Origin of the sequence: Thalassospira sp. MCCC 1A02491, from assembly GCF_001613785.1 — a bacterium.
Classification (GTDB): domain Bacteria; phylum Pseudomonadota; class Alphaproteobacteria; order Rhodospirillales; family Thalassospiraceae; genus Thalassospira; species Thalassospira povalilytica.
The window spans coordinates 228,852-344,194 of sequence record NZ_LPVX01000029.1; the positions used below are offsets into that span (position 1 = coordinate 228,852).

Here is a 115,343-nt window from a genome sequence, read left to right on the forward strand (position 1 = left end):
TGCCGGAATGGCATGATCCGGCACTTGTTGCGCGCCATAAATGGCCGGACCTTAAAACGGCCCTGAATATTGTTCATAATCCGCAAGATGACACAGATCTGTCGCCCGATCATCCGGCGCGCAAACGACTGGCCTATGATGAATTGCTGGCAAATCAGCTAGCCCTTGCACTTATCCGCGCCAAGATGCGCAAGCTTGGCGGACGTGTGACCAAGGGGGATGGCGCGCTTCGTGATGCGTTGGCGGGCCACCTGCCCTTTGCCATGACAGGCGCGCAGCAACGCGCGTTAACGGACATCTATGCCGATATGGCAAGCGAAGGTCGCATGTTGCGTCTTTTGCAGGGGGATGTTGGTTCGGGCAAGACAGTGGTTGCCCTGATGGCGATGCTGAATGCGGTCGAATGCGGGCGTCAGGCAGCATTGATGGCCCCGACTGAAATTCTGGCCCGGCAACATTTTGAAACGATTGCCCCCTTGCTTGAAAAGATCGGGGTCAGTTGCGCAATCCTGACCGGACGGGACAAGGGAAAATCCCGCAAGGCATCGCTGGAAGGTTTCGCAAGTGGCGAAGTCCAGATTGCGGTCGGAACACATGCACTGTTTCAGGATGACGTGGTGTTCAGGGACCTTGCCTTTGCCGTGGTCGACGAACAGCACCGGTTTGGTGTGCATCAACGATTGATGCTGGCGGGCAAAGGTCAGGCCGTGGATGTGCTGGTGATGACGGCAACCCCGATCCCAAGGACACTGACCCTGACCGCGTTCGGCGATATGGAAGTTTCGCGTCTTGACGAAAAACCGCCCGGTCGCAAGCCGGTGGATACGCGCGTGCTTCCGATCGACAAGGTCGATGATGTGATTTCCGGCATTGGGCGCGCGATCCGTACCGGCACAAAGATCTATTGGGTGTGTCCGCTGGTGGAGGATTCAGAAGTGCTGGATCTGCAAGCAGCGGAAGAACGCTATCGTGTGTTGGTGGAGCTTTTTGGTGAAAGCCGTGTCGGCCTTGTTCATGGCAAGATGAAGGGCAAGGAAAAGGACGAGGTCATGGAGCGTTTTGCCCATGGCGAGACGTCCATCCTGGTTGCGACAACGGTTATCGAAGTCGGGGTGAACGTCCCCGAGGCAACCATCATGGTGATCGAGCATTCAGAACGTTTTGGTCTGGCACAGCTCCATCAGCTGCGTGGCCGCATCGGGCGTGGTGATGCAGCATCCACCTGTTTGCTGCTATATGGCAGTCCGCTTGGTCAGGTGTCGAAATCACGCCTTAAAATCATGCGCGAAACCGAAGACGGCTTTGTAATTGCCGAGGAAGATTTGAAATTACGCGGCGCCGGCGAGGTTCTGGGGACGCGGCAAAGCGGTCTTCAGGAATACCGCCTGGCAAATCTGGAGCTTCATGGGGATTTGCTGGCGATTGCACGCGATGATGCAAGGCTGATTGTTGATCGCGATCCGGATTTGCAAAAGGCGCGCGGCGAAGCGTTGCGCTTGTTGCTGTATCTGTTTGAACGTGACGAGGCCGTACGCTATTTCCGGTCGGGCTAGAAATGACAAAGGGCGCCCGATATCTGGCGCCCTTTGATTTGTGCTGCAAGCTTTAACAGGCTATGCGTCTTCGCGTGTTTTACCATCCTTTGGGGATGTATCCGCATCCGGATCGATGCGCGCGGGAATATCGCGCGAAACCAAAATCGGTACATTTTCCTTTTCACGAAGCACATCCACATCTTCATAGGTCTTTGCCGCGACCTTTGGCTGGCTTTGTTCTTCGGGCGGACGGCGGTCCGGCGGGGTAACGATACCCCCGGACATGACCATTTTGATCGCTTCTTCCACCGTCATGTCGAGAATGATGATATCGCGACGCGGCACGAACAACAAAAAGCCCGATGTCGGGTTCGGGGTCGTCGGCAAGAAAATGTTGATGACCGTGTCTTCGGTAAGGTTTTGCACCTCGCCCTTGGTCTGGCCGGTAATAAAGCCGATCGCCCACATCCCGCGACGCGGATATTCCAGCAACACCGCCTGCCGGAACGCATTGGACTGGTTGGCCAACACGGTTTCAAGAATCTGTTTTACCGCGCTATAGATGCTGCGCACGGCCGGAATGCGGCCGAGAATGCGCTCGTAAAGCTTGATCAGTGCGCGGCCGGCAAAGTTGGTCGTAAACCAGCCGACAATGGTAATGAAGACCAGAACGACCAGAAGTCCGAGGCCGGGAATGCCGTAATCCTGATAGCCCGCCGGCAGATATGTTTCGGGATTGTAGTGTGACGGGATTAGTGGGATGACTTTGCTATCGACAAACTCGATAAACCACCAGGCCAGACCGAACGTGATTGCAAGCGGCGCGCTTACAAGAATACCTGTCAGAAAATATGCCCGCATCCGGGCGAAAAAGCCCGGGCTGGGAAGAACATGACCGGAACCCTGATTTTCCGTATCATTTGTGTCGTCGCGCTTGGCGTTCATTGATCACCTGTGCTGAAGTGCCGCAACCAGATAGCTATTGGTAAGAATAGCCTTTGGTATTTAGTATTTGTAAGTAAGAATATGGCATTGCTGCGACATGGGATCGGGTTTCCCCGTTCCTTGAAGTGATAGCAGTATTCAAGTTTGCGGCGCAACCAAACAAACCGCAAATAGGCAAACAGAACCGTTGTGGAGACGTTTTGAAGGTCTGGATAGTCGAATATATTTACGACAATGATGGCTCGGTCGGGGTGAAAACGGCCAAGGTCCGGGCCCCGGATTATGAAGCCGCACGGCAATTCGCCCTTGGCGACGCGCCTGCGCTGGATTTCGTGATGTCTTTGCATCCGGAATCCGAAGACCAGTTTCTCGGTACAACCGGCATTCGTGCGCGCGAAATGACCGGTCAGGTAGTTCACGAAGTCCCTGATCCGGACGATGATTTGGAAGAAGATGATGACGATTTCCGAGCTTGACGAAAGAACGTTTTTACCGCGGCCGATGATCGGTGTTGGTGCGGTTGTCTGGCATCAGGATCATGTCCTGCTTATTCAGCGTGGCAAGGAACCCAATATCGGTAGCTGGAGCATTCCCGGTGGCGCGCAAGAGATCGGCGAAACCGTTCGCGATGCAGTATGCCGCGAGGTCATGGAAGAAACCGGTGTTAAAATTTCAAGTCCGATCCTGGTCGATACGGTTGATCTGATTTCACGAACCGAAGACGACAAGGTGGAATATCACTATACCCTGATTGATTTCGTTGCGGTTGCCCTTAACCCCGACATCAGTCTGGGGGGTGATGCGGCCGATGCAAAATGGGTGAAGGTTGGCGATGTCACGAAATACGGTTTGTGGAGCAAAACCGTCGACGTGATCGCGAAATCCCGCGCGGTTCTTGAAGGCCGTTAATTGCCCAAGCCCCCAAGCCCCCAAGCCCCGAAACGGGGCTGCTGGCAGATACAAAAAAGGCGGCACATCAAGGTGCCGCCTTTTGATTATTTGCTTCCTGCCCGATCAGGCTTGTGCATGCTGCATCAGAACGCTTTCCTGTAGCTTTTTGAAAGCACGGGCTTCCAACTGACGGACACGTTCACGGCTGACACCAAAGCGTTCACCAAGCTTTTCAAGCGTGATCGGATCATCGCTCAGGAAACGGGCCTTGATGATTTCCTGTTCGCGTTCGGGCAATTCACCAAGTGCGTTTTTCAGCATGCCGTTATGAAGAACACGTTCCTCGGCATCAGCAACGATTGCTTCCGGGCTTGGTGCATCCGATGACAGGGTATCGAGATATTCCATCCCCTCGTCTTTTGGCATCGGCGTATTCAGCGAGAAATCACGCGCCGCCAGGCGACGGTTCATTTCAAGTGCTTCACGGCCGGTTACACCAAGCTTTTCGGCAACCTGATCAGCTTCATCCGGGGACAATTCGCCATTGTCATAGATATTGAGCTGACGTTTTGCCTTGCGCAGGCTGAAGAACAGTTTCTTCTGCGCGGCCATGGTGCCGAGTTTGACCATGGACCAGCTTTGCAGAATATATTCGGTTACCGCAGCACGGATCCACCACATCGCATAGGTCGACAGACGGAAACCGCGTTCCGGATCAAATTTCTGCACGGCACGCATCAGGCCGGTATTGCCTTCGGCAACCAGGTCGGCCATAGGCAAGCCATAGCCGCGATACCCGAATGCAATTTTGGCAACAAGACGCAAGTGGCTGGTCACAAGTTTGTGGGCGGCCGCGGTGTCATCATGATCCTGATAACGATGGGCCAGCATGTATTCTTCGTCCGCGGTAAGCATCGGAAACTTCCAAACTTCGCGGAGATAACCCGAAAATCCCTCATCCTGGGGAACGGCTGGTAATTTAATGGCGCTCATTCTATGTCCTCCTGAGAGGTTTACGCGTCGACATCTGTATTGAATACGGAGTCCGTCAAAGATTAGATGACGCGCAAACACTGTCGGTTGTGAATTTATTCACTTGGACGACCGGAATTTAATGGGAGATATCGCAAGTCCGGTCGCAATTTCATTCCATAGGTGTCTATGGAAGAGGACAGCAGACGCTAATAAGAAGTTCATTCATGGTGTCTCATCCTTACATGAAGCAAATCGACAAGTTACATGTCCGCCAATAGGCCGGACTTTGATCCGGCGGTGCCTTTGGGCCCCCACCCGCAATTCTTAATATATCTAAACCTGACCAAATCAGTCAAGAACTTCTGACCAGTATTTCAGTTATATTAATCATCCAATATCAGCATTTTACGATCGATAGCCGACAAACCCTGTCGGGTACTCGGAATGCCAATAATTCACGGTAAAATCGATATGAGGCGAAACAAAGGCAAGCTGTCCAAATTCGGTGTCACTGATGACCCTTAGTCAAATACACGGTTCCAAGGTGACCAAAAGGTAACCGTCGAAATCAAAGGAACTGGTATCCGCGAACCGCCTGATATAGGGTCGCGCACCATGCTTGATTACCGGGAATATCGTATGTCTGCTTTTCCATCGACAAATCCGTGCCCCTGCGGCAATCGGGAAACCTATGGTGATTGTTGTGGCCGGCTCCATGCGGGCGACAGCATGCCGGAAACAGCCGAAAAGCTGATGCGATCACGTTATAGTGCTTTTGTCGTTCGCAATGGTGACTACCTTGCGGGAACTCTTGCCCCGGAAAAACGGGCGGATTTCGATGCCGATGGGATCAGGGATGATCAAACCCAGTGGACCGGACTTCAAATCATTGACCGCGCAAAGGGTGGAATCCTCGATCAGACGGGTATTGTTGAGTTTGTCGCAAGCTTCATTGAAAACGGACAAACATATCAGTTGCATGAACGGTCAAATTTCGTTCGACGTGACGGCAAGTGGTTCTATGTTGATGGCGTCTTTCCATCAGAAGACCAGTCGGCCGCTATTGCCACCCAGGGCACAAGTGAAGTTGCCGCCGGTAAAGGCGGCAAAGCCGGGCGTAATGATTCCTGCCCGTGCGGATCGGGGAAAAAGTTCAAGAAGTGCTGCGGCTAGCAGAGCTGACAAATTCCAGTGCCCAGCGATGAAACGGTCTGATTAGACTGTCATGGGCTTCCTGATACGGCATCCAGACCAGTTCGTGGTCGTCTTCAAGCGGCGGGCCGAGTTTTTCTGTCAGTTCGCATTCAAAGAAGGTGCCACGTTTAAGGCGGTATCTGCCTTTGGCGAAATTGTTCACATATTGTGATGCAAATCCCAGACGGGAAATAATCCGGATGCGATATCCGGACTCTTCATAGGCTTCGCGATAAAGGGCATCCTGTTCGCTTTCACCCGGCTCAACCCCGCCCCCCAGAAGAACGATCCCCTTGGGTGTGCGCGCAACAGCAACCTTGCCCTCGCCATTTCGAATAACGGCATAGGAGCAGTCCTGAACAACATAGCTTTGCCCCATGCGCGGGGTTCCAAAAACTGGGCCTACCAAATCGGATCTACTTGCCTTCTGAAATGATTGCCGTTGCCAGCAAATATCCGGGTTTCTATTTGATTTGTAACGCGATAGCACGATCTAACAATGCTTGGCAACGCGTAGAAACACATGAACCATTGAGTTTCCAAACCTGCCAAACAGGTCTGGTTTTCTGATTGAAATCATCTTTGCACGAAAGTCACAATCTGTCTGTTGTTGATCATGTCACAAAAAAGGACCGTCAATAGAGACAGCGTACGGAATGAACTTACTGCTTTATGAAAACACCCCGAAACAGCTTTGTTCCGGGGTGTTTTGAAGATCATGTCAGTGATGAATTCTTAGAACGGAATTTCGTCATCCAGGTCCGGTGCGCCGGCCGGTGCGGAACCGCCGCCCGACGATCCGCCGTTACCCCAGCCCGCGTCAGAACCGCCGCCGAAGCCGCCATTGTCAGAGCCGCCATAACCGCCGCCGGATGATGAACCGCCACCCATGCCGCCGCCACCTTCGCCGCGGTTATCAAGCATGGTCAGGTTGGAGTTAAAGCCTTCAAGCACGACTTCGGTCGTATAGTTGTCCTTGCCGTCCTGTCCCTGCCATTTGCGGGTGCGCAGCTGGCCTTCGATATAAAGCTTGCTGCCTTTTTTGACGAAGCGTTCGACAACGTCTGCAAGGCCTTCGTTGAAGACTACAATGCGATGCCATTCGGTACGCTCGCGGCGCTCTCCAGACTGACGGTCGCGCCACTGTTCGGAGGTCGCAATGCTGAAATTGGCGATTTTCTTACCGGCCTGGGTGAACCGGATTTCAGGATCGCGCCCGAGGTTCCCGACGAGAATGACTTTATTGACACTACCAGCCATGGGTTATCTTCCAAGTTTGTGTTGTCCGCTGTCCCGAATGATCAGGACTTGTGAATTATCATTGCGCAAAAATGCGCTGCATTAAAGTTTCAAGTGAAACGCGATCCGTTTCATCAAACGAGCCATACTCGACACTATCCACGTCAAGCACCGCAATCAACTGTCCATCACGATTGATGACCGGAACGACGATTTCGGAATTGGAACGGCTGTCGCACGCGATATGTCCCGGAAATGCGTGCACATCGGCAACAAGCTGGGTCTCGCGGGTGGCAGCAGCAGTTCCGCATACGCCACGACCGAATGGAATGCGCAAGCAGCCCAGCGTGCCCTGATACGGGCCGACGACCAGTTCATTTTCCTTTTTGGGATCAACCACGTAAAAGCCGGTCCAGAAGTAATAATCAAACTTCTCCGACAGGATGCACGATACGGTCGCCATCAATGCGGTGACGTTCGTTTCGCCCTCTGTGATGCTGATCAGTTCTTTTTCTGCTTCGGCATACAGGGATTTTTTAATGTCTGGCTGCACGGTGATCTCCATGTTCTTTGACGATACGAACTACCCCGTTCGCCCCCTGCGAGACAAGGGCAAATTGACCGATAGACGAAACAAAAATACCCCCGGCACAGGATATATGCCGGAGGTATGTGACATCAGCTTGTAAACAGCGATTAAAGACGCTTGCCACTTTCCGTATCGAACAGATGAATTTTGTCTGCCGGCACTGTTAGACCAAGGGCATCATTTCTGGAAAAGTTGTGCGTCCCTTGTAGGCGAAGCGTGACATTGTCGGCCTTGCTTCCGAAATCCAGATAAACAAGGGTTTCAGCCCCAAGGGATTCCACCATGCGGACAGTTGCATTGATCGTTCCCTGCCCGGCTTGCGCGATGCTGAGATGTTCCGGGCGGATGCCCGCTACAACAGCCCGTCCACCAGCAATATTATGGTCGATATCAAGCATCACCCCATCGCCGACAGTCACATGTTTACCATCGTCGAAAATAACACCATCGAGGAAGTTCATCGCCGGGGATCCAATGAACCCTGCCACGAACCGGGTTGCCGGCTTTTCATATATGTCAATCGGCGTTCCGATCTGTTCGGCAATGCCGCCATTCATGACAATCAGACGATCGGCAAGGGTCATGGCTTCGACCTGGTCATGGGTGACATACACAGACGTAATGCCAAGACGCTGCTGAAGGTTCTTGATTTCAAGGCGCATATCAACGCGCAGCTTGGCATCAAGGTTTGAAAGCGGCTCGTCAAACAGGAAGACTTTGGGCTGGCGAACAATTGCGCGGCCCATGGCAACGCGTTGACGCTGCCCACCGGAAAGCTGACGAGGTTTGCGATCAAGGTGATCTTCAAGCTGAAGAATTCGGGCTGCTTCGCGAACCTTGCTTTCGATATCGGCCTTGCTGTAGCCGCGATTGCGAAGACCATAAGCCATATTGTCAAAATTGTTCATGTGCGGATAAAGCGCATAGTTCTGAAACACCATCGCAATATCGCGATCAGCCGGTGCCACTTTGTTGACGACCTTGCCATCGATGCTGATTTCACCGCTTGAAATGCTTTCAAGGCCGGCGATCATGCGCAGCAAGGTTGATTTTCCGCATCCGGACGGTCCGACAAGGACGGTAAATTCGCCATCTTCAATGGCAAGATCAATGCCATGAATGGCCTTGAAGCCGTTCGGATAGGTCTTTTCAGCCTGATTAAGGGTAACTGTTGCCATCGTGGTATCCTGTATTCGGATCAGTTGTTGTCAGCTCAGCAAGTGTCGGGAGACAGAATTATTTCTCTGTCTCGACCAGACCCTTTATGAACATGCGCTGGAAGATGACCACCACCAGAACCGGCGGAATGGTGGCCATGATTGTTAGGGCAAATGCCTTGGGAAACTGCGGGATTTGTCCGCCTTCATATAGCGAGTTATAGACCTGCTTGATGCCGATCACGATGGTATAAAGCTGATCATCAGTGGTCATCAGAAGCGGCCAGAGATACTGGTTCCAGCCAACGACAAACATGATGATAAAGATCGCAGCAATCATGGTGACCGAAAGCGGCACAAGAATATCGATAAAGAACCGAATGGGCCCTGCCCCGTCCAAACGGGCGGCTTCAAGTAGTTCATCCGGGACCGAGCGGTAAAACTGCCGGAAAAAGAAAGTCCCGGTCGCCGATGCAATCAGCGGCAGGATCAGCCCGGTATAGGTGTTTAACAAGCCAAGGTTTGCCACCACCTCGTATGAGGGCACAATACGTACCTCAAGGGGAAGCAACAGGGTCGAAAAGATCACCCAGAAAAGCGGCACCGCCAGTTTGAAGCGGAAATAGACAATCGCATAGGCCGCCATCATCGAGATAATGACTTTGCCAATTGCAAAGCCAAGCCCCAGCACCATGCTGTTAAACAGCATTTCAAGAGCGGTGACCCTGCCCTTTGTGGCCGACGGATCAAACAGGATTGCCCCGTAATTATCGATCATATGTCCACCCGGCCAGAATTGCAGACCGTTCTGGAAAATGAATTCACGGGTATGCGTCGATGACGCAAAGGCAATCCAGACCGGCATGATCATAAAGAGCGCGCCCAAAATCAGAATTGTGTGGTTGGTAAAAATTCGCCATTTCGACTGATACATCTGGGGCCCCCTAGTAATGCACTTTGCGTTCGATGAACCGGAACTGGAACACCGTCAGTACGCTGACCATGATCATCAGAAGCACCGACTGGGCCGAACTGCCGCCAAGATCCGCACCGATGAACCCATCGACATAGACCTTGTAAACAAGGGTCGCCGTGGCCCCGCCCGGCGAACCTTTGGTCGATACGTCAATGATGCCAAAGGTTTCAAAGAACGCGTAGGTCAGGTTGATCACCAGCAGGAAGAATGTCGTTGGTGCCAAAAGTGGGAATGTAATCGTCCAGAAACGCCGTTCAGCACTTTTGCAATCAAGTGTGGCTGCTTCCTGAACCGATTTCGGAATTCCCTGAAGGCCGGACAGGAAGAAAATGAAATTGACGCTGACCTGCTTCCAGACCGCAATCAGAATGACGACAAAAGCCGCATCATTGGCATTCTGGATATGATTGAATTCAAAGCCGAAACTGTTGAAGGCCTTGTAAAGATCGCCCATCAACGGGTTAAACATCATATTGCCCAGCAATCCGGCCACCGGCGGCGCAATCGCATATCCCCACATCAGAAGTGTCCGATAGGATTTTGCCCCGCGAATGACCTCGTCTGCACGAACGGCCAGGAAAAGTGAAATTGCGATCGAAATAACCGCAACCAGTACCGAAAAGATCACTGTAAAGATCGCAGACCGGCTCCAGGACGCGCTTGACAGTACATCCTCGAAATTGCGGAACCAGACGAACTGCGACGACATGCCAAAAGCGTCTTCAAGCAGGAAGGACTGGTAAACCGCCTGTGCGGCAGGCCACAGGAAAAATATCGAAATAATCAAAATCTGGGGTGCAATAAAAAGATACGGCACCGCGCTATGTTCAAATTGTACGCGCTTCATCGCTCACGCCACCATTAATCACGTCCGGAAAATGCAAAACAGGGCGACCAGCAATGGGCCGCCCCGCATTTGCGTAAGGCTGTTTAGTTGGAATAGGTGTCGTTGAAGCGCTTCAGAAGGCCGTTGGCTTCTTCTTCGATCGTGTTGAAGGCCGCATCAACGGTTTCTTCGCCGTTCATGATTTTGTCGACTTCACGATAGATGACTTCGCGGATCTGGACATAAAAACCAAGACGGTACCCTTTGGTCCAGTCGCCACCTTCTTCAGACAGCTGCTGAATGCCGACTTCTGCATCCGGGCTTTCTTTGTAATAGCCGTCTTTTTTCGCCAGTTCATATGCCGCATTGGTGATCGGCACATAACCGGTTTCCTTGTGCCAGTAATACTGGGTTTCCGGCTTGGTCAGGAATTGGAAGAATGCGGCAACGCCTGCATCTTCTTCTGCGCTATGGCCCGAGAAAGCAAACAGCGAAGCACCACCGATGAAGGTTGATTTCGGGGCATCACCAACGCCTTTCCAGTACGGAAGGGTCGACGTACCAAAGTCAAACTGTGCCGACTTGCGAAGGCCACCGAAGGAGCCGGAGGAACCGATCCACATGGCAACCTGCTGCTGAACGAAGGCGTCCTGGTTCGCGCCCCATGCACGGCCGTAATAGCCATAATATCCGGCGTCTTTCCAATCCTTGACGTGCTGCCAGTGATCTTTCAGCGCATCGTTGTTATAAAGGATTTCAACGTCAGTGCTGTCATAACCGTTATTGGCAGTGGCCATCTGCAGGTTGTGACGGGACATGAAGTTTTCAAAGAAGATCCACGGGCTGTGCGATTGGGCAAGCGCGATATAGCCAGCTTCTTTAAGCTTCGGAGCTGCTTCTTCGAATTCCTGCCAGGTCTTCGGTACATCAACACCGGCTTTGGCAAGGGCTTCCTTGTTGTAATACAGAAGCGGGGTCGAGCTGTTGAACGGCATTCCGATCATCTTGCCGTCAGAATCGGCATAGAAATAACGAACGCCCGGGATGTAATCATTGATGTCAAATTTGACGTTGTTTTCTTCAAGCAGGTCCTGAACCGGCTTAACAGCGCCTTTTGCGTTAATGATCGTTGCCGCACCGGCGTCGAAGATCTGGATGATGTTCGGCTGGTTTTTCGCGCGGAATGCCGCGATACCGGCGGTCATGGTGTCTTCGTAGCCACCCTTGTTTACGGCTACAAGGTGGTAGTCGGACTGGCTCGCATTGAAATCTGCGGTGATCTGATCAACCACACCGCCAAGCGCGCCGTCCATGGCATGCCACCAGGTGATCTCCGTTGCTGCTTCTGCGGTGTTGCCAAGTGCAAACACAGCAGCCGCTGCCATAAGCGTCTTGCGAAACATGATCTGTTAGCTCCCAATTAAAAAGACATCTGCGTCAAACCGCCTGTTGCCCGGTTCGCCACGACGCATTTGTTTTCTGTCGGGAGACCTGTTTCCTCAAGTGACAGTTTTCGGAAATTTACTTTTTGAACGCGCAAATGATCAATATAGCGCCGCGATGCCGTCTAAAAACTCACAAACTGATGCATGGTTATGTTCACATGAACAGTAGGGAATAGTGAAGTGCACGGCCATTTTTCCACTTGTCGTGGCTCGCTTCATTGCGAAATCAAGTTCTCAACTGCCGTCAATGTTAATTTTTTATTGCGATTTAATGACAATTGTTAAAGCGGAGATGATCAAGACTTGGGACTAAAAGCGACCACAACAAAACAAAGGGCGGCATTTCTGCCGCCCTTTCATTTTGTTCGCAACTGAACGTACATGTGCCCCGATCAGTTTTTACTGTCGCGCTGGACAAAGACCGACAGCAACGCCAACCCGCCGGAAACAACCATCAGAAGCAGTGATAACGCATTCAGAACAGGTGTTGACCCCTGTTTTAAGCGGTCAAACATGGCAATGGTCAGCGGCGCGTCAGAACCGACCAGCATCAAGGTCGTATTGAAGTTTTCAAATGACATCAGAAACGCGACGATCCCGGCGCCGATCAATGCCGGCTTCAGGAAGGGAATGGTGATCGTCCACAGTGCGGCCCGCCGTGTCGCCCCAAGGTTCAAGGCGGCTTCTTCAAGACTGACGTCGAATTTGCGAAGGCGCGCGGATATCACAAGCGTCGTGATGGTCGTGACAAAGGCGAACTGGCCAATAATCACCAAAAACAGCCCCGGACGCAGAAATTCGAGGTCCCAGCCGATCGCTTTTTCGATGCCATTGGCAATCGCGTTCGAGAACACCAGAATGGATATCCCCAGAATAACCCCGGGGATTACCAGAGGCGATAACGAAACAATATAAAGCAGGTTCTTGCCGGGAAACTTGCTGCGTTCGAACAGAAACGCGTTACATGTTCCAACTGTTACGGACAGAACCGTAACCCAGAAGGCAACAAACGCCGAAACGCCGACACTTTCAAGAAGCTTGGTGTCATTGAAAATGCCGATATAGGGATCTTCATTCCCGAAAAACCACGCCAACGTACCGCCTTCCCACGGCATTGACGGAAACAGGCTGTCATTGAAGGCAAATACGCCAACGACAATCAGCGGTGCGCTCAGATAAACAAAGAACAACGCAATATAGGTCGAATACAAGCCCTTGTAGAATTTGGGCTGTGGAATGCTTGGTATCATGTCTTCCCCCTAGCCCACGGTTTCCGAAAGCGTCTGTTTGCTGAGTTTCAGGCCAACCCAGACAATTACGGACGACAATATCAGCAACAGGAACCCAAACGCCGAGCCGGATTCCCAGTTAAAGCGTGTGATGAACTGGGTATAGATTTGCTCTGTGAACCACAGGCTGTCTTTCCCGCCCAAAAGATTTGGGGTCAGATAATTGCCCAGCGTCAGCATGAAGACCACGATACAACCGGACGCAATACCGGGCATTGCATGCGGGATAACGATATCGCGGGTCACGGTAAATGCATTCCCGCCCAGGTCATAACCGGCCTCAATCAGGCTGTCATCCAGACTGTCGAGAACCGACACAAGGGGGACAACCATGAACAACATGGATGTGTAAACAAGGCCAACCATGATAGCCGCATCGTTATAAAGCATTTCAACCGGGCCATCCGCAAGGCCAGCCCATTGCAGGAAGTTGCTGATTACACCGCTTTCCCGCAAAAGGATCATCCAGCCAAAGGTCCGCACAAGCTCTGACACCCAGAACGGGATAAGGCACATCAGGAACAGAACGTTCTTGCCTTTGCCTCGCATCACTTTGGCGATGTAATAGGAAACCGGAAAACCGATAATCAGGGTCAAGGCCGTTGCGAAAATAGACATGACCGCAGTGCGGACATAGGTGTTCCAATACAGGGGTTCAGCAAAGAATTCGATATAGTTGATCAGGCTGAATTCATATTTCCCATACGAAATACGTTCGCGCATCGACACCAGAAAAAGATCAACATGCGGAAGAATAACCAGCAGAAACAGCCACAGCAGCAACGGCATTGCCAAAAGCAGCAAGCCGAAGCGGAAAGTGCCGCCCGCGGTTATGGACGCGGATTTGTTCATGCCCCTGCTCCGCTTTGGTTAGCAGCAAAGCATCGGGTATTTTCAACAGTCCAGCCAAGTGTGATTTCGTCACCGGCCCGCACCGACGCATACGCACCGGTTTGCGGTAGTGCCACCGTCATCTCGTGACCGGTTGCAACATCACGAACCTGCAGGCTGCTTGCCGCACCATTAAACAGAACGTTCTCCACCTTGGCGGAAATGGTGTTTTCAGCACCACTGGCCCCGTCAATTGCGATGGCTTCGGGGCGGACAAAGATTTCGACATTCTGACCTTCGACCAAGGGCATATGCACATCGCGTTTGGCCAACACCTTGCCGCCAGTCGGAAGAATGACTTCGACCTTGTTGTCATCACCGCTACCGATTGTTCCGGTCCACCGGTTGCTTTCTCCAACGAAGCCGGCAACGAATGCTGTTTTCGGGTTGTAATAGAGATCTTGTGGTGCGCCCACCTGCTCAAAACGGCCGGCATTCATGACGGCAACCTGATCCGACATTACCAGCGCTTCGGACTGGTCATGGGTGATATAGACAAAGGTGGTGCCGATCTCGTGCTGAAGCTGTTTGAGTTCGACTTTCATATGTTCGCGCAACTTAAGATCAAGCGCGCCCAATGGCTCGTCAAGAAGAAGCACAGCCGGGTCAAGCACCAGACAGCGGGCAATGGCGATACGCTGTTTCTGACCGCCGGAAAGCTGATTGACCTGTTTGGGGCCGGCATCGGGTAACCCGACACGCGCCAAGGTTTCGTTGACCTTTTTGGCAATCGTTTGTTTGTCAACGCCGCGCCGTTTCAGACCATAGGCAACGTTTTCCGCGACATTCATCATCGGAAACAGGGCCAAATGCTGAAACACCATATTGACCGGTCGGCGGTTTGGCGGAACGCCCAGCACCGATGATCCCTTGATCAGGATGTCGCCGGATGTCGGCGCCTGAAACCCTGCCAGCATCCGAAGAAGCGTCGTTTTGCCACATCCGCTTGGACCCAGGATCGAGAAAAAAGAACCCTTCGGGATCGCAAGGGAAATGTCATTGACGGCGGTAAAGTCGTCAAAGGTTTTGACCACATTGCGGCATTCAAGGTCAAATTGGTCAGCCATAGGAGCCCTGTTCACGTTATTTTTGTTGGTGGAGCCTGTTGAACGGTTATTGCCGTTCCTGAAAGCACGATATCCCCGGCACATAAATATGCCGGGGACAAAGGTGTTTGGAAACGTGTTCCGTTAGTTCGACTGTGCTGCTTTCACACGGTCAAGGGTCTTGCCTTCGAGCACTTCCAGACCAGCCGGAACCGTCGGATACCACTTGATGTTGTCAAGATCAGCCGGCGGGAAACTGCCCTGGAACTGAGCTTTCAGCTTGTCATCTGCAAACTCGTCGGCACCTTTGGACGCGGTGAAGTTACCGGCACTTGCCGTGATTTTGGCAGCGATTTCCGGCTGCATCACAAAGTTGATCCACTTATAGGCGGCATCTTCGTTTTTGGTCTTGCGCGGCAAGGCAAAGGTATCGATCCAGCCAAGCGCACCAGACTTCGGCGCAACAAAGGTGATGTCGGCATTGTCGTTATTGAGTTTCCAGCCGCCGGTATCCCACGCCATTGCGGCAACAACTTCACCCGAACGCACCAGGTTGAGCAGCGCATCGCCGCCTTCCCAATAGGTTTTCACGTTGGCTTTGCATTCGATCAGCTTGGCTTCAACTGCATCAAGGATTTCCTGATACTTGGCTTCGTCACCATAAGCGGCAAACGGATCCATACCCATTGCATAGGCAAAACCGATCAGCGTCGGGCGTTTCAGACGATAGGAAACCTTGCCGGCTACTTCCGGTGCGCAAAGATCGGTATAGTCTTTGACAGCCGCGGCTTTGGAAGTGTCAACGATCAGGCCGCTCGTACCCCATACGTGGGGTACGCCATACACTTCGCCGTCAACGGTGGTGTTTGATTTGGTTGCGTCGAGCATCGACGGAATGAATTTGTCGCTGTCAATTTTGCCAAGATCGATCGGCTTGTAGATGCCATATTCAAGCTGTGCACCTGCAATGCGATCCTGGGACGGCTGAGCAAGATCGAAACCGCCGCCGCCAGTAGCGCGCAATTTCGAGATCATGTCTTCGTTGTTCGACAGCGTCACTTCAACATCAATGCCGGTTTCTTTTTCGAACAGCTCGACAACTTCGTCAGGGGCATAGCCACCCCAGGTCAGCAGACGAAGTTCTTCAGCCTGAGCAGCCGAAACAAGCGAAACCATTCCTGCAAGTGCTGTAAGGCTGAGCAAGGAACCACGCAATGCGCCGTGTTTTTTTGACATTTTGAACCCTCGTAATAAACGTGATGGCATTTCCCTGTAGCCGGACCGCGCATGCCATTTGGCTTTTGTTTCGTTCCGGCACGGAGCAATATCGCAAACATTGTTGTTGATACGAAAGAAAAAAGGTCATTTTTTCTTTCTTTTGAACAAATCACGTTCATTTTTGCGCCGACACCCGCATCAGGGCAAGTTAAAGTTCTGCAACAATTAATCGACCTTGACGGTCGGTGCGCCCCCAAACGCCAAAAGGCGCCGGTTGTGGCGCCTTTTGATCCGAAGTCCTGAGATTGGAAGCTTTGTGAAATCTATTCTTCCGCGCTGAATTCAGCCGGACAATCGACTTTCTGGTACGCTTTGCCCGTGTCATTGAAAAGATGCGCGGCACCGGCTGGTGCGGATGCTGTAACGGTTTCACCGATTTTGACACGGCTATGTCCCGGCGCGCGAACTGTGACCCGGTCACCATTGGCAAGCTTCAAATACAAATAGGTAGAGTCGCCCAGCTTCTCGACCACATCGACCACGCCACTGACAGTAAGCGCGCCTTCGTCGCCAAGTCCAAGATGTTCGGGGCGAATGCCAAGCTCAACCTGTTTGCCGATGTCAGCCTGATCAACATTGAACGGCAGAACCGATTGCATGCCCCCGGGGACGGAAACTGTGGCCTGCCCCTGCCCGACGGCATCAATAGTGACCTTGGTGAAGTTCATGGCCGGTGACCCGATAAAACCGGCAACAAAGCGGGTTTCCGGATGATGATAAAGCTGCATCGGCGATCCGACCTGCTCGACATTCCCGCCATTCATCACGACGATCTTGTCCGCCAGTGTCATGGCTTCGACCTGATCGTGCGTGACATAGATGATTGTTGATTTCAGGTCCTGATGCAGCTTGGCAATTTCAATGCGGGTCTGGACACGCAATGCGGCATCAAGGTTGGACAACGGTTCGTCAAACAGGAAGACCTTGGGTTGGCGCACGATCGCACGGCCAATCGCAACGCGCTGGCGCTGACCACCTGAAAGCTCGGACGGACGCCGGTCAAGAAGCTGATCAAGTTGCAGGATGCGGGCGGCTTCGCGTACCCGGGCATCGATTGCCGCCTTGTCCTGTTTGTCGAGCTTAAGCCCGAAGGCCATGTTTTTGTATACCGTCATATGCGGATAAAGTGCATAGGACTGGAACACCATGGCAATACCGCGATCACGCGGGCTTTTGGTGTTTACCACCTCTCCATCGATCATCAGATCGCCGCCCGTGATGTCTTCAAGGCCTGCAATAATTCGCAACAAGGTTGATTTGCCGCAGCCCGAAGGGCCAACAAACACGACGAATTCACCGTCTTTGACATCCAGATCAATGCCGTGCAGCACATCCACAGCGCCATAGCTTTTGCGGATCTGGTCAAGTTTCAAGTCAGCCATTTATTCAAAGCTCCTATCAGCCAACAGTTACTTCACAGCGCCGGATGTCAGGCCACGAATGAGTTGTCGGGAGAAAATCAGATAAAGGATAAGGATCGGAATGATCGCAAGGCTCAGCGACGCCAGCACCGCATTCCAGTCTGTCACATACTGGCCAATAAATTGCTGCACACCAAGGGTGATGGTCTGCTTGCCGTCACCGGGTGCAAGGATCAGCGGGAACCACAGATCATTCCAGATCGGGATCATTGTAAATACAGCAACCGTCGCAACGGCGGGCCGGATCAAAGGCAAAATGATCGCAAAGAAAATCTTGAACTCCCCGACCCCGTCGCATCTTGCGGCTTCTTTCAAATCCTTGGGAATTTGATGCATGAATTCGGTCAGGATAAAGATTGCCAAGGGCAAGCCTTGTGCGACATAGACCAGTACCAGCGCCGTCAGGGTGTTGACCAATCCCATATCAACAATCAGGTTCAGGATAGACACCGACCCCAGACGGATCGGCACCATGATGCCAATTGCAAGATACAGGGCCAATGCGGTGTTGCCTGGAAACTTGTATTCCGACAGCGCCCATGCCGCCATTGCTGCCAACAGCAGAACAATAACGATGGTCACGATGGTCACGGTAAAGCTGTTATAGAAAAACAGCTCGAAATTGGATTTCGCCAGAACCTTGGTGAAACCTTCAAGACTGAAGGTCTCCGCATTCGGCAAGCCCATCGGATCGCGAAAGATCCCTTTGCGCGTCTTGAAAGCATTGATGACCACAAGAAAAATCGGATAAAGCGCAACCAGGGTATAGGTCAGCAAGATCGCGTGCACGATGACTGCGCGGCTGGCGTCTTCTCTGCGGATGTTTGCAAAACTCATATTCGCCCCCGACTACAGCTGATAACGCGCCAGTCGGCGCTGAATGGCGAACAGATAGAACAGAACGCCTGCCAGAATGATCAGGAACATCAAGGATGCAACGGTGGCGCCCAAATGCGGATCGCCCAGCTGCAACTGATAACCAAAGAATGTGCGATAGAACAAGGTGCCCATGATATCGGTCGAGAAGTTGGGGCCGGCCAACGCACCCTTTACCGCATATATCAGATCGAATGCATTGAAATTACCGACAAAAGTCAAAATCGACACCATCGCGACAGTCGGCAAAACCAATGGCAGTTTGATGTGAATGAAGACTTCGAAATGGGTCGCGCCATCAACAATGGCCGCATCCACCAGATCGTCCGGAATGGCCAGCAAGGCCGCATAGATCAGCATCAAAGGAATGCCGACCCACTGCCAGACCGAAATGAAGGAAAGCGTAATCAGTGCACTGCCTTCTTTGCCAAGCCACGGCCCAAACAGCGACTTCAGGCCAACAATATCAAGCAGGTCCGCGCCAACTCCCCAAACCGGGCTCAGGATCAACTGCCAGATAAAGCCGACAATCACGACTGATAACATGGTCGGCATGATCATCATGGTGCGATATGTGTTGCGGAACCGCAATTGCGGCAGGCTCAGAATACCGGCCAGCGCAATACCGATCGGGTTCTGGATCAGCATATGAACCGCAAAGAACTTCATATTGTTCCAGAAGCTGTTCCAGAAGGTCGCAGACCAGTCCGGATCCGCCAAAATCGTGCGGTAATTGTCAAGGCCGACAAAAGCCGCCTCACCGCCGCTTGGCGTTGCGTAGAAGCTTAACCGGATGGAATCAAGCAGCGGATAGATCATAAACAGTGTGTAAATGATCGTTGCTGGGGCCAGAAAGGCAATCACAGGCAGTTTTGCCTTGCGCCAATCGGTCATGGGGCCGGAATGCGCCATACCCTGTCCTGTTATCCAAGATTTAAAAGAATGAAGACCTGCTTGGGTCTTCTGTAATCAGTGAACCGCAGTTTCGCCCGGCGGTCGGGCTGCTTGCCTGCAATGGCACGGCAAACATCAACGATGAATGAAGGATGGCAGAAACCGGTCGTTCCCGCCATCCTTTCAGTTCTTTACTGGTGCGGTGCGTACCATTTCGCCAGACCAGCTTCCGCAGCGCCGGCTGCTTCTTCCGGGGTCAATGTACCGTTGATAACCTGGGCGGAAAGGTTCCACAGGTCGTTTTCAAGGTTCGGCGTGCCACGCGAAAGGATCTGGTATGAGTTACGAATGGTGGACTCGCACTTCTGGCGCCAGCTTACAAACTCGCTGGCGACCGGATCGGTTACTTCGACCGTGTGGTTCGACAAGGAGAAGAAGCCCGGCAGCGCGTTGGAATAAAGCTCGGCAAATTCCGAACCGGTCATCCATTCAAGAAACAGCTTCGCTTCGGCTGCGTTTTTGGAATCCGCATTCAGACCAAGTGCAATATCGGTGTGGTCACTGATATAGCAGGTGTCTGCACCGGCTGCTGCGGGCGGCGGGAATGCACCGAACTCGAAATCGGCCTGGTTGTTAAACAGCGAAATGTCCCAGGAACCTGCCGGATAAACGGCGGCACGACCAAGCGAGAACAGGTTCTGTGCATCCGGATAGGAAATGGCTTCATAGCCGTCCGGAAGGTAGTTTTTCCAGCTTGCCAGTTCCTTGAACGTGTCGACATAGGCGGCATCGGTGAATTTTGCGCTGCCATCGATCAATGCCTTGCGGCCTGCTTCACCGTCCCAGTAGTTGGGGCCGATATTCTGGAAGCCCATGGTGGCTGCTTCCCACTGGTCCGCGGTGCCCATCGCCATCGGGATGTAGCTGCCGTCTTCCTTGATCTTATCAAGGGCAGCATAAAACTCTTCGCGGGTTTTCGGGACTTCAACGCCAACTTCTTCAAAGGCTTCCTTGTTATAGATGAAGCCATGAATGACCGATGCCATCGGCAAGCAGAAAGTGACTGCGCCATCGTCGGTCTGCCAGGCAGATTTGGCAACGTCCGAGAAGTTGTCCATGCCTTTAAGGTCATCAAGAGCGGCAAGATTGCCCTGCTTGTAAAGTTCAAGCGATGCATCAAACGGACGGCACGTGATCAGGTCACCCGCGGTACCACCAGCCAGTTTTGCGTTTACCGATGCGTTATATTCGGTCGGCGGGGTCGGCTTGAACGACACCTTGATGTCAGGGTGAACTTCATTGAATGCCGGAATGATTTTTTCATTCCAGATATCAATATCGTCATTGCGCCAGCTTTCAATTACGAGTTCGCCTGCAGACGCCATCAACGGAACCAGGGCGACACTTGCCGCCAGGGCCCCGGCCAGGCCTTTTGTTAAGACTTTATTCGACATTTATGCCTCCTCTGATCAATGTCGGCGGACTGGCACCGTGTTGATGTCAGTTCCTGTACTCAAGTGCCGCCCGGAGATTTCCATTAGACAGCGCAAGAATTTCTTTTGCCCGGTCGGGGCTGTGGCCCTTGGTCATCAGCACCGCCACGCGGATATCGAAATCGGATTTTTCAAGGGCGTCTGATGCAAGTTCGGCGTCGCAAGATGCAATATGCGAAACGATCCGTACTGCCCGGTCCCGAAGTTTGATGTTCTCGGCGCGCATGCCAACCATCAGGTTGTCGAACAATCGGCCCAACTTGTTCATCACAAGGGTCGACAGAATGTTCAGGGCTGCTTTTTGCGCGGTACCGGCCCCCATGCGGGTGGATCCGGCAACCACTTCCGGCGCGCTATCAAGAAAGATACCGGTTTCTGCGACGCCAAGAATTTTGCCATCCTGATTGTTACAGATGCCCACCGTGAAGGCCCCGCGATCACGGGCAAGTTCGAGCGCGCGCACCGTGTAAGGGGTCGCGCCGCTGGCAGCGATCGCGATTACCGCATCATTTTCTGAAATGTTGTTCTGGGAAATTTCGCGTTCGGCAAGGCTGGTATCATCCTCGGCACCATTGAATTCGTTCGGCGCACTTTGAACCCCGCCAGCCAGCATCACGATGGTATGGCTTTCAGGCCAGCCAAAGGTGCCGCCAAGTTCCTTAGCATCTTGCCAGGCGACAGTGCCTGATGTTCCGGCTCCGACGTAAACGAGACGCCCGCCGCCCCCCAGGCGGCGTGCTATCCCGTTGGCGGCTGTCGCCAAATCCCCCAGGATCGGACCAACCGAGACCACAGCGCGCATCTGGCCTTCCCACAAGGCCATAAGGAAATCGGCGTCGGACCATTGATCCAACCCGGCAAATCGCGAATCAAAATCTTCTGTGCGTGATGCCATTTTTCCGTCTCCCTCTGCAAATTAAATACCATTGTGATACCAGCAACGCAAGCTGCTTGATGAATAATTTGTGCCACAGCTCGGATATCGGGAGATATCTCTAGTTAAAACAACGTATTATATAAGGATATCAATTTTGCGCAAAAGCTTCTGCGTATATGTACGGACTCCAAACTCAGACCAGTAACAGTTTTAGTGGCGTTATATTGGTATTGCTTTTTAAGATACCACTCTGCTATGCTCGCCTAATGAATGAGAAGGCAGTTGCTTTGAGATGAAAAACGAACAGCTTTATCTTGGTGTTGATGGCGGCGGAACGCAGTGCCGCGTTCGGATTGCAGATGCATCCGGACGGATCCTTGGTGAAGCTGTGCGTGGTGGTGCGAATACGCGACTTGGAGTCGATTACGTATTTGGCGAAATCATCGCAGCGGCGAAAATGGCCCTTTCCAATGCCGGGCTTGATGAAAAATACCTTGGCGATCTGCATGCGGGCCTTGGGCTTGCGGGCCTTCCGCTAACGCGTGATCGTCAGCTTGTGCAGTCCTATAATCACCCGTTCGCCGACATCTGCTTTGCGACAGATGCCTATACAGCATGCCTTGGTGCGCATGATGGCCAGGATGGCGCCATCCTGATTGTGGGGACCGGAACATGTGGCCAGGCAATCATCGGGGATCGACAGTTGTCTGTTGCCGGTTGGGGGTTCGAGGTTTCCGATCTTGGAAGCGGTGCGAGAATTGGACGCAATGCCATTGAAACCGCCCTGCTTGCCCATGATGGTTTGGCAAGGAAAACCGATCTGACCGCAGCGGTCATGGCCCGGTTTGATAATGACCCCGAAAATATCGTCATATTTGCGGAAAAAGCAAAGCCGTCCGACTATGGAAAACTCTGCCCGATGGTGTTTGATGCCGAAGCGGCTGGTGACAGTGTGGCGATTGACCTGATCCAGATCGCCGTCGACGCCAATCTGGCAATCTTGCGCAGGCTGGTTGATTTCGGTGCGCCGCGACTGACCCTGATGGGCGGACTGGCAGAACAGATGGCCCGGCGCATGCCGCCCGAAATTGCCGAATTGCTGGTTTCCGCGAAATTTGACGCCATGCATGGGGCTATCTTGATGGCCAAGCAACATGAAAGAGCCGCCGCATGATCGCAACGTCGGACGTCATTGCCAATCTCAGAACCCGCGACATCGAAAATAACGGGAATGGTCCTTTGTACCGTCGCCTGCAATCGGCGTTGAAGGCTGTGATTGATGATGGAATTTTGCAGGTCGAAGATGCCCTGCCCAGCGAGCGCGATCTGGCAACCGAACTTGGCATTTCACGGGTAACGGTTCGCAATGCGATGCGCGCCCTTGTCGAGGAAGGTGTTCTGGTTCAACGCCACGGCGCCGGAACGTTCGTCGCACCGCGTGTCGAGCAGGCCCTGTCACGCCTGACATCCTTTACCGAGGACATGATCACCCGTGGCATGGATCCAGGGGCCATCTGGATCGAAAAAACACTTGGTCATGCCTCACCCGAAGAAGCCATGGCGCTTAATCTGTCGCCGGGGACCGAAGTTACAAGGCTGCGTCGTCTGCGTACTGCCAATGACAAGCCGATGGCACTTGAATATGCGGTAATTCCGCGCGCCTTCCTGCCCAGCCCGGATGAAGTCGACAAATCGCTTTATGACGCGCTGGCGAAATACAACAAAAAGCCTGAACGCGCCCTTCAGCGGCTTCGGGCAGAACTTTTCGATGGCGAAACCGCCAAAATTCTGGGCGTTCCGGAAGGCAGTGCCGCGCTCTATATCGAGCGGCGGTCCTTTCTGGCAAATGGAACCCCGGTTGAGTTCACCCGGTCCTACTACCGCGGTGACAGTTACGACTTTATTGCTGAAATGCAGGTGGATGCCCGTTGACCAGATCAACGCATCCACCGGAAACCAAGGGAATACGGCATATGACAACGAATTGGCGCCCGCAAACACAGATGGGCCGCGAATTGGCAGAGGCTCCGGAAGTCGTTGCAACGCAGCTTGCGGGCAACAAGGACGCAATTGCCAAACTTGCTGACGATCTGCGCGCCAATCCGCCGAAATTTGTTGTGACCTGTGGTCGTGGCAGCTCGGACCACGCGACCCTTTATGCCAAGTACCTTATTGAAAGTCAGTTGGGCATTCCGGTGGTATCGGCCGCACCCTCGATCGTATCGATCTATAACCGGTCGATCGCCTCAAAGGATGCACTGTTCATCGCAGTTTCCCAATCAGGCAAGAGTCCCGACCTTGTCAAAAATGCCGAGGCGGCCCGTGACGCAGGCGCGCGAACCGTCGCACTGGTCAATGTGGTCGATTCCCCGCTTGCCGAAACTGTCGATCATGTCATCCCCCTGATGGCTGGTCCGGAAACAAGTGTTGCGGCAACCAAATCCTATATTGCCACATTGTCGGCGATTGCCCAGATCGTCGGTGCATGGACACAGGACGACGCATTCAACAAGGGTCTTGGCAATCTTCCGCAATCCCTGCGTACGGCTCTTGAAAAGGATTGGCTGGGGGCCTCGGAAACCATCGCCAAATCAAACGGGCTTTATGTCATTGGCCGCGGGCCTGCCTTTGCAATCGCCCAGGAGGCAGCCCTTAAATTCAAAGAAACCAGCAGCTTGCATGCCGAAGCTTTCAGCGCGGCTGAAGTAAAGCATGGCCCGATGGCGCTGGTAACGCCGACCTTCCCGATGCTGGTCTTTTCACAGCAAGACGCATCGCGCGACAGTGTCGAGGACTTTCTGGCGGAAATGCGAGCCAAGACCGACAATCTGTTTGCAGCCGAAACCGGATATGCGGACGTAAAGGGACACCTTCCGGTGGTCGAGGATATCCATCCGTTGCTTGCCCCGATTACGATGATCCAGACTTTCTATACACTTGCTGAAAGTGTTGCGCTGGCGCGCGGCTGTAATCCGGATGCCCCGCCGCATCTTTCGAAAGTGACGGAGACGCACTAATGACCAGTTTTGCCATTGCAAATGCCCGCATTTTCGACGGGACAGAATTTCTCGACGGAAAGGCGGTTGTTATACGCGATGGCAAAATTGATGCCATTTGCGCGGATAACGCCCTGCCCGACGGGATTGACGTTATCGATGGCAAGGGACAGGTTCTTGCCCCCGGACTGATTGATGTTCAGGTCAATGGTGGTGGCGGTGTTCTTTTGAATGATCAGCCGGATGTCGCTGGTATTCGCGCCATCATGGCGGCCCATCGCAAATTTGGCACCACGGCAATGCTACCGACCCTGATCACGGATTATCGTGACAAGATGGAAGCAGCCATTGCGGCGGTTGAGGACGCGATTAACGAAAACGTCCCTGGCATCGTCGGTATTCATCTTGAAGGGCCGTATCTGAACAAAGAACGCAAGGGTGTGCATTCAGCCGACATCATCCGCCCGATGGAAGATGACGCAATCGATCTTCTAAGCCGTCTTCCAAATGGCCGGATACTGGTAACAATGGCACCGGAAAAGGCCACCAGCGGGACGATCAAAAAGCTTTCTGACAAAGGAGTTCTTGTCTGTGCCGGGCACACGGCAGGTACTTATGACGACATTCAAAAGGCGATCAGCGAAGGTTTGCGCGGCTTTACGCATCTGTTCAATGCCATGAGCCCCCTTACCCACCGTGAACCCGGTGTTGCCGGGGCTGCGATGGCCGATGATGTGACATGGTGTGGCCTGATCGTTGACGGTTATCACGTTCATCCGGCCGCGGTGAAGATTGCTGTAAACGCAAAGGCAACCGGCAAGATCATGCTGGTCACTGATGCCATGCCGACTGTCGGGGCCTCGGACAAGCGATTCAATCTTGGTGGGGAAGAAATTATTGCCACGGATGGCCGGTGCGCCCTGGCGGATGGGACGCTGGCGGGCTCCGACCTTGATATGATTGGTGCGGTTCGAAATTGCGTGGAAATGGTAGGGATTGAGCTTGGCGAAGCCCTTCGCATGGGGTCACTTTACCCGGCTGCGTTCTTGAAACTGGATCATAAAATGGGGCGTATCGCCCCGGGTTATCAGGCGGACATGATCCTGTTTGATGGCGAATACAACGTGACCAGAAGCTGGATCAATGGCGCTGAATAACAGACACAATCAATAATTTATCAGGTATTTCAGGAGGCACAAAATGAAGCCGGTTCGCATTCTTGTTATTGGGCTTGGCAATATGGGCATGTCCCATGCAAAGGCCTATCACGCCCTTGACGGGTACGAGATTGTCGGCATCTGTGCCCGGTCGTCAATTCCTGCTGATAAATTGCCGGACGGTTTTGCAAACTATCCTCAGTTTACCGACTTTCACACTGCCCTTGCCGAAACGAACCCGGATGCAGTTTCGATAAATACCTATACCGAGACCCATGCGGACTTTGCGATTGCCGCGTTTGAAGCTGGTGCGCATGTCTTTATTGAAAAGCCGCTTGCAGCCACTGTCGAAGATGCCGAACGGGTTGTGGCAAGCGCACGCAAACATGACCGCAAGCTCGTGATTGGCTATATCCTGCGCCATCATCCGTCCTGGGAAAAGTTTGTTGAAATTGCCAAGACCCTTGGCAAACCGCTTGTGATGCGCATGAACCTTAACCAGCAAAGCAGTGGCGCATTCTGGGAAACCCACAAACGTCTTCTGAACAGCGTATCACCCATTGTCGATTGTGGTGTTCATTATCTTGATATCATGTGTCTGATGACCGGGGCCAAGCCGGTGTCGGTCAATGCAATCGGCGTTCGCCTGTCTGACGATGTCGCGCCCGATATGTATAATTACGGGCAGTTGCAAGTTCGCTTTGATGACGGTTCTGTTGGCTGGTACGAGGCCGGCTGGGGCCCGATGATCAGCGAAACCGCCTTCTTTGTGAAAGATGTCATTGGCCCGAAAGGCAGCGTATCAATCACCGATGTCGAAGAAAAAGGTGCTGGATCGGCCGACATCGATACGCATACCAAGACAAATGCATTGCGCCTGCATCATGCGGAAACAGACAGTGCCGGTGAATTTACCCGCTCAGACGAAATTATCCGCACCGATGACGAACCTGATCATGATGGTCTTTGCCTGCGCGAACAGCAATTTTTCCTAAAGTCTATAACAGAAAATCTTGACCTGACGCAGCATATGGAAGATGCATTGGGCTCTCTACGGATTGCCCTTGCCGCGGATCAGTCGGTTCGCACGGGGGCACCTGTTTTACTCTGACCCCCAGGAGGAGTACCCACATGCCTTCCGTTAAACCCGGTGTTGTTACCGGTGCTGCCTATCGTGACCTTGTCGCTGCCTGCAAGCAGGACGGTTACGCCCTTCCCGCTGTGAATATTACATCGTCAAGCACGATGAACGCAGCCCTTGAAGCCGCTGCGAATGCCGGTTCTGACATCATCATTCAGCTTTCGAATGGTGGCGCACAGTTCTTTGCTGGTAAGGGCATCAAGGACGCCGATGCGGCCCGTGTCGTGGGCGCAGTTTCGGCTGCCCGTCATGCGCAGCTTCTTGCTGAATATTATGGTGTTGCTGTTGTCATGCATACCGACCACGCGAACCGCAAGTTCGTTCCGTGGGTCGATGAAATGCTGAAATGGAGCGAAAAGGCCTATGCCGAAACCGGCAAGGCGCTTTACAGCTCCCACATGCTTGATCTGTCCGAAGAATCGCTTGAAGACAACCTGTCGACTTGCGAGACCTTCCTCAAACGCATGTCCGCCATCGAAATGAGCCTGGAAATCGAACTGGGTGTAACCGGTGGCGAAGAAGACGGCATCGGTCACGAACTTGATACTTCAAGTGACGAGATCGACCCGCGTCTTTACACCCGTCCGGAAGAAGTCGAAGAAGCCTATCGTCGCCTTTCGCCGCTTGGCCATTTCTCGGTCGCAGCTGCATTTGGTAACGTCCACGGCGTCTACAAGCCGGGCAACGTCAAACTGCGTCCGGAAATCCTTTTGGAAAGCCAGAAGTTTGTCGCCGAGAAGCATGGGCTTGATGATCGCCCGCTGGACTTCGTATTCCATGGCGGTTCGGGTTCGGAAAAAGAAAAAATCGAAGAAGCCGTCGGCTATGGCGTCTTCAAGATGAATATCGACACCGATACCCAGTTTGCCTATGCCCGTCCGGTCGGTGAGTATGTTGAAGCAAATGCACGTGCGTTCAAATACCAGGTCGATCCGGAAACGGACAAACCCTACAAGAAAAATTACGACCCGCGTGTCTGGATCCGCGAAGCTGAACTGTCGATGGCAGCGCGCCTCGAAGAAGCCTTCAAGGATCTCGGTGCCACTGGTCGTTCCGTGACCAAAGGCTAAGCCATCTTTTGCTTTGTCTGACCCGTTGGGTCACAGGATTTATGAAACCCGCCGGACTTGTTCGGCGGGTTTTTTCATGCATTTTTGGGTGCGGTGATTGTGTAATGTCAGTCTCCTGACAAATACTGACAGGAACTGTCAGGGGTGCGCTTGCGTATAGTGTTTGCGTCCTCTATACACTTTCCGAACAATTCAGGAACAAAAGGCCCGACATGCTGACGAAAATTTCGGTTCGCGGTGCGAAAGAACACAATCTTCAGAACATTGATGTTGAATTGCCCCGCGATTCACTGGTGGTCATTACCGGCCTGTCGGGATCGGGTAAAAGTTCGCTTGCGTTCGATACGATCTATGCCGAAGGCCAGCGTCGTTATGTCGAAAGCCTGTCTGCATATGCCCGTCAGTTCCTTGAACTGATGCAAAAGCCGGATGTCGAATATATCGATGGTCTGTCGCCGGCCATTTCCATCGAACAAAAAACCACGTCGCGTAACCCGCGTTCGACCGTGGGAACCGTGACCGAGATTTATGACTATATGCGCTTGCTTTGGGCGCGTATCGGCATCCCCTATTCGCCGGCGACCGGCCTTCCGATTGTCAGTCAGACCGTGTCGCAGATGGTCGACCGTGTGATGGAAATGGAAGAAGGAACACGGTTGTATCTTTTGGCGCCGATCGTCCGTGGTCGTAAGGGTGAATACAAAAAAGAACTGCGTGATTTGCGCTCGCGCGGGTTCCAGCGCGTCAAAATTGACGGCGAAATGTATGACATCGATGATGCGCCGGAACTGAATAAAAAGCTGAAGCACGACATTTCTGTTGTTGTCGATCGGTTGATCGTGAAAGACGGCATCGCAACCCGCCTGGCCGACAGTTTTGAAACTGCTCTTGAACTGACTGACGGCATTGTCCTTACCGAAGATGCCAAAACCGGCGAAACAACCGTATTCTCGGCGAAGTTCGCCTGCCCGGTTTCCGGCTTCACGATCGAGGAAATCGAACCGCGCCTGTTTTCATTCAACAACCCGTTTGGCGCCTGCCCGGCCTGTGACGGTTTGGGAACCCAGATGGAGTTTGATCCGATGCTGGTTGTTCCTGATGAAAGCAAGACGCTTGAAGATGGGGCGGTCGCACCATGGGCCAGCACGACGTCGAAATATTACCTGCAGACCCTGAAATCAGTCGCAAAGCACTTCGGTTTTAAAACCAATGTTGCCTGGGAAAAGTTGCCCAAAACGGCGCAGGACATCATCCTGCATGGGTCGGGTGACGAAGAAGTCACTGTCACCTATGACGATGGATCGCGCAGTTACAAGGTTTCGCGCCCGTTCGAAGGTGTCATTCCGAACATGGCGCGACGCTGGCGCGAGACAGACAGTCAGTGGGCCCGCGATGAACTGGCGAAATATCAGATGGTGTCACATTGCCCAACCTGTGCGGGCAAGCGTCTGAAACCAGAAGCATTGGCTGTCAAAGTCGATGGTTGCGACATCTCGCAGGTGACGGATCTTTCAATTGCCAAAGCCGGTGACTGGTTCATCGCCCTTGAAGGCAAGCTGAACGAAAAGGAAACCGAAATCGCGCGCCGTATTCTGCGCGAAATTAACGACCGGTTGCGCTTCCTGCGCGATGTGGGGCTTGATTATCTTTCCATGTCACGCACATCAGGCACCCTTTCGGGCGGTGAAAGCCAACGTATCCGTCTGGCGTCGCAAATCGGGTCGGGTTTGACCGGTGTTCTGTATGTACTTGATGAACCGTCCATTGGTCTGCATCAGCGCGACAATGACCGCCTGCTCGATACTCTTAAGCGGTTGCGCGATCTCGGGAATACGGTTCTGGTCGTTGAACATGATGAAGACGCCATTCGTGCCGCGGATTATGTGATTGATATGGGCCCGGGTGCCGGCATTCATGGCGGACGCATCGTTGCCCAGGGCACCCCGGAAGAAATCCAGCAAAACCCGGAAAGCCTGACCGGCAAGTATCTGGTTGGTGTTGAACAGATTGCCGTTCCAAAGGAACGTCGTAAAGGCAACGGCAAGTCCATCACGATCAAGGGGGCCAAAGCCAACAACCTTCAGGGCATTGATGTCGACTTCCCGCTGGGCAAGTTCATCTGTGTTACCGGTGTGTCAGGTGGCGGGAAATCCAGTCTTGTCATCGAAACGCTATATAAGGCGTTGGCAAAACGGATGCATAATGCCCGCCATCATCCCGGGGCACATGATGCAATTACCGGGATCGAGCTGATCGACAAGATCATTGACATCGACCAAAGCCCGATCGGGCGAACACCGCGGTCGAACCCGGTGACCTATACCGGTGCCTTTACACCGATCCGTGACTGGTTTGCCCAACTGCCAGAAGCCAAGACCCGCGGTTACAAGCCCGGACGTTTTTCATTCAACGTCAAAGGCGGTCGTTGCGAAGCCTGTCAGGGTGATGGTGTCATCAAAATCGAAATGCACTTCCTGCCCGATGTTTATGTCACATGCGATCAGTGCAAGGGTAAACGCTACAACCGCGAAACGCTGGAAATATCGTTTAAAGGCAAATCGATATCTGATGTTCTTGACATGACGGTGGAAGAAGGCGCGGACTTCTTCAAGGCCGTTCCTTCGATCCGTGACAAGATGGAAACCCTTAAACAGGTTGGTCTGTCCTATATCCATCTGGGCCAACAGGCCACAACCCTTTCGGGCGGTGAAGCGCAGCGCGTGAAGCTTGCCAAGGAACTGTCAAAACGGGCGACCGGGCGGACAATCTATATTCTGGATGAACCGACCACCGGTCTTCATTTCCATGATATCCGCAAATTGCTTGAGGTCCTTCATACCCTTGTTGACCAAGGCAACACCGTCGTTGTGATCGAACACAACCTTGATGTCATCAAGACTGCCGACTGGATCATTGATATCGGCCCCGAAGGCGGCGACGGTGGTGGCCAGTTGGTCGGCACCGGCACGCCCGAAACCATCATGGCCAATGAACGAAGCTATACCGGGCGCTATCTTAAACGGCATTTGGGGCTTGAATAACCAAAGGGCTGCTTTCACCAGCCGCCGTTATAAAAGCCGCCACGATACAAAGAGAGGCGCGAACATTTTCTATGATGTTCGTGCCTCTTTTCTTTTGCGCCCTGTATGAGCAGGCATCTACGTCCTAACTGTTGCTTGCCACCCGGTTTTCGACCCGCCGCACAAGTGCAGTGCTTAGTCGTTCACTAAACCCGGACAGAAAGGCAAAAACCAGAACGATTGACAGTTGCCGTCCGGCCGGTGACGAACTGCTGATCTGGTCGAGGTCGTCAAGATTATGCAGATCGTCAAGCGGAATGGGCAACATCCCTGCCCGCAGCGCGAAAAGCACAATCAGGGCGAAACAAAATCCCATGCATGGACGGAACAGAAAATTGAAAAAGACCGATGATGGCTCCATCTCGCCCCATGGTGTCTGTTTGCCAAGCCGCATCATCATGCTGGTCAGAGCCCCGATCGCGCCAAAGCTGCCCACAAAAAACAAAAGATCATAGCTGAACCCGAAAAGCTTGCCGTTTCCGGTGCTGATGATGGTGTCAATCTGAACAAACAGCAGCACCGCAAAAATCAATACGATCGGCGACAGGGCAAGTGCCAGTGCGGCAATACGCAAACTTTTGTTGAATGCCTTTTGCAGGGTTGTTTGCGGTGATGACGGTTTCGGGTGTTCTTTGGCCTCGTCTTGCAGATCATGCAAATAGCCATGAACGAACCCGTCACGGCCCTGGTTAAGCGCAAGAAGCATCAAAATGGCGTCTGACTGCTTGCGCTCCCGGCCGGGATCATCAAGGGTTTCGTCTTCATTGCGCCACCAACGCAAAAACGCCCGTGTAACAAGGGATGCGCGCCATCCCTGACGTGTTGCAACCACATATTCGATCATGCTTTCGATGTCGGTGGCAGTGAAATTGCCGTCATTAAAACCGCCGAATGGAAAACCGACCCTGCGTTCACTGTTATCGGGCTTTTCATTATCCTGCGCGTCGCATCTGTCCTTGTCATCAATGATGACGGGGCGCCGCCGCGGCACCAGACCGATAACCGGGCAATGTGTGGGTTCGTATCCATATGGGTGATGCGGGTAGCTCATGTCGGCCCCAGTTTCACATATGTTTGACAGAACGGGTCTGGCATTTATGACGGGGAAGATGTGGCTTTGTGAATTAATCATGCCTGCATGCACAAAGCCAACGGGCACTATGGCGCAAATCACTTGAAATCTTCCCCCATGCACCGCTATGTGTGTGCCAAGCATTCAACACATTCTTCGCGAGGAGTTCGCACACGTGAATACGGTGAAACCTGTTCATATCATTGGCGCCGGTCTGGCGGGCAGTGAAGCCGCCTGGCAACTGGCCGAGGCCGGTGTGCCGGTGGTTCTGCATGAAATGCGCCCGGTTCGCCCGACAGACGCGCACCATACCGACAAATGCGCCGAACTCGTCTGTTCAAACTCGTTCCGGTCCGATGACAAGGAATATAATGCCGTCGGCCTGATCCATGACGAAATGCGCCGTGCGGGTTCGATCATCATGCGGTGTGCCGATCAGCACAAAGTCCCCGCTGGTGGTGCCCTTGCCGTTGATCGCGAAGGTTTTTCGCAGGCGGTCACCGATGCGCTTGAAAACCATCCATTGATAACAATGGAGCGCGGCGAGATTGATGGTCTTCCCCCCGAGGAATGGGAACAGACCATCATTGCCACCGGTCCCCTGACGTCCGGTGCGCTGGCCGACGCCATCCGCAAGGTTACCGGCGAAGAAAGCCTGGCCTTCTTCGATGCGATTGCACCGATTGTCTATAAGGAAAGCATCGATTTCGACAAGGCCTGGTTCCAGTCGCGATATGACAAGGGCGACGGCAAGGATTACATCAACTGCCCGATGGATGCGGACGAATATAACCGCTTTATCGACGCCCTGATCGAAGGCGAGAAAACCGAATTCAAGGAATGGGAAAAAGACACGCCCTATTTTGACGGCTGTCTTCCGATTGAAGTCATGGCCGAACGCGGTCGTGAAACCTTGCGCCATGGGCCGATGAAGCCGGTCGGACTGACCAACCCGCACAACCCGACTGTAAAGCCACGCGCGATTGTTCAGCTTCGTCAGGATAATGCCCTTGGTACGCTTTACAATATGGTCGGTTTCCAGACCAAACTGAAATACGGTGCGCAGATTGACGTTTTCCGCACCATTCCGGGGCTGGAAAATGCCGAGTTTGCCCGCCTGGGCGGCATTCATCGCAATACGTTCCTGAATTCACCGCGTTTGCTTGATGCGACACTGCGTCTTAAAGCCCGTCCTGATCTGCGATTTGCTGGTCAGATTACCGGTTGCGAAGGCTATGTTGAAAGTGCTGCCGTCGGCTTGATGGTTGGGCGGTTCACGGCTGCGGAAAAAGCCGGTGTTGCCATCCCGACCCCGCCGCTAGCAACCGCGATGGGGGCCCTTTTGAACCACATTACCGGTGGTGCCGATGAAAGCACCTTCCAGCCGATGAATGTTAATTTTGGTCTGTTCCCTGATCTGGAGCTGACCAAACGGGTCAAGGGCCGTGATCGCAAAAAGCTTTATACAGATCGTGCCATTCCGCTGTTTGATGAATGGCTAAGTGCGATCGACGCCGCCTGATATGACAAAAGCCGCATCTTCGGATGCGGCTTTTTCATTGGTACCAGTGCAATTCGCGACTAGTAGCTTTTCTTCTGACGGGTCAGTTTTCCGGTAACATCACGAATTTGCTCGCCATCGCGGAACCGCCGGAAAATCAGATCCATATTGCCGTCTTCGTCGAGTTTCCGTTCATAGACCTGCATCTCGTAGCCGCCCTCGTCCGTGATATAAAGGGCGTGAATGGTCAAGGTCTTGTCAACGATACGGGCCCAAAAGAACGGCTCCCCCTTTAACGGGTCATTGGGAATGCGTTTTCCGAACAATCCGGACCGCATGGCACTGCCATAAATGTCGGGACGTTCGGTCGAATAAAACTCGATGCTTAGTGATACATTCTTTTCGCGGCCATCGGCCTTGTGGATGACAGTCGCCCAATCAACGTTGAAACCGCGTTCTGTCTTGGCGATTGTAACGTCAAGATCACGTGCCTGCAGCTCACCTTCGGCGTGTTCAATGGTCACCCCGTGATAGACTCCGACAAACGGATCAATGCTGGCGGCCTGGCCCATTGATGGCAAAAATCCCATCAGGCAAATCACCCCGGCCAGCATCAGCCTGGTCAGCCAGTCACGTCCGGGTCTGGAATGCGGATATGCCATATGAGCCCTCATTCTGGGTGGCTACTGAACGTTACGCCGCGAAATCAACGCGTTAATCACGCTAGCACGGACAGAACAAACCTGTCTTATCCTTTATCGTTAATGTAGATGATATTTTTGCAATATCCAGTCTGTCCGATGAAACCTAAAATCGTTTCAACAGACCACTCACCATCAGACGGACACTGGCCGGGCGCGCCAAACCAAATTCGGCCGAGAAAGGATCGAATTTCGCCTTGGCAAGTTTGCGCAAATATCCATCTGCCAGCACAGTCGGCAGGACTGCGGCATGTGCGCCCTTTGGAACAGCGCGGCGAAGTTTGCGTGCTTCTTTGATGCGGCTTTGCGCAAGTTCGGCCAGTTCACGGGTCAGATTGCGAACTTCATCCTTCTTACGAAATTCGAAAATGTCACTTTGCACGACATTGTGGTGTTCCATCCGGTCCTTGGGCAGATAAAGCCGTTTGGCGCGCCCGTGAAACACCATGGCGCGCATAATCCCGACCAAGCCGTATGCGTTGCCGGCAAGGCGCACGGCCTGTTGACCCGCTTCATCCGTAACACCCAGTATACGCGCTGCAAGAACCGCCATCTGCCCCGATGTTTGATCAATATATCGGTCAAGTTCCGCCTGATCTGCCGGTTGGCGATCCTCTAGATCGAATTCACGTGCCGCCACAACCGTTTCCAGATCGTCGACGGACAAAGCCCCGGTTTGCACCAAATCTGCCAGCGGTTCGACGACCTCATGCTTGCGGACCTTGCCTTCGGCGATTTCCGAAAGCGTATCGCGCCACCATTGCAGGCGGATATGGCCCAGCATGATCTCACTGACCATTTCACGGGTTTTTGAAACTTCCTGATTGAAGGCATAAAGGGTGAATAGGTCTTCGCGCTTTTCCGGTGCCGCAAACAGGGCACACAAAAAACGGTCGCGGTCGTGGCGGCGTGTATAGTCCGCGCAATGTGATAATTTTGGCGTATCAGTCATTGTGTTTATCCGATCTGACGTGCGGGTCGCTGATCGTTTTTGGTGTCGACAAGGTTATCAGGAAGGCTTTCGACATAAAGCGATTGGGATGGGAAGGCAAAGGCAGCGTCTTCTTCCTCGACGATGCGCTTGAATGCGATGATGTGGCGGTTGCGAATTTCACGCCATGTAACCCAGTCTGTGGTCTTCGTAAAGTAATACAGATCAATATTGATCGAGCTTGCACCGAAATCGGACAAATGAACCATCTGCGCAACATCCGTCTGTGCGACGTCGTCGTCATTTTTCAGAAAGTCACGCAGCTTTTCGACAATCCGTTCCATCTGTTTGGCTGTTGTGCGGTATTCCAGTCCGATGACCATCTTGATGCGACGATGGGTCATGCGTGACCAGTTGATCACGGGTGAGTCCACAATCTGGGCATTCGGCATGGTAACAAGCGCCTTGGCAAAGGTCCGGACCTTGGTCGCCCTCAGGCCCACCTCCTCGACCGTTCCTTCGAAATGGGGCGTTTCAATCCAGTCACCGCGCTTGTATAGATTGTCCGCAAAGATCGTCAGGCCGCCAAAGATGTTGGCAACCGAATCTTTGGCCGCCAGCGCCACAGCCATCCCGGCAAGGCCAAGCCCGCCCAGAAAGGCCGAAACATCAATTCCCCACCCTTCAAGGAAGATAACAAAGCCGATCACAACGATCAGCGTTTTGACCCCGCGGATAAAGAATTGCCGCAAGTCGTCACCAAGACCGGCACCAAACCGCCCGATCAAGCTGTTAAGTGACACCGCAACCGGTTCGACAGCCCGAAACAGGGCCCAGAACACGCAAAACATTGCTGCGATATGGATTGCCTCGATCAGGGGTGCATCAATCGCCACCGGCAGGTCCAGAAGCTTCACGGCGAAATAGGCGCCAAGCAACATCACCAGCACCTGAAACGGCAAGGCAAAAGCATCAAGGACATTTGCAATCATGCTGCGTTCGGTTTGATGCGCGATGCGTCTCAACACACCAAGTACCCCGCGCACCAGAACGCGCTTGAACACAAAGAATACGAACAGGACCAAGACCGCACCAACAAGCCGTCCGACTTCGCCGCCGCCAAGCAGATCGACCCAACTGTTCATTTGGTCGATGACTTCGGTGTTCAGGCTGTCCAGTTCGTTTGAAATTTCATCCATGGCTTGTAAGCTGTTCTGCTGTTAAGGTTATTTTGTCAGACCGAATGACACGATAACGTGCAAACCAGTTAATTCTGGCCTTGTATAACAATTAAAGTGGCGCAGGCATATGGCATCCTTCACGTCTGGGAAAGTTCACGTTGTTGGCGGCGGCCTTGCCGGGGCGGCATTGGCAACCCGGATGGCAGAAGATGGTGCAGAAGTCGTCCTTTACGACGAAGGCGAGCCGTTTGAAAGCCGTTGGACGCGCGGCATGCAAACCGCACCTGAAAACCACAAAACTGCCGAACCCGAGATTTTCTATGACCCCGAAGGCTTGGTCGCCGATTATTTTGCCGGTTTCCCGGAAATTCCCAAAAAGCTGATCCGGCCAGCCCATTGCGTGATCGGACTTAAACGAGGCCGGCGCAAACCAGCCGTTATTTCACTTGATCACGGTATCGCGCGTGCCCTTGTTGCCCGACGACTTGGCTTTGTCGCGCGCGCCTATACTGCCCTGGGTTTGTCGCGGCAACGCTATGCCAGTGAAGAAAGCCGGGTTGATAACGTTCTGTCTTCGGGTGACTTCGATAGTGACGAACAGGCCAACCAGCCCGGCACATACCATCGCGATGCATTGGCGGTGTTGGCTGAAACATTGTTTTCGATCCCGGCGCACCGGTGTTCACGCGCCCTGTTGGCACGTGTTCTTGTTCCGAAAATATCAGCATTGTTTTCAAAGTCACATGAACCGGTATTTTCGGCCATTGATCCGATCATCCTTAATGACATTGCCCTTCCGACCTTGCGCGAACGATTTGTTGCCGCGGGTGGCACAGTGATGGCACGCACAAAACTTGGTGACATTGACAGTACATCGGAGTTCGCAACAGACTTGCTGTTTAATGACGATATTCAGGTGGTTCTGAAGCCAGGTGACGCCGTTGTGCTGGCGCTGCATCCACGGCCGCTTTGCGATGCGGTGCCTGATATCGGCATTCCACCGGCCCCTGCCCGCCGTCAGACCGTTGCCTTTGAAATGCGGCGGCCATTTGCCGAGCCAAGTTGCCTTCTGGTCAGTGACGACCTTGTCCGGGCAATCTACTGTCATCGCCGCCACGTACAGGTCAGCCTCAACAGCAGCTTTCACATGCCGACCGACGGCACCACTGATCAGATTGTTGCCCGGGTCTGGCAAAGATGTCTTTGGTTATGCAATCAATATCTCAATGTCGATCTGCAAGCACGGTCTCGCAATGCTGACGGGATCGACCATCCGAAATTCAGCTTCATCGATGCCGAGGCCCCCTTCCCGGAATTCACCCCGGGCCATGCGGCTTTACGTGATCGTTTGAAATTGCCGTGGGAGAACCTGTTTCTGTGCGGGGAATCGTTCCCGGCCGGCTATGCACCGGGACCTGCTGCAATATTTGCCAGCGTAAAGCAGGTCCGCCAACAGTTGCAGCACTATCTGCGCGGCTAGCCTTGATCAAACCGCAATCAAGGCTGCGGCGACGCGGCGTGCTTCGGCGACAAGAACGTTATAGGTCCGGCATGCCGCACCGGTATCCATCGGTTCGATCACAATGCCATGTTCCTTCAATGCGTGGCGCCACGCGAATGGCACCGGCATCAGGCGGCTGCCCATACCAAGCAGCAGAATTTCGATCTCGTCTGCTTTTTCGATCACGCGGGCGAATGAGTCGACCGTGATATCGTCCATGGATTTGACATTCCAGGAATAGATCGATTCCGGAAACAGCAGGACCGACCCATTGACGGTTTCTTCGCCAAAGCGGAACAGACCGTCACCGTAACTCGACACCAGATTGCGACCTTCGGCAACAAGTGGGCTGACTTCAAGTGACATGGCAATCCTCATATGGTCTGGTGCGCAGTTTTCCACCTGGTTCAGGCAGAAAGCCAAAAGAAAAAGGCCGGGGCGTTTTCGCACATCCCCGGCCTTCTTGCAAATTCTAGATCATCCGATCAGCGATCAGGCTTTTGCTTCCTGACCTTCTTCGGCTTCCGGAATTTTCCGTTTGAGACGCAAGACAATCAGAAGTGGCGATGCCACACAGATTGATGAATAGGTCCCGATCACGATGCCAAAGATCAGCGCCATTGTGAAACCGCGGATCGCCTCGCCGCCAAAGGCAAACAACGCAATCAGCGCCAACAAGGTCGTGAACGACGTCATGGTCGTACGCGACAGGGTCGAGTTGATCGAAAGATCAAGCAGATCCGGGATTTCCATTTTGCGGAACTTGCGCAGATATTCACGGATGCGGTCAAACACAACGACCGTATCGTTGATCGAATAACCTGCAACCGTCAAAACGGCTGCCAGCGTTGCCAGATCGAACTGCACACCAGTGATCACAAAGAAGCCAACCGTGATCACGACGTCATGCAAAAGCGCAACAACGGACGCCACGGCGAACTGCCATTCAAACCGGAACCAGATATAGATCATGATCAGCAGAAGCGAGATCACAACCGAATAGAATCCGGCTTCCTTGAGCTCGTCACCGACTTTCGGGCCGACAAGCTCGCTTCGACGGATGGTTACATTTTCGCCAAGGGCTTCTGTAACTTTCGCCAATGCGGCCATCTGGGCCTTTTCGTCACCATCCTGACGTTGGAGCTGGATCAACACGTCGTCAGCCGCCCCAAATTCCTGGATCGAGACATCGCCAAGACCAAGACTGCCCAACTTGTCGCGCAAACCGCTAATGTCTGCCGGACCTTCGGTCTTGATCTCGACCAGGATACCCCCGCGGAAATCAATCCCGAAATTAAGGCCTTTGGTCGCAAACAGTGCCGCAGATGCAAGAACCAGCGCCATCGATACGATGTAAAAGATTTTCCGGAATTTGAGGAACGGGATGTTCACGTCATCCGGGATAAGATGCAAAGGTTTCATATCTTCCCTGTTCCCTTCCTCAAAGTACCAGTTCCGTCGGGCGGCTGCGCTTGACCCAGACGGAAATCATCAAACGGGTCAGCCAGATCGCCGAGAACATCGACGTGATGATCCCGATGGCCAGCGTCACGGCAAAGCCCTTGATCGGGCCAGAGCCGAAGCTGAACAGCACCAGGGCCGCAATCAGCGTCGTGATGTTCGCATCAAGAATGGTCGACATGGCACTGCGATAACCGGCATCAATCGAATTGATGATCGTTCGGCCGTTACGACGTTCTTCGCGAATGCGTTCAAAGATCAGCACGTTGGCATCAACAGCCATACCGACCGTCAGAACGATACCTGCAATCCCCGGCAGCGTCAGTGTTGCCTGCAAGACAGACATCACCGCCAAAACAAGGATCAGGTTCATCATCAGGGCGATGTCGGCATAGATGCCAAAACGTCCATAGCTGATCACCATGAAGGCAATAACAAACACCAGACCAAGAACAGCAGCGATTTCGCCAGCTTCAACCGAATCCTGACCAAGGCCCGGACCGACAGAACGTTCTTCAAGGATCTGCATTGGGGCCGGCAATGCACCAGCACGCAGCAGCAATGAAAGATCGTTGGCTTCCTGCACGCTGAATTGTCCGGTGATGATGCCGTTGCCGCCCAGGATCGGTTCATTGATCCGCGGCGCGGAAATCACTTCACCATCCAGAACGATTGCCAGGCCACGCCCGGCATTCTTGCTGGTGACATCGCCGAAACGGGCGCCACCGGCCGCATCAAAGCGGAACGATACAACAGGACGACCGTCACTGAAGGTCGGCTGGGAATCAACAAGATTGTCCCCGGATACGACAATACGACGATCAATCAGATATTCGCGGATGCCCGCGGCCTTGTCCGACGCATCAGCAGCCGGCAGGATCATGGTTCCCGGCGGAAGACCGGTTGCACGGGCTTCAGCAGCCGTTTTCTCGTTATTGACAAGATGGAAGTTCATCTTGGCGGTACGGCCAAGGATCGCACGCAACCGCGACGGGTCATCAAGACCGGGCACCTGAACAACAATGCGATTTTCGCCCTGACGCTGGATCGACGGTTCCGTCGTGCCAAGTTCGTCAACACGGCGACGCACCACTTCAAGTGACTGCGCAATGGCACGGTCGATCAATTCCTTGCGGGCAACGGCGTTATAGGTAACGTGGATGTTGTTCCCCTCGCCGCTCAGCTCCGTATTGGGTTCTGCTGCGCGGGCGATCTCGCGGGCCTTTTCAACATCTTCAGGTTTGAGGATGGTGATCTCGGCACCGTTCGCGGTTGCTTCGCGCGGGCGGTTGCGGATCTGTTCCTGGCGCAGGTCGGTGCGGATCGTATCGGCAAGTGCGTCATAACGTTCACGCAGGACACTGTCCGTATCGACTTCAAGCAGCATATGCGAGCCGCCACGAAGGTCGAGGCCAAGATTAATCTGCTTGCCGGGCAAATAGCTTGCCTCGGTCGGGAATGTTCCCGACGGCAGGAAGTTTGGCGCGGCGTATATCACGCCCAAAGCACACACCAGAAGGACCAGTGCTGCTTTCCATTTGGTAAAATAAAGCATGTGTTCTTTGACCGGATCTGTCTGGGTCAACCTTGGTCTGGTTCCAAGGTTCTTGGAACAACGGGTATTTTGTACCGCTTCAGGCCACCGGTAAAATGCAAGAAGGCGGAGCCATGTGCCCCGCCTCACTTAGCGCCAAGAGATCAGTCTTTTTTGGTCTCTTCTTCTTTTTCTTCTTCTTTGGCGTCGTTCTTGGCCGGTTCGGTTTTCGACAGAACTGTCGAAACCATGCCGCGTGCCACTTTGACTTTTACGCCTTCGGCAATCTCGACGGACAACTCGTCATCACCAACAACTTTGGCAACCGTGCCGATCAGGCCACCTGCGGTGACGATTTTGTCGCCACGGCGGATCGCCTCGAGCATTGCTTTATGTTCTTTCTGTTTTTTCTGCTGAGGACGGATGAGCAGGAAATAGAAAACAACGAAAATCAGGATAAGCGGTGCGAACTGCATCAGTGCGCCTGCACCATCTGCACCACCAGCGGCCTGAGCGTAAGCCGTCGAAATAAACATTAGGAACTCCTAATTCCTCAGAACAAAAAATATCAACTGCCGGAATATAACGGCGTACAACGCCAAAGCAAGGAAGAACCGGATATAAAGGCGGAAAATTGGAAAACATGTGGTTTGGATCACCTCGATCCCGAACCGGTCTGACCGTAACAATCTGTTCCATTTGGCAGTCGGTATGCTAGTTTTCCCGCCAACAGGGTCTGTATTTAATGCAAGGACTGAAATGATCACCCGTCTTGAACGGGTCATGGCGCGACCTGCCCTACGTAACGTGCGGGCCTGGTGTCGTGTCATTCGTTTCGGCAACCGGTTTTCCGCAGTCCCTTGTGTCACCAAAAACAACAAACATCCAAGAGGCTTCGATGAGTACGGATTTCGATAAGTTGCTGCCAACGCTTGAACGTATTGCAACAGCACTTGAACGCATGGCCCCACCTGCACGAACCGAAAATGACCTGAGCGCGGCGGACGCCTTTGTATGGCAGGCCGAAACCGGCTATTTGCAGCCGGTGCGCAACGTCAACCGTATCGATATCGAGCTGCTGCAAGGCATCGGCCAGCAAAAGGAAATCCTGTATAACAACACGAAACGTTTTGCGGACGGATTGCCAGCCAACAACGCCCTGTTGTGGGGCGCACGCGGCACGGGCAAAAGCTCCATCGTCAAGGCGATGCACGCTAAAATCAACGCAGAACGTCCGGCCGCCTTGGCCCTGGTGGAAATTCATCGTGAAGACATTCCCAGCCTGCCCGACTTGCTTCACATTCTTGAACAAAGTGGCCGCCGCACGATCCTGTTCTGTGACGACCTGTCATTCGATATGCAGGATGAAAGCTACAAGTCGCTGAAAGCCGTGCTTGAAGGCGGAATTGAAGGCCGTCCCAAGAACGTTATTTTCTATGCCACGTCAAACCGCCGTCACCTTATGGCCCGCGACATGATTGAAAATGAACGTTCAACGGCGATCAACCCGTCCGAAGCGGTTGAGGAAAAGGTTTCACTGTCGGACCGCTTTGGTCTGTGGCTTGGCTTCCACAACATTTCCCAAGACGTCTATTTCGAAATCATCGAAGGCTACGCAAAGGAATTCAACCTCGACATGCCGGTTGAAGAACTGCACGCACGGGCCAAGGAATGGACCGTTACCCGCGGCAGCCGTTCGGGCCGCGTTGCATGGCAGTTTATTCAGGAAATTGCCGGTGAACTTGGCAAGTCGCTCGATTAAGCCGGTGCACAGGCGCTTTGACGCCACATCAAAAAAACACCCGGAATCTTTGTCCGGGTGTTTTGCTATCTGGAGACCATGACGCTTGGCAGATATTTCAACGGGTCCGATGACTTGCGCCCGTTGCGGACTTCAAAATGAAGCTGCGGGAATGTCACAGCGCCGGTTGTTCCGACACTTGAGATCCGCTGCCCACGTTCAACAACATCGCCGCGCGCCACCAGCGGGTTTTCGGTATGGGCATAGGCAGTGACAAAATTGTCGGCATGCTTGATCAGGATCAGGTTCCCGAAACCGCGCAACTCGTTCCCGACATAGGTCACAACACCATTTTCGGCTGCAAGGATCGGTGTCCCGCGATTGGCCTGAATGTTGATCCCGTCATTAAACAGACCACCCGTACCGGCCCCGTATTTCAGGACCACCTTCCCTTGCACCGGCCAGATGAACCCTTTGCGATCGGCCGGCTCGGCAATCACCACATTCTTGCGAGTGTCGCTTCCTTCACCGGCAACCGGTGTCGGTCGGGTATCTGTGACCCAACTGCGTGTGGAGGCGATTTCGCGCTGTGCATCCGCGGCAAAGTCTTGCGGCTTGATCCCGGGTGTTGGAATATTCCCGCCTTCTCTCGGAGCGACACGGGCGACCTGTGTTTGAACAGTCGATCGTGACGCTGAGGACGAAGTGTCTTTTTCAAGCGGAATGCTGACCACCTGTCTTTGACCGCCAATCGTTACTGTTTTCGTCGGCGACGACGTTGATGTGCGTGATGCGACGCTGGTTGGCGGCGAACTGTCATAATCGGGCGTCCATGGCGGCAATACAAGCCGCTGGCCCGGATAGATGACATAGGGTTTTCTAAGGTTGTTCCGGGCAGCAAACTGGGTAAAGTCCGTGCGATACCGTGTTGCCAGTTCGGATACCGTATCGCCGGGTTCCACAGTAATCACCCGTTCTCCGTTTTGGAGTTTGGGCATGCTATAGGGGCTGTAGCTTGCCCCGTCGCCATAAACCACCGGCACAGGGACGGAATTCAGCAAACAGCCACTCAGCGCCGCGCTTGTCGCACAGACAAGCAGCAGTCGTTTTCCGCTATGAACAGCAAATTTGACACAATTTTCCATCATGTTAACGATTGTCTGCGAACAGCCGTTAACAATCGGTAAGCAAGCTTGTGATTTGACCCGATATTCGGTGAATTTGTTCTAGAATTCTTCTGTGCCGGGCAACATCGGGACAAAGCGCACCGGCATCAATTCGGTGACTTCAACCCCGCTTGGTGTGCGCAACACACGCAATAGCAGCTGCGTATGTGACACTTCACCCACTGGCACCACCATGATCCCGCCAACCGCAAGCTGATCCACCAATACCGGCGGCACATCCTGGGCCGCAGCAGTGACAATGATACGATCAAACGGGGCCTGGTTTTTCCAGCCAAGTCCCCCGTCACCATGAAGGGTGGAAATGGTGTGCAAGCCAAGCGCACGGAACTGTTCTTCTGCCTGACGCAAAAGCGGCTTGTGCCGTTCAAGTGTATAAACACGGCGCGCCAGCTTGGCCAGAATGGCGGCCTGGTATCCGGATCCGGTGCCGACTTCAAGAACCTTCATACGGTCATTAAGCTCAAGCGCCTGGGTCATCAGGGCCACGATGTAGGGCTGCGAAATCGTTTGGCCCTTGCTGATCGGAAGAGCCACATTTTCCCAAGCACGATCAACAAACGGGTCGGCAACAAATGACTCGCGCGGGACTTCCGCCAATGCACGCAAAACTGCCTCGTCATGAATGCCATCATGGCGAAGCGTCTGAAGCAAATCGGCTATTTTTGATTCACGTGTAATGACCGGCTCGTTCACGGGAAAGCTTTCGTCAGGTTGTCAAAAGTCTCGTAATGGGTGAAATCAAGGCTGATCGGGGTGACCGAAATATTGCCCTGTTCAATGACGCGCAGATCAGCAGACGGATCTTCCGGCAATTCCGAACGGATGGCACCGATCCAGTAATATGGTTCACCACGCGGATCAAGACGTTCGGCAATATGATCACCGATCTTGCGCTGTCCCTGCTTGGAAATCTTGACCGAAGCACCGCCGGGTGCCTCGTGCTCGGGGAAGTTGACGTTGATCAGAACACCTTTGGGCCAGGTATTTTTGACCAGTGTTGCCGCAACATCTTTCAGATATTTTTCCGCAATGGTCCAGTCGATCATCTCGCCGGAAAAATACTGGGAAAATGCGATGGCCGGAACATTCAGCAATGTTGCTTCCATCGCGGCTGCGACGGTCCCGGAATAGGTCACGTCTTCACCAAGGTTTCCGCCGCGGTTAATACCGGAAAGAACAATGTCTGGCGGGCTGTCACGCATTACCTGCTGCAAGCCCAAAAGAACGCAGTCTGTCGGCGTGCCATCGACGGCAAAATGGCGTTCATCGCGCTTGTGAATGCGCAAAGGACGGCGCAGGGTCAATGAATGACCTGCGCCGCTTTGTTCGATTGACGGAGCGATGACCCAGACGTCATCGGAGAATTCCCGCGCAAGACGTTCAAGCAGCTTGATCCCCGGTGCATCAATGCCGTCATCATTGCTGATCAGGATACGTGCGTTGGTCAGATCAATCATGCCGGTTTTGCCTTAGCGCGGGGAAATAACCTCGAGACCGCCCATATAGGGCTTGAGCGCGTCCGGAACCCGGATCGAACCGTCTGCCTGCTGATAGTTTTCCATCACTGCAATCAGGCAACGTCCAACCGCAAGCCCAGAACCGTTCAATGTATGGACAAACTGGGTTTTCTTGTCACCAGCGGCACGATAGCGGGCATTCATGCGGCGCGCCTGGAAGTCACGGGTGTTCGAACATGACGAAATTTCGCGATAACGTCCCTGCCCCGGCAACCAGACTTCGATGTCATAGGTCTTGCATGCCGAGAATCCGATATCGCCGGTGCACAGAATGACCGTACGGTACGGCAGTCCAAGGCGTTCAAGGACGGTTTCCGCACAGCGTGTCTTGCGGGTCAGTTCCTCGTCAGACTTTTCTGCCTCGACGATCGACACCATTTCGACCTTTGAAAACTGATGCTGACGGATCATGCCACGCGTATCACGGCCAGCCGACCCTGCTTCGGAACGGAAGCATTGCGTCAGCGCGGTATAGCGCAGCGGCAATTTTGCCTGATCAATGATGTCGCCGGCAACCTGATTGGTCAGGGTGACTTCCGATGTCGGAATCAGCCAGTAATCATTGGTGGTTTTAAACGAATCCTCGGCGAATTTCGGCAACTGTCCGGTGCCGAACATGGCGTCATCACGCACCAGCATCGGCGTTACGGTTTCTTCGTAACCGTGTTCGGTGGTGTGAAGGTCAATCATGAACTGTGCCAAAGCACGTTCAAGCTTTGCCAGACCGCCACGCAAAATGACAAACCGCGACCCCGACAGTTTTGCTGCGGTTTCGAAGTCCATCATGCCAAGCTTTTCGCCAATTTCGAAATGCTCAAGCGGCTTGAAATCGAATTCTGCCGGTGTGCCCCAACGATTCACTTCGACATTGTCATCTTCGTCATCGCCAACCGGTACTTCCGGATCAAGAATATTGGCAAAGGATGACAGCAACAGATCAAGCTGCTCGTTCAGGGCGGCCTGCCCGTCTTCGGCTTCCTTGATCTTGTCTTTGAGCGTGCCCATCTCGGCCATCAGGTCATCGGCATTCTCGCCTTTCTTGCGAAGCATGCCGATTTCGCCGGAAATGGCCTTGCGGCGCGCCAGCATTTCCTGATGTTCTGTCATCAGTTTGCGGCGCTCGACGTCGATATTCATCAGACGTTCCGCGGTAATTTCCTGTTTGCGTGCAGCCATTGCTGCGTCAAAAGCCTCGGGATTTTCCCGAATCCATTTAATGTCGTGCATCGAACAGCACCCTGTCAGTCAAATATTTGTGGCTTTATACGATGGGGTGAACACAAGGTCCACCCCACCAAATCAGACGTTTCGGGATCACAATTCCAACTAGCGCGCGTTATTGAAATCGTCTTCACCATCACCACGTTGCGATGGTCCCGCAATTTGGGAGGAAGGCTTTGCTGATGACGTGTCTGTCAAGGATGCCTGGCCGTCATCATAAGATGCCGCGGCGGCCGCCTGCTCATCCACACTGTCATCCGTGCCTTCTTGCGCATTTTCGGACGTCTCATCTTCTGACGGATCATCTTCATCGTCGTCATCGTCTTCGGCTGCCTGACGCTTCTTGCGCTCGGAAATCCGCGCCATGACGATCGAAATTTCATAAAGAATAATGATCGGAATGCCGAGACCAACCTGGGAAATCAGATCAGGCGGCGTCAAAATTGCCGCAAACACAAACGCGATCACAACCGCATATTTGCGCCGCCGTGCCAATCCGTCGGCCGTCACAATGCCCGCGCGTGCCATAAGCGTAAGCAAAACAGGCAACTGAAAGCAAAGTCCGAACGCAAAAATCAGCTTCATGACCAGCGACAGATACTCGCCCACCTTGGCTTCAAGCTGAATGGCAAGTCCCGATCCGTCGCCCGCATGCTCGAAACTCAGGAAGAATTTCCAGGCAAGCGGCATGATGAAGTAATAAACCAGCGCTCCGCCCATCAGGAACAGAACCGGGGTCGCAAACAGGAACGGCAAAAATGCCGACCGTTCGTTTTTATAAAGCCCCGGGGCGACAAAGGCCCACAACTGCCCCAGAAATACCGGTGCAGAAACAAAACAGGCCGCAAAGAAGGACACTTTGACATAGGTGAAGAACACTTCTGTCAGCGCCGTATAGATCATGCGGCGATCCGGGCCCATCTCGTTTGCCAGTGGCCTGACGAGGAAACCATAAATGTCCTCGACGAAATAATAGCAAACCGCAAAGGTAATAAACAAAGCCAGAACCGCCCAGGTCAGGCGGTTCCGCAGCTCTATCAGATGCTCCATGATTGGCATCTGTTTGTCATGCGATTGCATGTTCACGCCTGGCTCTCCGGGTGGTCGTTCTTTTTGCTCTCTCCAGCCGCAGATTTGGCAACAGGCTTTTCGGCATCCGCTTTGGGTTCAGACTTTGTGTCTGCCTTGGCATCGGCCGGTTTTGCCTTGGTGTCTTTTGCCTTCTCGTCGCCTTTGGGAGCGCCAATGCTTTTTTCAAGGAAGTCGGATCCACTGGTCGGCGCACTGCTGACCTGCTTGCGCAGATCATCGAGTTCGGCCTCGCGGATGATGTCATCAATGCCACTTTGGAACTCGCGCGCCATGCCACGCACTTTTTTCCAGTAGCCCGCCAACTTGTAAAGAAGATGAGGAAGCTCTTTGGGGCCGACGACGAACAACGCGACGACGGCCACAAGAGCCATTTCGGTCCAGCCGATATCAAACATTTGACACGCCTATCTGAAGGAAATCCGACAGACGATCAGGATTTCACGGAATCCTTGTCTTTGCTCTCGGATGAAACCGATGCAGAGGTCGTGTTTTCAATGGTCTTGGCCGATGCGGCTGCATCTTCTTCTTTTTCGTTGATGCCCGCTTTGAAGCTCTTGATGCCTTTGCCCATGTCACCCATCACTTTCGGCAATTTACCAGCACCGAAGATGATCAGGACAATCGCAAGAATCAGAACGATTTGCCAAACGCCAATACCCATAACTTCAATCTCCAAAGATCCATTCTGCCTTCCGGCGATATGCTCGGATAATGGCAGAAAGCCCCCCACTGTGCAATGCGACGGTTGGGTTAATAACCGTGATCACATACACCTGTTAATTATACCTGATCCGACAGCCTGCCTTGATTTTTGTCAACCCGGCAGTTCGTCTTATCACGACATAGGAAACACGAAGGTCATCTCGGGATCAAGCGTTATGGCGACAGATTTCTGATTTAATGTCGAAAAACGCCGCGGCACGCGGGCATGGATATGACCGCCGGAATGCAGGGTAAGGTGCATCAGATTGACCTCGCCAAGGGCGCGCACGGCATCAACATTGGCCAGAATGTCATGACCGTTGACCGCATCACCGATATGAAGCCCTTCGGGCCGGATCAGCACATCAACATCCGTACCATCCGCAAGGCCGACATCGTCAAGCACCCCGACCGGGGTTTTCACACTGCCATTGGCAACAACGGACGGAAAATGGTTCACTTCACCAAAGAAGGACGCGACAAACCGGCTTTCAGGACGGAAATAAAGGGTTTCCGGCGTGCCGTCCTGCATGATCTGGCCTTCATTCATGATGATGATGCGATCCGCCATATACATGGCTTCTTGCGGATCATGGGTGACCATCACCGTCGCAATACCGGCATTTTTCAAAACGTGTAGTGTCGTATCGCGCAAGTCAGCACGACGCGCGACATCGAGTCCGGAAAACGGTTCATCAAGCAACATGATGCGCGGTGTGGGTGCCAATGCCCGCGCAAGCGCAATGCGTTGCTGTTGACCACCTGACAATTCATGCGGGAAGGCATGTTCGTAATCGGACATACCGACCTGATCAAGCGCCCTTTTGACAGCAGTTGACCGATCCTGTTCGGAAAAATGACGCAGCCCAAAGGCGATGTTTTTCGCAACATTCAAATGGGGAAACAGGGCGTAATCCTGAAAGACCATGCCAACCCCGCGCTTTTCGGGTTCGACATATTCACCGGGGCGTGCAACCACCTGATCACTGACCGAAATCTCGCCGACCTGTAATTTTTCAAGTCCGGCGGCAAGTCGAAGTGCGGTCGTTTTCCCACAGCCCGACGGTCCCAACAGACAGACTAATTCCCCAGGGGCGACATCGAAACTGATATCCCGCAATACCCGGTTTTTCCCGAACATGTGCGAGACGTTCGACATCTTAAGGCCGTCGGTCATTCAAATTCTCTTCTTGTTGCAGTGGCCATGCACCCAAAGATGCAAATGATTGGCGAAATCTTTCTGAAATTTAAGGTCCCCGCCCGCAGGATGCAAGCAGATGGATCAATTCAGATCATCATCCGGGGAATCAACATCATCAGCAGATGACTTGGTGGCTGAACGTTCCGCATCATCAAGCAGGTTGGGATTGTCGGAATAAATCGTTTCATCAAGATCTTCGAGGTTGCGCGTCGTAAGCGCCTCCTCAACGACCGCATCGGTCACTTCGCCATCATCGACCAGATCTGGCAATACATCGTCATCTGAACTTGCACCGTAACGTCCCATACCCGGCCGGCTGTCAAGCAACCCGGCAGCCTTGAGATCGGCAAGCCCCGGCAGGTCATCGCGACTTTCCAGACCAAAATGATCAAGAAAATCATCAGTTGTCGCCCACAGAACCGGACGGCCCGGCACGCGTTTACGCCCGCGCGGACGAATCCAGCGCGCTTCAAGTAGGATATCAAGCGTGCCCTTGGACAAGGCGACGCCACGAATTTCTTCGATTTCCGAACGGGTTACCGGCTCGTGATAGGCAATGATCGCCAGCGTCTCGAGCGTCGCGCGTGTCATTTTTTTGGCTTTTTCGACTTCAATATGAAGGTCACCGGCAAGATCGACGGCGGTTCGGAATGCCCATTTTTCGCCGACACGATTAAGGTTAATCCCGCGCGCAGCATAGGTTTCCGACAAGGTCGCCAGAATGGCCGATACGTCCGTTCCTTCTGGCAGTCGGGCGGCAATCACGCGTTCGCTGACCGGGTCGGCTGATGCAAACAGGACGGCCTCGACAATACGGACATGTTGGAAATCAATGTCGGGTGCTGTTTCAACGCCCTGGATTTCAAGCTGTGCGTCATTGCTCATCAAATATCCCTGCCCCTCAATCCCGAATCAAATCGTCGTCTGACGCAATTGGTCTGTCCATATCCCCGTCACGGCGCTTTTGCGGCGAGCGTAACAAAATCGGCCCGAAGACTTCTTCTTGTGAAATTTCAAGTTCGCCATCGCGACACATTTCAAGGCTGGCAACGAAATGCGCGGCCAGTGCCGATCGCGCTTTCAAAGGTGACCCAAGGCCGCGTGGCATGAATTCAAGCAATTTGGTCCATGTCGGCACGACGCGTCGACCAAACAGATCACGCAGGCGCTGAATGGCATCATCCATCGCATAAAGGTCGAATGCCTCGATTTCGAGTGTCTTGCTTTCGGATGTCAGCATGATGCGGGCATATGACTTCAACAGATCATAAAGCGACGCGTCATAGACAGATGCCGTGGTGACCCGTACTTCTTCCGGGGCACCGCGCGCGAAAAAGTCACGGCCAAGGTTTGGACGTTCAAGCAACTTTTCGCCCGCGGCCTTCATTGCCTCAAGCCGTTTGAGCTGGAATGCAAGGAGCTCTGCCATTTCTTCGGCACTTAGCTCTTCGTCGTCATTTTCCTGCTTGGGCAGCAGCAACCGCGATTTCAGATAGGCAAGCCAGGCCGCCATCACCAGATAGTCTGCCGCCAGTTCAAGACGCAAACCCTGTGCGGTTCTGATAAATTCAAGATATTGTTCGGCCAGCGCAAGGATCGAAATCTTGATGATGTCGACTTTCTGATCACGCGCAAGTTCAAGCAGAACGTCAAGCGGGCCTTCAAACCCGTCAAGATCAAGGATCAGGCGTTCGGCAAGGCTCGGCCCGTCTTCATCGACAGGCTTCTTGTCAAACACCTCGTCCGGGATTTCCAATTCGAATTGGTCTGCCATCTGTCCCTGACTGTCCCCTGTCCTTCGCTGATCCTGTATCAGGCGAAAATATTTGCCAGAAGCCGTACCAGCGCATTGGCCGGTTCAAGCACCAGCCACTGAAAAATCGGCAGGTCAACCCCAAGCTTGCTGGTCACATATGGCAGCAAAAAGACCAAGCCGATCAAAATGATCATGCCGGTTTTTTCCATACGCGCCAAGACCCGTGCAACCGGCATCGGGGAAATTGCCGTCAGAACCCGCCCGCCATCAAGCGGCGGGATCGGCAACATATTAAAAACCGCAAGAATGCAGTTCAGCCAAATCGATTGGTTAAGCGTGGTACCAAGCCATTGATTGATTGATGGCGAAAAGTCGGGCAACCACACCAGAAGAAGGATCGAGACAATGGCAAGCAACACATTCGTTGCCGGACCGGCAACCGCCACGCCAATGATGCCAAGCCGTTGTGGGTGCAGGCGGTGAAATGCCACCGGAACCGGCTTGGCATAGCCGAACAGGAATGGTGCGGCCGTTATCAGCAAAAGCCCCGGAATCAAAATGGTGCCGACCGGATCAATATGGCGGATCGGGTTCAGGCTAAGCCGTCCCATCCGCTGCGCGGTATCATCCCCGAACAGCTTGGCGGCAAACCCGTGTGCGGCCTCGTGCAACGTCACCGCCAGCAAAACCGGGATTACCCAGGTTGATGCCGATACAATCAATTCAACAATGTCGTTCACTTGGCTGTGTCCTCGGCCTGCCAAACCGGTGCAAGCAAGTCCGCCAACCGGACCCGCCAATCCATAACCTGTGTCGATGACGGCACGTCGGGTTTGAATGCGGCAATCTGGTTGGTAAATGTTTGCGCGCGAACCAATCCCGCACCGGACAGCAGCGGTGCCATGGAAACCACTTCTTCCATCTCGGTCCGTTTGCCGTTGCAATGAAGTGCGATATCACATCCGGCATGTAGACATTCATGGGTGCGGCTGGCAATCGACCCGCCAAGGGCCTCCATGGACAAATCATCGCTGATCAACAGATTTTCAAACCCGATTTCGGTTCTGATGACATCATTGATGACCTTCGGGGAAACGGTCCCCGGTCGCTGATCGTCGATCGCTGTAAACAGCAAATGCGCCGACATGGCCGCCAACACATCTTTCATCTGTACGAACGGCGCGAAATCAAGCTGGCTTAGGGTGTCGTGCGATGCCGATACGACCGGCAGGTCCTTATGGCTGTCAACAGCGGCCCGGCCATGTCCGGGAATGTGTTTGATTACGGGCGCGATTGCCCCGTCAAGCAAACCTGCCGCAACCGCACTGGCCAGTGTAACCACCTTTGTGACATCTGCGCCGTAAGACCGGTCGCCGACAACGTCACTCATGCCAGGAAACCGCAAATCAAGAACCGGTGCGCAGGTTGTGTTAAAGCCCGCCTCACGCAGATCCATTGCCATCAGACGTGCATTGATATAGGCCGCCTCGCGCGCGTCTTCAGGGTTTCGATCAAAAAGTTCCCCAAACACGCCAGCCGCGGGTATTTTGCGCCAATGTGGCGGCTTCAGACGCATGACGCGCCCGCCTTCCTGATCGACAAAGATCGGAATATTGCTGTTTCCAACCGTATCACGCAATGCGGACGTCAAAGCACGGATCTGGTTGCGATCTTCGACATTGCGAGCAAACAGAATAAAGCCATAGGGATCAGCTTCGCGGAAGAATCCCTTTTCCCAGTTGCTTAACTCGGTCCCGGCAACACCCAGAATACAGGCGCGCGGTTTTTTGACTTCAAGGCCGGACAATGAGGCACCCCACATTGCGTTGTTTCAGATCACCACACAGCTTTTCTGCCGCAGTTGCATCGGCCACTGGCCCTGCCTGCAAGCGATAGAATACGCCCTTGTCACCAAGATCCGTACGCTGCACGAACATCTGAAGACTACCAAGCAAGTCTTTGTTTTTCGATGATAATCTTTTCCATTCAGCAGCCGCGCCATTTTCATCGCGCACCGAAGCCAGCTGAATGCGAAAATCATTCGTCGAAACCGCGTTTACCGATGCTGGCGTGTCGCCAGACGCTGGTTTGGCAGGTGCTGCTTTGGTTTCGCGCGCGGTTGCTGCGGCGATTGCCTTTTGCGCATCTGTCAATTCCGGCTCGGAAATTTCTGGCGCATTTACGCTTGGCTCCGCGGCGGGGGCATCATTTGTTTGCGTTGCGTCCTTGGACGCAGACACTGCGTTCCCTTCGACAGTCGGGCTATCGCCGCCCTCACCCGTCTCTGATTGCGCATTGTCGGCGACGGGTTCCTCAACGGTCTCACCGGTCGCTGGCTGGGATCGCGTGACTTCCGGGGCACGCGGCATATCGGGAAGTTCCTGCAAAACCACATTCGCATCGGGATCAACGTCATTGAGTTGATCATAAACCGTGGTGTTGCGATGTGGCACTTCCATCCCCCCGGGATCATCGGGGCGGATTTTGATCGGCGACGGGTCAGGCAAAAGGATTGGCAATTTGCCATCATCCTGGATCGGCTGCCCTTGGTGATAGAACCAGTACCCGGCACCGCCAAGCCCGCCTGCCACCACAGCCAGACCGAAGAACACGGTAATCGCCCCTTTTAGCATGCTTTTGCGCGCTGGCTTTTCAGCCCGATAGTGGGTTGCGCGTTCTGCATGAAGGCCACGTCCGTGTTCTTCGTTCATATCTTACATCTCCTCGACAGGCTTAACGCCAAGCACCTCAAGACCCGATGCGATCACGGTCGCAACCGCACGGATCATTGCAAGACGTGCCAGAGTCGCTGCCAGATCATCCGCAACGATGAAGCGCAGCGCCGTGTTGTCACGTCCCTTGTTCCACAATGCATGGAATTCTGCTGCAATTTCTGTCAGGAAAAAGGCAATTCGATGCGGCTCGTGCGCGACGGCAGCCTGTTCAACAATACGCGGCCATTCCGCCATACGACGGACCAGAAGTTTTTCTTCGTCACTGGAAAGCTGGCTCAGATCCGCATTGATCAAGGATTCCGGCGAGAAGTCCTGATCCGGAAATGCTTCGGCAGCCTGACGGAACACCGAATTCACCCGCGCATGGGCATATTGCACATAAAATACCGGGTTGTCTTTTGACTGCTCGGTCACCTTGGCAAAGTCGAATTCAAGTGCGGCATCGTTTTTACGGGTCAGCATGATGAACCGCACGACATCCTTGCCAACGCGTTCGACAACGTCACGCAGGGTGACGAACGTGCCAGCACGTTTTGACATTTTTACCGGTTCGCCGTTGTCAAACAGACTGACCAACTGACACAGTTTGACATCAAGGTCGCCCTCGCCACCGGTGATCGCCTTGGTTGCGGCCTTCATGCGTTTGACATAGCCACCGTGATCGGCACCGAAAATGTCGATCATCAGGTTGAAGCCGCGCTCATACTTGTCAAAGTGATAGGCAATGTCAGATGCAAAATAGGTCCAGCTGCCATCCGACTTTTTAAGCGGACGGTCAACATCATCCCCAAAATCGGTCGCACGGAACAATGTTTGCGGACGCGGCTCCCAATCGTCGGGTTTCTTGCCTTTCGGCGGTTCAAGAACACCGACATAGATGTCGCCTTTTTTCTCAAGATGTTCGAAAGCCGCCTGAACCTTGCCGGCTTTAACCAACCCGTCCTCGGATGTGAACACGTCATGAGAAACGCCAAGAAGACGCAGGTCTTCCTTGATCAGGGCCATCATTTCGACGATGGCAAAAGCACGGAATTCCTCAAGCCATTCTTCTTCGGGTGCATTTACCCACTTGTCGCCGTCACGCTTTGCCATTTTCTGGCCCGGCTCAACCAGGTAGTCGCCCGGATACAGGCCTTGCGGGATTTCGCCGATATCTTCGCCAAGCGCCTCGCGGTAACGCAGATGCAGGGACCGGGCAAGAACGTCAACCTGTGCGCCAGCATCGTTGGTGTAATATTCCTTGGTGACCGCATAGCCGGCCTTGGCCAGCAGGTTTGCCAGAACGTCACCCACAACAGCGCCACGGCAATGACCGACATGCATCGGCCCGGTCGGGTTTGCCGAGACATATTCGACATTAATCTTTTCGCCTTTGCCCAGATCACTTTGACCATACGCGGTCCCGAGTTCGAGCACCTTGGAAACCTGTGACAACCAAAAGCGGTCCGCCATTCGCAGGTTGATAAAGCCCGGCCCGGCGATTTCGACATTTTCGATATGGTCGATCTCGCGCAATTTTTCAGCAAGCTTTTCAGCAAGATCACGCGGTTTCATACCAGCGGCCTTTGACAGCAACATGGCGGCATTGGTGGCCGCATCCCCATGAGACGCATCGCGCGGCGGTTCCACCGTCACACGAGAAGTGTCGCTTCCGGCGGGAAGAACACCATCTTTTTCAAGGGCGAGAAGCTGGTTCTCGATGTCGCTTTTCAACAGGCTGAAAACATTCATGACTTTGAACTTTGCATTTTCTGGTTTTGACCCAGCGGGCCTTTTGACTGGCGCCTGTTTTGAGCCATTTCGCCCCAAAACGCAAGTCACCCTTGATTAGAGTGATTACAGGTTTTGACATTTCAGCCATGCGCGCTAAATAGTGACTTAAATACTGCGATCTGACCGTGCTATTATAACGCCATAAGATCGGAACTATTCCTGCCCGTCTGCGGGCAGGTCTAAGACCAAGGAGTGTTGAATGACCGAAGCTTCACGGCAAGTTCAAATGACTGAAAGTGCTGCGAAACGTATTCAGGAACTGATCGCATCGGAAGGTGCGGCAAACACCATGCTGCGCTTGCAGGTTTCTGGCGGCGGTTGCAGTGGTTTTCAGTATGAGTTCTCGCTGGACTCTGACACCACGGACGAAGACTGCATCTTCGAAAATTACGGTGCAAAAATGGTAATTGACGAAGTATCGCTTGATCTTCTGGGCGGTGCCGAAATCGATTTCGTCCGTGAAATGGTCGGGTCAGCATTCCGTGTGAACAACCCGAACGCCACATCGTCTTGCGGCTGCGGATCAAGTTTCTCAATTTGATCCGGATCGGAAAAACGATTTATAAAACGGGGTCCGTTACTTTCGGACCCCGTTTTGTTTGAACAACAACCTGACACTCAAAAGAACCGAGGCCCGAATGAAAATCGCCACATGGAACGTCAACTCGATCAAGGCCCGTCTGCCCAACATTCTTGAATGGCTGCGCGACGCGAAACCTGATGTGGTTCTGTTACAAGAAACCAAGACAGTTGATGAAGCCTTTCCGGCGATGGAGATCGAAGATCTCGGTTACAACATCGCGATCCATGGCCAAAAGACCTATAACGGGGTTGCCATTCTGTCGAAATATCCGATCGAGGATGTCGAACGCGGTCTTCCTGGTAATGATGATGACGAACAGGCGCGCTATATCGAAGCCACTGTTTGTGCGCCCCGCCCAGTTCGGGTGGCATCCATTTATGTCCCGATGGGAACCGCAGTCGGGGACGAGAAATTTGATTACAAGCTCAACTTCCTCGATCGACTGATCAAGCGGTTTGAAAAAATCCGCGCCAGTGGCGAAGCCGCCGTCATGGGGGGCGACTACAATATCGCACCGGATGATGCCGACGTTTACGATCCGATCAAATTGCGCGAAACCGTCCTGTGCACCACTGTTGAACGCAAACGGCTGCGCACGATGATGAATATGGGCTTTACCGACGCCTTCCGGACATTCAACCCGAAAGGACACCAATATAGCTGGTGGGATTACCGTGCGGGAGCCTGGAACAAGGATAATGGTCTTCGCATTGACCACCTGTTGCTGACCCCGGCTGCCGCTGATCGCCTGAGCGCGTCCGATATTGATCGCGACCCGCGCGGAAAGGAAAAGGCATCCGACCACACCCCGGTCTGGTGCATGATTGATGACTGATCGCGGGGAATATACCCCCGAAAAATCAAAGGGCAGCGTATCGCACGCTGCCCTTTTTGTATCTGACCCAAAGCCCGAAAACGGGTTTCTTGTGCAGTTTATTCTGCGGCCTGCTGCATCGCGGTGCGGTATGCAACAATGTCTTCGATGCTGATCACAACCAGGTCATGGGACCGGGCATATTCGATCAGCTCAGGAAGACGCGCCATGGTGCCGTCCGGATTGGTGACTTCGCAAAGAACGCCGGCCGGCTTCAAACCTGCCAGGCGCATCAGATCGACTGTTCCCTCGGTATGGCCGCGCCGTTCCAGAACACCACCGGCACGCGCACGCAGTGGGAAAACATGCCCCGGACGCGCAAGGTCAGACGGCTTTGCATCATCGGCGATGGCGGTCTTGACCGTGGTCACGCGATCGGCCGCCGACACACCGGTGGTGACCCCGACTTTGGCTTCGATGGTAACGGTAAAGCCCGTTCCCATGCTTGATGTATTGGTCGCGACCATCGGTGGCAGATCAAGCGCGGTTGCCTTTTCATCGGTCAGGCACAGGCAAACAATGCCGCTGCAATCGCGAATAAGCATCGCCATCTGTTCATTGGTCAGATTTTCTGCGGAAAAGATAAGATCGCCTTCATTTTCGCGATCTTCATCATCGACAACCAAAACGCCCTTGCCTTCGCGCAAATCAGCAAGCGCACGTTCCATGCGTTCATGCGGATCGCCAAAGATCGAAAGACCTGATTGTGGTTCAATACTCTGATTCATAACCGTCCTCTACGGATGGGGCTTACGAACCAGGGCAACAAAGAAAGGCCCGCTTTATGGCAAATTGCCACATCGCGGTCGCAGGCAGACGCCAAAACAGTCACGCAAATGCGTTCTTGCCCTGTACGTCACGCTTTATCCTCTCCCATCCGGACTATTACCGTCGGCCCCGGAATTTCACCGGATCTGCTGACCCCGAAGATCATGTGATCGTCGGGCGCTCGCGGGCTTCCCAGAAATCTGGATTACCGCCGGTCGGGATTTACACCCTGCCCTGAGAATAAGCGCCGTGTTTTAACGACATAGCCAATCATGATTGATCAACTGCGGGCACTTTATGAAAGCACCACGCGGTTGTCAAACATCTAAAAAGCGATGGAAATCGTTGATTTAAACCTCGGCAAGCCGTTTTCCGCTTCGGAAATGGAAGTTGCAGCCATTCTTGCGCGCTTCGCGTGGCGCCCACTGACATACCGCACAACGTTTGTCGGTTGACCGCCGTTTTGATTTGCATTCCCGGTGCAAATAGGACCCCAGCATCGCATCAATATAACTGCCCTGGAACACTTCAACGCCAAGGCTGCGTCCCATGCGCAAGGCCGTCCGGCTGTCACATCGTGTCAGAATAAGACTTCTTTCGACAAACAGGCTTGCAAATTCACGCAGACGTTCGGCGACTTCTGTACGCCGCGATCCGATGATGTTCTGATCCCAGATCACCTTGATGAAATCGACATTCATCTTGCGCGGTGACAGAAATTCCAGCGCAGGCAATGTGATCCGGTCCAGTCCGACTTCGATCCCCGACGAATGCAGGAATTCACAGGCATCTTCAAATTCCCACCAGTTGGCAATGGCGTTTTCCATCGAAAATTCGATCGCCATGTTTTTGATCAGCTTGCCATCGTCATGATTGACGAATTCGGCAAAAGTGTCGCTCAAAACAGTTTGCACCCTCATGTTAAGATGCAGCTTGTCGGGCAGGATCGACGGTGCGATCGTCCGCGTCACTTCCATTACTTTTTCGTCAAGCACCCGCGACAGGATTTCAAGTTCGCCCGGCCCTTCAAGCAAAAAGCTGGCAAGGTGGTGCTGGCGCAAATAATCAAGCGAACAATAGATTTCATGACCAAGGATCTGCCGACGGGTGTCATCGAAACTCAGGATCGCTTGCCGCCGGCAGGAGTCAAACACGGCTTCTGTGGTGATCGCGCCGCGCAGCATTTCTGACATATCGAAACGCGCCCAGCCATCCCCCATCAGCCGTTCTGATAGCGGAATACCAAGCAATTGGCCCAGTCGTTCGTCATCTTCGGGCCAACGAAAACGGCTCCACAGATTTTTGGGAATCGTGCCAAGGCCTTGCCGTTCGATCACTTCTTCAAGTGTTTCGCGGACATGCTCGACAAAACTGGAATCGTCTTCGGTCCATTTCGTGCCGCGCACACAGGCCACCATCCCGTTTTCAAGACGGTGGATCTGTGTGTTTTCGGGCAAGTGATGAAAAGCATCACGGCTGATTGCCTGATAATCTTCGGCCCCAAGACGCAAGTCTGGCGGGATGTTTAGAACACCCAAATGCGGCGTTTTACCATTGGCCGCGTTTTTGCGCAGTCCTTCGATAAACCGGTTAAGTGTCAGTGCGGGTTTTGTGGTTTGGGCGGTCATAGGCAATCCTGTAACAGGTCATTGCCCATGATCATGCAGATGCAGGGTTAATTTACCCTAAAGAACTATACTTTCGCATAGCGATGTTTCCACCGTTTGAGCAAGTTCTGCAAAGGATGTCATTGCCGGTACACCGATCACAAGACCGTCCACCATATCAACAACCCGCAATCCCTGAAGGGCATTCGCTGTAAAAATAGCATCGAATTCTTTGAGCATATCGGGTGTTTTGGCTTCAAATTCAACGTCTCGGCCGGTTTCTTCGGCCCATTCCAAAATGAAATCACGCGCCAGCCCGCACAGAATTCCGGTATCCTCATCAGGTGTCCAAAGAGTTTCACCCTTGATTCCGAAAATATTGGCAACCGTGGTCTCGGCAACATTGCCGTCCGAAGACAAAATCAGGGCATCGTCACCGCCATATGATTGCGCTTCCTGTTTGGCTGCAATGTTATCAAGGTAATTGATGCTTTTGATCCCGCCCGCAACAGAATGTGCGTTGCGACGTACCTTCTGGGACGTAAACAGCTTCATCCCGACTGCTGGTTCGACGGGTTCAAACGGTGAAACGGTAATCAGGATGGTCGGATCCGGATCGGCTGGCGGCAAAAGTCCCCGTTCCCCGGAACCGCGCGACACCGTAAGGCGCACGACCGCATCCTTGCGATGAATCTGTTCAAACAGGGTGGAAACCACATTTGCCACTTCATCGGTTGCCGGCAACAGATCAACCGGAAACTCGATTTGTTCGGCGTGATAGTCCAGGCGCTCCATATGGGCATCGATCCAGGCGATCTTGCCTTCGTGGGCACGCATGGTTTCAAAAAAACCGTCACCCAGCAAAAATCCGCGATCCGTTACCGGGATAGATGCCTCGTCAAGGTCACGAAAGCTCCCGTTCATCCATACCTGCATCACGCCGTCCCTTCTGTTTTTGCACCTTATGAAGAAGCCCGCTTCAGGAAGTTTGCCAACAAATCATGTCCTTGCTCGGTCAATACGGCTTCCGGATGGAACTGTACACCAAACAGCGGAAAATCTTTATGTGCAAACGCCATGATTTCACCTTCGGGGCCACGGGCCAGTTCAATCAGACTTCCATCTTCAGGCAATTCAACGATTAAGGAGTGATAACGCGTTACTTGCAAAGGATTCTTTAATCCCGAAAACAATTCCGTACCACTGTGATGGATTTCAGATGTCATTCCGTGCACGGGGCGCTTGGCACGTTTGACCTTGCCGCCAAAAACCTGGGCGATTGACTGATGCCCAAGACAAACCCCCAACATCGGATATTCCGATTTCAGGGTATCAATCAGTGTCAGGCTGTTGCCTGCTTCATCGGGGCCGCAAGGTCCGGGCGAAAAGATGATGGCGTCGGGATGCAGTTTACGGACCTGGTTTGGACCAATTTCATCGTTGCGGACCACAATGACATTGTGACCGAGTTCCTCGATATAGCGGGCCAGATTGAAAACAAATGAATCGTAATTATCAATCAGAAGGATCATGACGCGACATCCTGCCCATCGATCCCGAACAGCTCGAACATCTTGGTCGCCTTGACCAGTGTTTCTTCATATTCAAGCGCCGGATCACTATCAGCAACAATGCCGCCGCCAACATTGAATGCCATGCGCCCGCCATTCACACATAGCGAACGAATGGCGATATTTGTATCCATGCTGCCATCAAACCCGATAAACCCGATCGCACCGCAATAGGCCCCGCGCGTTGTCTGTTCCAGTTCGGTGATAATTTCCATCGCCCGGATTTTCGGAGCCCCCGTGATCGAGCCGCCCGGGAAACTTGCCTTCAAAAGGTCCACTGCTGTTTTACCGTCACGCAATTCACCGGTGACCGTCGAAACAAGGTGATGCACATTCGCATAACTTTCCAAGGCACAGATTGCTGGCGTATGAACGGAATGCGGTTTGCAGACCTTTGACAGATCGTTGCGCAAAAGATCAACGATCATAATGTTTTCTGCGCGGTCCTTTGGGGATCGCATTAATTGCTGTGCAAGTTCCGCATCGCTGAGCGGGGTTTCTCCGCGTGGTCGCGTTCCTTTGATCGGTTTGGTTTCAACCTGCCCTTCGGCTACTTTAAGGAACCGTTCCGGCGAGTTCGACAGAACTGCAAATTCACCAAAATTCAAAAAGGCCCCAAATGGCGCGGAACTGATATCGCGCAGGCGCCGATAAAGCCCGAACCGTTCAGGGATGGCATCACGCGGATATTCCGCCCGAATGCTTTGCGACAGGTTTGCCTGGAAAATATCGCCAGCAAAGATGTAATCAATGACCTTTTGCACACTGGTTTCAAACCCGGCGCGGTCAAAATTTGACGTCCATTTCCGGATCGCTGGTGCATGCGGAACACCCGGGCTGTCATGCAGCGGTCTGGCAAGACGCAGATATTTGCGCAGCAACCCCATGCGTTCTTCTGCACGTTGCGCGCGTGCCCCCCCAATACGTTCCGGCATTCCCGTTGAAATCAGCCACATCTTGCGATCTTCCTGATCAAAGGCAATCACAAGATCATAGATGCCGACCGCCATATCAGGCATGCCCAACCAGTCATCGGAGGCCTTGGGCAGGGTTTCGGTCTGATGGGCCAGCTCGTATCCGAAATATCCGACGGCCCCACCCTGAAACGGTGGCAAATCATCACGTCTGGTTTGCGGATAACGCGCCAGAAGATCCCCCAGCACATCAAACGGATTTCCGGGAAATGGAAACCCGTCCAGGGTGACCTGACCATTTTTCGCCGTCAGCTTATGAAGCGGCGACACAACGATATAGGAAAAGCGATCCCGATCAGCGGAATCAAGGAAATGACTGTCCGCATAAGGCGCAAACGCACCATACGCATCGACAGGCTCAATATAGGGGCATTCTTCAATCAGCATTCAAAACGCATTCGTTCGGGAAATACGATCAATGTCCGGCAAATGGACGGGCATCAATTCCGGCACGCGGCAGGGAATGGAAATTTACGCGATTCGCATCCCGTCCGGTGAAAAATTTGCGTCACTTTCGATTAAACAGCGGTCCCAAATGAAAAAGGCCAACCGCTGTGGCTGGCCTTTGACATTCAACAAAATCGCATGATTACATCGAAGCAATCCGGTCATAGGCCTCTGTCAGTTTTGCCAGAGTATCGCGGGCTTCCTCAAGTTTGGCCTTTTCGGTCGCAACGATATGTTCAGGCGCGCGGCTGACGAATTTCTCGTTCGACAGTTTTCCTTCCTGTGCCTTGATGTACTTCGTTTTGTCCTGCATTTCCTTTTCGAGACGCGATTTTTCCGCCGCGACATCGATAAAGTCCGCAACCGAAACGAAGACAGCAACACCATCGACAACGGTCTGGATTGCGCCCTTGGCGATGGCTTCGACATCGCCCTGCCCCTTAAAGGCAATATCGGCGACACGTGCCAGACGTTTGACCTGTGCTTCCTGTGCAGTGACCGCCGCTTTCATCGCGTCGGTCGCATCAACAAGATAGATCGGCACTTCTGCGGCCGGCGGAACATTCATTTCAGAACGAACACCACGAATGTTGCCAATCAGACGAATGGCGAGATCAACCTCGGCTTCGGCCGCGCGATCGATCAAGGATTCATCGAATTGCGGATAGCTTTCCGAAATCAGCATTTTGCTGCGGTTCTCGGAAATCTTTTCCCACAGTTCCTCGGTGATATAGGGCATTACCGGATGCAAGATCAGAAGGATCTGATCAAGAACCCATGCGGTAACAGCACGGATTTCTGCTTTGGCTTCCTCGTCCTGTCCCATCAGAACCGGCTTTGCCAGTTCCAGATACCAGTCACAGAATGAACCCCAAACGAACTGGTAGGCGCTGCTTGCCGCATCGTTGAAGCGATAGGTCTCGATCCCAGTCCCGACAGCCTTGGCGGCCTCGACGGTTTTTCCGACAATCCAGCGCGCAAGGGTGGATTTGACCGATGCCGGGTCAAAGCCTTCGACCGGCTTGCATTCGTTCATTTCCGCAAAGCGCGCCGCGTTCCAAAGCTTGGTCGCGAAGTTGCGATACCCTTCAACGCGTGATGCCGCAAGCTTGATGTCACGGCCCTGTGCCGCAAGCGCGGTCAGGGTAAAGCGCAGCGCATCACAGCCATACTCGTCGATGATTTCCAGCGGGTCGATCACATTGCCCTTGGATTTTGACATCTTCTGCCCGTTTTCATCACGGACCAGCGCATGGATATAAATATCCTTGAACGGGATTTTACCGTCCATGAAATGCATGCCCATCATAATCATGCGGGCAACCCAGAAGAAGATGATGTCAAACCCGGTAACCAGAACATCACCCGGATAATATTTACCAAGTTCCGGGGTCTTTTCCGGCCATCCAAGGGTCGAAAACGGCCACAAGGCAGATGAGAACCACGTATCAAGAACGTCAGTTTCCTGCGTCAGTTCAACATCCTTGCCGTAATGTGCTTTGGCTGCGGCAATTGCTTCTTCTTCGGTTTCCTCGACGAAAATCTCGCCATCTGGACCGAACCAGGCCGGGATGCGATGCCCCCACCAAAGCTGACGGGAAATGCACCATGGCTGGATGTTGCGCATCCACTCGAAATAGGTGTTTTCCCAGTTTTTCGGGACAAAGCGGATACGGCCGTCTTCGACCGCCTCGGTCGCCGGTTTTGCCAGCACTTCGGCATTCACGAACCACTGATCGGTCAGATACGGCTCGATCACAACGTTGGAACGATCACCATAGGGAACCATGTGAACGGTATCTTCGATCTTCTCAAGAAGACCCAGTTCATCCATCTTGGCCACGATCTGCTTGCGGGCTTCGAACCGGTCAAGACCACGGTATTCTTCCGGCGCATTGTCATTGATGCGCGCATGGTCATCCATGATATTGATCTGATCGAGACCACCACGTTTACCGACTTCAAAGTCATTGAAATCGTGCGCCGGGGTGATTTTCACCGCACCCGACCCTTTTTCCGGATCGGCATATTCATCGGCGACGATTTTGATGCGACGTCCGACGATCGGCAGAATGCAATACTGCCCGATCAGGTCCTTGTAACGCTCATCATCGGGATGAACTGCGACACCGGTATCGCCAAGCATGGTTTCCGGGCGTGTGGTGGCAACGGTGATGAATTCGCCGTCGCGGCCTTCGATCGGATATTTGAAATGCCAGTAATGGCCTTTGACCTCTTTCTGGACAACTTCAAGATCCGAAATCGCGGTCAGCAGTTTCGGGTCCCAGTTGACCAGACGTTTGTCACGGTAAATCAGACCTTGCTTGTGCAGGGTAACGAACACCTTGCGTACCGCCGCAGAAAGTCCTTCGTCCATGGTGAACCGTTCGCGGTCCCAATCCGGGGATGCGCCAAGACGACGCAGCTGATTGGTAATGGTCCCGCCTGATTTTTCTTTCCACTCCCACACCTTTTCCACGAACTTTTCGCGGCCAAGGTCATGGCGCGTGACATTCTGTTCACTCAACTGGCGCTCAACGACCATCTGTGTCGCGATGCCGGCATGGTCGGTGCCCGGCTGCCAAAGGGTATCCTTGCCATTCATCCGGTTGTACCGGATCAGGATATCCTGAAGCGTGAAAGTAAGCGCATGCCCCATATGGAGGCTGCCGGTCACGTTGGGCGGCGGCATCATGATGACATAGGGATTGGCGCTTGACGCCGTATCGCAGGCAAAGGCCCCCGATTTTTCCCATTTATCGTAAAGTCTGCCTTCCACTTCGGCCGGGCTGTAGGTCTTCTCCAACATGGTCTTTTGATCCGCTGCGGGTTTAATCAATCATACAAAGAAAAAGCGGCGCACCCCGGGCGCGCCGCTTCAAATCAACTATCGGCTCGCCTACAGGTCTTCGGCGCGGTTCACAATCCGCTCGATTTCCTTCTTCACAAGGCGTTCGATCATATAGGGCAGGTTTTCGTCAAGCCATTCCTTAAGCAACGGACGCAACATATCACGTACCAGATCCTCAAGGGTGGCATGTCCTGCATTGATGCCAAGCGCAACTGCGCGTTTCTTTGCAACAGCTTGCGCCAGTTCCGAGATGGTGCCGGTCGCCGAGGATTCCGTCATGTTCGAAATCAGCGGTTCGTCATCATCATCGTCATAAAGTGCCGGCATCGCCGGTTCAGGCTCGGGTTCCGGTTCCGGCTCGTCGAATTCGTCTTCTAACGGTTCCGGGTCATCCTCAAGCGGAGTCTCATCGAAATCGAGCATGTCATCAAGTTCGAGCTCTTCTTCAGGCTCGTCGAGTTCAAGCTCTTCCGGTTCATCGTCGAACTCAAGTTCTTCGGGTTCATCGTCAAGAACGAGTTCGTCAATTTCTTCTTCCGGTTCCGGCTCGGGTTCTGGCTCGGGCTCAGGTTCCGGCTCGGGTTCTGGCGTCGGTTCGGGTTCAGGAGCGGCTTCCTGTTTTTCTTCGTCCCCCTCATCTGCAAGAATCTTGCGGATGGACTGGAGGATATCCTCCATTGAAGGTTCTTGTTGCCCGTCACTCATAATTAAAATTCCGCACTAGTGTCATTTAACCAGACCGATCCGAAAGCGCGCTCAGGACAGGATGATGACCACCCTGCCCTGAACATTCAAAAGGTCAGTCTGTTCCCCACCACTGGTCCTTGACTTTATTGTAGTTGGACTCAGTGTCGTAAACTTCGACCGGCAGGCCGAGGACCTGCGCATTAAGCGCGCCCATCGCGGCCTTGACCTGGAATTCGGCAACTGCTGCGTCACGGCGCGATCCGACAAGATCGACACGTGCCTGCAACAGTTCCTGTTCCTGATCAAGGACATCAAGAACAGTACGCGAACCCACAGATGCTTCGCGCTGAACACCGTCCAGGGCGACTTCCGCCGAAGATACCTGCGCCTGCTGGGACTCAATGCTTGCACGTGCCGTCACAAGGGTTTCCCAGGCACTGGTTGCATTTTCAATCACAGCACGGCGAGCTTCATCAACCTGGATCCGCGCCTGACCTGCGGTCTGCTTGGCAGCACGAACGCCAGAGAAAACAGCGCCCTTCTGATAAAGCGGTACGGATACCGATGCGATGATATCGGCACTATCGGCAGTGAAATCTTCGGTCGACCCTTCATGGGCACGTTCGACACCTGCCGACAGGTTTACTTCCGGATAAAGCGACCCTTCATTCAAACGTATGTCCGACTGGGCTGCTTCTTCGGTATAAAGTGCCTGCAATACGTCCGGATGCTGACCCTGCGCGATCGAAAGAACATCGGTCACACTGGTCGGAAGACCTGCAAGCGGGTTCGGAATTTCGAGATCGGTCGGCGGATTGCCAACCAGTCGCTCATACTGTGCACGCGTATTGGCAAGTGCACCCTGGGCTGAAATCAGATCGGCCTTCGCACCGGCAAGGCGCGCCTCGGCCTGCGAGACGTCCGTACGGGTTACTTCACCAACAGCAAAACGGTCGCGGGTTGCTTCGAGCTGACGCTCAAGCACGCGAACGTTGTTCTGGTTCAGTTCGACAACGGCCGTGTCACGCAGAACATTGAAATAGGCTGTCGCGACCTGCAACATCACATCCTGTTCGGTTGAACGAAGTGCCGCACGCGCTGCCTTGATACGGGCTTCTGCACGTTCGGTCTGGGCCGTCGTACGACCACCACGATACAGCGGCTGGGTAACGTTCAGACCAACAGTATAGGGTGTCAGACTGTTTTCCGTTTCCGATCCGTTGACTTCGGTATTGTATTCACGGAAACCGGCATCACCAGAAAGCGTAACACTCGGACGCCAGTTTGACAGCGCTGCCGAAATCTCTTCGTCGGTCGAACGCAAAGACGCACGACCCGCTTCGAGTGTCGGGTTGCTCTGATATGCCTTGATGAGAGCGTCCTCAAGACTTTCTGCAGATGCGCCACCAGCGACCAATCCGCCGGTCGCCAGAATACTGCAGGTCAGCAAGAACCGTTTTATCATTTATCTACCCTTGTAAAATCCTACACCAAGTCCCGACCCCGGCGCAGTTTCACGTATGGTAACGACGGAAACAAAATTTTCCAAGAAAAGAGGCATTTGGAACCCAAAAAAGTATTCGCCCCGTTTTCCGGTCGTTACGGCAATCAATCGTAGCGTGTCATATCCGGCGCAATTTCAAGCGCCCAGACATCTATACCGCCAGTAACATTAAAAACATCTTTAAATCCATATTCTTCAAGGAAAATTCCCGCATGGCGACTGCGCACCCCGTGGTGGCAGATGATCGCAATTGGTTTATCATCAGGCAATTCCGCCCGTCTCCCCGGCAATTCCGACAAGGGAATATGCAAGGAGTCCCCGATCATACAGATTTCGACTTCCCAGTCTTCACGCACATCCAGAAGTATAATCGGCTTCTTCTGATCGAGCTGTTCCGCCAAATCGCGGCATGAAAGTTCCTGAACCATGAAACCCTGATCAGTTGGATATGTTCTATGTGCGTAAAATAAAGAAATGCCCGGCATGAACCGGGCAATTTCAAGAATCAGAATACAAAGCTTTCCGCCGGTTCAAAGCCCGGAAGATACGGAATGTTTGCATCGAACAGATCACGATGACCGATAACGCCGTTTTCACGCTCATACAGACGTGCGACACCGACCTTGCCTGCTTCGCGGACAACCGCCAGAAGACGACCACCTTCGGCAACCTGATCAAGAATGCCTGCCGGCACTTCGCTAACAGCACCATCGAAAATGATCACGTTGTATGGCGCCTGCTTGGCGTAGCCTGCGGCAAGATCACCTTCGACGACGATTACGTTGTCATAGTTGACCTTCTGGAACGCGGCTTCGGCTGCTGCGGACATTTCCTTGTTGCTTTCAACGGCAACCACGGTTTCTGCGACGCGCGAAATCAGTGCGCTGCCATATCCGAAACCTGCCCCGATCACGAGGGCCACATCCGTTTCAGCGATTTGTGCGCTCTGCATCAAACGGGCGATGACCATCGGCTCCATGGCAAAGCGACCATCGCCAACCGGGATATCTTCATCAACATATGCAATGCCGCGTTTGCCTTCAGGCAGGAACAGTTCGCGCGGAACTTCCTCCATCGCAGCGATGACCAGCGGATCGGTAACCTTGTTGGTCCGAACCTGATTTTCCACCATGTTATGGCGCGCGATTTGGTAATCCATGATTATCTGACCTGAAAATTCTCGCGAGAAAGAAACCGCAACAATCCTTTTTGTCCCCAAAGACGGTTGCGGTAATTGCCCTGTTTATAGTCAGCACATAAGCACCTGACAACATCGGATCAATGTGTGACTTGGATTTTAACGCATTGACCGCGCTAAATGATTGACCATTTCCACCCGTCATCCACCCGAAGTTCGGTCAAATGCAAAAATCCAGCGTTATTTTAAGCCGGCATTTTGCCAGTTCAAAACCTTGCAAAAGTGCAAGCGTCACCTTGTTATTTGATGCATCTCAAACATTTACACGGCATTTTTACAGTACCAATTACGCGAAAATATGCGCAACCGTTACTTGAAAAGCAAAGATCGCACGTAAACATATGCCAAAGTGGGACAAGGATAACCTCAAAGCGCCACTTCGCCGATGAGCTGCCCCTGCCCTCTGATCAAGTGCAACCCGATTTCCAGTCGGACACGACCCAACTGAACTTACTTGTGACATCCAGGGGAATACAATGCGTGACAATGGACCGGTAACCAACCGCGAAGTTCAGATGAAGGACAAGGATATCCTTGTCTCAAAAACCGATTCCAGCGGGAAAATTACCTTTACCAACAAGTCCTTCGTCGAGATCAGCGGCTTTACCGAGGAAGAACTGCTTGGCTCTCCCCATAATATTGTCCGTCATAGCGACATGCCCAAAGAGGCTTTTGCAAATCTGTGGCAGACGATCAAGGCCGGCTTGCCATGGCAGGGACTTGTCAAAAACCGGGCAAAGAACGGCGACCATTACTGGGTACGTGCCAATGTCACACCAACGGTCGAAAACGGCAAAATCGCCGGTTTTATCTCCATCCGGACAAAGCCGACGGATGAAGAAAAGAAAACAGCCGAGCGCGTCTATACCAATATGCGGGCCGGAAAGGCCAAGGATGTCTCGCTTGAATATGGCGAAATCACCCACAAGGCAAAAACACCGAGCTTTATGTCAAGCATCCGGGGCAGCCTGACTGCGGCATTCGCGACAATGATCCTGCTGATGATGTTGCTTAGCGGGTATGGATTGTACGCCGAATATCAGACCGAAAAGAATCTGGAAAACCTGTATGAAAACCGGGTCAAACCGTTGCGTTTGCTCAAACAGATTTCATCAGACTATTCCATGTCGGTGATTGATGCCTCTCATAAGGTCCGCGCTGGCAGCATGGACTGGCAGCAAGCCATTGAAAGCATCGACACAGCCAAAGCGCGAATCAACGAAAACCTTGAGACCTATGTAAAGCGTGAGCTGGGCCCGCGTGAAGCCCCGGTTGTGCAAGAAATCCAGAAACTTCTCCCCGCTGCCAACGGAGTGATGGATCGCCTGCGTCAGGCCATGGTAGCCAAAGACATGGCCGCACTTGATGCACTGGTCACCGACGAGCTTTATCAAAATCTTGATCCGGTGATGCAACAGGTCATCACCCTGACGGTTGTTCAGAACGAAGTCGCAAGTCAACGTATTGCCAGTGCCGAAGGCGCCTTCCTGAAGGCCGTGATCTTCGAGATTGCCATTTTCATTGCCGCGGTCGCCTTGACCATTGCCTATGGCGTCTGGATGACGCGTCGCCTGACGCAACCGCTTAAACAGATGGAAACCCATTTCAACGCGATTGAAGCCAACGACACCAGCTATGTCATCAACATGCCAAAGGTGACGGACTTCAAACCGGCGATTCAGCAGCTTCGTGGCCTTCATGCAAGGCTCTGCTATGCGAAACTCGAACGTGAAGAAAACGAAGCAAAGGCGAATTCCCAACGTGTTGGCGCCCTGCGCGGATTGGCGGAAACGGTCGAACAGGAACTTCAGAAAGTCGTTCAGTCCATCATTGACCAGACGCATCGCCTGAATTCGGCCGCCGGCGAGATGGCCGGATCCTCCGAACGCGTTTCCGAAAACTCGGAAAGTGTGGCCGCAGCCGCACACGAAGCCCTGGCCAACGCGGAAACCGTGTCGGGTGCATCCGAGGAACTGGCCGCATCAATCCGCGAAATCACCCGTCAGATCGAAGAAGCCACCACACTGACCGCCGAAGCCAACCAGGCAGGTGAAAGTGCTGAACACACGGTTAATTCGCTTCAGGACAGTGTCAGCAAGATTGGCGAGGTCGCCGAGCTTATCAGTGACATCGCAGCCCAAACCAACCTGCTGGCTTTGAACGCGACGATCGAAGCCGCACGTGCCGGTGACGCAGGCAAAGGCTTTGCCGTGGTTGCACAGGAAGTCAAAAACCTTGCAAACCAGACGTCCAAATCGACCGAGGAAATTTCGCGCCAGCTTGGCGAAATCCAGAATGTCACCAGCTCTGTTGTCTCGACAGTTCAGCAAATGACAGCAAGCATCCGCCGCGTTGACGAAGTTGCCTCCAACGTTGCCGTCAACGTACGCCAGCAGGATGACGCAACCCAGGAAATTGCCCGAAACGTCGTTCAGACTGCCGAGGCCTCAAACGAGGTGACCGAAAAAATCGGCCATGTCGCATCCGAGGCACAAGACAACCTCGAACGTGCAGCACAGATGAACAAAATCGCCGAGGAAGTCGACGAAAGCATCGCCGAACTCCGCGCCAGCCTTGTTCGAATCGTTCGTACAGCCACCCCGGAAGTCAACCGTCGCAAAGATCCGCGATATGATGTCCAGCTGGCTGTCACGGTCAAAATCGGCGGCAAATCGGTCCGCGGCCAGACCATCGACCTTTCAGTCGGCGGGGTAAAAGTATCGCTCGCAGAACCGATCCCGGAAGGTGCAAGCGGTGAAATCATGATCGAAGGCCCGAACGCGACCTTGCCGTTCAAGGTCGAACACGTCCTTGATACGATTGCCAACCTTGATTTTGCTCCCAGCAAGATCCGCGAAGAAAAAATCGCCCCGTGGATTGAACGCAAATTTGGCAAGAAGACCGCCGAATAACGTGCCCTTTCAAGGTATGTCGCCTACGAATATCGAACCGCCCGGGATCATTTCTCGGGCGGTTCGTCTACTTTCAGGCGGATAATCAAGCCGCTGTTTAAAAAATGTAAAATTGGGTGCTTGACGGGTCGTATTCTATGAGGCTATACACCGCTCCAGCCAACGCGAAGGCGCGATGGCGGAGTGGTTACGCAGAGGACTGCAAATCCTTGCACGCCGGTTCGATTCCGGCTCGCGCCTCCACTGATCCGGCATAGCTCAGTTGGTAGAGCAAATGACTGTTAATCATTGGGTCGCAGGTTCGAGTCCTGCTGCCGGAGCCATAAACCCCTGGAACTCTGTTCCGGGGGTTTTTGCTTTGTACCCTTCCCGATCTTCCTGCACCACGCCACCTGCCCAATTACGATCTTCGATCACCCAGCGCCCTTTGACTATCCATGGATGGTGGACGCGGTTTCCTGCTCGGTATTGATGTGAAATTTCACATATTCAGTAACCGCGTTTTGTGACGGCGCACCAACCTTTTTGCGATTAACTTCGCATGGTGGTTAACCCACAGTCGCACAACGGCATCCCAATGCCAAAAAGACGAAATTTTGGTCTTTTTTTCGTAAAAAAGGTCTTGCGGCGTTCGGGCCGTTTGATTATACACCCTCCACGCGCTTCGGACGGAGCGCAACGCCTGATCCGGCATAGCTCAGTTGGTAGAGCAAATGACTGTTAATCATTGGGTCGCAGGTTCGAGTCCTGCTGCCGGAGCCAATTAAAAAGGGACCGAACATCATGTTCGGTCCCTTTTGTTTTTGATACGTCGCAGATTGAGGCACCGCATCATGAAAACCGTCAAAATTGAATTGCGCGAAGTAAAGCTGGCCACTCTTTCCGGCGAAACACGCGGCTGGCTGATCACCGGTGAAAATGAAGTCATTCACGGCATGGTGCACCCGATTGACGGTGATCTTTTCACCATTTCATCGACCACGGACCCCCGCATTCAGGCATTTGGCTGGTGCCCGATGTTCGATAGTCTCGCCCATGTCCAGAATGATCTGGAAATTGCGCTGGCAATGACATCGGCTGGCGAAGTCGAACAATGGATCGAAGATTCGGAACGCTATGATGATGACGATCACCACGGTCATCTTCACTAATATCCCGGCCCACGCGGTGTCGATTTGCCGTATTTGAACCGATGCTGGAAAAGCGCGCCACCCTTGCCATAAAAACTTCGTGGCCTCAGTGCTTTATTGATGCACAGCAAATCAATATAATCAGTGCTGACTTAACATCGCGCAACTTCATGCGTGGCTATTCACTGCCCTGCCCGCACGGCAATGTGCGGACCGATGACGCTGCCACCATACAAGCCCACATCAAAACGCGGGAATCCGGCGATGAGCACAATTAATCTGGATCATCTGTTCAAACCCAAATCGGTCGCCGTGATTGGTGCATCCAACCGACCCCATTCGGTTGGCCATGTGCTGATGCGAAACCTGCTTGCAGGGGGATTTGACGGGCCGATCATGCCGGTCAATCCGCGCAGCCAGTCGATCGGCGGCGTACTTGCCTATCCTGACGTCAACAGCCTTCCGGTTGTGCCCGAACTGGCCGTGATCTGCGTTCCGCCCAAAGCAGTTGTCCCGGTCATGGAATGCCTTGCGGAAAAAGGCTGCCTGGCGGCCATTGTTCTGACCGCGGGCCTTGGTGCCGAACAGTACGATGACAAACGCACAGTCAAACAGGCGATGCTCGATATCGCCGCCCAACGCAAGATGCGCCTTCTGGGACCGAACTGTCTTGGGTTGATGGTGCCGGGCATCGGATTGAATGCCAGTTTCAGCCACCAGAATATCGGCAGTGGCAAAATTGCCTTTGTCTCGCAATCCGGCGCGTTATGTACGGCGGTTCTCGACTGGGCTGCGGCACGCGGAATCGGGTTCTCGCACTTTATATCGCTTGGCGAATGTGATGATGTCGATTTCGGGGATGTGATCGACTATCTCGGGTCTGATCCCAACACCCGCGCGATCATGCTTTATATCGAATCCATCCATGAACGCCGAAGCTTTATCTCGGCTGCCCGCGCAGCATCGCGTAACAAGCCGATCCTGTGCATCAAGTCCGGCCGCTTTGCCGAAGGTGCGGCTGCTGCGGCATCGCATACCGGTGCGCTGGCCGGGGCCGATGACGTATTTGACGCCGCTATCAAACGGGCTGGCGTGCTGCGCGTTTATACCGTCAGTGAAATGTTCTCAGCGGCGGAAACCCTGTCGCGCATGCGTCCGTTCCGTGGTGACAAGCTTGGCATCGTCACCAATGGCGGCGGTATCGGCGTTCTTGCCGTTGATGCCCTGATCGAACGACAGGGCCATCTGGCCCAGCTTGACGACAGCACAATCGCCGAACTCGACAAGGTCCTGCCCCCGACATGGTCACGCGCCAACCCGGTGGACATTATCGGTGATGCCCCCGGTGAACGTTATGCCAAGGCCATCGAAACAGTTCTGACCGACAGCAATATCGACAGTTTGCTTGTCATGCACGCACCAACCGCCATTACCGATCCGGTCGAAGTCGCGCGCGGCGTGATTGACAAGATCAAGGACAGCAAAAAGAACATCCTGACCAACTGGGTCGGCGAAGCCACCGTCGCAGAAGCCCGGAACATGTTCTATGCGGCGGGCATTCCAACCTATCGCACGCCGGAAAATGCGGTCGCTGCTTTTCAGCATATGGTCAATTATCGCAAATTGCAGGACCTGCTGATGGAAACACCGCCATCCGTTCCGCGCGATTACACGCCCCAAACCGACAAGGCCCGCAGCATCATTCATAGCGCCATTCACGCCGGGCGTGACATGCTGACCGAACCGGAAGCAAAAGCCGTTCTGGAATGCTATGGGATCAATACGGTCAAAACGATTGCGGCAAGTGATGTCGAAGAAGCCGTTCGTACCGCCGACGATATCGGTTATCCGATCGCTCTTAAGATTCTGTCTGATGATATCAGCCACAAGTCAGACGTTGGCGGCGTTGTCCTTAATCTTGACAGCAGTGACGAGGTTCGTGCCGCTGCGACCAAGATGCAGCGCACCATCGCCCAAAAGTTCCCAAAGGCGCGACTACGCGGCTTTACCATTCAGGAAATGGTCACCCGTGCCGGTGCACGTGAACTGATTGTCGGCATGACCACCGATCCGATTTTCGGTCCAGTCATCCTGTTTGGTCATGGCGGTGTCGAGGTCGAAGTGGTCCGTGACCGTGCCATGGCCCTGCCCCCGCTGAACATGAAGCTCGCCCGCGAACTGGTCGAAGGCACCCGCATCTACAAGCTTCTAAAAGGTTATCGGGACGTCCCGCCGGTCAATCTGGAAGACCTTTACATGACGCTGGTGCGGCTGTCGCAGCTGGTGGTGCATCTTGGCGAAGTGGTTGAGCTTGATATGAACCCGCTTCTTGCCGATCAGCACGGTGTCATTGCCCTTGATGCCCGTATCAAGGTAACCCCGAAAGTCGTCAGCGACGACAAACGCCTTGCCATTCATCCTTATCCAAGGCACCTGAAACAGGAACTGGTGATGGATGATGGCACGACCTATCTTCTGCGCCCGATCAAGCCCGAAGACGAGCCGGCCCATTACGAGTTCATGTCGCGCCTGACCCCGGAAGATATCCATTTCCGGTTCTTTGGCTCTGTGCGCGAACTTCCCCATTCCGAAATGGCCCGTCAGACCCAGCTTGATTACGACCGGGACATGGCCTTCCTTGCCGTGGTGCCTAACGGGCCTGAACAGGGGCAAATACATGGCATCGTTCAGGTCGTGATCGACCCGAATAATGAACATGCCGAATATGCCATCATGGTCCGCTCCGATATCAAGGGTCGCGGACTGGGACGGGTTCTGATGGAACAAATGATCGCCTATTGCCGACGCAAAGGAACCGAAACCTTTATCGGCCAGGTTCTGCCAAGCAACCGGCGCATGCTGACACTTTGTGAAAAGCTTGGGTTTAGCCGCAAATACATCCCTGATGAGGATGTATTTGAAGTCACCCTGCCGCTTCAGCGTGATGCGGAATGATGATCTGACCACAAACAAAAAAGCCTGGCATCTATAGCCGGGCTTTTTCATCTGTCACTGGATTTGTCAGGCGCCCTCGGCAACCAGTTTGGCCTTGATGTCTGCGACCGCCTTTTCCGGATCAATACCCTTTTCACGCAGGCTTTCGACAGCCTCGCCTTCGATTTTGCGAAGCTCTGCAAGCGTGGTCTGAACATCTTCAAGCTGCTGTTCGAGTTCCGCAATCCTGCGCCGCCCGACAAGCATCAAATGTGCAAGTTGCTCGGTCCGGGTGCGGTCCGCATCATAGAGATCAATATATTCCTTGATATCTTCCAGCGAGAATCCAAGACGTTTGCCGCGAAGGACAAGCATCAGCCGCGCCCGGTCACGATAATTATAGACACGCGTCGCCCCGGCCCGTTGCGGTGCGAGCAGGTTCTTGGTTTCGTAAAACCTGATGGCGCGTGGTGTAATGTCGAACTCTTCGGCCAGTTCAGTAATGCTGTAAAGCTTGTCGTTCATGGTTTTTCTTGTTTGTTGACTGCAACATGCCAACATCGCAACATTCCGACATTCCAGTCAACATATTTACGCATACGTAAACTCGAAACATGCAATTCCAATGATAACGATGACGTCGTGCGTTATCCCGGGATCGGCAAGGATCGAACATATTCAAGATCCACCGGCACATATTCCGGCCCGAATATCACACGCCCGTTTGTAATCGCTCCGGGCCAATACGCGCGCGGACTATGCCACGTAGTCCCATCCGGCAACGGGATTTCCAACCCGCAGGAATATGGAACCCGATGACATTCGGCCAAATCGAATTGCCCCGCCAAGCTGTTTTCAAATAACGGGCCTTCGGCTGGTCTTGGATCATGAAGCACCCCGTCATAAGGATCGAATACTGCTGGATAGGTCGGATGCTTGGCCAGATCACCTTCGAACCGAACCGGCAATGGTGAACTTGCCGACAATTGAAGATCTTCTTGCTTACCCAGAAAGGACTGATCAAGCGGCATCATCTGATCGGGCAAAGCGGTTGGGTCCGCATGGTCAATTGCGTTGCGCGCATTGATCAAGCCACGTGTGGTGCCCTTTTTGATGTATTTCTGCCGCAGGAAGAAACTGTTGTGCAGACAGGCCGAAACATAGTCGGGCTGCGGTACGCTTCCACCTTTGCCCAGCTTGAAAACTGCACCGCCGTTATATTCGTCCCCCTCGGGTCCCGGGCGGCTGTCAAACCAGCAAATATTGCCAAAGTAATACCAGAAACCACCCCTGACCCCGTCCTGGGAAAACAGCTTGTGGCAATTAAAGAACCGGTTTCGGCCAATCCACCACCCGACGGCGATCGCTTCGGGTTCCACGGGATTATCACGTATATAGCTAAACCGGTTATCGAGAATGCGAACATCGCGATTAAACGTGCCGACTGGCGCACCAACATTGTCCGCCGACACATCCATCCTGATGCCGTTATAACAGTCGCGAATGTCGTTATTTGAAATCTCAACATCGCCTGCAATATCATCCGATCCGAAAAATGCACCGTTAAGATACCGATACGGCACCTTGATCACATTCCCGTCTTCATCTTTGCCGTCATGGATTTCGTCCCAGCGAATGGTGCGCCAGATCGCAACATCCTGAACCCATCGACAGGCCTGGATACGGATACGTTCGGTGCGCGGACCATTGGCATAAAACGCATAGGTCCCATCGGAAATATCAAGTCCGGTAAATGAAAGGTCACAGCTGTTTTCAATATAAACGGCTGACGGCCACGCACGCCGGATCACAATTTCTTCGATGCGGATATGATCAACATTGATCAGTTGGAACACTGCAAACCGCGACGCCCCCGGATTGGTCGCCGAAACGGTCGCATCCGGGCCCCTGTTGCCATCCAGGACCACACCACTATCGCCACGAATAACAATCGGTTGATCAACCGTGCCACTACGCGGCAAACGCAGTGGCTGACTGATATTGTATGTCCCGGCAATCAACCGGATAAGGTGTCCGGGCTGACTTTGACTGATGGCGACCTCAAGCGTTTTGGTTTCGCGCTGCTTTGCATCAATCCAGTGCGTCCCGCCATCGTGCGATACGTAGATAACTTTCATGCGTTTGCCCCTGTTTTTTTGTTGTGTCGCTCAACGATACATCAAAAGCGTATTTGTCCAAGTATCTGTTTTGGATCGATGAATTGACGGGGAACCGGGCTGTTCGTGACGCTGGTTCGGCGCCGCGATCTGCGATGCAGGCCTGATGGCGGTAGATAAAGCGTCATACGTTTTTGCAATTTCGTATGAAATATTTTAAATCAGTGCATCGCCATGCGTCAGATTGACGACGATATTGATTTTCCAACAAAGGACTTTGCAATGTCCCTCGCCTCCCGGTTGCTTTCAAAGGCATCATTGTCACTGCTTCTCACATCAATCGTCGCATCATCTGCATCGGCACATTTCCAAAAGATGGTTCCGTCAACCAATGTGGTCGATCAGGATACCGGCCGCACAGTAAAGCTTGATCTGACATTTACCCATCCGATGACCAATGGTCCGGCAATGGAAATGGCACCGCCAGTTCAGTTTGGCATGCAATACAATGACCAAAAGATCGATTTGCGCCAAAGTCTTGAAGCCAAGACAGTGGATGGAAAATCGGCCTTCGACGTCGAGGTCACCTTGAAGGCACCGGGTGGATATGCCTTTTATCTTGAACCGGTGCCGTATTTTGAACCGGCCGAAGGCAAGTTCATCATCCAGTACACCAAAACCATCGTTGATGCCTATGATTCCGGCGAAGACTGGGACCAAATGGTCGGTTTCCCGGTGGAAATAGAACCCCTTACCCGCCCGTATGGCATCTGGACCGGCAATATCTTTTCCGGGATGGTGCGCCACAATGGCGATCCTGTTCCCTTTGCCGAAGTTGAAGTCGAATATGCCAATGACGGCAGTATCACCCTTCCCAATGCGACTTTTGCCACACAGGTCATCAAGGCTGATGCGAATGGCATCTTCCATTATGCAATGCCCAAGGAAGGTTGGTGGGTGTTTGCAGCCTTGATCGAAGACGGCACAATGACCGCACCTGACAGCGGCACCCAGGTCCCGGTCGAACGCGGCGGTGTGCTGTGGGTCAAAACCGATCAGATGAACTGAACCCAACGGGTTAGTGGTCCGGGCCACTTACCCGTTCGTAAGTTCTGCTATTGAAATTGCATTCATCCTTAATCGATTGGCCTGCCCCCATGACAAGTCGTTTGCGCAGCTTTGGTCTTTTCATTTTGCTTTTCTGTGCTTTTGGCGTTTCTGCCGCACAGGCCCATAACCTTAATGTCTTTGCCATAAGCACCGGCGACACGATTGAAGGATATGTCTATTTCACTGGCGGGACGCGCGCCCGTGATGCTGAAATTGAACTTCATGCCGATGACGGCACGGTTGTGGCGGCGGCCCGCACTGACCAAAAAGGTGCCTTTGCAATCCGCGTCAGCCACCGGACGCCCTACGTGGTTCAGGCCAATACCGGCGATGGTCATGTCGCCACATTCACCCTGACCGAGGACGAGTTTTCCGAAAACCTTCCACCCGCGAAAAATGCATCGGACATCACGGCAAGCTTTGTGACCGATAACACCCCCGATGCCGCGGTCGCCCCGACAAAGACCTCGCCGTCATCATCGGCAACCGCCCCAATCGGGCTAAAGGCCCTGACGCGCGACGAATTGACCACCTTGATCAATCATGCCGTCGCACGACAGATCGGCCCGCTTCGCGAGGAGGTAAACGCCTATCGCAATGATGTTCGTATGTCCGATATCATGGGCGGCATCGGTGTGATTATTGGTATTTTCGGAATCTTGGCGTGGGTCCGCGCCCGTAAACAGACATCTGTCTAACAACCGCAATCAGACCATTTCACCACTTTCCACCGGCCAGCGGGTATGGTGACTGTCAATCACGAAGCGATGTTTGTGGCTGACCGGCGGATGATAATGGCGGTGCCGGTGCTTTGACCGGTCTTCTTCCGCGTGCTGGTGACCGTCATCATGATGCTTTGCATCGTTCGACGACGTCGCGGCTGCTTCGGCGGGATGGACATGTCCATGGTGTTCATCGGCATGATCGTGGGGATGTTCATGCCAGAAACCGGGATGGCTGTGCTGAAGTTCAAGCTGGTCTTGTTTGGGCCAAAGAACGCGCGCCATCACAGCACCGCAAAATGCAAGCCCGCCCGACACCCAGAACGCCACCGAAATATCGGCCAAACTGCCAATCCATCCGATCACCCCATATGCAATCAACCATCCACCATGGGACAGTGCAAAATTGGCGGCAAAGAATGCGGAACGATCCCCCGCACCGGCAGATCGTTGCACCAACCGTCCACCTGGCGTCTGCGCAAATGTGGTTCCGGCCCCGGCGATCACCCACAGCAACGCAAAGGCGGCAACATCGCGAATGCCTGCCCCCATGATCACGGCACCTGCCACCATTGCCAGGGATGCGGCGACAATTCCGGCCATCATCAATCGGCGCTCGCCCACTGTATCAATGATCTTGGGCATGACGAATGCCGCAACCATTGATCCGCCACCGGCACAGGCAAGAAACACCGTGGTCAGGATTTCAGACCCGCCAAGGATCGATCGTGTCAAAACAACCGTATTGACGATGATCATCGCCCCGACACAGGAAACTGCAAAATGAACGGCCAGAAGTCCGCGTAGCCGTGGCGTCTTAAGATATGCCACCACCCCAAACCGCGTATTGGCGTAAATGCCGCCTTCGCGATCCGTTGCGGCGGCGCGCGGCACTGTTGTTGTCACAATCAGAGTGGCCGAAAGTGCAAATGTCAGGCTGTTGACGATAAACAGGCTGTCAAACGACCAGACGAACAACAAGGCGGCTGCAAGTGCCGGACTGATCAGGTTTTCCAGATCATAGGCCAAGCGGGCATAGGAAAGGCCCTTGGTATAGGATTTCTCGTCTTCGAGAATTTCCGGGATAATGGCCTGAAAGACCGGTGTGAATGCGGCGGACGCGGCATTGACCACAAAGACCAGAACAAAAATCTGCCAGATCTGATCGACAAAGGGCAAACACAGAACAATTGCCGCACGCAAAATATCAAGCCCGACAAGCCATGTTCGCCGTGGCAACAAATGCGCCATCCCACCGGCAATCGGGGCGATCACCAGATACGCGACCATCTTCAAAACCAGAATGGATCCCAATACCCGCCCCGCATCCGCCCCGGCCAGATCGAACGCCAGAAGTGACAGGGCAACCGTGGTTAATCCGGTCCCGATCAGGGACGTGATCTGGGCAGCAAAAAGATGTCGAAAGGCCGAAATGGAAAATGGCGACATGTTGGGGCATCCGGGCTGTGTGTCGCCTTATACCCTATCTTAAACCGTCAAAGACTTTCAAATGAATGATCATTGGCCTTGGCATTTTGCCGGGCGCGATCGGATGCGGTACATTTCTTCGGTGCAAGTTCCTTGGCCTGCGACATTTTTCCGGCGCGCAACTCCAGCGTCCGGGTGGCCAGTTTCCGGCGGAAATGCGGGTCATGCGACACCAGAATCATGGCTTGCGGCAGTTCCAGCAAGATCTCCTCAAGCCGGTGAAGATTTTCTTCGTCCAGCGCGTTCGTCGGCTCATCAAGCAAAAGAACATCGGGCTTCATGGCAAGAACCGCCGCCACAGAAACCAGCCGCTTTTCCCCGCCTGAAAGCTCGTGGGTGATGCGTTCGCGCAAATGTCTGAGATGAAGTTGATCAAGAACCTCGTCAACAATCGCCAGGGCCTCTTCACGGCTGGCCCCAAGATTAAGCGGGCCAAAGGCGATATCTTCGACCACGGTCGGACAAAACAGCTGATCATCGGGGTCCTGGACAATAAACCCGACCCGACAACGCAGATCATGGAAATCCTTGTCCGTTACACGCGGCGTTCCAAATGCCCTGATTTCGCCGCCAAACGGTTTGATCAGACCGACCAGAATGCGCAACAACGTGCTTTTGCCAGCCCCATTCGGGCCGGTAATAAACAATCGTTCATTGGCCTCAAGCGACAGGCTGACACGGTCCAGAACATTTTGCCCGGCGCGGTATCCGTATGAAATATCGTTTAGTTCAATAAGCGACGACATAAAAACGATCCAGAATAACAAGTACGGAAACCAGCATCAGAAACCCCACCCCGAAAAGGGCATCACGTTGCCGGAACACAAGATGATCAATCATCGGGAAATGGCCACTAAATCCGCGGCATTTCATGGCCTCAAGAACCCGTTCGGCACGTTCAAGAGACCTGACAAGCAACATCCCGAAAAGATACCCCAGCGACCGATAGGTATGAATGCTGTTGCGCGCCTTGAAGCCACGCAATTTCATGGCCATGCGCAATCGATGATATTCATCGTGAAGAACCGAAATATAGCGCACCGTAAACATCATCAGATGCACCAGGGCTGCTGGGCAACGCAGCCGGTATAATGTATGACCAAGCCCCACCGGCGTTAAGCCGGCAAGCAGGCTAAGCATCATCAAAACAACCGCATTGGCGCGAATGCCGATCAGGACCGCATGTTGCAATCCTTCTTTGCTGGCCTCGGCACCCAGGACGGTAAACATGGCGGTTCCCGGCGTTGTGAATGGCAACATCACCAGCATCACGATGATGAACCCGTCCATTGCTGCCATACGTTTCAGGGTCAGACGCAAAGGCAAATCAGTCATGAACATCGTCGCTATTGCCACAAAAAAGGCAGCAAGCGCGAATTCGATCTGATGCAGGGAAACGGCCATCACCGAAAACAGACAGGCCGCCACCACCCGAACACGCGGATCAAACGATCCGACAAAGGAAGACGGTCGTTGCCCGCCTGCCTGAACGCTTAATGGTTGGTCATGCCCGAAAAGATGGCTCATGATTTGGTTGCTTTGGCTCTCAAACGTCTTGCTGCCAGATAATAGGCAATCCCGAAGAACCCGAATATATAACCAATACCGCCCAGAATCGATTGAAGATCGTTCTTTTCCTTATAGGCGGTAATTTCCCGACGTAATGGCCGCAATTCATCGCGAACGATCGCGGCAATGACTTCTTCCTGTTCCCGGGTAATTGCAGTTTTGGTTGCATTATCCGCGACAACTGCCCCATCAACCGTGATGTTAGCGCTATCATCCGAATAAACTGCGTCAATGCTGCCTGCCCCGGCAATTCCCGTCAGGTCGGCAATATCAAAACTGGCTTCTGCAACATGCCCAGCCCCCAGATCGGCCCGAAAGACAAGGTCAACTTTCCGGCTTGGCGTATAGACAAAGAAACCGTCAGAATCCGTTCTGATTTCATCGATCTTGTTTCCCTGCTGGTCAAAAACTTCAACCAGCGTGTCCGCAGCCATATCGCCATTGGAAAACCCGATCTCCCCTTCGACAGCTGTGCCGCTTGGAAAAACCGATGCAATCACCTTATGGGCCTGGGCGGCCTGCATTCCGAACAGAAGGCCTGCCAGAAACACCCCAGTTGCAAGCTTAGCCATTGTTGGCCTCGTTCACCTGTTCGGCCAGGATCGCGGGGCTTTGTGCGTCATATCGGCTGATCTGGGCATCGGCGATCAGCAAGGCCGGTTTGACCTTCATGATCAGATAAACCGCTGCTGCAGACACCAGACCTTCGACCGCCATGATCGGAATATGGGCAAAGAAAACAAGCTTGGCCGCCGGTACAAACCCTTCCCCGCTCAGACCAAGGGAAATGGCCACGAACAAGGTGGTCAGCGCAATTGAAAGCGCACCGGCACACCCGCCCCAGATTGCCGCAAAGGTTGGATTGCTTCGCGACACCAATCCGCGAAACATGAAACCGGCAATCACCGCAGGAAATGCAATATTGACGGTATTGACCCCCAACACGGTCAAACCGCCAAATCCGAAAAAGATGGCCTGCAACAAAAGCCCGACAAAAAGTGCCGGGAATGCGGTCCAGCCAAGCACAAGCCCGGCCAGACCACTCATGATCAGATGCACGCTCGACGGACCGACCGGCACGTGGATCAGGGAGGCGACGAAGAACGTCGCCGATAACACCCCCGTCGCCGGAATTTTATCGATTGGCAGTTTGCGCAATCCAAGTCCAAGCCCCGCGACTGCAAGCACGCCACCGCCAATCAGCACCTCTGGGGCCAGTGCCCCGTCAACAATATGCATCTATTTTGTCCCCAAGCCTATTGCACATCATAGGCGCGAACCCACAGGACTGCATCCTGTGAAAGCTCTTTTCCCTGAAATTCTTTGTCCGGCCCACTGCCAAGAGCCGCAAAACCCCAAAATCCGGCCTTGGGGATCCCGAACGTGAAATACCCGTTGGCATCGGTAATCGCGACAATCGCCCCACCGGGCATCGGTCCTGCTGTCGGTTCCTTGGGCGCGTTGCGGTCCATATCGGGTTCGGCTGCCATATATTCGATTTCAACCTCGATCCTGGATACCGGTTCACCGTTGCTCAGCACCCGACCGGTAAAGGTCGAACCTGCGACAATGTTGGTCGGCCGGTTTAACGGCAGAATTTCGGTCACAAGTCCCTGTGCCTCCATCCAGTCGGTCGGGATTTCGTTGCGGTTCACATAGGACTTGGTGATCTGCTGAATGAAGATATCTTCGCTTTCTTCGTAATAGGGCTCGGGCACCACCACCATCACGTAATCGCCACTGCGCTTAAGGGTCAAAGTACCGTCATACGCCTTGGCGGTATTCTCCTTCCCTGTGAAGGTCACCTCAGAAAGTGTTGAAGATAAATCAATTTTATCACCGCGATGGATTGCGTAAAACGCCACCGGCTTTTTCATATCCATGACATGTCCGTTTTCGAACGGATGCCAGAATATCAGTTTCACCGGCAGTTCGCCGGGGGCGGTCACATTGACTTCCGGTGTATAGGCCAATTGAAAATGGGCATGCGCACTTTGTGACGCAAACGCGAAACAGGCACTTGCAATCGCAAGCTTGCCAAGAGTTTTAAACATGTAATCGTCTCTTTTCACGAACGATGCGCGTCAGAAAAGTTTCCCGACGCACAGAGTTAGGATCAAGAACGATAGGATGGCTGGAAGCAAGATACCGGTTTCACGACGAGACCGCCTTTTCCCTGCAACCTGACGCTCACCCCGGCGTCCAACAGTTCAGTACCGGACAAGCCGTGTCCGGCAGTCAAAGGCAGGTCTCCTGGCTCGTGGTTTCAAAAGCATTACGCCTTCCCGGTTTGTCACCAGTGGCATAGGTAATGCTCGGACCACTTACAGTTGCGGGGGCAGCCGTGGCATTGTCGTAACGCACCACGTTCCCTTTTAAGCCGATCCAATGGATCAACACCCAAGACGCGTTCATATTCCATGGGCGGCAAACACCTGTCAACTCTTTGCCCGCATCCGAACGGATTATCTTTTCGCGCCATTGCTTGACCTTCGCCCTTCCCCCGGCAAAGATCAGCAGACACATCGCACAATATTGCGATTGGCCTTACATGGGATGGGTTGGAAATGATGGCTCCTGAAACAGTCCTGGACTTCTGGTTCAAGGAACTCGAACAAAAGCAATGGTTTATCAAGGATACTGCACTTGACACCCACATTGCCGAACGATTTTCCGACATTCATGCCGCGGCCCTTGCCGGTGAACTTTTCACATGGCGCAACACCGCATCGGGGCGCCTTGCCGAAATCATCGTTCTGGATCAGTTTTCGCGCAACATGTATCGCGACACGCCGCAATCATTTGCTGCCGATCCGATCGCGCTTGTTCTTGCACAGGAAGCCGTATCCTTGGGCAAGGACAAGGAACTTGGATCACCAGAACAGCGGGCGTTTCTGTATATGCCCTATATGCATTCAGAATCCGAATTGATCCATGAAATTGCCATGACCCTGTTTGATCAGCCCGGGCTTGAACACAATTACGGCTTTGAAATCAAACACAAGAAAATCATCGACCGGTTCGGGCGTTATCCGCATCGCAATGACATTCTTGGCAGGACATCCACGCCAGAAGAAATCGCGTTTCTCAAAGAACCCGGCTCGTCATTCTAGAACGAAAAACGGGACGGCAATCCGTCCCGCTTTCATAAAATCATTCAATGCGAAAACGCGATATCAACCGATATCGCGATCGCGATTATCCCACCATCCCTGCACAAGGGCTTCGGCTTCGTCCATATAATCGGCTTTGCCCGCAAGGAATGCCGCCATCGCCGCACTACCCTTGATCCTGGCTTCGGCCGGGGCATCCTCGACCTCGCCGCGCCAAACAGCCAGAAAGTGCTTGAGAGTCACCGGGCTTTGATCGTCGATTTCTTTTTCGGTTTTTGGCAAAAGTGCCGGCCATCGGACGTCGCAAAGCTCGCCGTTATCAAGCATCCGAAGATCAACATGTTTGAACGGTGTGCGCTCTGCTTCGCCGCCCCCGCCCTTGATCACGCCAATTCGCGGCAGTTCAAGAAGCTTTCCGGTTTCACGATGCACATCCAGAAATGCCGGATGAAACACCCCCAGAAACGCGGCCCGTGCCTGCAACGGGTTCAGCAACCGCAACAGGGTATTCACCGGACTGCGCAGCCCCAAAAGCGACCGCAACCCGATCAGCTCCTGCAATTTCGGATGCATATGGCGCAGCGGCAGATAAGCAAACCCCTTTGCGGCAATATCCGAACGGGCTTCTTCGGCCGACATCGCGATCGGCAGCTTAAGCGCCTTGATCGCGGCCTCGGTTCCAAGACCATTGACCAGATGCGAGTTATAACCGTGCATCAGAACCGGAACACCGTTCTGCGATATCAAATGTGCCGACAATACAAACCACGGCAGACCACGGGTTCGACCAGCCGCATATGACGGCCAGTCAAGCATCGGGCGGCCCACCGGGTTGGTGTCCTGTCCATCATCCGCATCAAGCCTTGCGGCTTTGCGCACGGCTTCGATCATGCCTGCGAGTTCTTCCGGCGTTTCCGCCCGATAGCGCAGCATAAGCAAAAACGCGCCAAGCTGGATCGGCTCGACCTCATCGCGCAGGATCATTGAAAAGGCATCGAATGCCTCTTCGCGCGTCAGGCTGCGTGAACGGCCCGGCCCCCGAAAGAACGTTCTCAAATACCCGGAAAACGGATGAGATTCGGGTAAATGATTTTCTTCCTCGAGCTGTTCAAGATGCTCGTCGGTCATACGTACTCACCGAAAAAATTGTCGTTACTGGTCATGGACGCGGGTAAAGACCCACTCCGTCTCGTTTGACAGGTCATCCTGGTAGCAATAACCGTCAACATTGAATTTCTTAAGGTCTTGCGGGTCTTCCAGTCGATTGTCGATCATGTAACGCGCCATCATGCCACGCGCACGCTTCGCTGAGAAGCCGACAACCTTGGCAGCACCGCCTTTGACCTCCTTAAAGACCGGTGTGATGACCGGTCCATCAAGCAGCTTGGTCTTGACCGACTTGAAGTATTCGTTGGATGCCAGATTGATCAGGCTGCGGTCCTTGTGGCCTTCGGTAAGCTTGTTGATCTCCTTGGCGATCTTGTCACCCCAGAACGCATAAAGGTCCTTGCCACGCGGATTTTCAAGCCGTGTGCCCATTTCAAGGCGATAAGGCTGCATCAGATCACGCGGCTTCAACAGACCATAAAGCCCCGACAGCATCCGAAAATGGTCTTCGGCCCAGTCGATATCGGCATCCTTCATGGTATCGGCATCAAGACCGACATAGGTATCACCACGAAAGGCAAAGATCGCCGGTTTTGCGTTACTGCGATCAAAAGGCCGTGAAAAATGCTGGAAGCGCTTATAATTCAGATCCGCAAGGTTTTCACTGATCCCCATCAGCTTCATCAAATCGCCACGGCTTTTTTTCCGTGCAACTTCAATCAATTCTTCCGTGTCATCGAGAAACGCCGGTTGGGAAACGGCCATTTCCGGCACGTCCGTTTCGAAATCCAGCTTCTTGGCCGGGGACACAACAGCAAGCATCAATCTGCCTCTTCTCTTTCATCTCGGTTCAATTTGTCGTAACAAGCCACAAGGCATGGACAATGTCTAGGGCCCAAGCCCATGTACAGGTGTATACGACTGTGTATGGATTTGGACCCTTGGCTTTATCCATAAACTTCTAATCTTGCAGAAAATCCGTCTGGCGCAAGCCTTGGCGGAAGAAAGGACCAGTTATGAGTGAACAAGTTCGCGCGTCGCACATTCTTCTGATGTATGCCGGTTCGGCACGTTCGACCGCCACTCGCACCAAAGAAGAAGCATTGAACGAAATCAATGCCCTTAAAGACCAGATCGCAAACGGTTCCGATTTTGCAGAACTGGCAAAAGCTAATTCCGATTGCCCGTCCGGCCAGCAGGGCGGCGATCTTGGCTTCTTTGGCCGTGGCATGATGGTTCCGGAATTCGATGCTGCTGCATTCAGCATGGATGTCGGTGCGACCTCTGACGTGGTTGAAACCGATTTCGGTTATCACCTGCTTCAGCGCACCGCCTGATCCCGCGCTGCGATCAGAACAAAGGCTGGCACATTGTTGCCAGCCTTTTTCTTTTGGTGAATCGGTATTGTGGCGCACCTTTACCGGGACTGACGATCCGTCGCTCTAATAATCAACGACGGGTGCATCAAGTTCGTATTGGCCTTTATGGTCTTCGATTTCGAGAACCCAGACATCGCGGTCAAAGTCGATCTGCTTGCGCCAATAGGTATCGCAGGCAAATTCCGTTTCACGCCCGCCATCAGGACCGCCTGCAACCAGCATCCAGCCAAGATCGCCGTCCAGCGTCGTAACCCTGGAATAGACGAAACACCCGGCATCGAACCGATTCAGTTTCAACAAAACGGCCCCCGCATCCTCGTTGCCCTTATGGAGCACCATGGCCGTAATCAGGTTTGACTGGCAAATGGCAATCTGGCCACGAACCCAAAGTCCTGCTTTCAAACGTGGCTGCATCTATTTGCCATCCCGGCTGGCGACAACATTTTCAGGCATCTGCAACATCAGGTTCGGGTCCGGGCAAATGCTTGTCCAGATATCCCATTCCGATGGTTTTGCCGCCCCGAAATAGTCCCCTTCCCGGCCCAGCATGTCAAAAATGATCTGAAAATGCAGATGCGGAATCCAGTCACCATTGATCGGAAAATCGCCAAACCGGCAAAACAGCTCGCCGGCGCGGATTTCCTTGCCTTTATAAAGTCCTTCAAGGGACGGTCTGCTCAGATGACCATACAGGGTGTAGAAGCGCACACCATCCGCCGGTTCATGTTGCAAGATGATGGTCGGCCCGTAATCAAGATGCAAATTGTTGTCAGCAAAGCTGTGCACGACACCATCAAGGGGCGCAAAGACCGGCGTATAGGCGGCTGCAAACAGATCGATGCCCAGATGCTGGCTTCGGGCTTCACCGTCGTTTTTGAACTGTTCGGATTGATAACAGACACGGTCTTCGCGATATCGGCCGATCCCTACCGGCGCGTCTGCCGCGGCCAGTTGTTGCCACATAATTTCTGTCTGACGTGCCGGGTCGCTCGTGCCGCCGATCACCACATCACCGTTTGCTGAAAAATCATAAACGATTTTCGGGCAACGTTTCAGATCACATTCCACAACAGAATGAAACTGGTCGCCATGACCGGAAATCCAGTCGCGCAACAATGCGGCATCTTCAAAGGGCTCAAGCCCGCGCGCATGACGGTCGTGATAGGTCTGCAATCGCTTGGTCGCATTGATCGGCATGGTGGCAGGCACAATGATGGCTCCGTAAAAGAAAAAGGCAGGGTTGGTTCCCTGCCTTTTGCCTACATGATTATCTGCCTGATCGGCAAGTACCAGCTTACCAGTTGGTCACTTCATACTCGCACGACACATCATCATCGTCGGTATCGGTCAGCGCAACCGTCAGGCGACGCATTTGCGGATTGAACCGTTTGATGAAGTTCAACAGAAGAAGTGCTTCTTCGGAAAGCTCGCCGGCGTCTTCGTCATCTTCATCAAGTTCGCAAAGCTCAACCAGTTCCAGGAACAACGCACCCAGTGCACGTTTGACGTCTTCGCCGCCTTTAAGGCCGCCGGTCAACTCGCCCAGCGGTGACAGATCGATATCAAGCTTGCGCAGGTTCTCGCTCATCTGGTCGATGGCGTCTTCGTCCAGAACCATTTCAGCCGCAATCATATGCGTGCCGACTTCATTGATATTCATGAAGCCAACAAATTCGAACAGATCGTCTTTGGTACGACCTTCTTCCAGCAATTTTTCGGTGTGGGCTTCGAATTCTTCGAAGTCGATATCTTCGCCAAGATCGTTTTCAAGATCGCTCATGTCGGTCTCCAATGAAAATTTGCGCTGCTGATACTCTGGATTGATGGAAAACTCAACCCGCGCTGGCGACAAGATGATCAGCTATGCAGGATCCACATTTCGACGATATAGGGCCATGGAAAGAGGATTGCGAAGAATAACGCAATGTCAGTAGGATATAAAACAATTCCAAACCCGCCTGAACCTTCGGCATAACACGCATGGACCATCCAATGCCCGCATTCAACGTCATCGATATCGTCGCAATTTGCTGGGCTCTTTCATGGTGGATCGGCTACACGATCTTTGCCGATGCCGGGCCGCGTCGACGCAATTCCATATCTGCCCATATGGCACGCAATCGCCATCGCTGGATGGAACAGATGCTCAAACGCAATATCCGGATGGTTGATACATCGATCGCTGGCAACCTGATTACCGGTATCAGTTTCTTTTCATCAACCACCATTCTGGTGCTGATCGGTCTTGTCGCGTTACTTGGCTATACCGATAAGGCCATCGAAACGGTCGCTGCCCTGCCCTTTGCCGCCATTACCACGCCTGGCGTCTGGGAATGCAAGGTGGTGTTGCTGATCGTGATTTTCATCTATGCCTTTTTCAAGTTCACCTGGGCATTCCGACTGTCGAACTATTGTTCGATCCTGATCGGTGCCGCCCCGGATCCGAGCGAACCGGATGCAGCGCGTGCAGCCGCACGTGCATCACGCATGAGCATGATGTCTGCCCACAATTTCAATCGTGGCATCCGCGCATACTTTTTCGCCCTGTCGGCCCTGGCCTGGTTTTATCATCCGGTTGCTTTCATCATTTGTGCGACCTGGGTGACGCTGGTTCTTTACAATCGCGAATTCCGCTCGCATGCGCTGGAAATTCTGACCGGACATCATTGAGACCCGCCAAAATCGTCGCAGAACCCCGTCACGAAAAAGGGCCGCAATCGCGGCCCTTTTGTCATTGATCGGTGCGTCACACCGTCTGGGTTTTGCGCCGGATGGCATATCCGGCGACAATCACCAATACCAGTCCCACCGGAACTGCTGCACTGTATAGCAGCGTCACCCAGCCTGATCCCGCATAGATCGATCCGGCTGACAGGGAAGCCACAGCAACCGTACCAAACACTGCGAATTCATTGATTGCCTGAACCCGCGCCTGCTCGGAGGGGCGATAATTCTCGGTCAGGAAGGTCGTTGCCCCGACAAACATGAAGTTCCAGGCAATCCCCAACAGAACCAGCGACACCCAGAAATTCCCCATCAGGTCCTGACCCGACAAACCGACCGCCAGACAGGCAAAGTTCAGAAGTGCGCCCACCTGAATGATTTTCAACGCCCCGAACCGCTTGATCAGATTGCCAGTAAAGAATCCCGGCGCGTACATCCCGACCACGTGCCATTGAATGATGAATGCCGCATCCCCGAACGCATAATCACAATCAAGGATCGCCAGCGGCGTTGCTGTCATTACAAAGCTCATGACGGCATAGCCAAGTGCGCCTGCAAAAATCGCCACCATTACGGCGGGCTGCCCCAAAACGGTTTTCAGCGGCCGGGCCGGTTCATCATGAACACGGCCGCGCATATCGGGAAGACGAAGCTGCCCGATCGCAATCACCAACAGGATTTGCAAACCAATCAGCGCAACAAACGTTCCAAGAAAAGGTACAGTTTCAAACCAGTTACGTGCAAAACTTGCCAAATTCGGTCCGATAAATGCCGATGCAAGCCCGCCCAGCATGGTATAGGAAATGGCGCGCGCACGGAATTCTGCCGGTGCTGCTTCGGCGGCGGCGAACCGGTATTGCATGGCGATCGCGTTGCCCGCCCCGATACAGGCACAGGCCACACATAGCAGCCAGAAATTGCCGTAATAAACGGCCCCCATACCCGAAACCGCGCCCATCATTGCAATCCCGGCCCCCATCCAGAAGCCGAACCGGCGTCCGAATTTCGCCATCACCATGGCCGATGGGGCTGTCATCGCCATCATGGCGATCATCATGAAAGCCACCGGCAAGGTCGAAAGTGACTTGTCTGTCGCCAGCGAATACCCGATCACCGCGGCAACAGTGAAGATCAGCGACATCGCACTGGCAGAAAGTGCGACGCATAAACTAAGGAAAATGATGTTCCGGCGGACTTCCGGATTGGACATGTGAGGCTCCCGATTTTGGCGATGGTGGCGCCATTATTTTCTAAATTGCGACAAGGCACCCAGATCACGGCAATGAAGTCCGGAATATCGGCCATTGTCATGTGGTTGAGCCTTGCCCTTAAGGTCTCAACTGTTATATTGGCTCTTCACGCAACGGGATAGTATCAATGCACGGCATGGCCGAGAAAAACTTGATCACCAACACAATCTCCGGACACCATCATGGTGGCACGGTGATTTGTGCTGTCCCGAAAGTCGCTTTTTTCAAAGAGCGAACTTGACCTCATCCTGAAATTCCTTTTCTTGTGCCTTTACCCCGCGTAAACATGCGGGTCGTATATGTGCATTACTGAATTATGCCCGCAGATAAAGCAGAGTTGAGCCAACCATGATTGCCCTGACCCTTCCCGATGGCGCCGTACGCGAATTTGACGGCCCTGTATCGGGTTTTGATGTCGCAAAAAGCATCAGTTCTTCGCTGGCAAAGAAATCCTTTGCCATCATCGTTAACGGTGAAGTACGCGACCTTTCGCGCGAGATTGACACTGACGCGACTATCGAAATCGTGACCAAGGGCCATGACGAAGTTCTGCCGCTGATCCGTCACGACTGTGCCCATGTGATGGCCGAAGCTGTCCAGGAACTTTATCCTGACACGCAGGTCACCATCGGCCCGTCCATTGAAAACGGTTTCTATTACGACTTTGCACGCGCGACCCCGTTCACGCCAGATGATCTGGTCAAGATCGAAAAGCAGATGCACAAGATCATCGAACGGAACGAACCGATCGTCCGCGAAGTCTGGGACCGTAACGAGGCAATCAAGTTCTTCCTTGATAAGGGCGAAAAGTACAAAGCCGAGATCATCCGTGATCTTCCGGAAACCGAGACGATCACCTGCTATCGCCAGGGTGACTTCATCGATCTGTGCCGTGGTCCGCACGCACCGTCGACCGGCAAAATCGGCAAGGCCTTCAAACTGATGAAGGTTGCCGGTGCCTATTGGCGTGGCAACTCGGATAACGAGATGCTTCAGCGCATCTATGGCACTTGCTGGGAAAGCAAGGAAGACCTTGATGCGTATCTGCACATGCTTGAAGAAGCCGAAAAGCGTGATCACCGTCGCCTTGGCCGCGAAATGGACCTGTTCCACATGCAGGAAGAAGCCCAAGGGTCGGTCTTCTGGCATGACAAGGGGCTGAAGCTTTATCGCAAGGTCGAAAACTATATCCGTGATCGTCTTGACGATGCAGGATATCAGGAAGTGCGCACGCCGCAGCTTGTCGACCGTGTGCTTTGGGAAAAGTCCGGTCACTGGGAAAAGTTCCGCGAGAACATGTTCACCACCACCCCGGATGAAGATGATCCCGAAAAGGTTCTGGCCCTTAAGCCGATGAACTGCCCGTGCCATGTTCAGATTTTCCGTCTGGGCAGCAAGTCTTATCGTGACTTGCCGCTGCGTATGGCAGAATTCGGTTGCTGTCACCGGAACGAGCCGTCCGGTGGCCTGCATGGCATCATGCGTGTACGCCAGTTCATTCAGGATGACGCGCATATCTTCTGCACCGAAGATCAGATTGTCTCGGAAACCAAGATTTTCTGTGACCTTCTGAAGTCCGTTTACAAGGATTTCGGCTTTACCGACATTCTTGTCAAATTCTCGGACCGTCCGGAAGTTCGTGCGGGTTCCGATGAAATCTGGGACAAGGCAGAAGCCGCCCTTCGCGAAGCGGCCGAAGAAGCCGGTCTTGCGCTTGAAATCAATCCGGGTGAAGGCGCGTTCTATGGGCCGAAGCTTGAATTTGTTCTGCGAGATGCCATCGGTCGTGACTGGCAGTGCGGCACGCTTCAGGCCGACTTTGTTCTGCCGGAACGTCTTGATGCGTCCTATATGGGTGAAGACGGCGAAAAGCATCGCCCGGTCATGCTGCACCGTGCGATCCTTGGATCTTTGGAACGCTTCATCGGCATTCTGATCGAAAACTATGCCGGTCGCCTGCCGCTGTGGCTGTCACCGGTTCATGCAGTGATCTGTTCGATCACCAACGAAGCCGATGATTACGCCCACGAGGTCAAAGCCGCCCTTGAAGCCAAGGGCCTTAATGTTGAACTTGATCTTCGTAACGAGAAGATCAACTACAAGGTCCGCGAACACAGCCATGCCAAGGTTCCGATGATCCTGGCGCTTGGCAAACGCGAAGCAGAAGAAAAAACAGCTTCTGTGCGCCGCATCGGCTTCAAACACCAGAAGACCTTTGGCATTGAAGAACTTGCCAACGCGATGGCAACTGAAATCCGTGATCGCGTGATCGAGGCAGAGTTCTAGGAACGGTTTCTGCCCGAACGACCAAATAAAAAGCCCGCAGGCATATGCTTGCGGGCTTTTTTGGTTCCGGTGAGGACGGGCGCTTTATTGTGGTGGCAATTTCGGATCATTCTTGGGCAGTTGGGTGTTTTCCCGGGTGCCAGACAAACTGATTTTGCCGACTTGTCCACTGTTTGCGCCGCCATGATGGGCCCGTGCCTGCCCGTATGCGGCGGCCGGATGGCGCGCATTGCCAAATACGTCGCCAATGAACCGCCAGATTTTTGGCACCAGCCAGATCAACAGCAATACAAAAACCGCCAGCAACACAAAGAACACAACCGGATGGAACACCACGGTATAAAGGGCGCCGAACACGGCAATATCTTCGGTCACAGACGCCACGCTGTTGGTCACCGGTTCGGGTGATGTATTGATCGCCGCGCGGCTTCCGGCCTTTGTGAAATGGCTTCCGGCTGCGATGGTTCCACCGACAAGAAGGCTGATCACGGTTTGGGCCTCATCCCCCAGTCCAAGATCAAGTCCGCTTACGGCACCGGCGGCCAGCAAGGCACCAGCCGGAATGCGGATAAAGGTGTGCAGGGCGTCCCAAAGACTGTCAACAACAGGAATTTTGTCGGCGACGAATTCGATCAGATACAGGAAGATCGCAATTGCCAGCACCCACCAGCTGGCCAAAATCTGTAAATCGGGTGGAAGATCGATAAAGCCGAAATTATCCATCATCCCCAGAACAACCACTGTCCCGTACAGATTGACGCCGCTGGCCCAAGCACCGCCCATGCTCAGAGCAAGTGTTTCAACAATTCCCAATGACACGCCCTTTCATTGACATATTCTTCACCAACAAGTGATTACGACAACCCGGTGATTGTGATAAATCACAAGTTGACGCGTCCCAACGCACCTGTTGATGCCATATGTTGATCAATGAAAGGTATGACGATGAACCGCAAGGGTAAAACACCTAAAATCATCTCGTCATGTGCGATGTTTGTATTTTTGACCGGGGCGACAACCACAAGCGCCCTTGCCATGGGAAGCTCAAACACTTGGACGTCTGACGGCACCGATTTGTCTGCCGTTTCCGAACTGGTCGATACCGGCATGTATGATATGGCCGTCGACAAGATCGAAACCATGCTCAAAGACGATCCGGATAATGCCGATCTGTATAATTACCTTGCCTATAGCCAGCGCAATCTGGGCGACTATGACAGTGCCGGGCAAAATTATGAACGCGCGCTTATGATCAACCCGGAACATGTCGGTGCGCTGGAATATCAGGGCGAGCTGTTCCTTAAAACCGGCAAGCCTGAACTCGCACAGGAAAACCTGGCACGACTTGAACAGATTTGCGGAACAGATTGCGCAGAATACAAGGAACTGGCAGGCAAAATCGCCAACTGATCGGATTTCTGTGCCGCCATTTCAACCATCATTCGGAAAAATAGCCCGCCCTATTCGTTAGGATATCTTTTTATTTACGCCTGAAGAGGTCATATGTCGCCGCAAGGCTGATGTTTGAAGAGTGATTAAAGATATGTCTGACGCAATTATGCGCAAAAGCTACACCGTCGTTTGCGTCCGTGCGACCGGACAGCAGATGGATTTGCAGACGGTCTCCGATTATGGGGCGGCGCTTAATTCGGCAAAAGAAGCTCTGACAAACAAGAACAATACCGAAGTACGGATTGTCGAAAGCAAATACGACCAGGCCAGCCGCAAGGACAAAAAACAGGTTATCAAAATCCTGACGGCGGAAAGTGCATCTGGCAGTTCCGGGGGATCGGGCACGCGTGCGCGCAAGGCCAATCCCGGCATATCGCGCGAAACAGCAAACCAGGCTTCCAAAAGCGTAATCAACATCGTCATCGCGATTACCGTGCTTGTCCTTTTGATCGGCATCATGGTCCCGCTGATTTCCCGATAGAACCACCACCGGCCTGACGGCAGGCAGATCAGCCCAATCTTACAGATGGGGCGCCATATCCTTCTGATTTTTCTGGATGCTTGACAGCACCGGGGCGGCTTGTAACAGTTGCTCCGGGCCTTCCTGCTGGCTATAACTTACGCTGATAATATGATCATCAGGTGAAGCGTGAAAATCAGAGCTGCGACAAGAAAAAAGAACGCCCCGCTTAAAAAGGGCTGGTTTGCCGCCGCAGCACTATTGCCGCTTCTTGGCGCCTGCAGCACCGATGATTTTTCCGGGCTGTGGTTTGGATCTTCATCAAGCGATGTCTCAGCAATGCAGCCATCATCGGTTGACGGCCCCGCCATAGACAATCCGCAAACCGGCAATGACTTGAACCGGGCAGCATGCGGATTGTTTTTCGGCAAGACGACACCCGCCGAAGTATCGCATATTGCTGCTACCGAGATTTCACTTACGCGCACCCCGCAAGAAAACCTGATGCAGGCCATTGCCTATGACATCAATGGCAATTACGAAAATGCGCGTAAATTGTATGTCTGGCTGACAGCATCCCCGCCTGAAAACAAAATCAATCTTGATTGTGGTCAGGGCATCAAGCTGACCGGCAATGTCAACGCCCTCGCCCAGCGTCGATTGGTTGCACTTGATGAAATTGCCCCACAATTTGCCCGTTCAAGCGAAATTGAATCGGTCGTGGCGGCAGCAACCGTCGCACCGGGCCCTGATCTTCCCGATCCGCCCAAGGTGGAGCGTGATCGTCGTTTTTATGAAACCGGTGGCGTTGTTACTGCCGAACCCGAAGACAGTACCAAGCCGATCGAACGCATGGACATGCCGGTCAGTGAAAACACGGCCCAGCTCACCCGGGTTGAACGCCGTGTATCACAACCGCAAACCACATCAACGCCATCGGCCGCCATGACAAATCCGGGCACCGTGGCAGCACCGGCAACAGCGGCTTCGCAGTCAACGATTATTCCGGTCATCCCCGCGCAACCGGCACCTGTTGCGGAACAGATGCCTGCGGCAAGCCCAAAAACAGTCAAAACCCCGGTGACCGAGGCACCGACAATCGCCGGAACAGCGGCCGATGTCGACCATCAGGGTGCAGTTGTTGCCACCAATTCCCGACCGGTTGAGCAAGGGGAACTCGAAATCATTGATCGCGAACCATCAAGCACGATGATCGAATTGCCGATGGCATCGCAATCCACGCCGGCGTCGGCGCCAGCGCCGCGCAGCACACCAAGTGTTGCGGAAAAAACCGCACCTGCACCTGCTCCCGCTCGGACATCTGCACCGGCGGCCTCGTCTGAAACCCGGTCAGCCCCCTATTATGCTGTTCAGTTGGCAGCATACCGGTCGCGCGGTCGTGCCGAAGATGCTTGGCCGAAATTTCAGAATTCATCTCGGGGAATGCTGACAAACGCCGATCATGAGGTCGTCAGTATCGCAATTGAGGGCAAGGGTTTGTTTTTCCGTCTTCTGACCGGAACATATGCGCGTCAGTCAGAGGCCGCCCAAGCCTGTAACCAGCTTAAATCAGCCGGCGTTGATTGCCTGATCCGCCGTGTGGAACGCTGAATCCCGCGCCTGCTTTGACGGTATGGCTGAGATAGCCGCACGTTTAACAATCAACGGTCCAACCTTGCCTAACGCTTTTTATTGAGTCGCACAAGCACATCTGGCCGCGTCTTGTGGCCGTGACGGCGTAAAAAGCCCGGCAAGCGCGCCAGCAGATACTCGATTTTTGTATTATGTCGATAATACCGCCATCGCAGATGCTGGATCAGGCGGCGGGTTCGTTTTGAACCGGCCGCCAGCAATGGCAGGCCCAGCGCGATGAACACCATACCGAAAAATGGCGGCGGCAATGGCAAAAACACCAATCCGATCAACAAACAAAGTCCCCCGGTCAGGATCAAAGCCATTGATTTCAAATTCGACAGTCTGCGCACGACGAAACCTTGTTTCCCGACAACCGCTTTGTTGCGCGCATTATCTATGGCTTGTGGTGCCCCACCAAAAGAATGTTCAAAGACATTTGATCAACAGGGGAATTGCTATTGTCGTGCACTGGGTTACATTGCAGTCAGAAATTCCAAACTCATCAGGTGAAAGACATGCTTTCCGCCCTTAAAACAGACAAGGCACAAATGCCATCCGCAGATACCGCATTGCCCGGTCGCGACGATGCCATTGCCGTCGCAGAACGTAACGTTGTGACCGGAAACCCGATGGCGGGTCCCTTCCCCGACAGTCTCGAAGTTGCTGTCTTTGGCATGGGATGTTTTTGGGGGGCCGAGCGCCTGTTCTGGAAAGCGGACGGCGTCTGGACCACCACTGTCGGGTATGCCGGCGGCTATACCCGCAATCCGACATACCGCGAAGTGTGTAGCGGCATGACCGGCCATGCCGAAGTTGTGATGGTTGTTTTCGACCCGGCTGTGATTTCCTATCAGAAACTGCTGAAGCTGTTTTGGGAAAATCATGACCCGACCCAGGGCATGCGTCAGGGCAATGACATCGGCACACAGTATCGTTCGGTGATCTACACGACCAACCCCGATCAAAAAGCCGCGGCAATTACATCGCGCGATGCATATCACGCGGCCCTTGATACCGCTGGTCAGGGCGGGATCACCACCGAAATTTCCGATGCGCCGACATTCTATTACGCCGAAGATTTCCATCAGCAGTATCTGCACAAAAATCCTGATGGATATTGCGGACTGGGCGGCACCGGGGTTTCCTGCCCCGGTATGTAAAAGCCGAATTTGACCTGTCTTCAAAAACGGACCGCATCGCGTCGGCTATCGACAAATCAGATGCTTGTCATATTTCATGACCGGTATATTCTTTGGCTTGATTGGTAGGCAAAGGATATACAAAGAGATATGCCGGGTCCGTTTTTGAAAGACCGATACTTTATCGGCCTGCATATATCCTGGTGGCTACTGGGACTTTGGTTATGCGGCGGCATTGAATATGCCCTTGCCCTGACCGATAGTGACGCGACATTTCCCCCGCTTTCGACATCACTTGTCTTTTTCCTTTCCGTTGCCGGATTGCTTGCGATCGTGCATTTCATGGTGCGCCGAAACGCCAAATCACGGCAGCGGTTCTTTGCCCGCCTGCCCGGGCTGGTGTTCCGCATTGATGAATTCGGCAAGATCGAATTTGCATCGGATCAGGGTCTTGACTGGGCCGGTGCATCAATTACGGACAGCTTGCGCAATCAGATTTTTGATCATGAAGCCCTGATGAACCTTCGCCAGGCGGCAATCGAGGCCAAAGGCGAAATTCAAACGACCGAAATGTCTGTAAAAACCAATCACGGTGAACAACGCTGGGTGCGTATTCAAATGCGTGCCTTGCCGCCGATCACCCAAGATTGTCAGATTGATTGCATTATTTGGGACATCACCGAACTGGTCGAAGAACGCAACCGCCGCCAGGAAAGCGAAGAACGGCTCAAGATCCTTGAAACCCTGAGCAACGAAGCAATCTTTCTGCATGATGGCGGGAAATGCATCGATACCAATAATGCCGCCGAACGCATGTTTGGTTATGATCGTTCCGAACTTCTGTTGCTGAGTGCAGCGGACATTATCTCAAGCGAAACCTTGCCGCTTGTCATGGCCAATATCCGCTCTGGATATGACAAACCTTACGAGGCGATTGCTGTTTGCAAGGATGGCAGCAAGTTTCCCTGTGAAATCAATGGCAGAAATGTCGTTGTCCAAGGACAGACTTTGCGGCTGACCAGCTTTACCAATATCTCGGACCGCAAATTCACAGAGGAACAAATTCGTTTCCAGGCCAATCATGATGCGCTGACATCCCTGCCGAACCGCTATTTGTTCATGGACCGGCTGAACTTTGCAATCAAACTGTCAAAGCGACGGCGTGAATGCTTTGCCCTGATGTTCATCGATATTGACGAATTCAAGTCGCTGAATGATACCGGTGGTCATTCCACAGGCGACAAGGCACTTGATGAAATTGCCAAGCGACTGACAGGAACATTGCGCAATGTCGATACCGTTGCTCGCATTGGCGGTGATGAATTCACCATTATTCTGCCCGGCACCGAAACGCCAGAAGACGCCGAACTTGTTGCGCGCAAACTGCAAACCGCCCTATCAGGCAGCGCCATTGAATTTGGTGATGACCTGTCGCCCTATACGGTGACAGCATCCATTGGCATCGCGCTTTATCCCGATCACGGCGAGACCGTCGATGAATTGATTGCCGCGGCGGATGATGCGATGTATGCCGCGAAAAAAAGCGGAAGGAACACCTTCCGCTTTGCGACAAACAACCGTTCACGTACCGAATAGTTGAATATTCGGCGGGGTTTGCCGGTTTATACCGGCTTCCCGCCATATTCACGGCTGAGATCGGCACAAACACGCCGAACCTTAAGCCCAAGCTGTTCGATGTGATCGTTTGGAATACGTGCAGCCGGCCCTGACAGGGAAAGCGCTGCGATCGGACTTCCGGTTTCGTCGCGAACCACCCCTGCAACACATCGCAGGCCAACGGCATGTTCCTCGTCATCAAGGGCATAGCCGCGCTGGCGGGCGCGTTCCAGATCCTTTTCAAGAGCACCGGTCGAAACCAGTGTCCGTTCCGTGATTTTTGGCAATCCATGCTTGGCAACGACGGATTTCAGTTCGGTTTCCGGCAGGAACGCCAACAACGCCTTGCCAACACCGGAACAATGCATCAATGCGCGGCGTCCCGGCGTGACCAGTGCGCGCATCATTTTGCGGCATTCGACCTGTGACAGGAAAATGACCTCCCCACCGTCGGCCACGGCCAGATTAACTGTTTCACCGCTATCTTCCATCAATGCCCGCATATAGGGACGGGCAATCTGGCTCAGATTGCGGTTTTTCGTGAATGCATTCCCCACACTGAAGGCCTGAACACCGACAAACCACAATGTCCGTTCGCCATCAAACGACACATAGCGTTCGTGTTGCATGGTCGTCAGCAACCTGTGGGCGGTTGATGGAGGCAACTTCACCTGTTGCGCAATTTCGGTCAGCGTCATGCCATCATCGCTTTCTGCAAGCGCATTAAGGATGCTTAACGCCCTGACCAGTGATTGAACCTGCTGCATGCAGATACGTCTCCCTGAACTGGTCCGTTTAACGGACCGCTATTTCACCATTGCCAGTGATATTATGGGATCATTCTAATGGGCGCACGGACTTTTGCTTCATCCAAACGAAAGTGGAATATGTAACAAGGTAAACCGTTGCTGCTGCAAACGAAACCAGCGTCCCGACATTCAGCCCAAGCACAGGATAGCTCAGCGATACGGCCAGGATATATGTCCAAAGTGCCCCCATGCCGCGCGGGAAATTCCGCACCAGCGTATGAACAGGTGCCGCACCGTAACTGAAATGCAAAATGATCATTGTCGGATAAAGCGCAACCGGAAAACCCGAAAGCAACCCTGACCACCGTGGGCCAATCCACGCCGCCAGACCACTGATAATCAGCACGATCACCGACGCCAATCCGGCCCGGAACAGGATAACGCGTTTGGTAACCCGCACCCGGTTGAGAATTTTGACATTCTCGATTTTCCGAAACAGGACGAGAGCGGCAAAAATCGCAAACAGCAAAATGATCGCAGCCTGCGTCAGGGTCATTGATGTCAATTGGAACAACCACGACACCGCAAGATACACAGCAAAGGCCGCAAGCGAACTTAGTACAATCTGCGGGATCACGGGCAAACGCACCAAGCGACATGATGCATGAAAATAGCCATACAGAAATGCCAGCGTGGCAATCAGCCCCGGCATTGCATAGACGGCACTTTCACTGGCAAAGGCAATGCCCTGCTCTACTGCGATGAAATAAAGCAAAATTGCCGTCCCCAACGGATAACCCGACAGGATACCTGCGGCACGCGGCCCTGCGCGTTCTGCCAGAAAGGACAGACCAAGAACCATTCCAACCGAGACACTCAGTTTGGCCAGTATCAGTTCCACGTTCGGGCACCTCGCGCACAACAGTCACTTAATGACAATTTATCAACAAATTGACTGTATCGCTATATGGTTTGCCCAACGCGGGCAAGCATGAACCACTTTGCAATGGTCCGCCCATTAAAAATGCGGACATCGCAATCGATGCCCGCAATATTTCCGTTCATACATCGGTGATCGGTACATCACGCCGAAAACAGAACGACCGCATCCCAAAGCAGCTTGATCCCGGTCAGGAACAGCAATGCGTAGCAAACCCTGTAAAACAGCACGACATTCACCTTGTCATGCGCCCACAGCCCCACCCAGGTGCCGAACAATGCAACAGGTATCAGCACAGCTGACGTTCCAAGGTTTGCACTGCTGAACTGGCCAAGGAACCAGTACGGTACGAGTTTGACATAATTGACGACGATGAAAAACATCACCGTGGTACCGACAAAAATCGACTTGTCCATCCGCTGCGGCAACAAAAAGACTGAAACCGGCGGCCCGCCCGCATGGGCGACAAAGCTTGTGAACCCTGCAAGGCTCCCCAGGACCGATCCTTTTCCCCAGGTTGCTTCTTTTGGAGTGTCGCCTGCTTTCTTGCCACGCAGCCAGTGATCCAGGGTAAAGACAATGGCAATCAGTGCGATGATCAGTTTGACAGCCGCCACACTCAGATAACTGAAGGTCAAGACACCAACCAGTATCCCGACAAGTGCTGCGGGCACCAGAATAAGCATATTGCGCCGGTCCCAACGATTGCGATAGGCCCAGACATTGGCAACATCCATCAAACACAGGATCGGCAACATGATTGCTGCTGCGGCTTGTGGCGATACGGCCAATGCCATCAATGGCACGGCGATCACCCCCAACCCGCCACCAAATCCGCTTTTTGAGACCCCGGCAATCAGAACAGCCGGCACTGCGACCGCATAAAAGAACGGATCTGTGATGAAATCCATGGAAATTCCCTGAGACAGGTTAGGTCAGTGATGAAAAGATTACCAAGGGCCGTTAAGCAGCCCCTTTGGCGCGATCTTCAACGTTCGGTAAGACGCGGCATCAATTCGACGAAATTGCAGGGGCGATGGCGAATATCGAGTTGATAGGTCAGGATTTCATCCCACGCATCCTTGCAAGCACCGGTCGATCCCGGCAGCGCGAACATATAGGTGCCCTTGCACACCCCGGCTGTTGCCCGGGATTGCACGGTTGATGTCCCGATCTTCTGGAACGAAATCCAGCGGAACAGTTCCCCGAAACCCGGGATTTCCTTTTCATAAAGGGCACGATGGGCTTCGACCGTAACGTCACGCCCGGTGACACCCGTGCCACCCGTCGTGATGATCACATCAATTTCCGGGTTCTCGCACCAGTTTGCCAATTGGTCGCTCAGTGCGCCCTGATCATCTGGCAAGATTTTCCGATCAAACACGCGATGACCGTTTTCTTTGATGCGACTGACAAGAACATCACCCGATGTGTCATTCGCGGCCGTACGCGTATCACTGACCGTTAAAACGGCAATGTTGATCGATACAAACGGCTTGCTTTCATCTATCCCGGCCAAACTGACCTCCCGACTTTTTTTGTGACCAGATCAAACTAGTACGCCGCATTTGATGTGCAAGCCTTTTCATATTAACCGACATTTTGATTGCAGGTACCGAATCATGATCGACCAAAATCACATTGATTTTTGTCATTTAATTAGCACACCGCGCAAATAACCACCAATCTCGGCAAAGATTTTTTACCTCTAATGATTTCCAATAAACTCAATATTTATCAAATGATTATCAAAATATCTCAATCTTATATCGCAGGATTTTTGACATAATTGGTATTACCAATACTGGACATCGACGTTACTCTGCTTGCCGCCCGACATTTTTCACCGTAGAAAAACGGTATGAAGATACCAAATTAGCGCCCCATTTGGACGCTATCAAACAATCACAAACAGGCAGGAAACAGAGGCCCCATCATGAGCGACGTGCTTTGGAAACCGACGACGGAACGCGTTGAAAACGCAAATGTCACCAGCTTTCGCCGCTGGGTTAACGATAAACACGGCCTGGATCTCCAAAGCTTCACGGCGCTGTATGACTGGTCTGTGGATCAGGCTGAAAAGTTCTGGCCTGCCCTGATTGAATATACTGATCTCAAGGCTGAAACCTGGGGTGAGCGCGTCCTGATTGACGGCAACAAAATGCCCGGCGCACAGTTTTTCCCCGATGCACGCCTGAATTTTGCGGAAAACCTTCTGGTTCGCGATGACAATACCGATGCCCTGGTTTTCTGGGGCGAGGACAAGGTAAAAACACGCCTGTCATGGGCGGAACTCAATATCGCCGTATCGCGCTTTTCACAGGCCCTTCGCGCCGAAGGTGTCGGCAAAGGCGATCGCGTCTGCGGCTATATGCCCAATATGGGCGAAACCGTGATCGCGCTGCTTGCCACGGCCGCCATCGGGGCAACCTGGTCTTCCGCCTCCCCCGACTTTGGCGTCCAGGGCGTTGTTGATCGCTTCGGCCAGATCGAACCGACTGTGATGATCACGGTCGATGGATACCATTATAATGGCAAACAGCACGACATCCGCGAAAAGGTCCGCGATGTTGTTGACCGGATCGACAGCCTGAAAAAGGTCGTCATCGTCAAATATGCCTTTGATGGCACTGACAGCACCGGCATTCGCAACGCGGTTACCTATGATGATTTCATCGCCCCGTTCGAAGGCGCAAAGATCACCTTTGAACAGGTTGAATTCAATCATCCGCTTTATGTCATGTTCTCGTCGGGAACAACGGGCAAACCGAAATGCATTGTCCATGGCACCGGCGGGACCTTGTTGAAACAGGTCTCCGAACATGTCCTGCATTGTGACGTGGCACCGGGCGACCGGGTATTCTATTTCACCACCTGCGGCTGGATGATGTGGAACTGGCTGATGGCCGGTCTGGCTGCCGGGGCAACGCTGCTGCTGTATGATGGATCGCCCTTCTATCCCAGCGGCAACATCCTGTTTGACTATGCCGATGCAGAAGGCATGACCCTGTTCGGGACATCTGCCAAATATATTGATGCCTTGGCCAAGGCGGAACTCAAACCGCGTGCGACCCACGATCTGTCAACCGTACGTGCGATGACATCGACAGGCTCGCCGCTGGCACCTGAAAGCTTCGATTACGTTTACCGCGACATCAAGGAAGACATTCATCTGGCATCAATTTCGGGGGGCACCGACATCCTTGGCTGTTTCGTGCTGGCATCACCGGTTCTGCCGGTCAAACGCGGCGTCATCCAGACCCGTGCCCTTGGGGTTGCTGTTGATGTCTTTAACGATGACGGCAAAGCCGTTCGCAACGAGAAAGGCGAACTGGTCTGCACCAAGCCCTTCCCGTCCATGCCGGTCGGCTTCTGGAACGATCCGGACGGATCACGGTATCATGCCGCTTATTTTGACCGGTTCGAGAATATCTGGTGCCATGGCGATTATGTCGAACTCGACGACGAAGGCGGCATGGTTATCTATGGCCGCTCGGACGCGACGCTTAATCCGGGTGGTGTGCGTATCGGTACAGCGGAAATCTATCGCCAGGTCGAAAAGCTTCCTGAAATTCAGGAATCGATTGTCATCGGTCAGGACTGGGATAATGACGTAAGGGTCATTCTGTTTGTTGTGCTGCGCGACAATTACGAATTGGATGCAGCTCTGATCGACAAGATCAAAAAGCAGATCCGCAACAACTGTACCCCGCGCCATGTTCCGGCAAAGGTGATTGCCGTTGCCGATATTCCGCGCACCAAATCGGGCAAGATCACCGAACTTGCGGTGCGTGATGTGGTTCACGGGCGCCCGGTCAAAAATCAGGAAGCTCTAGCAAATCCCACAGCGCTCGAGTTGTTCTCCAATCTTGGTGAACTCAAGAAATAATCACGCAACACCTCCTGAACATCCGGTCAGGAGGTGTTTTTCTTTTGCGGCGTCACGCGGGCCCGACGGAAAGAAGCCGGAGTCATTCCCGTCCGATTCCGCACCGCGAAGTGCATCTTTTTTACACAGGGTGAAATATTGACCTTTTTTTGAACAGTTGCTCATTCTGCGCGAAAAAAGTTCGTGCAATCTGCAAAAGCATCCCCATGCACTGTCAATTCATCCGTTAAATTACTGATATAACAGATAATTCTCAATTCGCCATTTATAGAAGTTCAAACATTCATACCGCGACCAACAGCCAAAAACCGGCGATTTTCCGACCAAATCGGCTTTGGCCCGACCAGTATAAAATTTTTCGCACTTGACACATAGCGGCCTAAAATTTCTTAATTTGGCAATCCAATCTATTTGGATAGATGGATATGCTACATCGCGTATCCAGGGTGGTACAAAAGCTAAAAACAATGCTTTGCTAATAAGGGAGCTCATCTATGAAAATCAAAACGATCCTTGCCGCAGGCGCAATGACCGTTGCAGCCGTTGCCGCGCAGAATGCACAGGCTGGTGCCGTGCTTGACGGCATTAAGGCCAAAGGTTTCGTTCAGTGTGGCGTGAACACCGGTCTTCCGGGTTTCTCCGCTGCCAATGCCGAAGGTAAGTGGGAAGGCATTGACGTTGATGTTTGCCGTGCAATTGCAGCAGCAGTTCTCGGTGACGCAAACAGCGTTCAGTACACCCCGCTGACCGCCGCACAGCGTTTCACCGCTCTGCAGTCTGGTGAAATCGACATTCTGTCGCGTAACACCACGGCAACCACCACTCGTGACGCGAAACTGGGTCTGACCTTTGTCGGCATCAACTACTATGACGGTCAGGGCTTCCTGATCCCGAAAGCTCTTGGCGTTAAAAGCGCGACCGAGCTTGACGGCGCAACCGTCTGCGTTGAGCCGGGCACCACGACCGAGCTGAACCTGGCTGATTACTTCCGCGCGAAAGGCATGAGCTTCGAGCCGGTCGTTATCGAAAACATCAACGAAGCAACCGCAGCCTTCTTCTCGGGCCGTTGCGACGTTTACACCACGGATGCTTCGGGTCTTGCTTCGATCCGCACCACCATGGCGGAAAACCCGGATGATTACATGATCCTTCCGGAAATCATCTCCAAAGAGCCGCTTGGCCCGGTTGTCGCCCAGGGTGACGAACAGTGGTCGGACGTAGCTCGTTGGGCGCTGACCGCAATGGTCGAAGCAGAAGAACTTGGCGTCACCATGGAAAATGTTGACGACATGAAAGCAAACAGCACCAACCCGGGCATCCAGCGTCTGCTGGGCGTATCGCCGGGCATGGGCGAAGCTCTTGGTCTTGACGAAGAGTGGGCTTACCGCATCATCAAGAACGTTGGTAACTACGGCGAAAGCTACGAGAAAAACGTTACCGCCAAGCTTGGCCTCGAGCGTGGTCTGAACGCTCTGTGGACCGATGGTGGCCTGCAGTACGCATGGCCGGTTCGCTAATACGATAGCAACCGTACGCTAAAACCTACGAAGCTCCGCCCCACTGCCTGAACGCATGGGCGGAGCTTTTCGTTAGGTGGCTACTGATTTTGGATACAATCTACACCTGAGGGTCATATGAGTAAGCCTCAAAATGCCCAGGGGGATGTTCGCTCCAAGAGCCTCGTCGATTACCTGAATGACGAGAACGTTCGCGCCGTGCTTTACCAGATCGTCGCGATCGGTCTTATCATTCTGGCTGGTTGGTACCTGGTGTCGAACACCCTGTACAACCTCGCTCAGCAGAACATCTCTACCGGCTACGGGTTCCTTGATCTTGAAGCATCCTTCGAGATCAGCGAGACCATGATTGATTACAGTGCCAAAAGCAATTACGCGACAGCACTGGTCGTCGGTCTTCTCAACACCGTAAAGGTCTCGGTGCTTGGCATCGTTCTTTGCACGATCATTGGGACGATTTTTGGCGTCGCACGCCTGTCGTCAAACTGGATCGTACGGAAACTGGCAACGGTTTACGTTGAAACCTTCCGTAACATCCCGGTCCTGCTTCAGCTGTTCTTCTGGTACGCGCTGATCCCCGGGGCGTTCCCCCACCCGCGTGATGCCCTGGAACCTCTTCCGGGTGTGCTTTTCACGTCGCGCGGCATGTATATGCCGGTTCCGGTGGCTGATACGGCCTATACCCTGATGGGAATTGCCGCGATCATCGCACTTGTTGCGATCTTCTTCATCAAACGCTGGGCGAAGAAACGTCAGGACGCAACCGGGCAACCATTCCCGATGTTCCTGACCGGTCTTGGCATTTTTGTCGGTCTTGTCTTGCTTGCCTATCTGGCAGGTGGTGCACCGACCGAAATGAGCATGCCGGAACTCAAAGGCTTCAACATTCGTGGCGGTTATAACATTTCGCCGGAATTCCTGGCGGTTCTGATCGGCCTGACTGTCTATACCTCGACCTATGTTGCCGAGGTTGTCCGTTCCGGTATCCAGGCTGTTCCGAGTGGCCAGTGGGAAGCGGCCGACAGCCTTGGCATCAAGCGTTCTGTCGCCCTTCGCAAAGTGATCCTGCCGCAATCCATGCGCGTTGCGATCCCGCCGCTCACCAACCAGTATCTGAACCTGACCAAAAACAGCTCGCTTGCGGTTGCGGTTGGTTATCCGGATCTGGTTTCTGTTTCCAACACGACCATGAACCAGACAGGTCAGGCGATCGAGGCCATCTCGATCTTCATGTCGATCTATCTTGGTTTGTCCTTGTTGACCTCGCTCTTTATGAACTGGTTCAACAAGAAAATGGCACTGGTGGAGAGGTAATATGTCCGATAACGCAAAATCACCTCCTCTTCCTACCGGCACCTTTGCCGAACGTGCCGTTTCCTGGTCGAAGAAGAACCTGTTTGACGGCTGGTTCAATTCCATCCTGACGATTGGCGCCATCGCCTTTCTGCTGTGGTTGATCCCGCCGATCATTGAATGGGGCATTGTCAACGCAACCCTGGAACCGACCATCGAGGGCTGTAAAGAAGTCAGCGGTGCCTGCTGGGGCTTTGTGAATGCCAACTTGCGGCTGATCCTGTTTGGCACCTACCCGTATGATGAACAGTGGCGCCCGCTGCTGGCCATGATCATTTTGATGGGCATCATCTGCGGCAGCCTTGGCGCGGTTAAGTATCCCGGCCTGCGCAAGGCGATCATCCCGATGTGGGTGATCGGTGTACCGGTCATTGCCATTCTGATGTGGGGTGGTGTTCTGGGTCTTACCTATGTCCAGAACAGCTATTGGGGCGGCCTGCCGCTGACCCTGATCCTGTCATCGATCGGTGTGATCTTTGCCTTTCCGTTCGGTTTGCTTCTTGCACTGGGTCGCCAGTCGCACATGCCGGCCATCAAAACCATGTCCGTGGTCTATATCGAAGTCATTCGTGGTGTGCCGCTGATTACGGTTCTGTTCATGGCATCGGTCATGTTCCCGCTGTTCCTGCCCGATGGGGTTACCATCGACAAGTTGCTGCGTGCACAGATCGGTATCATCCTGTTTACCGCCGCCTACCTTGCCGAGGTATTCCGTGGTGGTTTGCAGGCCGTTCCGCGTGGCCAGTTTGAAGCAGGTGACAGCCTTGCACTGTCCTATTGGCAGTCCATGCGCCTGATCATCCTGCCGCAGGCACTGCGTCTGGTTATTCCGCCAACCGTGAACAGCTTCATCTCGATGTTCAAGGATACCACGCTGGTCGTGATTATCGGCCTGTTTGACTTCCTTGGCACCGTGAAGCTGGCACTGCGCAGTGACCCGGCCTGGACCAAGTATTACGTCGAAGGTTATGCCTTCGCCGCGGCAATTTTCTTCCTGATCTGTTTCTCGATGGCGAAATATTCCGCCTATCTTGAAAAAGAGCTTCGCAAAGGCGAACGCAGGTAAGGAGTGAGGAAAGAACAATGACTGTAGCAACTGAAACCACTACCGGCGCTGTGCCTTCTCCGAGCGAGGAAGATGTCATCGTCGTCAACAAGATGAACAAATGGTACGGCAATTTCCACGTTCTGCGGGATATTGACCTTACCGTTCGCAAGGGTGAGCGTATCGTTATCTGTGGCCCGTCGGGTTCGGGTAAATCGACACTGATCCGCACGATGAACCGTCTGGAAACCTATCAGACCGGCGAAATCACCGTGGATGGCATCCTTCTGGGTGACGATGTCAAAAACATCGAAGCCGTTCGTCGCGAAGTATGCATGGTGTTCCAGCACTTCAACCTGTTCCCGCACATGACTGTGCTTGAAAACCTGACACTGGCACCGATCTGGGTTCGCAAGATGCCCAAGAAAGAAGCCAATGATCTGGCCATGCACTATCTAGAGCGTGTTCGCATCGCCGAGCAGGCCCACAAATACCCTGGTCAGCTTTCCGGTGGCCAGCAGCAGCGTGTGGCAATTGCCCGTTCGCTCTGCATGCAGCCGAAAATCATGCTGTTTGATGAGCCGACCTCGGCACTTGACCCAGAAATGGTCAAGGAAGTTCTCGACGTTATGGTCGAACTTGCAAAAGAAGGCATGACCATGCTGTGCGTGACCCACGAAATGGGCTTTGCCAAAGAGGTCGCCGATCGCGTGATCTTTATGGATGCCGGCCAGATCATTGAAATGGCTGGTCCACATGAATTCTTCGACAATCCGAAAAGCGAACGTACCAAGCTGTTCCTCAGCCAGATTCTTTCGCACTAAGCGGATTTTCAGACTTCACGACCTTATGCAAAACGGCCCCGATCGGGGCCGTTTTCATTTTTGTGAAATTGATGCTTGCCCCCTGCCCGCCAATTGCCGAAACTCTGCGCAAACTGGATCACAACCGGAATTTCAATGACCCAAGCTGCATCTTCTCATTCGGACAGCACGGCCTTCGTTGCCGTTGAAAAACTTACCAAACGCTTCGGGTCTGTGGTTGCCGTCAACAATGTCGATCTGACCCTTTCGCGGGGCGAAACGATGGCGATTATCGGGCCGTCCGCGGCCGGGAAAAGTGTTCTGATGAAATGCCTGGTGGGCATTTATGGTGCCGATGAAGGTGCCATTTACCTTGATAAGGATGATGTCAGCGATACCAACGCCCCCGAACGTCCGAAATGGGCGGCAAAGATCGGGATGCTGTTTCAGCAAAACGCCCTGTTTGACAGCCTGACGGTCTGGGAAAATATCTGTTTTCGTCAGATTGAACTGGGCACACTCAGCCGCAAGGCCGCCAAAGAGCGGGCTGTCGAACTGCTTGGACTTGTCGGGCTGGCCGAAGAAAGTGCGGAACTGACACCAAGCGATCTGTCCGGTGGCATGCAAAAGCGCGTTGGCATAGCGCGGGCAATCTCAACCGATCCGGAACTTCTGCTGCTTGACAATCCGACGGCGGGGCTGGATCCGGTTTTGTCGAACCATATCGAACTGATGATTTCAAAGATCGCGACACAGCGCGGCACAACCGTCATTTCGATCACCAACGATATGCAAATCGCCCGCACCCGGTATCAAAACCTGATGATGATGCATGATGGTAAAGTCTATTGGTCCGGCAAGACGGACGACATTGACGATGCCCACAACGCCCATCTGACCCAGATGCTTGATGGTTCATCGCAAGGCCCGATCACCATGCGGACCGGCAAACGCGAAGACGGTATCTTCGCCTGATCCCGTCCCTGCCACACACCAATTCACGCACAGCTCAGACCGGACGCATTTCAGGTTGTTGATCAGTTTGCGGTATAGACCGACACATCGGCTTCACGGATCACATCCGACCAGATTGGCCCGGGATGACGATCGGTAAACAGGGCATCAATTTCGGACAGGTGCCCCAGACGCACCATGGCGCGCCGCCCGAATTTCGAGGCATCGGTACACAGGAATGTCTGACGCGCATTGGAAATGATCGCGCGGGCAACCCGCACTTCCCGATAATCGAAATCCATCAAACTGCCGTCTTCATCGACACCAGAAATGCCGATAATGGCGTAATCGACCTTGAACTGGTTGATGAAGTCTATCGTTGCCTCACCGATCACGCCAAAGTCACGCTGGCGCACAACACCGCCGGCAATGATTACCTCAAACCCCTGATTGGCGGCGCAAATTTCCGCGACATGCAGATTGTTGGTGATGATTTTAAGGCTTTTGTGACCCGAAAGTGCATGGGCCACTTCCTCGTTGGTGGTGCCGATATTGATAAAGAGCGATGCACCTTCGGGAATATGTTCGGCAACCAGTTTCGCAATTTCGCGTTTGCTGCCAAGGTTGAGAACCTGACGGTCCTGATAGGCCGTATTCTCGGTCGTGGACACGCTTGCCGCGCCACCGTGATAACGCGCAATCAGCCCCTCTTCGGCCATCTCGTTGATGTCTCGACGGATGGTTTGCGGGGTTACGGAAAAATGTTCGGCAAGGGAATCAATCGTCATAAAGCTGTTGGACGCCACAAGTTCGAGTATCTCACGACGCCGCCGATCCAGTTTTCCCATGCCGTTCTCTCCTGATATTTTCTGATTTTCATATTGGCGGGCAAATTTTCGTTACCGATCAAAATGCGGTGAATTTTCCTGTCTTGCAAGCGCAGTTGTGCAAATTCAGTCGCAATTTTTCAAGTCCAGGGCAATCGGTTACACAAATTGGCTGGGGAAACCCGCAAACCAGTCATTCGATGTTGCTGTTTCAGCCCGAATAAAATCGATGAGTGGTCGAATACGCGCCGCGTCAATGACGTCATTGTGACACACCAGAAAATAGTCCCGATGGATTGGAATGCTGTGGGGCATCACCGCAACAAGATCATCAAACATGTTGCCCATATAATATGGCAGGACACATAACCCGTACCCCGCACGACATGCCTTGGCCTGCGCAAACACGCTTGACGTCTGATAGGACGGCCGCAATCCGGGGACGATCTCACCCAAATAGTTCAGTTCGGGTGTAAAGATCATGTCTTCGATATAGCCAATAAAAGGATGCTTCGCCAAATCCGATCTTCGTTCGATTTTGCCGTGCTGTTTCAGGTAATCCTTGGATGCATAGATATAGAGTATATAGCTGCAGATCTTTTCAAAATAGTATGCCCCCGCCTTTGGCGTATTAAGCGAAATCGAAATGTCCGCTTCGCGCCGGGACAGAGAAACAATTTGCTGAATATTGACCATTTCAATGGTCAGGTTCGGATGTTGCGACGCGAAGTGCGGAAGCCTGTCTGCGATGAAGAAACTCCCGAATCCTTCCGGAACACTTAGCCGGATTACCCCGCTTAGCGGTATTGTACCCTCGCCGACGACACCAAGCATCTTGTCGGCTTCAATCGACATCGCCCGGGCCGGTTCCATCAGCTTTTCCCCCATGAAAGTCAGGGTATAGCCCGTTCCGCTTCGTTGAAACAATTTGGCGCCGATGCCTTCTTCAAGGCGATCAATGCGCCGGGCAACCGTTACGTGGCTGGTGCGCAATCGGCGCGCCGCCGCAGACAGCTTGCCCTCTTGTGCAACTGCGAGAAAATACTGCAAATCATCCCAGGAGAATTGACGCATCCACCAACCTGTTCATTTTTGTACAATCATTGTCCAAAATTATATATTTGAAGGTGTTTTGGTCAATGTTATCGTAATTCAAAGTTCTGAATAACCAAATCAAACTAACAAAAAACACCAATAATTCAGATACTTGACTGACACATTTCACTTGCGCCCACCCATAACAAAAATGTGCAGTCAAACAACGTCCTACAGTCCGTTGTCTCATTCTTGACGACGGATACTTCATTCCATCAGGGAGGAATCTAGATGAAGAAGTTCACGATTGCATCGGTTGCAATTATGGCAGCAGCCGCTGCACTGCCCGCCCATGCCGAGATTTCAGATGACGTCGTCAAAATCGGCATTCTCAATGATCAGTCGGGCGTCTATGCCGACTTCGGCGGTGTCTGGTCATTCGAAGCAGCCAAAATGGCCGTTGAAGATTTCGGCGGCACCGTTCAGGGAAAGCCGGTTGAAGTCATTACAGCTGACCATCAGAACAAGCCTGATGTTGCGGCCAACATTGCACGTCAATGGTATGATCAGGACCAAGTTGATGCCATCATGGAATTGACGACGTCTTCGGTCGCACTTGCCGTGCAAGGCATTTCAAAAGAAAAGAAAAAGATCGATATCGTTACCGGTGCTGCAACAACGGCACTGACAGGCGAACAATGTTCCCCATACGGTTTCCACTGGGCATATGACACGCACGCACTTGCTGTTGGCACCGGCGGCGCACTGGTCAATAACGGTGGAGACAGCTGGTTCTTTCTTACTGCTGATTACGCGTTTGGCTATTCACTCGAAGAACAGACCGGTAACTTTGTAAAAGAAAGCGGCGGTACCGTATCGGGTTCAGTCCGTCATCCTCTTGGAACGAACGACTATTCTTCCTTCCTGCTTCAGGC

General features: G+C 53.3%; 110 protein-coding genes, 3 tRNA genes and 2 riboswitches (2 of these 115 cut by a window edge). Of the genes, 41 read left to right on the plus strand and 72 right to left on the minus strand.

Annotation, left to right across the window (positions count from 1 at the left end):
* Positions 1-1,553 carry the 3' portion of an ATP-dependent DNA helicase RecG gene (gene recG / locus AUQ42_RS10765; protein WP_068519079.1) on the plus strand. It extends 535 nt beyond the left edge of the window, so the window shows 1,553 of its 2,088 coding nt (coding positions 536-2,088); its start codon lies beyond the left edge, outside the window; its stop codon occupies positions 1,551-1,553.
* 60 nt (positions 1,554-1,613) lie between these two features.
* Here recG and AUQ42_RS10770 read toward each other — a convergent pair whose 3' ends face one another.
* The gene (locus AUQ42_RS10770) at positions 1,614-2,480 is read right to left on the minus strand and encodes a DUF502 domain-containing protein (RefSeq protein ID WP_068519080.1); all 867 of its coding nucleotides are present in this window, start codon (positions 2,478-2,480) and stop codon (positions 1,614-1,616) included.
* A gap of 200 nt (positions 2,481-2,680) precedes the next feature.
* Here AUQ42_RS10770 and AUQ42_RS10775 point away from each other — a divergent pair, with 200 nt between their 5' ends.
* Entirely contained in the window at positions 2,681-2,956 is a 276-nt protein-coding gene (locus AUQ42_RS10775) for a hypothetical protein (protein WP_068519081.1), read from the plus strand.
* A complete protein-coding gene (locus AUQ42_RS10780; protein WP_068519082.1) occupies positions 2,937-3,389 on the plus strand; it encodes an NUDIX hydrolase in 453 nt (150 codons plus the stop codon). The genes AUQ42_RS10775 and AUQ42_RS10780 overlap by 20 nt, the downstream gene beginning before the upstream one ends.
* A gap of 105 nt (positions 3,390-3,494) precedes the next feature.
* On the opposite strand, the gene rpoH is transcribed toward AUQ42_RS10780, so the two are convergent.
* Complete coding sequence (gene rpoH, locus AUQ42_RS10785; protein WP_068519083.1) at positions 3,495-4,364, minus strand: RNA polymerase sigma factor RpoH; 870 nt, start codon at positions 4,362-4,364, stop codon at positions 3,495-3,497.
* Between the two features lie 621 nt (positions 4,365-4,985).
* Here rpoH and AUQ42_RS10790 point away from each other — a divergent pair.
* The gene (locus tag AUQ42_RS10790; RefSeq protein WP_068519214.1) at positions 4,986-5,519 is read left to right on the plus strand and encodes a YchJ family protein; all 534 of its coding nucleotides are present in this window, start codon (positions 4,986-4,988) and stop codon (positions 5,517-5,519) included.
* Here AUQ42_RS10790 and AUQ42_RS10795 read toward each other — a convergent pair.
* The 11 genes from AUQ42_RS10795 to AUQ42_RS10845 all read right to left on the minus strand — a co-directional run bounded on the left by AUQ42_RS10795 (position 5,500) and on the right by AUQ42_RS10845 (position 16,234).
* The gene (locus AUQ42_RS10795; RefSeq protein ID WP_231856740.1) at positions 5,500-5,919 is read right to left on the minus strand and encodes an NUDIX hydrolase; all 420 of its coding nucleotides are present in this window, start codon (positions 5,917-5,919) and stop codon (positions 5,500-5,502) included. The two genes, AUQ42_RS10790 and AUQ42_RS10795, sit on opposite strands and share 20 nt — an antisense overlap.
* 356 nt (positions 5,920-6,275) lie before the next feature.
* Complete coding sequence (gene ssb / locus AUQ42_RS10800) at positions 6,276-6,800, minus strand: single-stranded DNA-binding protein (protein WP_068519085.1); 525 nt, start codon at positions 6,798-6,800, stop codon at positions 6,276-6,278.
* Between the two features lie 58 nt (positions 6,801-6,858).
* Positions 6,859-7,332 (minus strand): GAF domain-containing protein, encoded by a 474-nt coding sequence (locus AUQ42_RS10805; RefSeq protein ID WP_156480874.1) that lies wholly within the window; start codon positions 7,330-7,332, stop codon positions 6,859-6,861.
* A gap of 143 nt (positions 7,333-7,475) precedes the next feature.
* Positions 7,476-8,546, minus strand: a complete 1,071-nt coding sequence (locus AUQ42_RS10810; RefSeq protein ID WP_068519087.1) for a sn-glycerol-3-phosphate import ATP-binding protein UgpC — start codon at positions 8,544-8,546, stop codon at positions 7,476-7,478.
* 58 nt (positions 8,547-8,604) lie between these two features.
* Entirely contained in the window at positions 8,605-9,459 is an 855-nt protein-coding gene (gene ugpE, locus AUQ42_RS10815) for a sn-glycerol-3-phosphate ABC transporter permease UgpE (RefSeq protein WP_068519088.1), read from the minus strand.
* Between the two features lie 10 nt (positions 9,460-9,469).
* On the minus strand, positions 9,470-10,348 hold the full coding sequence (locus tag AUQ42_RS10820) for an ABC transporter permease subunit (protein ID WP_068519089.1): 879 nt from the start codon (positions 10,346-10,348) through the stop codon (positions 9,470-9,472).
* Positions 10,349-10,431: 83 nt separating this feature from the next.
* Positions 10,432-11,730, minus strand: coding sequence for an extracellular solute-binding protein (locus AUQ42_RS10825; protein WP_068519090.1), 1,299 nt, complete (start codon positions 11,728-11,730; stop codon positions 10,432-10,434).
* A gap of 434 nt (positions 11,731-12,164) precedes the next feature.
* The gene (locus AUQ42_RS10830; RefSeq protein WP_068519091.1) at positions 12,165-13,022 is read right to left on the minus strand and encodes an ABC transporter permease; all 858 of its coding nucleotides are present in this window, start codon (positions 13,020-13,022) and stop codon (positions 12,165-12,167) included.
* Between the two features lie 9 nt (positions 13,023-13,031).
* A complete protein-coding gene (locus AUQ42_RS10835; RefSeq protein WP_068519092.1) occupies positions 13,032-13,913 on the minus strand; it encodes an ABC transporter permease in 882 nt (293 codons plus the stop codon).
* Positions 13,910-15,019 carry an ABC transporter ATP-binding protein gene (locus AUQ42_RS10840; RefSeq protein WP_068519093.1) on the minus strand — a complete coding sequence of 370 codons (1,110 nt, stop codon included), beginning with the start codon at positions 15,017-15,019 and terminating at the stop codon, positions 13,910-13,912. Before AUQ42_RS10840 ends, AUQ42_RS10835 begins: the two co-directional genes overlap by 4 nt.
* A 123-nt stretch (positions 15,020-15,142) precedes the next feature.
* Positions 15,143-16,234, minus strand: a complete 1,092-nt coding sequence (locus AUQ42_RS10845) for an extracellular solute-binding protein (RefSeq protein WP_068519094.1) — start codon at positions 16,232-16,234, stop codon at positions 15,143-15,145.
* A 51-nt stretch (positions 16,235-16,285) separates the two neighbouring features.
* On the opposite strand from AUQ42_RS10845, the gene AUQ42_RS10850 reads away from it, so the two are divergent.
* Complete coding sequence (locus AUQ42_RS10850; RefSeq protein ID WP_068519095.1) at positions 16,286-16,519, plus strand: hypothetical protein; 234 nt, start codon at positions 16,286-16,288, stop codon at positions 16,517-16,519.
* Positions 16,520-16,539: 20 nt separating this feature from the next.
* Here AUQ42_RS10850 and AUQ42_RS10855 read toward each other — a convergent pair whose 3' ends face one another.
* The 5 genes from AUQ42_RS10855 to AUQ42_RS10875 all read right to left on the minus strand — a co-directional run bounded on the left by AUQ42_RS10855 (position 16,540) and on the right by AUQ42_RS10875 (position 21,855).
* Positions 16,540-17,658: an ABC transporter ATP-binding protein gene (locus AUQ42_RS10855; RefSeq protein WP_068519096.1), complete on the minus strand. Its 1,119-nt coding sequence runs from the start codon at positions 17,656-17,658 to the stop codon at positions 16,540-16,542.
* Positions 17,659-17,685: 27 nt separating this feature from the next.
* Positions 17,686-18,534 (minus strand): carbohydrate ABC transporter permease, encoded by an 849-nt coding sequence (locus AUQ42_RS10860; RefSeq protein WP_068519097.1) that lies wholly within the window; start codon positions 18,532-18,534, stop codon positions 17,686-17,688.
* A gap of 12 nt (positions 18,535-18,546) precedes the next feature.
* A complete protein-coding gene (locus AUQ42_RS10865; RefSeq protein WP_068519098.1) occupies positions 18,547-19,485 on the minus strand; it encodes a carbohydrate ABC transporter permease in 939 nt (312 codons plus the stop codon).
* A 173-nt stretch (positions 19,486-19,658) separates the two neighbouring features.
* Complete coding sequence (locus AUQ42_RS10870; RefSeq protein ID WP_068519099.1) at positions 19,659-20,921, minus strand: ABC transporter substrate-binding protein; 1,263 nt, start codon at positions 20,919-20,921, stop codon at positions 19,659-19,661.
* Between the two features lie 46 nt (positions 20,922-20,967).
* Complete coding sequence (locus AUQ42_RS10875) at positions 20,968-21,855, minus strand: N-acetylmuramic acid 6-phosphate etherase (RefSeq protein WP_068519100.1); 888 nt, start codon at positions 21,853-21,855, stop codon at positions 20,968-20,970.
* Positions 21,856-22,129: 274 nt separating this feature from the next.
* On the opposite strand from AUQ42_RS10875, the gene AUQ42_RS10880 reads away from it, so the two are divergent.
* From AUQ42_RS10880 to uvrA, 7 genes are all read left to right on the plus strand, one after another.
* A complete protein-coding gene (locus tag AUQ42_RS10880; RefSeq protein ID WP_068519101.1) occupies positions 22,130-23,011 on the plus strand; it encodes a BadF/BadG/BcrA/BcrD ATPase family protein in 882 nt (293 codons plus the stop codon).
* Positions 23,008-23,769 (plus strand): GntR family transcriptional regulator, encoded by a 762-nt coding sequence (locus AUQ42_RS10885; RefSeq protein WP_068519102.1) that lies wholly within the window; start codon positions 23,008-23,010, stop codon positions 23,767-23,769. Before AUQ42_RS10880 ends, AUQ42_RS10885 begins: the two co-directional genes overlap by 4 nt.
* A gap of 41 nt (positions 23,770-23,810) precedes the next feature.
* Complete coding sequence (locus tag AUQ42_RS10890; RefSeq protein ID WP_068519103.1) at positions 23,811-24,854, plus strand: SIS domain-containing protein; 1,044 nt, start codon at positions 23,811-23,813, stop codon at positions 24,852-24,854.
* Positions 24,854-25,990, plus strand: coding sequence for an N-acetylglucosamine-6-phosphate deacetylase (gene nagA / locus AUQ42_RS10895; RefSeq protein WP_068519104.1), 1,137 nt, complete (start codon positions 24,854-24,856; stop codon positions 25,988-25,990). The genes AUQ42_RS10890 and nagA overlap by 1 nt, the downstream gene beginning before the upstream one ends.
* Before the next feature lie 43 nt (positions 25,991-26,033).
* A complete protein-coding gene (locus tag AUQ42_RS10900; RefSeq protein WP_068519105.1) occupies positions 26,034-27,101 on the plus strand; it encodes a Gfo/Idh/MocA family protein in 1,068 nt (355 codons plus the stop codon).
* A gap of 20 nt (positions 27,102-27,121) precedes the next feature.
* Positions 27,122-28,201, plus strand: coding sequence for a class II fructose-bisphosphate aldolase (gene fbaA / locus AUQ42_RS10905; RefSeq protein WP_068519106.1), 1,080 nt, complete (start codon positions 27,122-27,124; stop codon positions 28,199-28,201).
* Between the two features lie 212 nt (positions 28,202-28,413).
* The gene (gene uvrA / locus AUQ42_RS10910) at positions 28,414-31,242 is read left to right on the plus strand and encodes an excinuclease ABC subunit UvrA (protein WP_068519107.1); all 2,829 of its coding nucleotides are present in this window, start codon (positions 28,414-28,416) and stop codon (positions 31,240-31,242) included.
* 124 nt (positions 31,243-31,366) lie between these two features.
* Here the strand turns inward: uvrA and AUQ42_RS10915 are convergent, their stop codons facing one another.
* Positions 31,367-32,332 (minus strand): hypothetical protein, encoded by a 966-nt coding sequence (locus AUQ42_RS10915; RefSeq protein WP_068519108.1) that lies wholly within the window; start codon positions 32,330-32,332, stop codon positions 31,367-31,369.
* A 196-nt stretch (positions 32,333-32,528) separates the two neighbouring features.
* Here AUQ42_RS10915 and trmFO point away from each other — a divergent pair, with 196 nt between their 5' ends.
* Positions 32,529-33,875, plus strand: coding sequence for a methylenetetrahydrofolate--tRNA-(uracil(54)-C(5))-methyltransferase (FADH(2)-oxidizing) TrmFO (gene trmFO, locus AUQ42_RS10920; RefSeq protein ID WP_068519215.1), 1,347 nt, complete (start codon positions 32,529-32,531; stop codon positions 33,873-33,875).
* Between the two features lie 59 nt (positions 33,876-33,934).
* Here the strand turns inward: trmFO and AUQ42_RS10925 are convergent, their stop codons facing one another.
* The 3 genes from AUQ42_RS10925 to AUQ42_RS10935 all read right to left on the minus strand — a co-directional run bounded on the left by AUQ42_RS10925 (position 33,935) and on the right by AUQ42_RS10935 (position 36,685).
* Positions 33,935-34,516 carry a hypothetical protein gene (locus AUQ42_RS10925; protein ID WP_101246186.1) on the minus strand — a complete coding sequence of 194 codons (582 nt, stop codon included), beginning with the start codon at positions 34,514-34,516 and terminating at the stop codon, positions 33,935-33,937.
* Positions 34,517-34,661: 145 nt separating this feature from the next.
* Positions 34,662-35,507 carry a phytoene/squalene synthase family protein gene (locus AUQ42_RS10930; protein WP_068519110.1) on the minus strand — a complete coding sequence of 282 codons (846 nt, stop codon included), beginning with the start codon at positions 35,505-35,507 and terminating at the stop codon, positions 34,662-34,664.
* Positions 35,508-35,512: 5 nt separating this feature from the next.
* On the minus strand, positions 35,513-36,685 hold the full coding sequence (locus tag AUQ42_RS10935; protein ID WP_068519111.1) for a mechanosensitive ion channel family protein: 1,173 nt from the start codon (positions 36,683-36,685) through the stop codon (positions 35,513-35,515).
* Positions 36,686-36,794: 109 nt separating this feature from the next.
* Here AUQ42_RS10935 and AUQ42_RS10940 point away from each other — a divergent pair, with 109 nt between their 5' ends.
* Positions 36,795-38,147: an NAD(P)-binding protein gene (locus tag AUQ42_RS10940; protein ID WP_068519112.1), complete on the plus strand. Its 1,353-nt coding sequence runs from the start codon at positions 36,795-36,797 to the stop codon at positions 38,145-38,147.
* A gap of 6 nt (positions 38,148-38,153) precedes the next feature.
* Here AUQ42_RS10940 and AUQ42_RS10945 read toward each other — a convergent pair whose 3' ends face one another.
* The 4 genes from AUQ42_RS10945 to yajC form a co-directional block, all read right to left on the minus strand.
* Positions 38,154-38,534 carry an Mth938-like domain-containing protein gene (locus tag AUQ42_RS10945; RefSeq protein ID WP_068519216.1) on the minus strand — a complete coding sequence of 127 codons (381 nt, stop codon included), beginning with the start codon at positions 38,532-38,534 and terminating at the stop codon, positions 38,154-38,156.
* Positions 38,535-38,660: 126 nt separating this feature from the next.
* Positions 38,661-39,590 carry a protein translocase subunit SecF gene (secF, locus tag AUQ42_RS10950; RefSeq protein ID WP_068519113.1) on the minus strand — a complete coding sequence of 310 codons (930 nt, stop codon included), beginning with the start codon at positions 39,588-39,590 and terminating at the stop codon, positions 38,661-38,663.
* 19 nt (positions 39,591-39,609) lie between these two features.
* The gene (gene secD, locus AUQ42_RS10955; RefSeq protein ID WP_068519114.1) at positions 39,610-41,184 is read right to left on the minus strand and encodes a protein translocase subunit SecD; all 1,575 of its coding nucleotides are present in this window, start codon (positions 41,182-41,184) and stop codon (positions 39,610-39,612) included.
* A 143-nt stretch (positions 41,185-41,327) separates the two neighbouring features.
* Positions 41,328-41,699 carry a preprotein translocase subunit YajC gene (gene yajC / locus AUQ42_RS10960; protein WP_068519115.1) on the minus strand — a complete coding sequence of 124 codons (372 nt, stop codon included), beginning with the start codon at positions 41,697-41,699 and terminating at the stop codon, positions 41,328-41,330.
* A gap of 362 nt (positions 41,700-42,061) precedes the next feature.
* On the opposite strand from yajC, the gene AUQ42_RS10970 reads away from it, so the two are divergent.
* Complete coding sequence (locus tag AUQ42_RS10970) at positions 42,062-42,925, plus strand: ATP-binding protein (protein WP_068519117.1); 864 nt, start codon at positions 42,062-42,064, stop codon at positions 42,923-42,925.
* Between the two features lie 65 nt (positions 42,926-42,990).
* Here the strand turns inward: AUQ42_RS10970 and AUQ42_RS10975 are convergent, their stop codons facing one another.
* From AUQ42_RS10975 to argS, 14 genes are all read right to left on the minus strand, one after another.
* The gene (locus AUQ42_RS10975) at positions 42,991-44,052 is read right to left on the minus strand and encodes a peptidoglycan DD-metalloendopeptidase family protein (protein WP_231856741.1); all 1,062 of its coding nucleotides are present in this window, start codon (positions 44,050-44,052) and stop codon (positions 42,991-42,993) included.
* A 78-nt stretch (positions 44,053-44,130) separates the two neighbouring features.
* Positions 44,131-44,769, minus strand: coding sequence for a protein-L-isoaspartate(D-aspartate) O-methyltransferase (locus AUQ42_RS10980; RefSeq protein ID WP_369813522.1), 639 nt, complete (start codon positions 44,767-44,769; stop codon positions 44,131-44,133).
* Positions 44,770-44,780: 11 nt separating this feature from the next.
* Complete coding sequence (surE, locus tag AUQ42_RS10985) at positions 44,781-45,548, minus strand: 5'/3'-nucleotidase SurE (protein WP_068519119.1); 768 nt, start codon at positions 45,546-45,548, stop codon at positions 44,781-44,783.
* Positions 45,549-45,560: 12 nt separating this feature from the next.
* Positions 45,561-46,835, minus strand: coding sequence for a serine--tRNA ligase (serS, locus tag AUQ42_RS10990; protein ID WP_068519120.1), 1,275 nt, complete (start codon positions 46,833-46,835; stop codon positions 45,561-45,563).
* Positions 46,836-46,934: 99 nt separating this feature from the next.
* Positions 46,935-47,909, minus strand: coding sequence for a twin-arginine translocase subunit TatC (tatC, locus tag AUQ42_RS10995; RefSeq protein WP_082817823.1), 975 nt, complete (start codon positions 47,907-47,909; stop codon positions 46,935-46,937).
* A 2-nt stretch (positions 47,910-47,911) separates the two neighbouring features.
* Positions 47,912-48,316, minus strand: a complete 405-nt coding sequence (gene tatB / locus AUQ42_RS11000; protein ID WP_068519122.1) for a Sec-independent protein translocase protein TatB — start codon at positions 48,314-48,316, stop codon at positions 47,912-47,914.
* A gap of 35 nt (positions 48,317-48,351) precedes the next feature.
* Positions 48,352-48,651 carry a twin-arginine translocase TatA/TatE family subunit gene (gene tatA / locus AUQ42_RS11005; protein ID WP_318271661.1) on the minus strand — a complete coding sequence of 100 codons (300 nt, stop codon included), beginning with the start codon at positions 48,649-48,651 and terminating at the stop codon, positions 48,352-48,354.
* Positions 48,652-48,756: 105 nt separating this feature from the next.
* Positions 48,757-49,800 carry an ABC transporter ATP-binding protein gene (locus AUQ42_RS11010; protein ID WP_068519124.1) on the minus strand — a complete coding sequence of 348 codons (1,044 nt, stop codon included), beginning with the start codon at positions 49,798-49,800 and terminating at the stop codon, positions 48,757-48,759.
* 105 nt (positions 49,801-49,905) lie between these two features.
* Positions 49,906-50,709 carry an SMC-Scp complex subunit ScpB gene (scpB, locus tag AUQ42_RS11015; RefSeq protein WP_068519125.1) on the minus strand — a complete coding sequence of 268 codons (804 nt, stop codon included), beginning with the start codon at positions 50,707-50,709 and terminating at the stop codon, positions 49,906-49,908.
* Between the two features lie 16 nt (positions 50,710-50,725).
* Positions 50,726-51,598 (minus strand): ScpA family protein, encoded by an 873-nt coding sequence (locus AUQ42_RS11020; RefSeq protein WP_068519126.1) that lies wholly within the window; start codon positions 51,596-51,598, stop codon positions 50,726-50,728.
* Positions 51,599-51,636: 38 nt separating this feature from the next.
* On the minus strand, positions 51,637-52,320 hold the full coding sequence (locus AUQ42_RS11025) for a site-2 protease family protein (RefSeq protein ID WP_068519127.1): 684 nt from the start codon (positions 52,318-52,320) through the stop codon (positions 51,637-51,639).
* Positions 52,317-53,402 carry a beta-N-acetylhexosaminidase gene (nagZ, locus tag AUQ42_RS11030; RefSeq protein WP_068519128.1) on the minus strand — a complete coding sequence of 362 codons (1,086 nt, stop codon included), beginning with the start codon at positions 53,400-53,402 and terminating at the stop codon, positions 52,317-52,319. The genes AUQ42_RS11025 and nagZ overlap by 4 nt, the downstream gene beginning before the upstream one ends.
* Positions 53,374-54,291 carry an SPOR domain-containing protein gene (locus tag AUQ42_RS11035; RefSeq protein ID WP_068519129.1) on the minus strand — a complete coding sequence of 306 codons (918 nt, stop codon included), beginning with the start codon at positions 54,289-54,291 and terminating at the stop codon, positions 53,374-53,376. Before AUQ42_RS11035 ends, nagZ begins: the two co-directional genes overlap by 29 nt.
* A 3-nt stretch (positions 54,292-54,294) precedes the next feature.
* The gene (gene argS / locus AUQ42_RS11040; RefSeq protein ID WP_068519130.1) at positions 54,295-56,046 is read right to left on the minus strand and encodes an arginine--tRNA ligase; all 1,752 of its coding nucleotides are present in this window, start codon (positions 56,044-56,046) and stop codon (positions 54,295-54,297) included.
* Positions 56,047-56,287: 241 nt separating this feature from the next.
* Here argS and erpA point away from each other — a divergent pair, with 241 nt between their 5' ends.
* Positions 56,288-56,629, plus strand: a complete 342-nt coding sequence (gene erpA, locus AUQ42_RS11045) for an iron-sulfur cluster insertion protein ErpA (protein ID WP_068519131.1) — start codon at positions 56,288-56,290, stop codon at positions 56,627-56,629.
* 97 nt (positions 56,630-56,726) lie between these two features.
* A complete protein-coding gene (xth, locus tag AUQ42_RS11050; protein WP_068519132.1) occupies positions 56,727-57,506 on the plus strand; it encodes an exodeoxyribonuclease III in 780 nt (259 codons plus the stop codon).
* A 98-nt stretch (positions 57,507-57,604) separates the two neighbouring features.
* On the opposite strand, the gene ribB is transcribed toward xth, so the two are convergent.
* From ribB to AUQ42_RS11100, 10 genes are all read right to left on the minus strand, one after another.
* Positions 57,605-58,273, minus strand: a complete 669-nt coding sequence (ribB, locus tag AUQ42_RS11055) for a 3,4-dihydroxy-2-butanone-4-phosphate synthase (RefSeq protein WP_068519133.1) — start codon at positions 58,271-58,273, stop codon at positions 57,605-57,607.
* A gap of 133 nt (positions 58,274-58,406) precedes the next feature.
* A riboswitch (FMN riboswitch) is annotated at positions 58,407-58,559 on the minus strand.
* A 104-nt stretch (positions 58,560-58,663) separates the two neighbouring features.
* Positions 58,664-59,941, minus strand: coding sequence for an EAL domain-containing protein (locus tag AUQ42_RS11060; RefSeq protein ID WP_068519134.1), 1,278 nt, complete (start codon positions 59,939-59,941; stop codon positions 58,664-58,666).
* A gap of 57 nt (positions 59,942-59,998) precedes the next feature.
* Complete coding sequence (locus AUQ42_RS11065; RefSeq protein WP_231856742.1) at positions 59,999-60,844, minus strand: aminotransferase class IV; 846 nt, start codon at positions 60,842-60,844, stop codon at positions 59,999-60,001.
* 38 nt (positions 60,845-60,882) lie between these two features.
* Positions 60,883-61,452 carry an aminodeoxychorismate/anthranilate synthase component II gene (locus AUQ42_RS11070; protein WP_068519136.1) on the minus strand — a complete coding sequence of 190 codons (570 nt, stop codon included), beginning with the start codon at positions 61,450-61,452 and terminating at the stop codon, positions 60,883-60,885.
* Positions 61,449-62,852: an aminodeoxychorismate synthase component I gene (pabB, locus tag AUQ42_RS11075; RefSeq protein WP_068519137.1), complete on the minus strand. Its 1,404-nt coding sequence runs from the start codon at positions 62,850-62,852 to the stop codon at positions 61,449-61,451. The genes AUQ42_RS11070 and pabB overlap by 4 nt, the downstream gene beginning before the upstream one ends.
* 202 nt (positions 62,853-63,054) lie before the next feature.
* Positions 63,055-65,721 carry a valine--tRNA ligase gene (locus AUQ42_RS11080; protein ID WP_068519138.1) on the minus strand — a complete coding sequence of 889 codons (2,667 nt, stop codon included), beginning with the start codon at positions 65,719-65,721 and terminating at the stop codon, positions 63,055-63,057.
* Between the two features lie 90 nt (positions 65,722-65,811).
* Complete coding sequence (locus AUQ42_RS11085; protein WP_068519139.1) at positions 65,812-66,441, minus strand: DUF2497 domain-containing protein; 630 nt, start codon at positions 66,439-66,441, stop codon at positions 65,812-65,814.
* 121 nt (positions 66,442-66,562) lie between these two features.
* A complete protein-coding gene (locus AUQ42_RS11090; RefSeq protein WP_068519140.1) occupies positions 66,563-67,915 on the minus strand; it encodes a TolC family outer membrane protein in 1,353 nt (450 codons plus the stop codon).
* A 143-nt stretch (positions 67,916-68,058) separates the two neighbouring features.
* Positions 68,059-68,382: a rhodanese-like domain-containing protein gene (locus AUQ42_RS11095; RefSeq protein ID WP_068519141.1), complete on the minus strand. Its 324-nt coding sequence runs from the start codon at positions 68,380-68,382 to the stop codon at positions 68,059-68,061.
* Positions 68,383-68,459: 77 nt separating this feature from the next.
* On the minus strand, positions 68,460-69,113 hold the full coding sequence (locus AUQ42_RS11100) for a protein-L-isoaspartate O-methyltransferase (protein ID WP_068519142.1): 654 nt from the start codon (positions 69,111-69,113) through the stop codon (positions 68,460-68,462).
* 515 nt (positions 69,114-69,628) lie between these two features.
* Between AUQ42_RS11100 and AUQ42_RS11105 the strand changes: the two genes are divergently transcribed.
* From AUQ42_RS11105 to AUQ42_RS11135, 6 genes are all read left to right on the plus strand, one after another.
* On the plus strand, positions 69,629-72,064 hold the full coding sequence (locus AUQ42_RS11105) for a methyl-accepting chemotaxis protein (protein WP_068519143.1): 2,436 nt from the start codon (positions 69,629-69,631) through the stop codon (positions 72,062-72,064).
* Between the two features lie 169 nt (positions 72,065-72,233).
* Positions 72,234-72,307, plus strand: a tRNA-Cys gene (locus tag AUQ42_RS11110).
* Positions 72,308-72,311: 4 nt separating this feature from the next.
* Positions 72,312-72,387, plus strand: a tRNA-Asn gene (locus AUQ42_RS11115).
* Between the two features lie 363 nt (positions 72,388-72,750).
* A tRNA-Asn gene (locus tag AUQ42_RS11120) sits at positions 72,751-72,826 on the plus strand.
* Positions 72,827-72,897: 71 nt separating this feature from the next.
* Entirely contained in the window at positions 72,898-73,215 is a 318-nt protein-coding gene (locus AUQ42_RS11125; RefSeq protein ID WP_068519144.1) for a hypothetical protein, read from the plus strand.
* A 243-nt stretch (positions 73,216-73,458) separates the two neighbouring features.
* Positions 73,459-76,149, plus strand: a complete 2,691-nt coding sequence (locus AUQ42_RS11135) for a bifunctional acetate--CoA ligase family protein/GNAT family N-acetyltransferase (RefSeq protein ID WP_068519146.1) — start codon at positions 73,459-73,461, stop codon at positions 76,147-76,149.
* Between the two features lie 66 nt (positions 76,150-76,215).
* On the opposite strand, the gene AUQ42_RS11140 is transcribed toward AUQ42_RS11135, so the two are convergent.
* Both AUQ42_RS11140 and AUQ42_RS11145 read right to left on the minus strand, forming a co-directional pair.
* Positions 76,216-76,653 (minus strand): MerR family DNA-binding transcriptional regulator, encoded by a 438-nt coding sequence (locus AUQ42_RS11140; RefSeq protein ID WP_068519147.1) that lies wholly within the window; start codon positions 76,651-76,653, stop codon positions 76,216-76,218.
* 122 nt (positions 76,654-76,775) lie between these two features.
* A complete protein-coding gene (locus AUQ42_RS11145) occupies positions 76,776-78,266 on the minus strand; it encodes a hypothetical protein (protein WP_068519148.1) in 1,491 nt (496 codons plus the stop codon).
* A gap of 261 nt (positions 78,267-78,527) precedes the next feature.
* Between AUQ42_RS11145 and AUQ42_RS11150 the strand changes: the two genes are divergently transcribed.
* Both AUQ42_RS11150 and AUQ42_RS11155 read left to right on the plus strand, forming a co-directional pair.
* Positions 78,528-79,313 carry a DUF4198 domain-containing protein gene (locus AUQ42_RS11150; protein WP_068519218.1) on the plus strand — a complete coding sequence of 262 codons (786 nt, stop codon included), beginning with the start codon at positions 78,528-78,530 and terminating at the stop codon, positions 79,311-79,313.
* Positions 79,314-79,402: 89 nt separating this feature from the next.
* Positions 79,403-80,053: a hypothetical protein gene (locus AUQ42_RS11155; RefSeq protein ID WP_068519149.1), complete on the plus strand. Its 651-nt coding sequence runs from the start codon at positions 79,403-79,405 to the stop codon at positions 80,051-80,053.
* Positions 80,054-80,062: 9 nt separating this feature from the next.
* On the opposite strand, the gene AUQ42_RS11160 is transcribed toward AUQ42_RS11155, so the two are convergent.
* The 6 genes from AUQ42_RS11160 to AUQ42_RS11185 are packed head-to-tail and all read right to left on the minus strand — an operon-like array spanning position 80,063 to position 85,188.
* Positions 80,063-81,526, minus strand: coding sequence for an MFS transporter (locus tag AUQ42_RS11160; protein ID WP_068519150.1), 1,464 nt, complete (start codon positions 81,524-81,526; stop codon positions 80,063-80,065).
* Positions 81,527-81,573: 47 nt separating this feature from the next.
* Positions 81,574-82,311: an energy-coupling factor ABC transporter ATP-binding protein gene (locus AUQ42_RS11165; RefSeq protein WP_068519151.1), complete on the minus strand. Its 738-nt coding sequence runs from the start codon at positions 82,309-82,311 to the stop codon at positions 81,574-81,576.
* Positions 82,295-83,092 carry a cobalt ECF transporter T component CbiQ gene (gene cbiQ / locus AUQ42_RS11170; protein WP_082817824.1) on the minus strand — a complete coding sequence of 266 codons (798 nt, stop codon included), beginning with the start codon at positions 83,090-83,092 and terminating at the stop codon, positions 82,295-82,297. The genes AUQ42_RS11165 and cbiQ overlap by 17 nt, the downstream gene beginning before the upstream one ends.
* A complete protein-coding gene (locus AUQ42_RS11175) occupies positions 83,089-83,706 on the minus strand; it encodes a cobalt ABC transporter permease (RefSeq protein ID WP_068519152.1) in 618 nt (205 codons plus the stop codon). The genes cbiQ and AUQ42_RS11175 overlap by 4 nt, the downstream gene beginning before the upstream one ends.
* Complete coding sequence (gene cbiM / locus AUQ42_RS11180; protein WP_068519153.1) at positions 83,699-84,373, minus strand: cobalt transporter CbiM; 675 nt, start codon at positions 84,371-84,373, stop codon at positions 83,699-83,701. Before cbiM ends, AUQ42_RS11175 begins: the two co-directional genes overlap by 8 nt.
* 17 nt (positions 84,374-84,390) lie before the next feature.
* On the minus strand, positions 84,391-85,188 hold the full coding sequence (locus AUQ42_RS11185; RefSeq protein WP_068519154.1) for a DUF4198 domain-containing protein: 798 nt from the start codon (positions 85,186-85,188) through the stop codon (positions 84,391-84,393).
* A 171-nt stretch (positions 85,189-85,359) separates the two neighbouring features.
* Positions 85,360-85,553: riboswitch (cobalamin riboswitch) on the minus strand.
* 148 nt (positions 85,554-85,701) lie between these two features.
* Here AUQ42_RS11185 and AUQ42_RS11190 point away from each other — a divergent pair.
* Complete coding sequence (locus AUQ42_RS11190; protein ID WP_231856743.1) at positions 85,702-86,247, plus strand: DUF924 family protein; 546 nt, start codon at positions 85,702-85,704, stop codon at positions 86,245-86,247.
* Between the two features lie 63 nt (positions 86,248-86,310).
* Here AUQ42_RS11190 and AUQ42_RS11195 read toward each other — a convergent pair whose 3' ends face one another.
* Positions 86,311-87,375, minus strand: coding sequence for a glycosyl transferase family protein (locus AUQ42_RS11195; RefSeq protein ID WP_068519156.1), 1,065 nt, complete (start codon positions 87,373-87,375; stop codon positions 86,311-86,313).
* A 24-nt stretch (positions 87,376-87,399) separates the two neighbouring features.
* The gene (gene yaaA, locus AUQ42_RS11200) at positions 87,400-88,176 is read right to left on the minus strand and encodes a peroxide stress protein YaaA (RefSeq protein WP_068519157.1); all 777 of its coding nucleotides are present in this window, start codon (positions 88,174-88,176) and stop codon (positions 87,400-87,402) included.
* A gap of 194 nt (positions 88,177-88,370) precedes the next feature.
* On the opposite strand from yaaA, the gene AUQ42_RS11205 reads away from it, so the two are divergent.
* The gene (locus tag AUQ42_RS11205) at positions 88,371-88,691 is read left to right on the plus strand and encodes a peptidylprolyl isomerase (protein WP_068519158.1); all 321 of its coding nucleotides are present in this window, start codon (positions 88,371-88,373) and stop codon (positions 88,689-88,691) included.
* A 105-nt stretch (positions 88,692-88,796) separates the two neighbouring features.
* Here the strand turns inward: AUQ42_RS11205 and AUQ42_RS11210 are convergent, their stop codons facing one another.
* The 3 genes from AUQ42_RS11210 to AUQ42_RS11220 form a co-directional block, all read right to left on the minus strand.
* Positions 88,797-89,147 carry a DUF1491 family protein gene (locus tag AUQ42_RS11210; protein ID WP_068519159.1) on the minus strand — a complete coding sequence of 117 codons (351 nt, stop codon included), beginning with the start codon at positions 89,145-89,147 and terminating at the stop codon, positions 88,797-88,799.
* Entirely contained in the window at positions 89,148-89,942 is a 795-nt protein-coding gene (locus AUQ42_RS11215; protein WP_231856744.1) for a peptidoglycan DD-metalloendopeptidase family protein, read from the minus strand.
* Positions 89,943-90,027: 85 nt separating this feature from the next.
* The gene (locus tag AUQ42_RS11220) at positions 90,028-90,513 is read right to left on the minus strand and encodes a hypothetical protein (protein WP_068519161.1); all 486 of its coding nucleotides are present in this window, start codon (positions 90,511-90,513) and stop codon (positions 90,028-90,030) included.
* A 212-nt stretch (positions 90,514-90,725) separates the two neighbouring features.
* On the opposite strand from AUQ42_RS11220, the gene AUQ42_RS11225 reads away from it, so the two are divergent.
* Positions 90,726-91,403, plus strand: a complete 678-nt coding sequence (locus AUQ42_RS11225; protein ID WP_228195396.1) for a DUF599 domain-containing protein — start codon at positions 90,726-90,728, stop codon at positions 91,401-91,403.
* A gap of 76 nt (positions 91,404-91,479) precedes the next feature.
* Here AUQ42_RS11225 and AUQ42_RS11230 read toward each other — a convergent pair whose 3' ends face one another.
* Positions 91,480-92,667: an MFS transporter gene (locus tag AUQ42_RS11230; RefSeq protein WP_068519163.1), complete on the minus strand. Its 1,188-nt coding sequence runs from the start codon at positions 92,665-92,667 to the stop codon at positions 91,480-91,482.
* Between the two features lie 388 nt (positions 92,668-93,055).
* Between AUQ42_RS11230 and thrS the strand changes: the two genes are divergently transcribed.
* The gene (gene thrS, locus AUQ42_RS11235) at positions 93,056-94,993 is read left to right on the plus strand and encodes a threonine--tRNA ligase (protein ID WP_068519164.1); all 1,938 of its coding nucleotides are present in this window, start codon (positions 93,056-93,058) and stop codon (positions 94,991-94,993) included.
* Positions 94,994-95,077: 84 nt separating this feature from the next.
* On the opposite strand, the gene AUQ42_RS11240 is transcribed toward thrS, so the two are convergent.
* Complete coding sequence (locus AUQ42_RS11240; RefSeq protein ID WP_231856745.1) at positions 95,078-95,812, minus strand: DUF4126 domain-containing protein; 735 nt, start codon at positions 95,810-95,812, stop codon at positions 95,078-95,080.
* Positions 95,813-95,932: 120 nt separating this feature from the next.
* On the opposite strand from AUQ42_RS11240, the gene AUQ42_RS11245 reads away from it, so the two are divergent.
* The 3 genes from AUQ42_RS11245 to AUQ42_RS11255 all read left to right on the plus strand — a co-directional run bounded on the left by AUQ42_RS11245 (position 95,933) and on the right by AUQ42_RS11255 (position 98,516).
* A complete protein-coding gene (locus AUQ42_RS11245; protein WP_228195394.1) occupies positions 95,933-96,403 on the plus strand; it encodes a lipopolysaccharide assembly protein LapB in 471 nt (156 codons plus the stop codon).
* 133 nt (positions 96,404-96,536) lie between these two features.
* Positions 96,537-96,926, plus strand: coding sequence for a hypothetical protein (locus tag AUQ42_RS11250; protein ID WP_068519166.1), 390 nt, complete (start codon positions 96,537-96,539; stop codon positions 96,924-96,926).
* 168 nt (positions 96,927-97,094) lie between these two features.
* Positions 97,095-98,516: an SPOR domain-containing protein gene (locus AUQ42_RS11255; RefSeq protein ID WP_068519167.1), complete on the plus strand. Its 1,422-nt coding sequence runs from the start codon at positions 97,095-97,097 to the stop codon at positions 98,514-98,516.
* Between the two features lie 68 nt (positions 98,517-98,584).
* On the opposite strand, the gene AUQ42_RS11260 is transcribed toward AUQ42_RS11255, so the two are convergent.
* Entirely contained in the window at positions 98,585-98,863 is a 279-nt protein-coding gene (locus AUQ42_RS11260) for a hypothetical protein (protein ID WP_068519168.1), read from the minus strand.
* A gap of 192 nt (positions 98,864-99,055) precedes the next feature.
* Here AUQ42_RS11260 and msrA point away from each other — a divergent pair, with 192 nt between their 5' ends.
* Positions 99,056-99,700, plus strand: coding sequence for a peptide-methionine (S)-S-oxide reductase MsrA (gene msrA / locus AUQ42_RS11265; RefSeq protein WP_068519169.1), 645 nt, complete (start codon positions 99,056-99,058; stop codon positions 99,698-99,700).
* 129 nt (positions 99,701-99,829) lie between these two features.
* Positions 99,830-101,275 (plus strand): diguanylate cyclase domain-containing protein, encoded by a 1,446-nt coding sequence (locus AUQ42_RS11270; protein ID WP_068519170.1) that lies wholly within the window; start codon positions 99,830-99,832, stop codon positions 101,273-101,275.
* Between the two features lie 26 nt (positions 101,276-101,301).
* Here the strand turns inward: AUQ42_RS11270 and AUQ42_RS11275 are convergent, their stop codons facing one another.
* The 4 genes from AUQ42_RS11275 to moaB form a co-directional block, all read right to left on the minus strand.
* Entirely contained in the window at positions 101,302-102,063 is a 762-nt protein-coding gene (locus AUQ42_RS11275) for an IclR family transcriptional regulator (RefSeq protein WP_068519171.1), read from the minus strand.
* A 70-nt stretch (positions 102,064-102,133) separates the two neighbouring features.
* Entirely contained in the window at positions 102,134-102,946 is an 813-nt protein-coding gene (locus AUQ42_RS11280) for a hypothetical protein (RefSeq protein WP_068519172.1), read from the minus strand.
* A 182-nt stretch (positions 102,947-103,128) separates the two neighbouring features.
* Complete coding sequence (locus tag AUQ42_RS11285) at positions 103,129-103,896, minus strand: sulfite exporter TauE/SafE family protein (protein ID WP_068519173.1); 768 nt, start codon at positions 103,894-103,896, stop codon at positions 103,129-103,131.
* 77 nt (positions 103,897-103,973) lie between these two features.
* Entirely contained in the window at positions 103,974-104,504 is a 531-nt protein-coding gene (moaB, locus tag AUQ42_RS11290; RefSeq protein WP_068519174.1) for a molybdenum cofactor biosynthesis protein B, read from the minus strand.
* Between the two features lie 417 nt (positions 104,505-104,921).
* Between moaB and AUQ42_RS11295 the strand changes: the two genes are divergently transcribed.
* The 6 genes from AUQ42_RS11295 (at position 104,922) to AUQ42_RS11320 (ending at position 112,567) form a co-directional block, all read left to right on the plus strand.
* The gene (locus AUQ42_RS11295; RefSeq protein WP_068519175.1) at positions 104,922-106,874 is read left to right on the plus strand and encodes an acetoacetate--CoA ligase; all 1,953 of its coding nucleotides are present in this window, start codon (positions 104,922-104,924) and stop codon (positions 106,872-106,874) included.
* Between the two features lie 494 nt (positions 106,875-107,368).
* Positions 107,369-108,391, plus strand: a complete 1,023-nt coding sequence (locus AUQ42_RS11300) for an amino acid ABC transporter substrate-binding protein (RefSeq protein ID WP_068519176.1) — start codon at positions 107,369-107,371, stop codon at positions 108,389-108,391.
* A 117-nt stretch (positions 108,392-108,508) separates the two neighbouring features.
* Positions 108,509-109,705, plus strand: coding sequence for an amino acid ABC transporter permease (locus AUQ42_RS11305; RefSeq protein WP_068519177.1), 1,197 nt, complete (start codon positions 108,509-108,511; stop codon positions 109,703-109,705).
* Between the two features lies 1 nt (position 109,706).
* A complete protein-coding gene (locus AUQ42_RS11310) occupies positions 109,707-110,810 on the plus strand; it encodes an amino acid ABC transporter permease (protein WP_068519178.1) in 1,104 nt (367 codons plus the stop codon).
* Between the two features lie 17 nt (positions 110,811-110,827).
* A complete protein-coding gene (locus AUQ42_RS11315) occupies positions 110,828-111,613 on the plus strand; it encodes an amino acid ABC transporter ATP-binding protein (protein ID WP_068519179.1) in 786 nt (261 codons plus the stop codon).
* A gap of 135 nt (positions 111,614-111,748) precedes the next feature.
* Positions 111,749-112,567 (plus strand): ABC transporter ATP-binding protein, encoded by an 819-nt coding sequence (locus AUQ42_RS11320; RefSeq protein ID WP_068519180.1) that lies wholly within the window; start codon positions 111,749-111,751, stop codon positions 112,565-112,567.
* Between the two features lie 62 nt (positions 112,568-112,629).
* Here AUQ42_RS11320 and AUQ42_RS11325 read toward each other — a convergent pair whose 3' ends face one another.
* Both AUQ42_RS11325 and AUQ42_RS11330 read right to left on the minus strand, forming a co-directional pair.
* On the minus strand, positions 112,630-113,394 hold the full coding sequence (locus AUQ42_RS11325; protein ID WP_068519181.1) for a DeoR/GlpR family DNA-binding transcription regulator: 765 nt from the start codon (positions 113,392-113,394) through the stop codon (positions 112,630-112,632).
* A 138-nt stretch (positions 113,395-113,532) separates the two neighbouring features.
* Complete coding sequence (locus AUQ42_RS11330) at positions 113,533-114,447, minus strand: LysR family transcriptional regulator (protein WP_068519182.1); 915 nt, start codon at positions 114,445-114,447, stop codon at positions 113,533-113,535.
* Between the two features lie 252 nt (positions 114,448-114,699).
* Here AUQ42_RS11330 and AUQ42_RS11335 point away from each other — a divergent pair, with 252 nt between their 5' ends.
* A protein-coding gene (locus AUQ42_RS11335; protein ID WP_068519183.1) for an ABC transporter substrate-binding protein crosses the window boundary here: on the plus strand, positions 114,700-115,343 show its 5' portion. It continues 565 nt past the right edge of the window; 644 of the gene's 1,209 nt are visible here — the first part of the coding sequence; the start codon lies at positions 114,700-114,702; its stop codon lies beyond the right edge, outside the window.

Excerpts from the sequence above, each read along its gene's own strand:
- AUQ42_RS10930 (WP_068519110.1), bottom strand. The coding sequence starts at position 35,507 with ATGACTGATACGCCAAAATTATCACATTGCGCGGACTATACACGCCGC.
- AUQ42_RS11320 (WP_068519180.1), top strand. The coding sequence starts at position 111,749 with ATGACCCAAGCTGCATCTTCTCATTCGGACAGCACGGCCTTCGTTGCC.
- AUQ42_RS10780 (WP_068519082.1), top strand. The coding sequence starts at position 2,937 with ATGACGATTTCCGAGCTTGACGAAAGAACGTTTTTACCGCGGCCGATG.
- secD (WP_068519114.1), bottom strand. The coding sequence starts at position 41,184 with ATGCTTTATTTTACCAAATGGAAAGCAGCACTGGTCCTTCTGGTGTGT.
- AUQ42_RS11080 (WP_068519138.1), bottom strand. The coding sequence starts at position 65,721 with ATGTTGGAGAAGACCTACAGCCCGGCCGAAGTGGAAGGCAGACTTTAC.
- AUQ42_RS11325 (WP_068519181.1), bottom strand. The coding sequence starts at position 113,394 with ATGGGAAAACTGGATCGGCGGCGTCGTGAGATACTCGAACTTGTGGCG.
- AUQ42_RS11220 (WP_068519161.1), bottom strand. The coding sequence starts at position 90,513 with ATGAGCGATCTTGAAAACGATCTTGGCGAAGATATCGACTTCGAAGAA.
- surE (WP_068519119.1), bottom strand. The coding sequence starts at position 45,548 with ATGATTGATCTGACCAACGCACGTATCCTGATCAGCAATGATGACGGC.
- argS (WP_068519130.1), bottom strand. The coding sequence starts at position 56,046 with ATGAATGTTTTCAGCCTGTTGAAAAGCGACATCGAGAACCAGCTTCTC.
- ugpE (WP_068519088.1), bottom strand. The coding sequence starts at position 9,459 with ATGTATCAGTCGAAATGGCGAATTTTTACCAACCACACAATTCTGATT.
- AUQ42_RS11010 (WP_068519124.1), bottom strand. The coding sequence starts at position 49,800 with ATGACCGACGGCCTTAAGATGTCGAACGTCTCGCACATGTTCGGGAAA.
- AUQ42_RS10925 (WP_101246186.1), bottom strand. The coding sequence starts at position 34,516 with ATGGCATATCCGCATTCCAGACCCGGACGTGACTGGCTGACCAGGCTG.
- AUQ42_RS11330 (WP_068519182.1), bottom strand. The coding sequence starts at position 114,447 with ATGCGTCAATTCTCCTGGGATGATTTGCAGTATTTTCTCGCAGTTGCA.
- AUQ42_RS10835 (WP_068519092.1), bottom strand. The coding sequence starts at position 13,913 with ATGAACAAATCCGCGTCCATAACCGCGGGCGGCACTTTCCGCTTCGGC.
- AUQ42_RS11225 (WP_228195396.1), top strand. The coding sequence starts at position 90,726 with ATGCCCGCATTCAACGTCATCGATATCGTCGCAATTTGCTGGGCTCTT.
- AUQ42_RS10915 (WP_068519108.1), bottom strand. The coding sequence starts at position 32,332 with ATGAGCTACCCGCATCACCCATATGGATACGAACCCACACATTGCCCG.
- fbaA (WP_068519106.1), top strand. The coding sequence starts at position 27,122 with ATGCCTTCCGTTAAACCCGGTGTTGTTACCGGTGCTGCCTATCGTGAC.
- AUQ42_RS11310 (WP_068519178.1), top strand. The coding sequence starts at position 109,707 with ATGTCCGATAACGCAAAATCACCTCCTCTTCCTACCGGCACCTTTGCC.
- nagA (WP_068519104.1), top strand. The coding sequence starts at position 24,854 with ATGACCAGTTTTGCCATTGCAAATGCCCGCATTTTCGACGGGACAGAA.
- AUQ42_RS10860 (WP_068519097.1), bottom strand. The coding sequence starts at position 18,534 with ATGAGTTTTGCAAACATCCGCAGAGAAGACGCCAGCCGCGCAGTCATC.
- AUQ42_RS11165 (WP_068519151.1), bottom strand. The coding sequence starts at position 82,311 with ATGTCGTCGCTTATTGAACTAAACGATATTTCATACGGATACCGCGCC.
- cbiQ (WP_082817824.1), bottom strand. The coding sequence starts at position 83,092 with ATGAGCCATCTTTTCGGGCATGACCAACCATTAAGCGTTCAGGCAGGC.
- yajC (WP_068519115.1), bottom strand. The coding sequence starts at position 41,699 with ATGTTTATTTCGACGGCTTACGCTCAGGCCGCTGGTGGTGCAGATGGT.
- AUQ42_RS10900 (WP_068519105.1), top strand. The coding sequence starts at position 26,034 with ATGAAGCCGGTTCGCATTCTTGTTATTGGGCTTGGCAATATGGGCATG.
- AUQ42_RS11260 (WP_068519168.1), bottom strand. The coding sequence starts at position 98,863 with ATGGCTTTGATCCTGACCGGGGGACTTTGTTTGTTGATCGGATTGGTG.
- AUQ42_RS11085 (WP_068519139.1), bottom strand. The coding sequence starts at position 66,441 with ATGGAGGATATCCTCCAGTCCATCCGCAAGATTCTTGCAGATGAGGGG.
- AUQ42_RS11175 (WP_068519152.1), bottom strand. The coding sequence starts at position 83,706 with ATGGCTAAGCTTGCAACTGGGGTGTTTCTGGCAGGCCTTCTGTTCGGA.
- AUQ42_RS10855 (WP_068519096.1), bottom strand. The coding sequence starts at position 17,658 with ATGGCTGACTTGAAACTTGACCAGATCCGCAAAAGCTATGGCGCTGTG.
- AUQ42_RS10795 (WP_231856740.1), bottom strand. The coding sequence starts at position 5,919 with ATGGGGCAAAGCTATGTTGTTCAGGACTGCTCCTATGCCGTTATTCGA.
- AUQ42_RS11020 (WP_068519126.1), bottom strand. The coding sequence starts at position 51,598 with ATGGCAGACCAATTCGAATTGGAAATCCCGGACGAGGTGTTTGACAAG.
- AUQ42_RS11190 (WP_231856743.1), top strand. The coding sequence starts at position 85,702 with ATGATGGCTCCTGAAACAGTCCTGGACTTCTGGTTCAAGGAACTCGAA.
- AUQ42_RS10770 (WP_068519080.1), bottom strand. The coding sequence starts at position 2,480 with ATGAACGCCAAGCGCGACGACACAAATGATACGGAAAATCAGGGTTCC.
- AUQ42_RS10890 (WP_068519103.1), top strand. The coding sequence starts at position 23,811 with ATGACAACGAATTGGCGCCCGCAAACACAGATGGGCCGCGAATTGGCA.
- AUQ42_RS10940 (WP_068519112.1), top strand. The coding sequence starts at position 36,795 with ATGGCATCCTTCACGTCTGGGAAAGTTCACGTTGTTGGCGGCGGCCTT.
- AUQ42_RS10790 (WP_068519214.1), top strand. The coding sequence starts at position 4,986 with ATGTCTGCTTTTCCATCGACAAATCCGTGCCCCTGCGGCAATCGGGAA.
- pabB (WP_068519137.1), bottom strand. The coding sequence starts at position 62,852 with ATGCTGATTGAAGAATGCCCCTATATTGAGCCTGTCGATGCGTATGGT.
- AUQ42_RS10820 (WP_068519089.1), bottom strand. The coding sequence starts at position 10,348 with ATGAAGCGCGTACAATTTGAACATAGCGCGGTGCCGTATCTTTTTATT.
- yaaA (WP_068519157.1), bottom strand. The coding sequence starts at position 88,176 with ATGCTTGCTGTTGTGTCCCCGGCCAAGAAGCTGGATTTCGAAACGGAC.
- AUQ42_RS11300 (WP_068519176.1), top strand. The coding sequence starts at position 107,369 with ATGAAAATCAAAACGATCCTTGCCGCAGGCGCAATGACCGTTGCAGCC.
- ssb (WP_068519085.1), bottom strand. The coding sequence starts at position 6,800 with ATGGCTGGTAGTGTCAATAAAGTCATTCTCGTCGGGAACCTCGGGCGC.
- rpoH (WP_068519083.1), bottom strand. The coding sequence starts at position 4,364 with ATGAGCGCCATTAAATTACCAGCCGTTCCCCAGGATGAGGGATTTTCG.
- msrA (WP_068519169.1), top strand. The coding sequence starts at position 99,056 with ATGCTTTCCGCCCTTAAAACAGACAAGGCACAAATGCCATCCGCAGAT.
- AUQ42_RS11105 (WP_068519143.1), top strand. The coding sequence starts at position 69,629 with ATGCGTGACAATGGACCGGTAACCAACCGCGAAGTTCAGATGAAGGAC.
- AUQ42_RS11295 (WP_068519175.1), top strand. The coding sequence starts at position 104,922 with ATGAGCGACGTGCTTTGGAAACCGACGACGGAACGCGTTGAAAACGCA.
- ribB (WP_068519133.1), bottom strand. The coding sequence starts at position 58,273 with ATGAATCAGAGTATTGAACCACAATCAGGTCTTTCGATCTTTGGCGAT.
- AUQ42_RS11195 (WP_068519156.1), bottom strand. The coding sequence starts at position 87,375 with ATGACCGACGAGCATCTTGAACAGCTCGAGGAAGAAAATCATTTACCC.
- AUQ42_RS11100 (WP_068519142.1), bottom strand. The coding sequence starts at position 69,113 with ATGGATTACCAAATCGCGCGCCATAACATGGTGGAAAATCAGGTTCGG.
- nagZ (WP_068519128.1), bottom strand. The coding sequence starts at position 53,402 with ATGTGGGGTGCCTCATTGTCCGGCCTTGAAGTCAAAAAACCGCGCGCC.
- scpB (WP_068519125.1), bottom strand. The coding sequence starts at position 50,709 with ATGAGCAATGACGCACAGCTTGAAATCCAGGGCGTTGAAACAGCACCC.
- AUQ42_RS11060 (WP_068519134.1), bottom strand. The coding sequence starts at position 59,941 with ATGACCGCCCAAACCACAAAACCCGCACTGACACTTAACCGGTTTATC.
- serS (WP_068519120.1), bottom strand. The coding sequence starts at position 46,835 with ATGCACGACATTAAATGGATTCGGGAAAATCCCGAGGCTTTTGACGCA.
- AUQ42_RS11160 (WP_068519150.1), bottom strand. The coding sequence starts at position 81,526 with ATGTCGCCATTTTCCATTTCGGCCTTTCGACATCTTTTTGCTGCCCAG.
- AUQ42_RS10880 (WP_068519101.1), top strand. The coding sequence starts at position 22,130 with ATGAAAAACGAACAGCTTTATCTTGGTGTTGATGGCGGCGGAACGCAG.
- AUQ42_RS11145 (WP_068519148.1), bottom strand. The coding sequence starts at position 78,266 with ATGAAAGTTATCTACGTATCGCACGATGGCGGGACGCACTGGATTGAT.
- AUQ42_RS11125 (WP_068519144.1), top strand. The coding sequence starts at position 72,898 with ATGAAAACCGTCAAAATTGAATTGCGCGAAGTAAAGCTGGCCACTCTT.
- AUQ42_RS11090 (WP_068519140.1), bottom strand. The coding sequence starts at position 67,915 with ATGATAAAACGGTTCTTGCTGACCTGCAGTATTCTGGCGACCGGCGGA.
- AUQ42_RS11155 (WP_068519149.1), top strand. The coding sequence starts at position 79,403 with ATGACAAGTCGTTTGCGCAGCTTTGGTCTTTTCATTTTGCTTTTCTGT.
- AUQ42_RS11210 (WP_068519159.1), bottom strand. The coding sequence starts at position 89,147 with ATGCAGCCACGTTTGAAAGCAGGACTTTGGGTTCGTGGCCAGATTGCC.
- AUQ42_RS10875 (WP_068519100.1), bottom strand. The coding sequence starts at position 21,855 with ATGGCATCACGCACAGAAGATTTTGATTCGCGATTTGCCGGGTTGGAT.
- AUQ42_RS11035 (WP_068519129.1), bottom strand. The coding sequence starts at position 54,291 with ATGAACGAAGAACACGGACGTGGCCTTCATGCAGAACGCGCAACCCAC.
- AUQ42_RS11070 (WP_068519136.1), bottom strand. The coding sequence starts at position 61,452 with ATGATCCTTCTGATTGATAATTACGATTCATTTGTTTTCAATCTGGCC.
- AUQ42_RS10885 (WP_068519102.1), top strand. The coding sequence starts at position 23,008 with ATGATCGCAACGTCGGACGTCATTGCCAATCTCAGAACCCGCGACATC.
- thrS (WP_068519164.1), top strand. The coding sequence starts at position 93,056 with ATGATTGCCCTGACCCTTCCCGATGGCGCCGTACGCGAATTTGACGGC.
- AUQ42_RS11065 (WP_231856742.1), bottom strand. The coding sequence starts at position 60,844 with ATGAACGGGAGCTTTCGTGACCTTGACGAGGCATCTATCCCGGTAACG.
- AUQ42_RS10830 (WP_068519091.1), bottom strand. The coding sequence starts at position 13,022 with ATGATACCAAGCATTCCACAGCCCAAATTCTACAAGGGCTTGTATTCG.
- AUQ42_RS11135 (WP_068519146.1), top strand. The coding sequence starts at position 73,459 with ATGAGCACAATTAATCTGGATCATCTGTTCAAACCCAAATCGGTCGCC.
- AUQ42_RS11275 (WP_068519171.1), bottom strand. The coding sequence starts at position 102,063 with ATGCAGCAGGTTCAATCACTGGTCAGGGCGTTAAGCATCCTTAATGCG.
- AUQ42_RS10945 (WP_068519216.1), bottom strand. The coding sequence starts at position 38,534 with ATGTCACTTGAAGTCAGCCCACTTGTTGCCGAAGGTCGCAATCTGGTG.
- AUQ42_RS10935 (WP_068519111.1), bottom strand. The coding sequence starts at position 36,685 with ATGGATGAAATTTCAAACGAACTGGACAGCCTGAACACCGAAGTCATC.
- AUQ42_RS11095 (WP_068519141.1), bottom strand. The coding sequence starts at position 68,382 with ATGGTTCAGGAACTTTCATGCCGCGATTTGGCGGAACAGCTCGATCAG.
- AUQ42_RS10865 (WP_068519098.1), bottom strand. The coding sequence starts at position 19,485 with ATGGCGCATTCCGGCCCCATGACCGATTGGCGCAAGGCAAAACTGCCT.
- AUQ42_RS11140 (WP_068519147.1), bottom strand. The coding sequence starts at position 76,653 with ATGAACGACAAGCTTTACAGCATTACTGAACTGGCCGAAGAGTTCGAC.
- AUQ42_RS11230 (WP_068519163.1), bottom strand. The coding sequence starts at position 92,667 with ATGTCCAATCCGGAAGTCCGCCGGAACATCATTTTCCTTAGTTTATGC.
- erpA (WP_068519131.1), top strand. The coding sequence starts at position 56,288 with ATGACCGAAGCTTCACGGCAAGTTCAAATGACTGAAAGTGCTGCGAAA.
- AUQ42_RS10970 (WP_068519117.1), top strand. The coding sequence starts at position 42,062 with ATGAGTACGGATTTCGATAAGTTGCTGCCAACGCTTGAACGTATTGCA.
- AUQ42_RS10810 (WP_068519087.1), bottom strand. The coding sequence starts at position 8,546 with ATGGCAACAGTTACCCTTAATCAGGCTGAAAAGACCTATCCGAACGGC.
- tatC (WP_082817823.1), bottom strand. The coding sequence starts at position 47,909 with ATGCAATCGCATGACAAACAGATGCCAATCATGGAGCATCTGATAGAG.
- AUQ42_RS10840 (WP_068519093.1), bottom strand. The coding sequence starts at position 15,019 with ATGGCTGACCAATTTGACCTTGAATGCCGCAATGTGGTCAAAACCTTT.
- uvrA (WP_068519107.1), top strand. The coding sequence starts at position 28,414 with ATGCTGACGAAAATTTCGGTTCGCGGTGCGAAAGAACACAATCTTCAG.
- AUQ42_RS10870 (WP_068519099.1), bottom strand. The coding sequence starts at position 20,921 with ATGTCGAATAAAGTCTTAACAAAAGGCCTGGCCGGGGCCCTGGCGGCA.
- AUQ42_RS11305 (WP_068519177.1), top strand. The coding sequence starts at position 108,509 with ATGAGTAAGCCTCAAAATGCCCAGGGGGATGTTCGCTCCAAGAGCCTC.
- AUQ42_RS11205 (WP_068519158.1), top strand. The coding sequence starts at position 88,371 with ATGAGTGAACAAGTTCGCGCGTCGCACATTCTTCTGATGTATGCCGGT.
- AUQ42_RS11270 (WP_068519170.1), top strand. The coding sequence starts at position 99,830 with ATGCCGGGTCCGTTTTTGAAAGACCGATACTTTATCGGCCTGCATATA.
- AUQ42_RS10975 (WP_231856741.1), bottom strand. The coding sequence starts at position 44,052 with ATGATGGAAAATTGTGTCAAATTTGCTGTTCATAGCGGAAAACGACTG.
- AUQ42_RS10850 (WP_068519095.1), top strand. The coding sequence starts at position 16,286 with ATGCCATTTGGCTTTTGTTTCGTTCCGGCACGGAGCAATATCGCAAAC.
- xth (WP_068519132.1), top strand. The coding sequence starts at position 56,727 with ATGAAAATCGCCACATGGAACGTCAACTCGATCAAGGCCCGTCTGCCC.
- AUQ42_RS11245 (WP_228195394.1), top strand. The coding sequence starts at position 95,933 with ATGACGATGAACCGCAAGGGTAAAACACCTAAAATCATCTCGTCATGT.
- tatB (WP_068519122.1), bottom strand. The coding sequence starts at position 48,316 with ATGTTTGATATCGGCTGGACCGAAATGGCTCTTGTGGCCGTCGTCGCG.
- cbiM (WP_068519153.1), bottom strand. The coding sequence starts at position 84,373 with ATGCATATTGTTGACGGGGCACTGGCCCCAGAGGTGCTGATTGGCGGT.
- AUQ42_RS10845 (WP_068519094.1), bottom strand. The coding sequence starts at position 16,234 with ATGTCAAAAAAACACGGCGCATTGCGTGGTTCCTTGCTCAGCCTTACA.
- AUQ42_RS11250 (WP_068519166.1), top strand. The coding sequence starts at position 96,537 with ATGTCTGACGCAATTATGCGCAAAAGCTACACCGTCGTTTGCGTCCGT.
- secF (WP_068519113.1), bottom strand. The coding sequence starts at position 39,590 with ATGAAACCTTTGCATCTTATCCCGGATGACGTGAACATCCCGTTCCTC.
- AUQ42_RS10825 (WP_068519090.1), bottom strand. The coding sequence starts at position 11,730 with ATGTTTCGCAAGACGCTTATGGCAGCGGCTGCTGTGTTTGCACTTGGC.
- AUQ42_RS11315 (WP_068519179.1), top strand. The coding sequence starts at position 110,828 with ATGACTGTAGCAACTGAAACCACTACCGGCGCTGTGCCTTCTCCGAGC.
- AUQ42_RS11150 (WP_068519218.1), top strand. The coding sequence starts at position 78,528 with ATGTCCCTCGCCTCCCGGTTGCTTTCAAAGGCATCATTGTCACTGCTT.
- AUQ42_RS11185 (WP_068519154.1), bottom strand. The coding sequence starts at position 85,188 with ATGTTTAAAACTCTTGGCAAGCTTGCGATTGCAAGTGCCTGTTTCGCG.
- AUQ42_RS11285 (WP_068519173.1), bottom strand. The coding sequence starts at position 103,896 with ATGGATTTCATCACAGATCCGTTCTTTTATGCGGTCGCAGTGCCGGCT.